80 protein-coding genes are annotated in these 86,746 nt (G+C 56.6%); 15 read left to right on the forward strand and 65 right to left on the reverse strand.

The annotated features are described in order from the left end of the window. The 4 genes from AMM41_RS17275 to AMM41_RS17290 all read right to left on the reverse strand — a co-directional run. On the reverse strand, positions 1–179 hold a 179-nt coding region (locus tag AMM41_RS17275), incomplete at its 3' end, for a 4Fe-4S binding protein (protein ID WP_194944842.1). A 606-nt stretch (positions 180–785) separates the two neighbouring features. Next, positions 786–2,213 (reverse strand): benzoyl-CoA 2,3-epoxidase subunit BoxB, encoded by a 1,428-nt coding sequence (gene boxB / locus AMM41_RS17280; RefSeq protein WP_089962111.1) that lies wholly within the window; start codon positions 2,211–2,213, stop codon positions 786–788. A gap of 23 nt (positions 2,214–2,236) precedes the next feature. Beyond that, positions 2,237–3,895 carry a 2,3-epoxybenzoyl-CoA dihydrolase gene (gene boxC / locus AMM41_RS17285; RefSeq protein WP_194944843.1) on the reverse strand — a complete coding sequence of 553 codons (1,659 nt, stop codon included), beginning with the start codon at positions 3,893–3,895 and terminating at the stop codon, positions 2,237–2,239. A 159-nt stretch (positions 3,896–4,054) separates the two neighbouring features. Beyond that, positions 4,055–4,969 carry a helix-turn-helix transcriptional regulator gene (locus AMM41_RS17290; RefSeq protein ID WP_089962119.1) on the reverse strand — a complete coding sequence of 305 codons (915 nt, stop codon included), beginning with the start codon at positions 4,967–4,969 and terminating at the stop codon, positions 4,055–4,057. 204 nt (positions 4,970–5,173) lie between these two features. On the opposite strand from AMM41_RS17290, the gene AMM41_RS17295 reads away from it, so the two are divergent. Next, a complete protein-coding gene (locus AMM41_RS17295) occupies positions 5,174–6,742 on the forward strand; it encodes a 3,4-dehydroadipyl-CoA semialdehyde dehydrogenase (protein WP_089962355.1) in 1,569 nt (522 codons plus the stop codon). Between the two features lie 131 nt (positions 6,743–6,873). Then, positions 6,874–8,439, forward strand: a complete 1,566-nt coding sequence (locus AMM41_RS17300) for a benzoate-CoA ligase family protein (protein ID WP_089962123.1) — start codon at positions 6,874–6,876, stop codon at positions 8,437–8,439. 78 nt (positions 8,440–8,517) lie between these two features. On the opposite strand, the gene AMM41_RS17305 is transcribed toward AMM41_RS17300, so the two are convergent. The 3 genes from AMM41_RS17305 to apbC all read right to left on the reverse strand — a co-directional run bounded on the left by AMM41_RS17305 (position 8,518) and on the right by apbC (position 14,792). After that, positions 8,518–10,908, reverse strand: coding sequence for a response regulator (locus AMM41_RS17305; RefSeq protein ID WP_194944844.1), 2,391 nt, complete (start codon positions 10,906–10,908; stop codon positions 8,518–8,520). A gap of 243 nt (positions 10,909–11,151) precedes the next feature. Beyond that, a complete protein-coding gene (locus AMM41_RS17310) occupies positions 11,152–13,530 on the reverse strand; it encodes a response regulator (RefSeq protein ID WP_089962132.1) in 2,379 nt (792 codons plus the stop codon). Positions 13,531–13,703: 173 nt separating this feature from the next. After that, positions 13,704–14,792: an iron-sulfur cluster carrier protein ApbC gene (apbC, locus tag AMM41_RS17315; protein WP_089962134.1), complete on the reverse strand. Its 1,089-nt coding sequence runs from the start codon at positions 14,790–14,792 to the stop codon at positions 13,704–13,706. 86 nt (positions 14,793–14,878) lie between these two features. Here apbC and metG point away from each other — a divergent pair, with 86 nt between their 5' ends. The 5 genes from metG to AMM41_RS17340 all read left to right on the forward strand — a co-directional run bounded on the left by metG (position 14,879) and on the right by AMM41_RS17340 (position 20,620). Beyond that, the gene (gene metG, locus AMM41_RS17320; RefSeq protein WP_089962141.1) at positions 14,879–16,972 is read left to right on the forward strand and encodes a methionine--tRNA ligase; all 2,094 of its coding nucleotides are present in this window, start codon (positions 14,879–14,881) and stop codon (positions 16,970–16,972) included. An 18-nt stretch (positions 16,973–16,990) separates the two neighbouring features. Next, positions 16,991–17,728, forward strand: coding sequence for a YoaK family protein (locus tag AMM41_RS17325; protein WP_089962144.1), 738 nt, complete (start codon positions 16,991–16,993; stop codon positions 17,726–17,728). Between the two features lie 31 nt (positions 17,729–17,759). After that, positions 17,760–19,439: a SulP family inorganic anion transporter gene (locus AMM41_RS17330; protein ID WP_089962148.1), complete on the forward strand. Its 1,680-nt coding sequence runs from the start codon at positions 17,760–17,762 to the stop codon at positions 19,437–19,439. Between the two features lie 78 nt (positions 19,440–19,517). Then, positions 19,518–19,721: a DUF3460 family protein gene (locus AMM41_RS17335; RefSeq protein ID WP_089962151.1), complete on the forward strand. Its 204-nt coding sequence runs from the start codon at positions 19,518–19,520 to the stop codon at positions 19,719–19,721. A 47-nt stretch (positions 19,722–19,768) separates the two neighbouring features. Continuing rightward, positions 19,769–20,620, forward strand: coding sequence for a segregation and condensation protein A (locus AMM41_RS17340; protein WP_089962154.1), 852 nt, complete (start codon positions 19,769–19,771; stop codon positions 20,618–20,620). A gap of 77 nt (positions 20,621–20,697) precedes the next feature. Here the strand turns inward: AMM41_RS17340 and ruvC are convergent, their stop codons facing one another. The 15 genes from ruvC to AMM41_RS17415 all read right to left on the reverse strand — a co-directional run bounded on the left by ruvC (position 20,698) and on the right by AMM41_RS17415 (position 37,261). Continuing rightward, entirely contained in the window at positions 20,698–21,246 is a 549-nt protein-coding gene (gene ruvC, locus AMM41_RS17345; RefSeq protein WP_089962359.1) for a crossover junction endodeoxyribonuclease RuvC, read from the reverse strand. Between the two features lie 29 nt (positions 21,247–21,275). Next, positions 21,276–22,010, reverse strand: coding sequence for a monofunctional biosynthetic peptidoglycan transglycosylase (mtgA, locus tag AMM41_RS17350; RefSeq protein ID WP_089962158.1), 735 nt, complete (start codon positions 22,008–22,010; stop codon positions 21,276–21,278). A 36-nt stretch (positions 22,011–22,046) separates the two neighbouring features. Beyond that, positions 22,047–22,973, reverse strand: coding sequence for an energy transducer TonB (locus AMM41_RS17355; protein ID WP_228769337.1), 927 nt, complete (start codon positions 22,971–22,973; stop codon positions 22,047–22,049). After that, positions 22,963–25,017 carry a ribonuclease catalytic domain-containing protein gene (locus tag AMM41_RS17360; protein WP_089962163.1) on the reverse strand — a complete coding sequence of 685 codons (2,055 nt, stop codon included), beginning with the start codon at positions 25,015–25,017 and terminating at the stop codon, positions 22,963–22,965. The genes AMM41_RS17355 and AMM41_RS17360 overlap by 11 nt, the downstream gene beginning before the upstream one ends. Positions 25,018–25,061: 44 nt before the next feature. Then, positions 25,062–25,646: a YqiA/YcfP family alpha/beta fold hydrolase gene (locus AMM41_RS17365; protein ID WP_089962167.1), complete on the reverse strand. Its 585-nt coding sequence runs from the start codon at positions 25,644–25,646 to the stop codon at positions 25,062–25,064. Positions 25,647–25,652: 6 nt separating this feature from the next. Further along, a complete protein-coding gene (locus AMM41_RS17370; protein WP_194944846.1) occupies positions 25,653–27,521 on the reverse strand; it encodes a potassium transporter Kup in 1,869 nt (622 codons plus the stop codon). 112 nt (positions 27,522–27,633) lie between these two features. Beyond that, on the reverse strand, positions 27,634–28,929 hold the full coding sequence (gshA, locus tag AMM41_RS17375; protein ID WP_089962366.1) for a glutamate--cysteine ligase: 1,296 nt from the start codon (positions 28,927–28,929) through the stop codon (positions 27,634–27,636). Between the two features lie 96 nt (positions 28,930–29,025). Next, positions 29,026–30,306 (reverse strand): glutamate-5-semialdehyde dehydrogenase, encoded by a 1,281-nt coding sequence (locus AMM41_RS17380; RefSeq protein WP_089962174.1) that lies wholly within the window; start codon positions 30,304–30,306, stop codon positions 29,026–29,028. Between the two features lie 29 nt (positions 30,307–30,335). Beyond that, on the reverse strand, positions 30,336–31,388 hold the full coding sequence (gene holA / locus AMM41_RS17385) for a DNA polymerase III subunit delta (RefSeq protein WP_089962369.1): 1,053 nt from the start codon (positions 31,386–31,388) through the stop codon (positions 30,336–30,338). Positions 31,389–31,398: 10 nt separating this feature from the next. After that, the gene (gene lptE, locus AMM41_RS17390; protein ID WP_089962178.1) at positions 31,399–31,935 is read right to left on the reverse strand and encodes an LPS-assembly lipoprotein LptE; all 537 of its coding nucleotides are present in this window, start codon (positions 31,933–31,935) and stop codon (positions 31,399–31,401) included. Positions 31,936–31,965: 30 nt separating this feature from the next. Beyond that, a complete protein-coding gene (gene leuS / locus AMM41_RS17395; protein ID WP_089962181.1) occupies positions 31,966–34,683 on the reverse strand; it encodes a leucine--tRNA ligase in 2,718 nt (905 codons plus the stop codon). Between the two features lie 71 nt (positions 34,684–34,754). Then, positions 34,755–35,174: an ExbD/TolR family protein gene (locus AMM41_RS17400; RefSeq protein WP_089962184.1), complete on the reverse strand. Its 420-nt coding sequence runs from the start codon at positions 35,172–35,174 to the stop codon at positions 34,755–34,757. A gap of 4 nt (positions 35,175–35,178) precedes the next feature. Beyond that, positions 35,179–35,826 carry a MotA/TolQ/ExbB proton channel family protein gene (locus tag AMM41_RS17405; protein ID WP_089962188.1) on the reverse strand — a complete coding sequence of 216 codons (648 nt, stop codon included), beginning with the start codon at positions 35,824–35,826 and terminating at the stop codon, positions 35,179–35,181. A gap of 25 nt (positions 35,827–35,851) precedes the next feature. Continuing rightward, positions 35,852–36,667: a 4-hydroxy-tetrahydrodipicolinate reductase gene (gene dapB / locus AMM41_RS17410; protein WP_089962191.1), complete on the reverse strand. Its 816-nt coding sequence runs from the start codon at positions 36,665–36,667 to the stop codon at positions 35,852–35,854. A 63-nt stretch (positions 36,668–36,730) separates the two neighbouring features. Further along, positions 36,731–37,261 carry an outer membrane protein assembly factor BamE gene (locus AMM41_RS17415; RefSeq protein ID WP_228769338.1) on the reverse strand — a complete coding sequence of 177 codons (531 nt, stop codon included), beginning with the start codon at positions 37,259–37,261 and terminating at the stop codon, positions 36,731–36,733. A 96-nt stretch (positions 37,262–37,357) separates the two neighbouring features. On the opposite strand from AMM41_RS17415, the gene fur reads away from it, so the two are divergent. Then, on the forward strand, positions 37,358–37,789 hold the full coding sequence (gene fur / locus AMM41_RS17420; RefSeq protein ID WP_089962198.1) for a ferric iron uptake transcriptional regulator: 432 nt from the start codon (positions 37,358–37,360) through the stop codon (positions 37,787–37,789). 24 nt (positions 37,790–37,813) lie between these two features. On the opposite strand, the gene hprK is transcribed toward fur, so the two are convergent. The 4 genes from hprK to AMM41_RS17440 all read right to left on the reverse strand — a co-directional run bounded on the left by hprK (position 37,814) and on the right by AMM41_RS17440 (position 41,215). Further along, positions 37,814–38,755 carry an HPr(Ser) kinase/phosphatase gene (gene hprK / locus AMM41_RS17425; protein WP_089962201.1) on the reverse strand — a complete coding sequence of 314 codons (942 nt, stop codon included), beginning with the start codon at positions 38,753–38,755 and terminating at the stop codon, positions 37,814–37,816. Positions 38,756–38,783: 28 nt separating this feature from the next. Next, the gene (locus AMM41_RS17430; RefSeq protein WP_089962204.1) at positions 38,784–39,251 is read right to left on the reverse strand and encodes a PTS sugar transporter subunit IIA; all 468 of its coding nucleotides are present in this window, start codon (positions 39,249–39,251) and stop codon (positions 38,784–38,786) included. Between the two features lie 149 nt (positions 39,252–39,400). Next, on the reverse strand, positions 39,401–39,730 hold the full coding sequence (gene raiA / locus AMM41_RS17435; RefSeq protein ID WP_089962207.1) for a ribosome hibernation-promoting factor, HPF/YfiA family: 330 nt from the start codon (positions 39,728–39,730) through the stop codon (positions 39,401–39,403). Between the two features lie 261 nt (positions 39,731–39,991). Next, positions 39,992–41,215 (reverse strand): MFS transporter, encoded by a 1,224-nt coding sequence (locus AMM41_RS17440; RefSeq protein ID WP_089962210.1) that lies wholly within the window; start codon positions 41,213–41,215, stop codon positions 39,992–39,994. Between the two features lie 92 nt (positions 41,216–41,307). On the opposite strand from AMM41_RS17440, the gene AMM41_RS17445 reads away from it, so the two are divergent. Both AMM41_RS17445 and corA read left to right on the forward strand, forming a co-directional pair. Continuing rightward, entirely contained in the window at positions 41,308–42,558 is a 1,251-nt protein-coding gene (locus AMM41_RS17445) for a patatin-like phospholipase family protein (RefSeq protein ID WP_089962214.1), read from the forward strand. Positions 42,559–42,715: 157 nt separating this feature from the next. After that, the gene (gene corA / locus AMM41_RS17450) at positions 42,716–43,702 is read left to right on the forward strand and encodes a magnesium/cobalt transporter CorA (protein WP_089962218.1); all 987 of its coding nucleotides are present in this window, start codon (positions 42,716–42,718) and stop codon (positions 43,700–43,702) included. Between the two features lie 7 nt (positions 43,703–43,709). On the opposite strand, the gene AMM41_RS17455 is transcribed toward corA, so the two are convergent. The 5 genes from AMM41_RS17455 to AMM41_RS17475 all read right to left on the reverse strand — a co-directional run bounded on the left by AMM41_RS17455 (position 43,710) and on the right by AMM41_RS17475 (position 50,534). Beyond that, on the reverse strand, positions 43,710–44,471 hold the full coding sequence (locus tag AMM41_RS17455; protein WP_089962222.1) for a 5'-methylthioadenosine/adenosylhomocysteine nucleosidase: 762 nt from the start codon (positions 44,469–44,471) through the stop codon (positions 43,710–43,712). A gap of 97 nt (positions 44,472–44,568) precedes the next feature. Beyond that, positions 44,569–46,251: a long-chain-fatty-acid--CoA ligase gene (locus AMM41_RS17460; RefSeq protein ID WP_089962225.1), complete on the reverse strand. Its 1,683-nt coding sequence runs from the start codon at positions 46,249–46,251 to the stop codon at positions 44,569–44,571. 105 nt (positions 46,252–46,356) lie between these two features. Beyond that, the gene (locus tag AMM41_RS17465; protein WP_089962229.1) at positions 46,357–47,220 is read right to left on the reverse strand and encodes a CPBP family intramembrane glutamic endopeptidase; all 864 of its coding nucleotides are present in this window, start codon (positions 47,218–47,220) and stop codon (positions 46,357–46,359) included. Between the two features lie 197 nt (positions 47,221–47,417). Further along, entirely contained in the window at positions 47,418–48,836 is a 1,419-nt protein-coding gene (gene pntB, locus AMM41_RS17470; protein ID WP_089962232.1) for a Re/Si-specific NAD(P)(+) transhydrogenase subunit beta, read from the reverse strand. 96 nt (positions 48,837–48,932) lie between these two features. Then, positions 48,933–50,534, reverse strand: coding sequence for a Re/Si-specific NAD(P)(+) transhydrogenase subunit alpha (locus AMM41_RS17475; RefSeq protein WP_089962235.1), 1,602 nt, complete (start codon positions 50,532–50,534; stop codon positions 48,933–48,935). Between the two features lie 216 nt (positions 50,535–50,750). Between AMM41_RS17475 and AMM41_RS17480 the strand changes: the two genes are divergently transcribed. After that, entirely contained in the window at positions 50,751–51,245 is a 495-nt protein-coding gene (locus AMM41_RS17480) for an NUDIX hydrolase (protein ID WP_089962238.1), read from the forward strand. Positions 51,246–51,264: 19 nt separating this feature from the next. Here the strand turns inward: AMM41_RS17480 and AMM41_RS17485 are convergent, their stop codons facing one another. The 4 genes from AMM41_RS17485 to AMM41_RS17500 all read right to left on the reverse strand — a co-directional run bounded on the left by AMM41_RS17485 (position 51,265) and on the right by AMM41_RS17500 (position 55,786). Continuing rightward, entirely contained in the window at positions 51,265–52,707 is a 1,443-nt protein-coding gene (locus AMM41_RS17485) for a GDSL-type esterase/lipase family protein (RefSeq protein ID WP_089962242.1), read from the reverse strand. After that, a complete protein-coding gene (locus tag AMM41_RS17490) occupies positions 52,704–53,594 on the reverse strand; it encodes an SGNH/GDSL hydrolase family protein (RefSeq protein WP_194944847.1) in 891 nt (296 codons plus the stop codon). Before AMM41_RS17490 ends, AMM41_RS17485 begins: the two co-directional genes overlap by 4 nt. Positions 53,595–53,697: 103 nt before the next feature. After that, positions 53,698–55,110, reverse strand: a complete 1,413-nt coding sequence (locus AMM41_RS17495) for an MBOAT family O-acyltransferase (protein ID WP_089962250.1) — start codon at positions 55,108–55,110, stop codon at positions 53,698–53,700. A gap of 10 nt (positions 55,111–55,120) precedes the next feature. Continuing rightward, positions 55,121–55,786: a lytic transglycosylase domain-containing protein gene (locus AMM41_RS17500; RefSeq protein ID WP_228769339.1), complete on the reverse strand. Its 666-nt coding sequence runs from the start codon at positions 55,784–55,786 to the stop codon at positions 55,121–55,123. Between the two features lie 150 nt (positions 55,787–55,936). Between AMM41_RS17500 and mnmA the strand changes: the two genes are divergently transcribed. Then, positions 55,937–57,112, forward strand: coding sequence for a tRNA 2-thiouridine(34) synthase MnmA (gene mnmA, locus AMM41_RS17505; RefSeq protein WP_089962258.1), 1,176 nt, complete (start codon positions 55,937–55,939; stop codon positions 57,110–57,112). A gap of 43 nt (positions 57,113–57,155) precedes the next feature. Here the strand turns inward: mnmA and AMM41_RS17510 are convergent, their stop codons facing one another. Together AMM41_RS17510 and AMM41_RS17515 are read right to left on the reverse strand one after the other, a co-directional pair. Further along, positions 57,156–57,782, reverse strand: coding sequence for an aromatic-ring-hydroxylating dioxygenase subunit beta (locus AMM41_RS17510; protein WP_089962263.1), 627 nt, complete (start codon positions 57,780–57,782; stop codon positions 57,156–57,158). A 16-nt stretch (positions 57,783–57,798) separates the two neighbouring features. After that, entirely contained in the window at positions 57,799–59,121 is a 1,323-nt protein-coding gene (locus tag AMM41_RS17515) for an aromatic ring-hydroxylating oxygenase subunit alpha (protein ID WP_089962266.1), read from the reverse strand. A gap of 103 nt (positions 59,122–59,224) precedes the next feature. On the opposite strand from AMM41_RS17515, the gene AMM41_RS17520 reads away from it, so the two are divergent. After that, positions 59,225–60,124 carry a LysR family transcriptional regulator gene (locus AMM41_RS17520; protein ID WP_194944848.1) on the forward strand — a complete coding sequence of 300 codons (900 nt, stop codon included), beginning with the start codon at positions 59,225–59,227 and terminating at the stop codon, positions 60,122–60,124. A gap of 3 nt (positions 60,125–60,127) precedes the next feature. Here AMM41_RS17520 and AMM41_RS17525 read toward each other — a convergent pair whose 3' ends face one another. From AMM41_RS17525 to AMM41_RS17575, 11 genes are all read right to left on the reverse strand, one after another. Continuing rightward, positions 60,128–60,829: an ABC transporter ATP-binding protein gene (locus tag AMM41_RS17525; RefSeq protein ID WP_089962372.1), complete on the reverse strand. Its 702-nt coding sequence runs from the start codon at positions 60,827–60,829 to the stop codon at positions 60,128–60,130. A gap of 2 nt (positions 60,830–60,831) precedes the next feature. Then, entirely contained in the window at positions 60,832–61,587 is a 756-nt protein-coding gene (locus AMM41_RS17530) for an ABC transporter ATP-binding protein (RefSeq protein WP_089962272.1), read from the reverse strand. Then, entirely contained in the window at positions 61,584–62,540 is a 957-nt protein-coding gene (locus AMM41_RS17535) for a branched-chain amino acid ABC transporter permease (RefSeq protein ID WP_089962376.1), read from the reverse strand. Before AMM41_RS17535 ends, AMM41_RS17530 begins: the two co-directional genes overlap by 4 nt. 12 nt (positions 62,541–62,552) lie before the next feature. Further along, complete coding sequence (locus AMM41_RS17540; protein WP_089962275.1) at positions 62,553–63,467, reverse strand: branched-chain amino acid ABC transporter permease; 915 nt, start codon at positions 63,465–63,467, stop codon at positions 62,553–62,555. Between the two features lie 18 nt (positions 63,468–63,485). After that, entirely contained in the window at positions 63,486–64,670 is a 1,185-nt protein-coding gene (locus tag AMM41_RS17545; RefSeq protein WP_089962279.1) for an ABC transporter substrate-binding protein, read from the reverse strand. Positions 64,671–64,778: 108 nt separating this feature from the next. Next, entirely contained in the window at positions 64,779–65,945 is a 1,167-nt protein-coding gene (gene tcuB, locus AMM41_RS17550) for a tricarballylate utilization 4Fe-4S protein TcuB (RefSeq protein ID WP_089962283.1), read from the reverse strand. Further along, complete coding sequence (gene tcuA, locus AMM41_RS17555) at positions 65,932–67,374, reverse strand: FAD-dependent tricarballylate dehydrogenase TcuA (RefSeq protein WP_089962379.1); 1,443 nt, start codon at positions 67,372–67,374, stop codon at positions 65,932–65,934. Before tcuA ends, tcuB begins: the two co-directional genes overlap by 14 nt. A gap of 45 nt (positions 67,375–67,419) precedes the next feature. Continuing rightward, positions 67,420–68,175, reverse strand: coding sequence for an SDR family NAD(P)-dependent oxidoreductase (locus AMM41_RS17560; RefSeq protein WP_089962289.1), 756 nt, complete (start codon positions 68,173–68,175; stop codon positions 67,420–67,422). Positions 68,176–68,303: 128 nt separating this feature from the next. Next, positions 68,304–69,287, reverse strand: coding sequence for a LysR substrate-binding domain-containing protein (locus AMM41_RS17565; RefSeq protein ID WP_089962291.1), 984 nt, complete (start codon positions 69,285–69,287; stop codon positions 68,304–68,306). A gap of 4 nt (positions 69,288–69,291) precedes the next feature. Continuing rightward, positions 69,292–70,626, reverse strand: coding sequence for a DUF3422 family protein (locus tag AMM41_RS17570; protein ID WP_089962383.1), 1,335 nt, complete (start codon positions 70,624–70,626; stop codon positions 69,292–69,294). 254 nt (positions 70,627–70,880) lie between these two features. Further along, a complete protein-coding gene (locus tag AMM41_RS17575; protein ID WP_089962294.1) occupies positions 70,881–71,537 on the reverse strand; it encodes a response regulator in 657 nt (218 codons plus the stop codon). Positions 71,538–72,606: 1,069 nt separating this feature from the next. Here AMM41_RS17575 and AMM41_RS17580 point away from each other — a divergent pair. Then, positions 72,607–74,046 (forward strand): sensor histidine kinase, encoded by a 1,440-nt coding sequence (locus tag AMM41_RS17580; RefSeq protein WP_089962298.1) that lies wholly within the window; start codon positions 72,607–72,609, stop codon positions 74,044–74,046. 39 nt (positions 74,047–74,085) lie between these two features. Here the strand turns inward: AMM41_RS17580 and AMM41_RS17585 are convergent, their stop codons facing one another. Next, positions 74,086–74,421, reverse strand: a complete 336-nt coding sequence (locus AMM41_RS17585; RefSeq protein WP_089962301.1) for a hypothetical protein — start codon at positions 74,419–74,421, stop codon at positions 74,086–74,088. A 58-nt stretch (positions 74,422–74,479) separates the two neighbouring features. On the opposite strand from AMM41_RS17585, the gene AMM41_RS17590 reads away from it, so the two are divergent. Further along, positions 74,480–74,746: a hypothetical protein gene (locus AMM41_RS17590; RefSeq protein WP_089962305.1), complete on the forward strand. Its 267-nt coding sequence runs from the start codon at positions 74,480–74,482 to the stop codon at positions 74,744–74,746. 47 nt (positions 74,747–74,793) lie between these two features. Here AMM41_RS17590 and AMM41_RS17595 read toward each other — a convergent pair whose 3' ends face one another. The 16 genes from AMM41_RS17595 to sctE all read right to left on the reverse strand — a co-directional run. Then, a complete protein-coding gene (locus AMM41_RS17595) occupies positions 74,794–75,972 on the reverse strand; it encodes an EscU/YscU/HrcU family type III secretion system export apparatus switch protein (protein WP_089962309.1) in 1,179 nt (392 codons plus the stop codon). A 15-nt stretch (positions 75,973–75,987) separates the two neighbouring features. Continuing rightward, positions 75,988–76,752, reverse strand: a complete 765-nt coding sequence (sctT, locus tag AMM41_RS17600; protein ID WP_089962312.1) for a type III secretion system export apparatus subunit SctT — start codon at positions 76,750–76,752, stop codon at positions 75,988–75,990. 35 nt (positions 76,753–76,787) lie between these two features. Further along, entirely contained in the window at positions 76,788–77,054 is a 267-nt protein-coding gene (locus AMM41_RS17605; RefSeq protein WP_089962317.1) for an EscS/YscS/HrcS family type III secretion system export apparatus protein, read from the reverse strand. Further along, positions 77,054–77,725: a type III secretion system export apparatus subunit SctR gene (gene sctR, locus AMM41_RS17610; RefSeq protein ID WP_089962319.1), complete on the reverse strand. Its 672-nt coding sequence runs from the start codon at positions 77,723–77,725 to the stop codon at positions 77,054–77,056. Before sctR ends, AMM41_RS17605 begins: the two co-directional genes overlap by 1 nt. Positions 77,726–77,737: 12 nt before the next feature. After that, complete coding sequence (locus AMM41_RS17615; RefSeq protein WP_089962323.1) at positions 77,738–77,995, reverse strand: FliM/FliN family flagellar motor switch protein; 258 nt, start codon at positions 77,993–77,995, stop codon at positions 77,738–77,740. 56 nt (positions 77,996–78,051) lie between these two features. Next, the gene (locus tag AMM41_RS17620; protein ID WP_304438334.1) at positions 78,052–79,479 is read right to left on the reverse strand and encodes a FliI/YscN family ATPase; all 1,428 of its coding nucleotides are present in this window, start codon (positions 79,477–79,479) and stop codon (positions 78,052–78,054) included. Beyond that, positions 79,476–80,108 (reverse strand): FliH/SctL family protein, encoded by a 633-nt coding sequence (locus AMM41_RS17625; RefSeq protein WP_194944850.1) that lies wholly within the window; start codon positions 80,106–80,108, stop codon positions 79,476–79,478. Before AMM41_RS17625 ends, AMM41_RS17620 begins: the two co-directional genes overlap by 4 nt. Then, the gene (locus AMM41_RS21990) at positions 80,066–80,707 is read right to left on the reverse strand and encodes a hypothetical protein (RefSeq protein WP_194944851.1); all 642 of its coding nucleotides are present in this window, start codon (positions 80,705–80,707) and stop codon (positions 80,066–80,068) included. The genes AMM41_RS17625 and AMM41_RS21990 overlap by 43 nt, the downstream gene beginning before the upstream one ends. A gap of 11 nt (positions 80,708–80,718) precedes the next feature. Further along, a complete protein-coding gene (gene sctJ / locus AMM41_RS17630) occupies positions 80,719–81,561 on the reverse strand; it encodes a type III secretion system inner membrane ring lipoprotein SctJ (RefSeq protein ID WP_089962330.1) in 843 nt (280 codons plus the stop codon). 23 nt (positions 81,562–81,584) lie between these two features. Continuing rightward, entirely contained in the window at positions 81,585–81,947 is a 363-nt protein-coding gene (locus AMM41_RS17635; protein WP_228769340.1) for a hypothetical protein, read from the reverse strand. Between the two features lies 1 nt (position 81,948). After that, on the reverse strand, positions 81,949–82,278 hold the full coding sequence (locus AMM41_RS21995; RefSeq protein ID WP_194944852.1) for a hypothetical protein: 330 nt from the start codon (positions 82,276–82,278) through the stop codon (positions 81,949–81,951). Positions 82,279–82,376: 98 nt separating this feature from the next. Beyond that, positions 82,377–83,636, reverse strand: coding sequence for a hypothetical protein (locus tag AMM41_RS17640; protein ID WP_194944853.1), 1,260 nt, complete (start codon positions 83,634–83,636; stop codon positions 82,377–82,379). Between the two features lie 72 nt (positions 83,637–83,708). Next, positions 83,709–84,272, reverse strand: coding sequence for a tetratricopeptide repeat protein (locus tag AMM41_RS17645; protein WP_194944854.1), 564 nt, complete (start codon positions 84,270–84,272; stop codon positions 83,709–83,711). Continuing rightward, positions 84,269–84,949, reverse strand: coding sequence for a hypothetical protein (locus tag AMM41_RS17650; RefSeq protein WP_089962345.1), 681 nt, complete (start codon positions 84,947–84,949; stop codon positions 84,269–84,271). The genes AMM41_RS17645 and AMM41_RS17650 overlap by 4 nt, the downstream gene beginning before the upstream one ends. A gap of 3 nt (positions 84,950–84,952) precedes the next feature. Further along, the gene (locus AMM41_RS17655) at positions 84,953–85,543 is read right to left on the reverse strand and encodes a hypothetical protein (protein ID WP_194944855.1); all 591 of its coding nucleotides are present in this window, start codon (positions 85,541–85,543) and stop codon (positions 84,953–84,955) included. 16 nt (positions 85,544–85,559) lie between these two features. Further along, positions 85,560–86,746 (reverse strand): type III secretion system translocon subunit SseC family protein (gene sctE, locus AMM41_RS17660; RefSeq protein WP_194944856.1); only part of this gene is annotated, 1,187 nt, incomplete at its 5' end.

Raw genomic sequence — 86,746 nt, forward strand, 5'->3', positions numbered from 1 at the left:
CCGGTGGGGCATGGCGAGATGCAGTCCATGCAACCGTTGCAGACATCGGCCTTGACCACGTAGTTGAGCGAGTCGTGGGTGATGGCACCCACGGGGCAGATCGCTTCGCAGGTGTTGCAGCGGATGCAGATTTCCGGGTCGATCAGGTGTTGTTTGATCAGGGTCGCTTCTGTGCTCATGTCTTGGCTCTCTCGTGTTTTGGCGTTTTGTCTGTTGTCTGCGTGGTCCGCAACGGTATGGCTTGGGGCCGGGCGCCTCATGCTGGGGTACCAGAAATCGGCGCCCGGCCCCAAGCCATACCGTCGCTCAGTGCCTGCTTGAACGTCGTCAGTCTACCGGTGTCTTTGACTCGCACACCCATGTCATTGAAAGGGCAAGGGGCGGGTGACGATTTTCGGTACCCCGGCATGAGGAACCCGCCCCTTGCCCTTTCAGTGACCGCCTCATTTCAAGGCAGCACCTTCAAACCACTGGCAAACCAGTAGTCCATTGACGTCAAGGACACAGAACCAACTCCATGCAGTTGACAGGGCAAGGGGCGGGTGACGATTTTCGGTACCCCGGTATGAGGAACCCGCCCCTTGCCCTTTCAATGACCGCCTCAACTCGAGGCAGACCATAGAAACAACCAGCCACACAGCCACCAACAGACGCTCAACAAACCCCATGCAGTTGACAGAGGAAGGGGCGGGTGACGATTTCTGGTACCCCAGCATGAGGAACCCGCCCCTTCCTCTGTCAACTGCCGCCCCCGCAAACAGCGAGGACGGCAGCAAGAGACTCAATCAGTTGAAGCGGACGTAATCAAAGTCCACGGGCTGACGGTTGATGCCCATGACGGGGGGCGCGATCCAGTTGGCGAACTTGCCGGGCTCAACGACACGGCCCATCAGGCTGGCCACATAGGCGCGGTCTTCGTTGGTGGGCAACCACTCGCCCACTTTGGCCATCCACTCGGCATCGCTCACCACACGGCCATCCGGCGTGATCTTGGCACCCGACAAAGAGCCGATGTTGCGGTGGAACGCCTTGTGCGGCGCAGTCAATGTGAAAGGAATGCCCGCCTTGGAGATCACACGGTTCCAACGGTCGATGCCGCCTTTGGAGTCGGTGATGTAGTCGTCGCGCAGCACTTCGTTCAAAGCGTTGAGCATGGGCACTTCTTTTTCGACCAGCTTGCCGTCTTCGACCGACAAAATCTTGTAGCTGTTGCCCTTCAGGATGTGGTCATCACCACGCTTGCCTTCTTCGTAGCGGCCTTTCAAGCCAGAGCTGTAGAAAGTGGCGGCATTCGACGACTGGTCGGCACCGAACAAGTCGATGGTCACCGAGAAGTGGAAGTTGATGTAACGCTGGATGGTCGGCAAATCGATCACTCCGGCAGCGCGCAGCTTGGCCACGTCGTCGGTTTTCAACTGGTTCATCACGTCCACGGTGCGCTGGATGGTGCGGCTCACGCCGGACTCGCCCACGAACATGTGGTGCGCTTCTTCGGTCAGCATAAACTTGGTGGTGCGGGCCAGGGGGTCGAATGCCGACTCGGCCAAAGCGCACAGCTGGAACTTGCCGTCACGGTCGGTGAAGTAAGTGAACATGAAGAAGGACAACCAGTCAGGGGTCTTCTCGTTGAAAGCCTGCAAGATGCGGGGGTTGTCTTCGTTGCCGCTGTTGCGTTGCAAGAGCGCATCGGCTTCTTCACGGCCGTCCTTGCCGAAGTATTTGTGCAGCAGGTAGACCATGGCCCACAGGTGGCGGCCTTCTTCGACGTTGATCTGGAACAGGTTGCGCAGGTCGTACATGCTGGGGGCGGTCAGACCGAGGTGGCGCTGCTGCTCGACCGATGCTGGCTCGGTGTCGCCTTGGGTCACGATGATGCGGCGCAGGTTGGCGCGGTGTTCGCCAGGCACGTCTTGCCAAGCTTTCTCGCCGATGTGGTCACCGAAATGGATCTTGCGGTCTTGCTCGCCGGGGTTCAAAAACACGCCCCAACGGTAGTCGCGCATCTTGACGTGGCCAAACTGGGCCCAGCCTTGCGGGTCCACGCTCACGGCGGTGCGCAGGTACACGTCCATGTCGGTCGAGCCTTCGGGGCCCATGTCGTCCCACCAGTTGATGAAGTTCGGCTGCCATTGCTCAAGGGCACGCTGCAAGGTGCGGTCTTCGCTCAGGTTGACGTTGTTGGGGATTTTTTCGCTGTAGTTGATACCGGACATGATGTTCTCCTGGTGAAAAATTTTTAAACGCGGTTCAGATCAAACTGGACTTTTTCGCCCTTGCCGTAGACCTTCAGGGCACCCTTTTCGCCGACGGCGTTGGGGCGCTGGAAGATCCAGTTCTGCCAGGCGGTCAGGCGGCCAAAGATGCGGGTCAGCATGTTTTCTTGGCTGGCGAAACGCAGGTTGGCTTCCAGACCGGTCAGGGCATCGGGCGACATGGAAGAGCGCTCTTCCAGGGCCAAGCGGATTTCGTCGGCCCAATCGATGTCGTCAGGCGCGGCAGTCACCAGGCCCAGGGCCAGAGCGGCGTCAGCATCCAAGGCCTTGCCAATCGCGCCGCGAGCGGCTTCCATGGCAGGCACTTCTTCATAAAAGCGGCGCTGCAAGCGGGTCTGGTCGTTGACCATGGGGAAGAAACCGAAGTTCATTTCGTTGAGTTGAATCTTGGGGGCCTTGGCTTCGTCGTCCGGCAGCGCCAGCATGTAAGCACGGTCGGCGCAGAAAGCCAACTCGGCGAGTGTGCCGACAAAGCATGTCCCCTCTTCGATCAGGGCGAACAGGCTGCGCGAAGTCACGTCCATGCGGGCCAGGGTGCGGCGCAGGTGGCCGATGGTTTCACGCACAAACCAGTGGTCTTTGTTCGCCAGCATGGTGGCGTCCGAAGCCAACACGGCAGCGGCGTCGCCCGATGTTTTGAGCACCCAGGTGCCGATGTCCAGTTCGTTGGTGCGCATGTGCAGGATGGCGTCATCCAATTCGCGCACCATCTGCAGCGGCCACCAGTTCATGCCTGCGGCTTCGATGCCCGCGATGTCGGTGGGTTGGGCTGTGGCAGGGGCTTTGACGTTGAAGGTGGCAATGCGCTTGGTACGGTCGATCTCCACCGAGACGTTGGTGTAGGTGAGCGCATCGGCCGCGATGGTGCGGTTCAAGGGTGTCAGTTCCACGCCCTTGACGCCTGCAGGGCGGATGCTGCCAGCGGCCAGCTTTGCGGCGCGTGCCTTGACCACATCTTTGAACACGGCGGGCTTGGCGACGGCATCGACCAGACGCCAGTCCACGGCTTTTTGACCACGCACGCCTTCGACGCTGGTGCAGAAAATGTCGGCCAGGTCGTGGCGCACATGGCGCTTGTCGGTCACGCGGGTCAGGCCGCCGGTGCCGGGCAACACGCCGAGCAAAGGCACTTCAGGCAAAGACACCGAAGAAGAACGGTCATCCACCAGCACGATGTCGTCGCAGGCCAGGGCCAGCTCATAGCCGCCGCCAGCGCAAGCGCCGTTCAGGGCGGCGACGAATTTCAGGCCGTCGTGCTTGCTGGAGTCTTCAATGCCGTTGCGGGTTTCGTTGGTGAACTTGCAGAAGTTCACTTTCCATCCGTGGGTGGACACACCCAGCATGAAAATGTTGGCGCCCGAGCAGAACACGCGGTCTTTCAAGCTGGTCACCACCACCGAGCGCACCTCGGGGTGCTCGAAACGGATGCGTTGCAGCGCGTCGTGCAGTTCAATGTCCACACCCAAGTCGTAGCTGTTGAGCTTGAGCTTGTAGCCAGGGCGAATGCCGGCGTCTTCGTTGATGTTGATCGACAAGGTCGCGATCTCGCCATCAAAAGCCAGGTGGATGTGCTTGTACTGCGAGGGGTGGGTTTGGTAATTGACTTGAAGCGCTGCGGTCATGGGTGTCTCCATCGGTGAAGGGGTGGAATTGATTTCTGTCAAAAATGCAGTTCACTGCATGTTGAGCTGAAGTTTAGTGCATCTTTGCCGTCCGCGTAATATGCACTTTAATGCATTTAATAGGTATTTACCCTATGAACCAATTTTTCGCAGTCCCCATCAAGCCGGACGTCCCAGATGTTGGCGAACCGAAGTACGCAAGGCCTCAAAAGCCTGGTCTTCTGTTCGGCCACTGGTGTTGATGGCCATGTCGGCTTTGGAATAAAAAGCGGCTCGTCCTTCCAAAATGCGTTTGAGGTCTTCCATGGCCTCGCGGCTGGCGGCCATGGGGCGCATGTCCCCTTGGGCGGCCACACGGCCCATGTGGTCGGTGGCATCGGCCTGCAGCCACACGGTGGTGCAGTGCGAGAGCAGCAGGTTGAAGTTGGCCGAATCCGACACCAGCCCCCCGGGTGTGGCGATCACGACTTCAGGGTAAATCTGAATGGCTTCCTCGAGTGCCCGTCGCTCGTAGCGTCGGTAGGCATTGGCCCCATACAGGTTGTGGATCTCGCTGATCTGGCATCCGGCAAATTGCTCAATTTCTCGGCTCAGCTCAATGAAGGGAAATCCCATGTCGTCGGCCAAGCGCTGGCCCAGCGCGGTTTTGCCTGCCCCGCGCAAACCGATCAAGGCAATGCGGTTCTGACGCTCTTGTGCGTTACCCCCTTCGCCCAATAGATCCACCAGCTGCAATCTGGCACGGCGCAAATCGGCTTCGCTGCGCTGGCCCAGCAACTCACGAATCAAGAGCCATTCGGGCGAGCGGGTGGTCACATCACCGAGCAATTCGGCCAAAGAACATTGCAAGGCGTTGGCCACCTGCAACAGCACCAACACCGAGACGTTGCCAGTGCCGTATTCGAGGTTGGCCAAGTGGCGTTCAGAGACTTCGGCGGCCAAAGCCACGGCGCGGCGCGTCATGCCTTGACGCGAGCGCAAGTTGCGCACCCGCTCCCCCAAGGCTTCCAAAAAAGGATGGCGTCGGGTGTCGGGCTCGGTCGGATCGATGGGCAAGCTGGCTTCAGAGGTCATGTTCAACACGGAATGACAAAACAAGGGGAAAACCCTAGGATTTCAGGAAACCCAAAACATGCACTTTAATGCATACTAGAGGGCAAGCACAATAATGCATGAAGCTTTGTTTATACCGCCAACTGGCCCCGTGGAACAAACTTTGATGCACTGTCAGTGCAAATTGCGCCCCCATCGCCCCCCATCCAACCGAAAGCCACGCCCATGTCCCCATTGCTTCCCAACTTTTTTGCAGGCCGCTGGCAAACAGGCACCGGTGCAGGCACGCCCCTGTTCGACCCGGTGCTGGGCACCGAGCTGGCCCGTGTGTCCAGCAACGGCATGGACCTGGCCGAAGGCTTTGCCTTTGCCCGTGAACAAGGCGGCGCTGCGCTGCGTGCCCTAAGCTACGGGCAACGCGCTGCATTGCTCACCAAGATCGTCGAAGTCCTGCAAGCCAACCGCGACACCTACTACGAGATCGCCACGGCCAACAGCGGCACGGTGGCCAAGGACTCGGGCGTGGACATTGACGGCGCGATCTTCACCCTGGGCTACTACGCCAAGCAAGGCGCGGCCCTGGGCGAGACCACGCTGCTGCTCGACGGCGAGCGCATCCGCATGGCCAAAGACCCGGCCTTCCAGACCCAGCACATCCAGGTGCCCACACGCGGCGTGGCGCTGTTCATCAACGCCTTCAACTTCCCCAGCTGGGGCCTGTGGGAAAAAGCCGCGCCGGCACTGCTGTCGGGCGTGCCCGTCATCATCAAGCCCGCGACTGCCACCGCCTGGCTGACCCAGCGCATGGTCAAAGACGTGGTCGACGCAGGTGTGCTGCCTGTGGGCGCCCTGTCGGTCATCTGTGGCTCCTCCGCTGGCCTGATGGACCCATTGCAAGCGTTTGACGTGGTCAGCTTCACCGGCTCGGCAGAGACCGGCAAGATCATCCGCAGCCACCGCGCGGTGACCGAGCTGTCGGTGCGCTGCAACATCGAAGCCGACAGCCTCAACAGCGCCCTGCTCTCGCCTGCGGCCACCGCAGACAGCGAAGCCTTCAAGCTGCTGGTGGCCGAAGTGGCCCGCGAGATGACCGTCAAGTCGGGCCAGAAGTGCACCGCGATCCGCCGCATTTTTGTGCCGCGTGCCTTGTACAAAGCCGCCGCCGAAGCCATAAGGGCGCGTCTGGCCAAAACCACCGTGGGCAACCCGCGCAACGAGACCGTGCGCATGGGCGCTCTGGTGAGCCAAGAGCAAAAGGCCAGCGTGCTGGCGGGTCTGGCCCAGCTCAAGACCGAAGCCACCGTTTTGTTTGACGGCAGCGCCGCGGGTCTGGTGGACGCCGACGCGGCCAGCGCCTGCGTGGCCCCGGTGCTGCTGGGCACCGAGTCGCCTATGACAGCCCAGGTGCTGCACGCGGTCGAGGTGTTCGGCCCCGTGTCCACCCTGATGCCTTACGACAGCATCGACGAGGCCTACGCCATGATCCGCCGGGGCGAAGGCTCGCTGGTGTGCTCGGTCTACAGCGAAGACCCTGTATTCACCGCACAAGCCTCCGTGGCTTTGGCCAGCAGCCACGGCCGTGTGCACGCCATCTCGCCCGACGTGGCAAGCCTGCACAGCGGCCACGGCAACGTGATGCCCATGAGCTTGCACGGCGGCCCCGGCCGCGCGGGCGGCGGCGAAGAGCTGGGCGGCCTGCGGGCGCTCAATTTCTACCACCGCCGCAGTGCGGTGCAAGGCAGCTCGCTCGCTTTGGATCAGCTGACCGCCCAGGGCGGCAAACTGGCCCTCTGACCCCCCTTGTAGGAGCCGCGCCCCCGCAACGAAAATCCCCAGCAGGCGGATCGCCGCAAGGGCGCGGCTCCTGCAAAAGATGGGCCAACACAGGTCATTTCAACAACCAAGACAACCCTGAGGAGACACACATGACACGCCCCGTGACCCCACCCCCCGCAGATTTCAATTTTGCCCAACACCTGATCGCCAGCAACGCCAAGCGCACGGGCAAAACCGCCTTGATCGATGACGTGGGTTCACTCACGTACGGCGAGCTTCACGATCAAATCCGGCGTTTTGCCGGAGGCCTGAAGGCCCTGGGCCTCAAGCGCGAAGAGCGTGTGCTCTTGCTCATGCAAGACAGCAGCGACTGGGTCGTGGCCTTTTTGGGGGCACTTTACGTGGGCGTGGTGCCTGTGGCCGTCAACACCTTGCTGACGCCCGATGATTACGCCTTCATGTTGGGCAACAGCCGTGCACAAGCCGTTTTGGTGTCTGGGGCCTTGCTGCCAACCTTGCAAGCGGCCTTGGACCTGGGCAAAACCGAAGTGGCTCACATCGTGGTCTCTCGCCCTGCAGCGGCCTTGACCCCGGGCCAACTCAACATGGCCGACTTTGTGGCCCAAAACCCGCCCGCACTGCCCGCACCCACCCTGGCCGATGAACCGGCTTTCTGGCTGTACTCATCGGGCTCCACAGGCCAGCCCAAAGGCACCGTGCACAGCCAAGGCAACCTCTACTGGACGGCCGGGCTCTATGGCCAAGGCGTGCTGGATTTGCGTGAGAGCGACACAGTGTTCTCGGCTGCAAAACTCTTTTTTGCCTACGGTCTGGGCAACGCCCTCACCTTCCCGCTGAGCGTGGGCGCCACTGTGGTGCTGATGGCCGAGCGCCCCACACCACAAGCCACCTTCAAGCGCATGGTCGACCATCAACCGACGGTGTTTTATGGTGCTCCCACCGGTTACGGAGGCATGCTGGCCCAACCCGATTTGCCCGCCCCCAAAGCGGTCGCTCTGCGTTTGTGCTCATCGGCCGGTGAAGCCCTGCCGCGCGACATCGCCGAGCGCTGGTCCAGTCACTTTGGCTGCGAAATCATTGACGGCATTGGTTCGACAGAAATGCTGCACGTTTTTCTGTCCAACCGCCCTGGTGATGTGCGTTATGGCACCACGGGCAAGCCTGTGCCCGGTTACGACGTCCAATTGCGCACCGAGGACGGCCAGGTGATCACCGGTCACGACGAAATTGGCGATCTTTACATCCAGGGCCCCAGCAGCGCCCTGATGTACTGGAACAACCGCAGCAAAACCCGCGACACCTTCCAAGGCGTGTGGACCAAGAGCGGCGACAAATACACGCGGGATGCCGACGGCTACTACACCTACGCGGGACGCAACGACGACATGCTCAAGGTCAGCGGCATTTACGTCTCACCTTTTGAAGTCGAATCCACCTTGGTGCAACACCCCGCCATTTTGGAAGCGGCCGTGATTGGCAAGGAAGACACCGATGGCCTGACCAAAACCAAGGCCTTCATCGTGCTCAAATCCGGGCAAACCCTGAGCCAAGAGGAGGTCAAAGCCTTTGTCAAAGAGCGCCTGGCCCCTTACAAATATCCGCGCTTCATCGAGTTTGTAGCCGAACTGCCCAAAACGGCTACCGGCAAGATTCAGCGCTTTAAGCTTCGGGATCTGGAAAAGCAGACCCCCTGAGACCCAAGCCGGGCCCTGAACTGCCCCCCATTGAAGAGGGGCACCTGTTGAAATGCCATTCCCGCAGGGCCCTCGGCTTCAGATGGCGGGCTCTTCGCCCTCTTCGAGGGCCAAAACGCGCTCGATTTCAGTTTGCAAACTCGCCTGAGACATGGGCTTGGACACATAACCGTCAGCGCCTGCGTTCAAGAAACGCTCGCGGTCACCGGCCATGGCATGGGCCGTGACCATCAACACGCGCGACCTGAAGCCGGTGCCTTTTTCACGTTCGCGCACCAATTTCAGGGCGGCCAGACCGTCCATGACGGGCATCATCACGTCCATCAAGACCACGTCAAAACGGGTTTTATCCATGGCATCCAGGGCTTGCAAGCCATCGCGCACAGACACGAGTCGGCAGCCCATGCGCTCGATCATGATTTCAGCCAATTTGCGGTTGATTTCATGGTCCTCGACCAACAACACAGAGACCTGTTCTCCCTGGCGTGTGGTCATGGATTGGACCATCAAGGGGCTGTCATCCACCCTGGACACAAGGCCCCGATCCTTGCTGACGGGGTGCTTGTCCAACTGCGCTTGCACCAATCGGACCTGCTCAGGCGCCATCGACACCAAATCGACGGGCAAGGCCACTGTGAAACAAGCGCCCAGTTCAGGCTGGCTGTTGGCAATGATTTCACCGCCCATCAAGTGCACCAAACTGCGCGTGATGGCCAAGCCCAGACCTGTACTGCCAAAAATGCGTTTGTCCGAGTCGTCCACCTGATTAAAAGGATTGAACAAAGAGGCCGATCTGGACGAATCAAAACCCTTGCCCGTGTCGGTGATGCTGATGCGCAAGACACACTTGTCGGCACTGGCGGCGCTTTGGGCTTGCATGGCCACGGTCACAGCACCCAAATCGGTGAACTTGATGGCATTGCCAATCAGATTGGTCAGCACTTGCTGCATGCGCACAGGGTCCATGCGCACCAACAGGGGCAATTGAGGGGACAAGTCGGTCAACAAGTCAATGTTTTTGGCGCGGGCCCAGGGGACCATGTCTTCCACCGATTTTTCAAGCCATTGCGCAGGACTGACGTCTTGCAACTCCAACTTCAAGGCATTGGCTTCGATTTTTGAAAAATCAAGGATCTGGTTGATGATGTGAAGCAAGTGGTTGGCTGAGTTTCTGGCCAGTGTCAGGTACTCTTTTTGCTCCGCTCTGTCCGGTGTGTCCATGGCCAACTCGGTCATGCCCACGATGCCGTTCATGGGGGTGCGAATTTCGTAGCTCATTTTGGCCAAAAATTCACCACGCAATTGCCGGTCTTCTTCGGCTTTTTCTTTGGCTTGGCTGAGCAGTTTTTGGGTGTTTTCGGTCCCCGAAAAATCCTGCATGACGGTCACATACAAAATGTCCTCGTCCACACGCATTTCGCTGAACGTCATGCGCAATGAAAAAAGCTGGCCGTTTTTACGTCGGCCCGTCATCACCTGGGCCTGGTTGAGCAAGGTGGACTCGCGTGTCCGCAAGAACTCCGCCATGGGTTGCTCGGGCTCGATCATCTCTTGGGGAGCCATGAGCACGTCGATTTTTTTCCCAATCAAGTCCTCTGAGGGGTAACCAAAAATGGCCACGGTTTCAAAGTTGCATTGAACAATTCGCCTTTGGGCGTCCGACACCACAATGGCCTCTGGCACCGAGGTGAACAGGCTTTGCAGTTTGCTTTCACTCAGGCGGCGTTGGCGTTCTTCTTTTTTACGCTGGTCCACTTCTTGGCTCAGCTGGGCCAAAACGGCTTCGCGTTCACTGGACAGCTTTTGGCCCTTGAGCAAGGCACCCCGAAAACCCTTGAGCATCCACCACACCCACAGCAAGCAAAACAGCACCGCCACGGACTGCGTCAACAAGGTGTATTTGACCGTGAACATGCTGCTGACTTCGCTGGTCTCGATGGGCAACACCACTTCTAGCGCCCCCACCACCTCGGCCTGTGCGGCACGTTCATTGTCAGAGCTGGCACCGCAGGCCACGCATTGCACCGCCACCCGGTCGGCTTGTGCGTAGCGTAAAACCCGAATCCCATTGCGAATTTCTTCCTGCACAAAGGGCACTTCAGGCTGACTGCGCAGGGCCACCAAGGCCTGTTTTTGAAAGGCGTCCAGTTCGACAGGCACAGCACGCCCAGACAAAGGCACATCGCTGTAAAAACGGACTTGAATATCACCCGCTTTTTTGGCCAAAAACAAGCTCATGTCAGCCATCAAGCTTGCAGGCAATGGCAAGGCATTTCGGCTTGATCGCTCATCTTCGGTGAAAGGCACACCGGCTTGCATGGCACGCGGCAACAGGGCTTGCTCATAAAACAATCGAAACTGACTCAAACCAAGGACATGCGCTTTGGCACGATCGATGGCGGCCTGCCTGACGTGGTTCTCATAGGTCCGATTGGCGTACAGCAAAACACCGGATCCCAATATCAGCAAGGCCAAACCGACCCAAATGAGGGGCCAGCGAATCGTTTTTTCGATGAATGAAGGGTGAGGTTGTCGAGGAGAGTTCACTTTGCACCTTTTTAGCAAAGTGAATAATAGCAATGAATACTTATTGTTTATTTGGTAACTACCCGACATTTTTGGATTTTTCAATCCCCAAAGGCTTCTGCCGAGTACTGGGCATTGCCCTTGTGTCAAGCCGCGCATGGCCTCTTGCGTTGAGAACAAACACAGTCACTGGGCGACCTCACCCACGGCATTCGACGCCCCAGGCTCGTTGGAATGTCGCACGTTCAGCACCCGCTCGATTTCTTTTTGCAAAGCCACCTGTGACATGGGCTTGGACACATAGCCATCCGCCCCGGCACTCAGGAAACGCTCCCGGTCACCCGTCATGGCGTGAGCGGTGACCATCAAAACGCGGGTTCTGTCGCCTTGTAGAGCCTCCCGCTGCCGCAACAATTTGAGGGCGCTGATGCCATCCATGACTGGCATCATCACATCCATCAACACCACGTCAAAGCGCTCTTGCGCCAGCCGATCCAGCGCCTGCTGGCCATCTGCGGCCAAGGCATACCGATAGCCCATGCGTTGCAGCATGATTTCAGCGAGCTTGCGGTTGATGTCATGGTCTTCAACCAGCAGTACCGAATACGTCTGACCTGGGGTCTTCTTCACCTCTGAGTCCAGAGTGGGAGGGGGGGTCAACACGCTCGAATTCAGCACTTGACGGACAGGCAAGGTGGCGACAAAGGTAGCGCCTTTGCCTGGCCGCCCTTCGGCCGAGATGGAGCCCCCCATCAGCTGCAACAGGCTGCGTGTGATGGCCAGACCCAAACCCGTGCCTCCAAAGGAGCGCGTCACCGAGCCATCGGCTTGGGTAAAAGGGCTGAACAAGGCCTCGGTGCGCTCTGGATCAAATCCGATGCCCGTGTCGATGATGCTGATGCGCAAAACCACCGTGTTGGCATCGGCTGCTGACAGGCGTTCGGTACAGACGGTGACAGAACCCGCATCGGTGAATTTGATGGCATTGCCAATCAGATTGGTCAAGACCTGTCGCATGCGCACCGGGTCCATCCACAAGCGCTCAGGGATATCGGACCCCATCTCCAGTGTCACGGCCACCCCCTTGGCGAAGGCCAGTTGTTCCAGTGACCGGACGGTTTGACGCACCAGTTGCGCAGGACTGACCTCCAACAGCTCCAGCTCCAAGGCTTTGGCTTCGATTTTGGAAAAGTCCAGGATTTCGTTGATGATTTGCAACAAATGGTTGGCCGAGTCTCGGGCCAGCACCAAGTATTCCTTTTGCCGATCGGGCTCTGAGGTGTCCAAGGCCAATTCGGTCATGCCCACAATGCCATTCATGGGCGTGCGAATCTCGTGACTCATGTTGGCCAGAAACTCACCACGCATGCGATTGGCTTGTTCGGCTTTTTCCTTGGCTTCGACCAGCAGGTCCTGGGCACTTTGGATGGCCGTGAAGTCCTGCATGACGCCAATGAAGAAATGTTCTTTGTCCAGCCGAGTTTCACTGATGGTGACCCTGACCGGAAACAAGCTGCCATCACGCCGACGCCCATGAAGCACACGCGGCTGGTTCATGAGCTTCTTCTCACCCGTGTCCAAGTAGTTCGACATGGACTGGTCGTGGTGCTGACGGTCCGTGTCCGCCATGAGCAGATTGACGCGCTGGCCCATCAACTCCTCCATCGGGTAGCCAAAAATGCCCGCCATTGCATCATTGCACTGCACCATTTTTCCATGGGCATCGGCCACCACAATGCCTTCGGGAACCGATCGAAAAATACTCTGCAGTTTGCTTTCGCTCAGGCGCAAATTTTTTTCGACCTGTTCACGCTCCAGGATTTCTTCACTCAATTGCCGAATGGCCGTTTGCCTCTCTGCAGAAAGGGATCGGGAGGTCAGCAAAGCCGAACGGATTCGGCGCAAGGACAACCACACCAGAGCAAAGCCCAAAAACAACAACACCAACAAAACAGCAAAAGTTCGGTTCAACACCCCCGTGCTGGCCAATTGCCATTCCGAGACAGGCAGCACGACCTCTAAAGCACCCCGGACATCCCCTTCTCGCCATTGGGTATTGGGAGAGCCAGGGTAACTGTTATGGCACGCCACACAACTGGCCAGCATCTTGTCGGCTTGCGCGTAACGCAGCACACGGGTGCCGTTCATGATTTCTTCGCGAACAAAGGGGCGATCGGGATGCGTTTTCAGATGCAGCAAAGCTTGGTGCTGGAAATCATCGAGGTGACGCTCAGCCACGCGCCATGGAAAAGGCTGATCGCTGAACAAGCGCACCTGCGTGCCGCCATCGACTTTGGACAAATAATGTCCAAGATCGATGGTCAAGCTGGCTGGCAAAGGCAGTGCGTTGTCACGCAACTGGTATTCGTGGGTGATGTCCACCCCCGCCTTGACGGCCCTGGGCACCAGTTCTTGGGTGTAGAAATTGCGAAACTGTGTGATGGACACCGCGTGCGTTTGAGCACTTTCTGCGGCATATTGTTTGACCATCGCCTCGCTGGACTGGTAGGTGTACAGCACCACCCACAGCCCCACGGCCACCAACAAACCCGCCAGCCACTCCATGGGCCAGCGCCACAATACTTGTCGGACTCCGGCGGCAAGCCGATGGAAAGCATTCACTTTGTACCTCACAACACAAAGCAAATGATAACAATGAATACGTATTGATTACTTCAAAACGGTCTCTTTGCAAAGGACTGAGGCATGGCCGCCGAAGTGGACGGCCTGCCCGGTGTTCAGGTGTCCTTGCTGACCTTGATGGTCGGGAACTTGCTCGAAAAATCCTTGGCCTTGGCCGCGATTTTGACCGCCACCTGGCGGGCCACGGCCTTGTAGATTTGCGCCACTTCGCCATCGGGGTCGTAGACCACGGTGGGCTTGCCGCTGTCGGCTTGCAGGCGAATTTGCATGTCCAGAGGCAGTGCGCCCAGATAATCCATGCCGTATTCGGCGGCCATTTTCTTGCCGCCATCAGCGCCAAAGATGTGCTCGACATGGCCGCAGTTCGTGCAAACGTGCACCGCCATGTTTTCGACCAAGCCCAAAATCGGCACGCCGACTTTCTCGAACATCTTGACGCCTTTTTTGGCGTCCAGCAGGGCAATGTCTTGAGGGGTGGTCACGATCACTGCGCCGGTCATGGGCACACGCTGGCTCAGGGTCAGCTGGATGTCACCGGTGCCCGGGGGCATGTCCACGATCAAATAGTCGAGTTCTTTCCAGTTGGTCTGGCGCAACAGTTGCTCCAACGCCTGGGTGGCCATGGGGCCGCGCCAGATCATGGCCTCGTCGGCATTGACCAGAAAACCAATCGACATGACCTGCACGCCGTAGTTCTCCATGGGCTCCATGGTCTGGCCGTCTTCGCTCTCCGGGCGGCCTTCGATGCCCATCATCATGGGCTGGCTGGGGCCATAGATGTCGGCATCCAGCAGGCCCACTTTGGCACCCTCGGCGGCCAGCGCCAGCGCCAGGTTGACGGCGGTGGTGCTTTTGCCCACGCCGCCCTTGCCCGAAGCCACAGCCACGATGTTTTTCACCTGAGGCAGCAGGGCCACACCGCGCTGGGCGGCGTGCGCCGTGATCTTGCTGGTCACGTTGGCCGACACATTGGCCACGCCCGCCACGCATTTGGCGGCGGCGATCAAGGCCTGACGCAGGGCCGGGATTTGGCTCTTGGCCGGGTAGCCCAGCTCCACGTCAAAAGAGACATCGCCGCCTTCGACTTGGAGGTTTTTCAGGGTTTTGGTGGACACGAAATCTTTGCCCGTGTTCGGGTCAATGACGGCTTGCAAAGCCTGGAGGAGTTGTTCGGTGGTCGCCATGGTCACTTTCTAGAATGGGCCGAAGTTTACCGACAAGACAGCCCATACACCCTAAAATCACCGATTCCCCTACAAACTGCCCCACCATGTCTGCCCCCACCGCGCCCCGCCAGCTTTTTGTCACCACCGCCTTGCCGTATGCCAACGGCAATTTCCACATCGGCCACATCATGGAGTACATCCAGGCCGACATCTGGGTCCGTTTCCAGCGCATGCAGGGCAGCCAGGTCAACTTTGTGGGCGCGGACGACACGCACGGTGCGCCGATCATGATTGCCGCCGAAAAGGCGGGCAAGACGCCCCAGCAGTTCGTGGCCGACATCGCCGCGGGCCGCAAGCCTTATCTGGACGGTTTTCACATCCAGTTTGACAACTGGCACAGCACCGACGCGCCCGAGAACCACGAGCTGGCCCGCGCCATTTACCGCGACCTGCGCGACATTTCACAGGCGGATGGCGGCTCGCTGATCGAGGTGCGCTCGGTCGAGCAGTTCTTTGACCCGCAAAAGAACATGTTTTTGCCCGACCGTTTCATCAAAGGCGAGTGCCCCAAGTGCCACGCCAAAGACCAGTACGGCGACAACTGTGAGAGCTGCGGCGCGGTCTACGCGCCCACCGACCTGATCAACCCGTTTTCGGCCCTGTCGGGTGCCAAGCCTGAGCTCAAGACCTCGGAACACTTTTTCTTCAAGCTCTCCGACCCGCGCTGTGTCGAGTTTTTGAGCCAATGGACCCAAGACGGCAAGCTGCAGCCCGAGGTGGCCAACAAAGTCAAGGAATGGTTTTCGGTGCGCACCAACCCCGACGGCACGACCAGCGAGGGCTTGGGCGACTGGGACATCTCACGCGACGCGCCCTACTTCGGCATCGAGATTCCGGACGCGCCGGGCAAGTACTTTTATGTGTGGCTGGACGCGCCTGTGGGCTACCTGGCGTCGCTGAAAAACCTGCTGGACAAACGCGGCGAAGATTACGCCGCCTACATGGCCAACCCCCATCTGGAGCAGATCCACTTCATTGGCAAGGACATCGTCACCTTCCACACGCTCTTCTGGCCCGCCATGCTGCATTTCAGTGGCCGCAAGACGCCCAACAAGGTGAACGTGCACGGCTTCCTGACGGTGAACAACGGCGAAAAAATGAGCAAGAGCCGGGGCACGGGCCTGGACCCGCTCAAGTACCTCAGCCTGGGCATGAACCCCGAGTGGCTGCGCTACTACCTGGCGGCCAAACTCTCGGCCCGCAACGAAGACATCGACTTCAACGCCGAAGACTTCATGGCGCGGGTCAACAGCGATTTGATCGGCAAATTTGTGAACATCGCCTCGCGCTCGGCCGGCTTCATCGCCAAGCGCTTTGGCGGCCAACTCGGCCCCGTGAGCGCCGACGGGCAAGCCTTACTGACAAGCTTGCAAGCCGCTGCGCCGACCATTGCCGCGCTCTACGACGAACGCGAATACGCCAAAGCCCTGCGCGAAATCATGCTGCTGACCGACAAGGTCAACAGCTATGTGGATCAAAACAAACCTTGGGACTTGGCCAAACAAGCAGGCCAAGACGCGCGATTGCACGACGTGTGCAGCACCTGCATCGAAGCCTTCCGCCTGCTCAGCCTGCAGCTCAAACCCGTGCTGCCCGCATTGGCCGCGCAGGTCGAGGCTTTCCTGAACGTGACGCCCTTCACCTTTGAGCAAGCGCAAAGCCTGCTGGGCGCAGGCCACAGCATCAACGCCTACCAACACCTGATGCAACGCGTCACCCCTGAACAACTCGACGCCCTGTTCGAGCCACCGGCCGTGGTGGAGGAAAAGCTCATTCCGGGTGGCGAGGAGATCGCTCCCACCATCAGCATCGACGACTTCGCCAAGGTCGATCTGCGCATTGCCCAGATCGTGAACTGCGAACCCGTAGAAGGCTCGGTCAAGCTGCTTCGCCTGACGCTGGATGTGGGTGAAGGCCGCATGCGCAATGTGTTCAGTGGCATCGCCAGCATGTACAAGCCTGAAGACCTGATCGGCAAGCTGACCGTGATGGTGGCCAATTTGGCGCCCCGCAAGATGAAGTTTGGGGTGTCGGAGGGCATGGTGCTGGCTGCTAGCCACGCGGATGAAAAAGCCGAACCGGGCATCCATGTGCTGCACCCCTGGCCCGGTGCCAAGCCCGGCATGCGGATTCACTGAACTTTTGAAACGCTGCACATGTTCCCCCTGATTCGCGGATGGACCGATGTGCAGCGCAGCCCTGAGGCCAACCTGCGGCTGGGACTGGTGCTGACCTTTGTCGCTGGAGCCACCAACGCAGGTGGTTTTTTGGCGGTGGGCAGCTACACCTCGCACATGACCGGTATCGTCTCGTCTGTGGCCGACGACTTGGTGCTGGGCAACATCACATTGGCCTTGGCGGGCCTGGCATGCCTCATGGCTTTCATGTCTGGTGCCATGTGCACCGCCGTGCTGGTCAACTGGGGCTTGCGACAGCAGCTGCGCAGCAGCTACAGCTTGCCGCTCCTGCTCGAATCCGGGGCCTTGCTGGTGTTCGGGCTGTTTGGCGCGGCCATTGCGGCCTGGTCGCAGCTGTTTGTACCGGTCACCGTGGTCCTGTTGTGCTTCATCATGGGCCTGCAAAACGCGGTCATCACCAAAATTTCCAAAGCCGAAATCCGCACCACCCACATCACCGGGCTGGTGACCGACCTGGGCATCGAGTTGGGAAAACTTCTGTACATGAACCGCAGCCAGCCCGGCACCCCGGTGCGTGCCAACCGCCAGCGCCTGCGGGTGCAGCTGGCCCTGGTGCTGGGCTTTTTTCTGGGCGGGCTGATCGGGGCACTGGGTTTCAAGTACTGGGGTTACATCACCACCGTGCCCTTGGCGGCCCTGCTTTGGGTGTTGTGCCTGCGCCCCTTGTTGACCGACCTGCGTTGGCGTGCCGCATAATTTGCCCACAAAAAATCTACACGAGACGCACATGAAGTGGATGCAGGCCACGCATTTCTTTCGCCCCCGATTGTTCGACAGCTTGAGCGCTTACAACCGTCAACGCTTCAGCCAGGATGTCGGCGCGGGACTGACTGTCGGTGTGGTCGCCCTGCCCTTGGCCATGGCCTTTGCCATCGCCTCCGGACTCAAGCCCGAAGCCGGCCTGTTCACTGCCATCATTGCGGGCTTTCTGATCTCTGCCTTGGGTGGCAGTCGGGTACAAATTGGCGGCCCGGCCGGTGCCTTCATCGTCATTGTTTATGGCATTGTCGAGCGTTATGGTTTGGCCAACTTGATTTTGGCCACGGCCATGTCGGGTGTACTGCTGTTCCTGATGGGTTTGTTTCGCTTGGGCACGCTGATCCGCTTCATTCCGGTGGCGGTGGTGATTGGGTTCACCAACGGCATCGCGGTGCTGATCATGCTGTCACAGATCAAGGATTTTCTGGGTCTGAAAATCATCAGCATGCCCGCCGATTTTTTTGGCATCTTGCACACCCTTTGGCACAACCTGCACAGTGCCAGTCTGGCCGCTGTGCTGCTGGCCATGGCCTCTTTGTCCTTGTTGGTCGGTTGGTTGCGCATGAGCCGCCGTTTGGCGGACACCCGCTACCGCTGGGCCTGCATGATGCCTGGCTCCATCGTTGCGCTGGTCTTTGCCACTTTGGTGACTTGGCTGCTGAACTTGCCGGTTGAGACCATTGGCAGCAAGTTTGGAGGCATCCCTGCGACCTTGCCTGCGTTTGCGTGGCCCGAGTTCAGCTGGGACAGTGCTCGTTTTTTGCTCATGCCCACCTTGACACTGACGCTGTTGGGAGCGATTGAGTCCCTCCTGTGCGCCCGCATCGCCGATGGCATGATCGGCGACCGGCACAACCCGAATCAAGAATTGATGGCCCAAGGTGTGGCCAATTTTGTCACGCCCTTCTTTGGAGGCATGCCGGCCACTGGCACCATCGCCCGCACCGTCACCAACATCAAAAGCGGGGGCAGCACCCCAATTTCGGGCATGGTGCATGCCCTCACTTTGCTGGCCGTGGTGCTGGTGGCAGCCCCCTTGGCCGGACACATTCCATTGGCGGCGCTGGCCGCCATTTTGATGTTTGTCGCCTGGAACATGGGCGAGTGGCGCGAATTCATGCTCTTGCGCCAATACCGCTTGCCCTACCGCATCACTTTGTTGGCGGTCTTTTTTCTGACGGTTGTCTTTGATCTGACGGTGGCCGTCGAGGTGGGGTTGGTTGCAGCCTGCCTGACTTTCATTTACCGCATTTCCAGCCTGACCCGGTGCGAACAAGTCAGCGCGGCCGACCACCCCGAACTGACCGGCCACGACCACCAAGTTCAAGCTTGGCGCTTGTATGGGGCCTTGTTTTTTGGTGCCGTCAAACTGGTGGAAGAGTTGGAGGACACGGTGCAAACCCCGGTTTTGGTGCTGGACCTGAAAAACGTCATCTACATCGATTCTTCCGGAGCTGATGCGTTGATGAATCTGGTGGAAACCTGCCGTAAAAAACAAATTCAGCTCATCGTTTGCGGTTTGTCACACCAACCTCTGGACATTGCCCGGCGCAGCGGCCTGGTTGAACACCTTCAAGGTCAACTGGTCAAAGACTTGTCTGCTGGACTGAACCGCGCTGTCAGCCTCTTTGAGCACCATGCCCGCTAAAATGCAGATCCCAGCACAGTCTTGGAGTTTGTGCCGTGGTCAGCGCTCAGTTTTCTTTTTCCGAACGGAAGTTCCCCCATGTCCATTTTTCGCCGCCCCGACTACGTTTCGGACGCTACACAATTCATTGATCAACTCAAGCGCGAACATCCTCAACTGGAAGCGCAACAACGTCAAGGTCGCGCCCTGTTGTGGGACAAATCCATCAGCCGTGACGATCAACAGGCATTCAAAGACGGACGTGTGGCCCAAAAGCCTTACGTGTACCAGACCCTGGCCTGAACACGTCGCAGCCACCCGACCCTCTGCTGAACGCCCCCTCTCCCCCCATGAGCACCGCCCCCAAGGAGCTGCCACCAGCACAACTTGAGCAAGCCCAGGCCATGCCCCATGTGGTGGACCAAGTGGCTCTGGCTCGCTTGTATGGTGAACCCCTTTTCGCCATGCCCACGGACCTGTACATCCCACCGGATGCGCTGGAGGTGTTTTTGGAGGCGTTTGAGGGTCCACTGGACTTGCTGCTTTACCTGATTCGCAAGCAAAACTTCAACATTCTCGACATTCCCATGGCGGGCGTGACCCGTCAGTACCTGAGTTATGTGGATGAAATCCGGGCACGCAACCTGGAATTGGCTGCCGAATACCTGCTGATGGCGGCCATGCTGATCGAGATCAAGTCGCGCATGCTGCTGCCGCCCAAAAAAGTCGCCGAGGGCGAAGAGGCCGAGGACCCGCGTGCCGAGTTGGTGCGGCGTCTGCTGGAGTACGAGCAGATGAAACTGGCCTCCATGCAGCTGAACCTCATTCCACACTATGGTCGGGATTTTTTGCAGGCCCAAGTGCACATCGAACAAAGCCTGCAACCGCGTTTTCCAGACGTCAGCATGGGCGAGTTGCAATCAGCGTGGCAAGATATTTTGCGACGTGCCAACTTGGTGCAACACCACAAAATCAGCCGGGAAGAGCTCAGTGTCCGAGAGCACATGAGCATCGTGCTCAAGCACCTGCAAGGTCGCAAGTTTGTCGAGTTCGAAAACTTGTTCGATGCCAGCTTGGGCACCCCCGTGCTGGTGGTGACCTTCATCGCTTTGCTCGAATTGGCCAAGGAAACCTTGGTCGAAATCACCCAAGCCGAGGCCTTCGCCCCCATTTACGTGCGCTTGGCTTACACCCCCAATTGAGCCTGTAACAGATCAAGCGAGTGTCAGAAATTTGCCCAGGCCAAAGGGCGAGTTTTGCTTTTGAAGAGCCGCCAGCCTCAGTGACTGCGGCCGCTTCTGAACATGCCGTGGGTTTTGCGGTTGAGAACGCCTTGCGCGGCCAATTTGTTCATCGAGGGGCTGGCGTGGGCATGGGTGATGGCCATGCCCAAAGCGTCAGCGGCATCTTGCCGGGGCAACACAGGCAAGTGCAACAAACGCTTGACCATTTCCTGCACCTGCGACTTGGCCGCCCGGCCATGGCCGGTGACCGACTGCTTCATTTGCAATGCGGTGTATTCGGCCACAGGCAAATCACACGACACCAAGGCCGTCACACAGCAGCCACGGGCCTGGCCCAAAAGCAAGGTCGCTTGCGGGTTGATGTTCACAAACACAATCTCGACCGAAGCCACATCAGGCTGGTAACGCGCTTTGATTTCGCGGATGCCGTCATAAATCACTTTCAAACGCGCAGGCAAGTTGCCCATTTCTTCCCGCGTGGTCTCGATCACGCCGCTGGCCACATACTGGAGTTTGGATCCGCTCATGTCGAGCACACCAAAACCCGTGGTTTGCAGACCCGGATCAATGCCCAAAATGCGCAAAGTCGAGGGTGCCGCATGGGTCAGCGTGCTCATGGCAAAACCACATCGTTCATGCGGGCGGTGATGGTTTCGGCACGGCTTGCCAAATAAGGCGATTGGGGCAACTTTTCAAAATAACGCGGGCGGGGCAGCATCACCGCCAAACGGGCAGCCTCCCATGCGCTCAGACGCGAGGCGTTTTTGCGAAAGTAATGCTGTGCAGCGGCTTGTGCACCAAACACCCCTTCACCCCACTCCACGCTGTTGAGGTAAATCTCCAGAATGCGGCGTTTGCTCAAAAACGCCTCCAGGGTCAGGGTGATCAACATTTCTTGTCCCTTGCGCAGCAGGGTGCGCTCACCGGACAAAAAAAGGTTCTTGGCCAATTGTTGGGTGATGGTCGAGCCGCCCACAATTTTTGCGGTGACTGGGGGCTTGCCCGCTTGGTTTTGCGTTTTTTTCTCAGCCAATGCTTTGGCCTTGGCATTTTTCTCCCACGCTTTTTCCAAAGACTGCCACCAAACCCCTTTGTGCTGGGTGAAGGCCCCATCTTCAGAGGCGATCACGGCACGCTGCAGTGTGGTGGCCACAGCCGCCATCGACACAGATTCCTGACGCCAAGGCAGCGCCCCTTGACGCTGCACGATTTGCCAAGCTTGGGAGCGTTGGAACGTGGTGGATTCAGGCATCCACCAGTTCATGCTCACAATGCGCAGGGCAAAAAACAACTGCAGGCCCAACGCGGCCAACAACACCAACAACAACCATCGGCCAAGGGCACGCATCACAATCTTTCGGTGTTCGTTAAACCTTGCACAGTCTCAAGGTTTGGCTTTTTCTTGCGCTTGCATGCGCGTTTCCAGGGTGTTGTCCCGGGAAAAATCAAACCGGGTGACGACCACAATTTGGTCGGCCTGCTGGCGCATTTTGGAGGTAAACACACCAAAAGGCGCAGCACTGCGCACAATGGCCACGGCCCGTTCATCAAGCATGGGGGTGCCCGATGGCTTGGCCACCTCGGTCGACAACAATCTGCCCCGACTGTCCACCGTGATCACCATGGTGAGCTGCCCGTATATTTTTTGTCCGTTGGCTTCCGGAAAATTCAAGGTGCCTTGGTACTCGATGGTCCGGCGCAATTTATCGTAGTACAGCGCATAAGCCACCTCTTGTGTGGCGGGGCTGATGTAGCGCTTGCGGGCCGAACCCTGAGTTTGGTCGACACGTTGCTCAATCTGGGCCAACTGCCGGGCCAACTGTTGTTGGCGTTGCTCGCGGGCTTGGCGGTCAGGGCCGTCCTTTTTGTCACCGGCGTTTTCTCGGGTCAGCACCGACAACTCGTCCTTGAGTTGTGTAAGCAAACGCATTTGCTGCATTTTGAGTGCCTCAATCTGGCGCTGCATTGCGCTGATGTCGGTGCCAGGATCCGGATTCAAGGCCGGCGGCAAGGGCGAGCTGGCGATGCGCACTTGAGGCACCTCGCCACCCCCAGCCAAACGGACCTGTGCCAAGGCCTGTGCTTTTTGTGGGGCCTCGTCACTGCGGGCATTGACAAGCATCACTTCAAGAGGCGTGTCCTGAAAGACGCGGTTGTAGGTTTCGGGGGCGGCAAAGCGCAAAGTCACCAAACTCAAATGCACCGCCACGGAGAGTGACAATGCCCAAATCAAACCCCGGTGGGGGGATGGCTTGGTGGCTTGCGCCGGGGCGCTTGACTTGGGCCCATCGGCCATGGCATCAGTTTTCATGGCTTTGTGTGCTGTCCTGAAGGTCCACAGCAATGGTCACAGGTCCTGCGGGCAGGACATCGTCTTCCTCGGCTTCTTCCGCATCAGAATCCACGGGGTTGTCTGCATCGAGGTGCGCGATCACGGTGCCACTCACATCCAGTGCCATCAGGTCAATCTCGCCGAGCTTGACGCGCACATGTGCTCCCCGGGCCAGACCCTGGGCACCCATGACACTGAACATCAGCGGCAAGGTGTCGGCACGCACCAGCCAGCTGCCGCCGCCCATTTCCTTGACCAGGCTGGCGTCCAACTCGTCCATGCTTTGCTGCTGCACATGGCGCAGCGTCCAGTAACGCTCCATGCTCGACTGCACGCTGTTGTAGGCGCTGTAGGCGGCATCAAAGCCGCTGATGATCGAGAACAATTCGGCGTCTTTGGGCTTGAAGGGCGCAGCCAGCGCAGCGGTGGCCCCATGCTTGGCGCAGGCGATGATTTGCCACTGGTTGACCAGGTCGGTGTAACGGCGCAGCGGCGAGGTGCTCCAGGCGTAGCTGGGCACGCCAATGCCCGCATGCGGCAAGGCCTTGGTGCCCATGCGCACCTTGACGCCCGGGGCCAAGCTGGCTTGGCTGCGGTAGATGCCGGGCACCCCCAGCTGAGCCATCCACTGGCCCCAAGTGCTGTTGGCCAAAATCATGGCCTCGGCCACCATCAAGTCGAGCGGGGCACCGCGTTTGCGGGTGCCGATCAGCACGGTCTCTTCGCCGGTGGGCGGGGCGTCGTTGCTGGCCCGGTCCAGCTTGAAGCTGTAGTCGGGGCGGTTGAAGTTCTCGGGTTTGCCGCGCACCACTTCGCGCCGGGCCTTGAGGGTTTGCGCCAGACGCCAATAAAACGCCAGCGTGGCGCGGCTCACGGGCACATCGGCATGGTCACTCAGGTCCTCGCCTTCGAGCCACTCGCGGGTGATGCGATCGTCCAGCTGGTCGTGGCGCAGGTTGACCAGAATCGGCACGCGCTCCAGCCGGGTTTCGGTCTTTTGCACCTCCAGCGTGTCTTCACTGAAGGTCACGTACAGCGACACGGCCGGGCAGTCGCGCCCTTCAATCAGGGTGTAGGTTTGCACCACACTGTCGGGCAGCATGGTGATTTTGTAACCCGGCATGTAGACGGTGGACAGGCGCGCACGGCCCAATTGATCAATGGGGCTGCCCGGCGTCAGCGCCAAGCCAGGCGCGGCGATGTGGATGCCCACCGTGACCGTGCCGGTGCCCAGGCCTTGCAGCGACAAAGCATCGTCAATTTCGGTGGTGTGCGAGTCGTCAATGGAAAACGCCTGCACGGGTGCCAGCGGCAATTCGTCCTGTATAGCGGGCGCTTGCAGGGCCGGAAAGCCGGTGCCTTTGGGAAACAGGTCAAACAAGAACCGCTGCCAATGGAAATCCCAGGCCGAAGCGATGGCCCCCGCGTTTTGCAGCAGGTCCAAAGGCGCGGTCTGGCTGCTTTTGCTGGCCTCGACCACGGCCTTGTATTCGGGCGTGTTCTTGTCGGGGCGAAACAGAATTTTGTACAACTGCTCGCGGATGGGGGCTGGGCAGCTGCCGGCCATCAGCTCGGCAGACCAGGCGTCTATTTGGGCTTGAATCTGCTTTTTCTTCTCGATGGCCAGCAAAGCCTGCTGCACGATCTCGGCGGGTGCCTTGCGAAAGCGCCCCTTGGCACTGCCCCGACGAAAGTAATGGGGCGCTTCGTGCAAGCGCAGCAAGGCGGCCACTTGCTCTGTGGTGCTGGCGTTGGCGCTGAAATAGTCCTTGGCCAGATCGCCAAAACCAAACTCTTCGTCTGAAGCGCACTCGTAGGCCAGTTCGAGCTCAATGCTTTGGCTCAAGGCGGCGGCCTCGCTCATCAAAACGGCAGGGCTGGGCTTGTCGAACTTGAGCAACAAATAGGCCGACTTGACCTTGACCCGCTTGCCCGAGTCGAGTTCGACCTGCGCAGAGGACTCGGCTTCGGACATGATCCGTCCGGCCATGAATTTGCCGGCTTCTTCAAAAAATGCATACATGGCTGGATTTTCCCATGCCACCCGGCCATTCAGCCCTCAGGGCTTCACACCAACCGCAGAAATTCAAGAATTTGCGGCAAATGGTCTTCAAAATCACTCAGGGCGTGGTCACTGCCCTCGATCAAGCACACCTGACCGGCTTGGTGACGGGCCAGCATCTCGCGCCAGTCGAGCACCTCGTCTCCCTTGGCGATCAAGGCCAGGGTTGAGGGCAGGGTGGGCGGGGGCTGGCTTTCGAGCTGTACCAACTCTTGGACATGAGCAGGTTCAAAAAAGATGCTTTGCGCCGGGTCTTGCCAAACCGGGTGCTCGCCAATGTATCGCGCCAGATCTCGCGAGGGGTGCACAGCCGGGTTGATCAGCACCGCTGGGATGGACAGGTGTGCCGACAGCCATGCGGCGTAAAAGCCGCCAAGTGAAGACCCCATGACCGCCATGTGCCCGCGCGGCCAGACGGCCATGCCCTGCAGCAAGAGGGCAACAGCTTGCGCAGGCGAAGCGGGCAGCTGAGGACACCACCAGGTCACACCGGGGTGCAAGGTCTGCACCCGCTGGGCCATGATTTGGGCTTTGGCCGACTGTGGCGACGACCTGAAGCCGTGCAAATACAGCAGATGGGTGGTGCTCACGGAGCCTTAAATTTCAATCTTGGAGCCCAACTCGACCACCGCATTGGTGGGCAAGTTCAAAAATTCGGCCGCAGCACTGGCGTTGTGGTGCATCTGGGCAAAAAGTTTTTCACGCCAGGTGGCCATGCCGCCACCAATGGTGGGGATCACGATGTCGCGTGACAGGAAATAACTGGTCATCATCGGATCGAGTTTGTAGCCCTCTCCTTTGATTTTGCTCAGCGCAGAGGGCAGGTCAGGATTGTCTTTGAAGCCGTAATTGACAATGACTTGCCAGCATTCATGCCCCAAAGGCGTGACATCCAGGCGCTGTGCAGCGTCCACACGGGGCACTTCGTGGCTGCGCACGGTGACAAACAAATTGGTTTCGTGCAAAACCTTGTTGTGCTTGAGGTTGTGCAACAAGGCATTGGGCACAGCCCCCGTCTCGGCCGTCAAGAACACGGCCGTGCCCTCCACCCGGGTGGGGGGAGAAATGAACACCGCTTCCAGAAAATCGCCCAACTGCAAAGCATCCGTGCGCAAAGACTCGTTGAGCAGTCGCCGCCCATCGTGCCATGTGAGCATGAGGGTGAACACCGCTGCGCCAATGAGCAGGGGAAACCAGCCCCCATCAAACAACTTGAACATGTTGGAAGCCCAAAACGCCAGATCGACCACAAAGAAGAAACCGGTCGCACCGATGCACAGAGCCAGTGGCAATTTCCAGGCATAGCGGATGACGAAAAATGTCAGCACTGTGGTGATCAACATGTCGGTGCACACCGCGATGCCGTAAGCAGCAGCCAAATTGCTCGACGACTTGAACATGACCACCGCCAGCACGATGGCCACAAACAGGCCCCAATTGACAAAGGGCATGTAAATTTGCCCCGTATCGGTCTCGCTGGTGTGCAGCACCTGCAAGCGCGGCAAATAACCCAATTGAATGACCTGTTTGGTCACACTGAAAGCCCCTGAAATCAGCGCCTGCGATGCAATCACCGTGGCCATGGTGGCCAAACCCACCAGTGGCAGCAAGGCCCATTCGGGAGCCATCATGTAAAACGGGTTTTTGACCGCTTCAGGTTCGGCCAGAAGCAACGCGCCTTGACCAAAATAGTTCAGAGTCAAACAAGGCATGACCACACTGAACCAAGCCAGGCGAATCGGTTTTTTACCGAAATGGCCCATGTCGGCATACAAGGCTTCGCCCCCGGTCACACACAAGACCACCGCGCCCAAAATGATGAAAGTGGTGCCCGGCTCATTCCACATGAAGCCCAGCGCATAGTGGGGGCTGATGGCGAACAAGATCTCGGGGCGCTGCACGATGTGCGACACGCCCAAGACCGCGATGGCAAGAAACCAGACCAGCGTGATCGGACCGAAGAATTTGCCAATGCCCGCCGTGCCCCGCTTTTGCACCCAAAACAGCAGGAACAAAATGACCAACGTGAGGGGGATCACCGCCTTTTTGAAGGTCGGGGAGATGATCTCCAAGCCTTCAACGGCCGACAACACCGAGATGGCGGGTGTGATGACCCCGTCACCATAAAAAAGACAGGTTCCAAAAATGCCAACGATCAACAGCACTTTGCGCAATTGCGGTTTGTCTTTGACCGATTGCGAAGCAAGCGCCAACATGGCCACCAGCCCCCCTTCGCCGTGGTTGTCGGCACGCAGCACCAACACCACATACTTGACCGACACGATGGTGGTCAGGGTCCAAAAGAAGATGGAGAGGATGCCATAAACATTGGCCGGCGTAAAAGGCACATGGCCGGAGCCAAAGACCTCTTTCATCGCATACAGCACACTGGTGCCGATGTCGCCATACACCACGCCAATGGCGCCCAAGGTCAATGCGACAAGTGAAGAACGGGTAGTGGACACAGGCAGGGGCCTGGGTATAAGCAGGCCTGATGACAAACAAGCTGGCTATTTTGCGCCCGATTCGAGCCCTGTGTCACCGTTCATTTTGTGATTTTGTTGCAGTGCAACAACTTCAGTCGTACACCTCGGCCTCAGGGTCGGTCGCTTCCAGCTCATAGCTGGCTGCCAACATGGCCAGGCGGCCGATGACGCCATACATGTAAAAGCGGTTGGGCACGCTGGCCCCAGGCTTGACGCCCGGTTGGGGCAAATGCGGGCTTTCGGCAAAGGCCAAAGGCACAAAGCTGGCACCCGGGGCATTCAGATTTTCGTCCACACCGCGCTCGGCATGCACCCGGTAAAAACCGCCCACCACATAGCGGTCCATCATGTAAACCACGGGCTCGGCCACAGCGTCATTGATGCGCTCATTGGTCAGCACGCCCTCTTGGATGATCACGTCGTTGACGGTCTGACCGTCCTTGATGACGTTCATCTTGTTGCGCGTCTTGCGGTTGAGTTGGTCCAGATCGGACACATCGCGCACGGTCATGATGCCCATGCCATAGGTGCCGTTGTCGGCCTTGACCACCACAAACGGCTTTTCGTTGATGCCGTATTCCTTGTATTTGCGCTTGATCTTGGTGAGCAACGCGTCCACATTGCTGCGCAGGCATTCCATGCCCGTGCCTTCGGCAAAGTTCACATCACCACACTGGCTGAACATGGGGTTGATCAGCCAGGGATCGATGCCCAGCAGCTTGCCAAAACGCTTGGCCACTTCTTCGTAGCTCTGGAAATGTTTGGTCTTGCGGCGCACGCTCCAGCCGGCGTGCAGGGGCGGCAGCAAAAATTGCTCGTGCAGCTCTTCCAGAATGCCGGGGGCACCGGCCGACAGGTCGTTGTTGAGCAAGATGGTGCAGGGGTCAAAGTCCTTGAGACCCAGGCGGTGCTTGGTGCGCACCACGGGCTCGAGGGTCACACTCTCGCCATTGGGCAACTCAATGACCGTGGTTTCCTTGATTTCGGGGTTGATCGAGCCCAAACGCACATTCAGGCCGGCCATGTGGAAGATGCGCTGCAGCTGCGCCACATTGGTCAGGTAAAAGGTGTTGCGGGTGTGGTTTTCGGGAATGATCAGGAGGTTTTTGGCCTCGGGACAGATCTTTTCGATGGCGGCTTGGGCGGCCTGCACGGCCAAGGGCAACATCTCGGGTGTCAGGTTGTTCCAGCCACCGGGGTAAAGATTGGTGTCCACGGGTGCGAGCTTGAAGCCGGCATTGCGGATGTCCACCGAGGTGTAGAACGGGGGCGTGTGCTCCATCCACTCCAGTCGGAACCAGCGCTCGATGGCGGGCATGGAGTCGAGGATGCGCTGCTCGAGCTCATTGATAGGGCCGGTCAGGGCGGTGACGAGATGAGGAACCATGGACTTGCCTTCGATGAACCAGAAAATCAAAGTGATGATATGGGGACGTTCTGGCGCATTGCAAGCGCCAAGCGGACAACCGTCCCCCGGGTGTGATCAGCCACGCACTTCACCCTCGCCAAGCACCACGTACTTGAGCGAGGTCAGGCCCTCGATGCCCACCGGGCCCCGGGCGTGAAACTTGTCGGTGCTGATGCCAATTTCGGCACCCAGCCCGTACTCAAAGCCATCGGCAAAACGGGTGCTGGCGTTGACCATGACGCTGGCCGAATCCACTTCGCGCAAAAAGCGCTGAGCGTGCATGTGGTCGCGGGTCAGGATGGCGTCGGTGTGGTGGCTGCTGAAGTGGTTGATGTGGGCAATCGCCTCATCCACCCCCTCAAGCACCTTGATGCTGATGATGGGTGCGAGGTATTCCTCGAACCAGTCCTGCTCGGTGGCGTCTTTCAAATTGGCCCCGGTGACCTGGCTCAAAATGGCTTTGGCCTTGGGGCAGCAACGCATTTCCACGCCTTTGGCCGCATAAATCGCGCCGATTTTGGGCAAGAATTCGGCCGCGACACCCCGCGCCACCAACAGGCTTTCGCTGGCGTTGCAAGGGCTGTACTTTTGGGTTTTGGCGTTGTCGGCCACCTTGACGGCCATGTCGATGTCGCAGGGATCGTCCACATAGGTGTGGCAATTGCCATCCAGGTGCTTGATGACGGGCACCTTGGCTTCGGCGCTGATGCGCTCGATCAGGCCCTTGCCGCCACGCGGGATGACCACGTCCACAAACTGCGGCATGGTGATGAGCTGACCCACGGCGGCGCGGTCGGTGGTTTGCACCAGCTGCACCGCGTTGACGGGCAAGCCACTCTCGGTCAGGGCTTGCTGCACCAGCTTGGCCAAGGCCTTGTTCGATTCAATCGCCTCGGAGCCGCCGCGCAAGATGCAGGCATTGCCGCTTTTGATGGACAGGCTGGCCGCTTCGATGGTCACATTGGGGCGACTCTCAAAAATCATGCCAAACACGCCAATGGGCACCCGCATTTGACCCACACGGATGCCACTGGGCACCTGCTTCATGCCGATGATTTCGCCGATCACATCGGGCATGGCGGCCAGCTGTTCGCAACCCTGGGCGCAGGTTTCCAGCACTTTGGGGCTCAATTTCAGACGGTCCACCATGGGCTCAGCCAAGCCAGCAGTGCGGGCACGTTCCAAGTCTTTGGCATTGTCCAGTTGCAAGGCATCGGTGTTCTCGCGCAGCAAGGCGGCCAGATGACGCAAAGCCTTGTTTTTGATGGCGGCCGAGGCCCGGGCCATCTGGCTTGAGGCTGTTTTGGCTTGCAGGCCCAAGGCCTGCACATGTTCAACGGTATTCAATTCGGTCATGCACGCATTTTCGCAGATGCAAACGTGGCTCAGCGAACGATGCAAAAGCGGGAAAAACGCACGGCCAATCGCTGCAGGGCTTGCCAAGGGTCGGTCGGCCAATCGGGCACTTTGAGGCCTTTGACAATGCCGTCCACTTGGTGGGCCGCTTGCAGCAGGCCATGCAGCCGTGCCGCGCTCATGGTGGGCAGCACGCGCTCAAACAAACGGTCCCGCGGACTCCACACCCTGTGCTCACGCAAAGCCATGGGCATGGGCTTGCCCTGGGCAATGGCGTCTTTGACGCGTTTCATGGCACGGATGTCTTCCGCAATGGTGTAGTGCACCAGCACAGCGGCTTCGCCCTCGGCCTGCAGGCCATCGAGCATGCGCTGCACCCGGGCCACCTGACCCGACAATACCGATTCAGACAACTTGAACACATCGTAGCGGGCCACATTGACCACCGCCGACTCGACCTGCGCTTGGGTGAGTTCACCTGGCGGGTAGAGCAGGCCCAGTTTCTGGATTTCCTGGTGTGCAGCCAGCAAATTGCCTTCGACACGATCGGCAAAAAACTGCAAAGTCCGCTGGCCTGCCTCTCCCGACAAGACGTGCTGGCCTTGGCCTTGCAATCGCTGGGCGATCCATTGGGGCAGAGCATTGCGCTCTATCGGGTCAATCGTGACCAACACCCCCAAGTTTTCCAAAGCGCCGAACCAAGCCCCTTTGCGTGTGGCGGCATCCAGGCGGGGCAACAAAACCAGGGTCAAGGTCGAATCATTGTCTTGTGTCGATACAGCCAATTGCTGCAGTGCCGTGCTGCCCTCTTTGCCAGGTTTACCCGTGGGAATGCGCACTTCCACGATTTGTTTGTCGGCAAACAGGCTGAGCGACCCGCCTGCAGCCAGCACCTCGCTCCAGTCAAAATGGGCCCCAGACACGGTGTGCACACTGCGCTCGGTATAGCCCTGAGCGCGGGCGGTGGCGCGAATGGCGTCTGCCGCCTCTTGTTGCATCAATGGCTCGTCGCCATGGAGCACATACAGGCTGCGCAAGCCTTTTTGCAAGTGCGCAGAAAGTTGGGAGTACGCCAGTTGCATGGGGTGCAAATCAGGGCTTGGACAAGGGGGTGGCGAGCGACTTGACAGCGGCCAATCGGCGCATGATTTGCTGCACGATGTCCGACTGCATGTCGCGGTACATCATGCCCTGCTCGATTTCCTTGGACAGTGCAGCGGTCTCGGTGAAGCTCAGGTCGCGCTGCTGGGCCAACTCCACCGGCTCAATGAGGTTCACCCCTTGGGGCGTGCGCAGGCGAAACTTCACTTTCAAGCGCAATTGCAATTCACGCACTTGCCCCGAGGTGTTCACACCCACCACCACTTGTTGGCGGTCTTCGCTCAAGATGTCCAGCACCGCATCGGCCCGCAACATCTGGGGCGGATCATTCCACAGCTCAATGCGGCCTGTGCCCAGTAAATTTCGCCGCAACTCGACCCCCAAGGAGGAGGTGCTTGAAAAATTGGCATAAAGGGTTTTGAACGGGTAATCAGCGGCACCGCGCAGCTGAAACCCACACGCCGACAGGCCTGCCGTGAGGGGCAGTCCCAGCATGACCCGAAGGCAAAGTCGGCGCGAAGTGCTCATGGGGCGTGTGCATCCATCCGGTGCGTGCGCTCAAATCACCACGTTGACCAAGCGGCCCGGCACCACAATCACCTTTTTGGGCGCGGCACCTGCGGCCTGCTTGACAAAGGCTTCGTTGGCCAAGGCAGCGGCTTCGATCTGGGCCTTGTCGGCGCTGGCAGGCACCAGGATGGACCCGCGCAGCTTGCCGTTGATTTGCAGCATCAACTCGATCTGGTCGCGCTCCAAAGCCGACTCGTCCACGACAGGCCAAGGCGCATCGAGCAACTCGCCTGCAGCTTGGGCAAAACCCAGTTGCTGCCAGATTTCATCGGTGATGTGCGGGCAAGCGGGGTAGAGCATGCGCGTCAAGAGCGAGACGCCTTCGCACAGGGCGGCGGTATCTCCTGCACTGCCATCGGGCTTGAAGTCTTCCAGCGCGTTCAGCAGCTTCATGCAACCCGACACCACGGTGTTGTATTGCATGCGTTCGTAGTCGTAACCCACTTGCTTGAGCACCAGGTGCATCTCGCGGCGCAAGGCTTTGGCCGAATCGCCCAAAGCCGCTTGGCTCAGGTCTTGGCTGGTGGCCGAGCGCAGCAATTCGTGGTGCTTGAACGCGAAGTTCCAGACCCGGCGCAAGAAACGGTAGCTGCCTTCGACGGCCGAGTCATTCCACTCCAGCGTGACTTCGGGCGGCGCGGTGAACATGGTGTACAGACGCGCCGTGTCAGCGCCGTAGCGCTCGATCAGGTCTTGCGGGTCGACGCCGTTGTTCTTGGACTTGGACATGGTGCCCACGCCTTCGTAGTCGATGGCGGTGCCCACGCTGAGGCGGCCATCGCCGCTGTCAGCTTCGTTCTTGAGCTTGGCACCGATGACTTTGCCGGTCTCGTCGAGCACATGCTCGACGTCGTGCGGCCAGAAGTAGTCCTTGCCGCCCTTGGCGGTGCGGCGCGAGTAGATGTGGTTCAGCACCATGCCCTGCGTGAGCAGCTTGCTGAAGGGCTCGTCCACCTTGACCAGGCCCAAGTCGCGCATGACCTTGGTCCAGAAGCGTGCGTACAAGAGGTGTAGGATCGCATGTTCGATGCCACCGATGTATTGGTCCATGCCGCTGCCACCAGTGGCATTGTTCTGGTCCCGCATCCAATAGTCCGCACCCTCTGCCACCATCTGCTCGGTGTTGGTCGGGTCGCAGTAGCGCATGAAGTACCAAGACGAATCCACAAAGGTGTCCATGGTGTCGGTCTCGCGGCGGGCCGCTTTGCCGCACACAGGGCAAGTTACGCCTGCGTGGAAACCTTCGTGCTTGTGCAGCGGGTTGCCCGAGCCGTCGGGGATGCAGTCTTGCGGCAGCACCACGGGCAGGTCTTTTTCGGGCACCGGCACCGCGCCGTGCTCGTCGCAATGGATGATCGGGATCGGCGTGCCCCAATAGCGCTGGCGGCTCACGCCCCAGTCGCGCAAACGCCAAGTGGTCTTTTTCTCACCAAGGCCTTTGGCGGCCAACAATTCGGCCACTTTGGAGGCAGCGACTTTTTGGGTCAAGCCATCGAGTTCGCCGGAGTTGATGCACACACAGCTTTGTTTGTCCCCATACCAGTCCTGCCAGACGGTGGCGTCGAAGGCCTGGTCCTTGACGGACACGACCTGCTGTATCGGCAGCGCGTACTTGAGCGCAAACGCAAAGTCACGCTCGTCGTGCGCAGGCACGCCCATCACGGCGCCATCGCCGTAACTCATGAGCACGTAGTTGCCAACCCACACTTCAACTTGTGCACCGGTCAGTGGGTGCGTCACGAACAGACCCGTGGCCATGCCCTTTTTCTCTTGCGTGGCCATTTCGGCCTCGGTCGTGCCGCCGCTCTTGCATTCTTCGAGGAAAGCCGCCAGCGCGGGATTGCCGGCAGCCGCATGCAGCGCCAGCGGGTGTTCAGCCGCCACCGCGCAAAAGGTCACGCCCATGATGGTATCGGCGCGGGTGGTAAAGACGTACATCTTGCCCTCACCGATCAAAGCGCCATCAGCGCCAGCGATGCTGTGCGGGAATGCAAAGCGCACGCCTTCGCTCTTGCCGATCCAGTTTTCCTGCATCAGGCGCACTTTGTCCGGCCAGCCGTTCAGCGTGGCTTTGTCGTTGCCGATCTGCACATGGTCCAACAGCTCTTGCGCGTAAGCGGTGATGTTCAGGTAATAACCGGGGATCTCGCGCTTTTCAACCGGAGCTCCCGTGCGCCAGCCTTTGCCGTCGATGACTTGCTCGTTGGCCAGCACGGTCTGGTCCACCGGGTCCCAGTTGACGACCTGGGTCTTGCGGTAGGCGATGCCTTTTTCCAGCATCTTCAAAAACAGCCACTGGTTCCACTTGTAATAGGTCGGGTCGCAGGTGGCGACTTCGCGTGACCAGTCGATGGCCAGGCCCATGGCCTGCATCTGCTTTTTCATGTACGCGATGTTCTCGTAGGTCCATTTGGCCGGGGGCACGCCGTTCTTCAAAGCGGCGTTTTCGGCGGGCAGACCAAACGCATCCCAGCCCATGGGCATCAGGACATTGAAGCCCTTCATGCGCAGGCTGCGCGTGAGCATGTCGTTGATGGTGTAGTTGCGCACATGGCCCATGTGCAGCTTGCCGCTGGGGTAAGGCAACATGGAGCAGGCGTAGAACTTCTTTTTGCTGGCGTCTTCGGTGACGCGGTAGGCATCGCGGGCGGTCCAGCGGGATTGCGCAGCGGGTTCGACTTCGAGGTGGTTGTACTTGTCTTGCATAGGGCTAAATTGTAGGGCTTGGGCGGTGGCGATCCCGCACACCTGACCGTCAGGGTGACCCGGCAGCAAACTCAGGGTGAAACCACCTGAGCCACAAAGCCAATTCGGCTCAAGCCCGCTTTTTGGGCCAGCCCCATGGCCTCGACCACGCGGCCATAAGGCACGGATGCATCGGCCCGAAGCTCTAGCTCGGTCAGGGGATTGCGCTGCGCAGCTGCCCTCAGTTTCAGACGCAATGCGTCGGCAGTGATGACTTGGTCGTTCATGAACATCACCCCTTGGGCATTCACCACCAAGGCCATCGACTGTGGGGCAGCACCCGGCTCACCCGCTTCACTGCTGGGCAAGTCCAGTCGTATGGCACTGCTCATCAATGGCGCTGTGACGATGAAAATCACCAGCAAAACCAACATCACGTCCACCAAAGGTGTGACATTGATCTCGCTCATGGGCTGATCGGCTTTGTGTGCAGACAGGCGACCAAATGCCATGTTTTCAGCCCGGGGCCTTGTCGGACAACAGCGCGCGAAGATCGTGCGCAAAACCTTCAAGCTCGGCCTCGATCTGACCAATGCGTCGACCCAGCACGTTGTAGCCCAGCACGGCAGGAATGGCCACCGCCAGGCCGGCAGCGGTCATGATCAGGGCCTCGCCCACAGGGCCGGCCACTTTGTCAATGGTCAAAGCCCCTCCTTCGGCCATGCCGGTCAAGGCATTGAAGATGCCCCAAACCGTTCCCAGCAAGCCCATAAAAGGGGAAATGGACCCCGCAGTGGCCAACAACACCTGGCCCCATTGCAGACGACGCAACACCGTTTGCATGGCGTCCCGCAACACCCGGGTCAATTGGGGGTGGCGTTCGCCCGCCGAGGCCAAAGTTCCGCCCAAGGGCTCCAGGGTGGACTCGAGCAAGGGCAACACACAGGCGTCGCGGTCAAATTGAGCCACCCTTTGTCGGGCATCCTCAAAACCCGTGGACTGCCAAAACGCAGCCACACTGCGAGGAACATCCTGAGCTACTCGGGACAACAAGCGCCACTTCCAGACCATGACCACCCAACTGCCGACCGACAGCGCCAACAACAAAAGCGCCAACACCCGACTGAGCACATCGCTGTGCAACAAAAAGTCGTTCAGGTTCATGGCTACTTTTGATCTGACAGGCAGATCAACGCAGATTTAAGACGTCGAACATGTCAAACAAGCCCCGTTCCTGCCCTGCCAAAAAGCGAACGGCACGCAAACTGCCTTGCGCATAGGTCGATCGACTGGAGGATTTGTGCGTGACCTCAATGCGCTCACCAATGCCCGCAAAAAGCACCGTGTGGTCACCCACAATGTCCCCGCCGCGAATGGTGGAAAAACCGATGGTGGAAGGATCGCGCTCACCGGTATGGCCATAGCGCTCATAAACCGCGCAATCCTTGAGATCCCGGCCAATGGCTTGGGCAATCACCTCACCCATTTTGAGGGCTGTGCCCGAAGGGGCATCGACCTTGTGGCGGTGGTGAGCTTCGATGATCTCGATGTCGTAACCGGTGGACATGGCCTGAGCGGCCATTTGCAGCAATTTCAAAGTCACGTTCACCCCCACGCTCATGTTGGGGGCCATGACAATGGCCATGTCTTTGGCCAATTCAGCGATCTCGGCCTTTTGTGCCTCACTGAAGCCTGTGGTTCCAATCACCGCCTTGACCCCGAGTTCACGACAAACCTGAAGGTGTGCCAGCGTGCCTTCGGGGCGTGTGAAATCAATCAAACAGGACGAGCCGCTCAGACCTTGGCGCAAATCAGCGGTCACGGCCGTGCCCGTGACCTGGCCCAAAGAGGCCCCTGCATCCAGACCCAAGGCTGGGCTTGACGCCATGTCCAGCGCACCGGCCAGCCGACAATCATCAGAGGCCAAGATGGCCTCGATCAGCATCTGCCCCATGCGGCCCGAAGCACCGGCAACCGTGATTGGCAATAAATTCAAAGAGGTCATGACTTCAAAACAAGTGAATCTGAAAAAAGAACCGCGCCCAAGCGGTGACTTGGGCTGCGCCACTCAGCGAAGAGCGGGCTCCAAAGGCGGGTATTGGCTGGGCAGAGCAGCTGGCGGCCGCACAGTGTCCATGACAGGCTTGGGTGCCTCAAACTTCTTCAAGGCCTCTTCTGTGGCTTCTAAAACGGGCACCTTGACATTGGCCCTGGGGCCGGCCAATCGACCTGCGAACTCCGACTCGCTGGGCAGCACATCGCTGTCCACTTGTTCAAGCACATCGCCTTTGAAGTACACCGTCAGTCTGAAGTTTTGAGCAGGGACACCTTGGCGCTCAATGCTGAATGCATAGTCCCAACGGTCGGCATGAAACAAACTGGCGATCAATGGCGTGCCCAGAATGTCCCGCACCTGCGCACGCTGCATTCCGGGGCGCAGCGCCTGACGTTGCTCTTTGGAGACGAAATTGCCTTGCACCACCTCGGGCACATAAGGCTTGAAAGTGTCGCGGTTGATGTTGCCGGAAAGACCGCCACAAGCGCTCAAACACACGCTCAAAAAAAGCGCAACAAGAAGAGCAGGTGTGCGAAATGTCATGGAGGCTGTCATGGTTGTGGGCGTACCGATATGATCAGATCATTGTAGCGGCAGCTTTGCACAGCCACGGCAAGCCCTGACCGAACCCTTGAAACCATGAGCCACATCGAAGAACTCAAAAGCAACGGCCTCAAAGCCACTCTGCCCCGCTTGAAAATTCTGGAAGTTTTTCAAAGCGCCCAAATGCGCCACATGACGGCCGAAGATGTGTTTCGTCATTTGCTCCAAGACAACGCCGATATTGGCTTGGCCACGGTTTACCGGGTATTGACCCAATTTGAGCAAGCAGGCATTTTGAGCCGGAACCACTTCGAAAGTGGCAAAGCTGTTTATGAACTCAATGAAGGACAACACCACGACCACATGGTGTGTCTTGATTGCGGTCGGGTTGAGGAGTTTTTTGACCCTGAAATCGAGTCGCGCCAACAAGCCGTTGCACAAGCCAAAGGTTTTGTGATTGCGGACCATGCACTGAGCCTGTATGCCCACTGCATTCAAAACCCCTGCCCTCACCGCAGCCCGGGATGATGAACAGTCAGCCGCCGGGACGCTTCATGTCATGGCGCGGCGTTGGCGTTCAATGAATTCTTGGTAGGTGTCAATACCCCGCATTTGCAAAATGGTATTGCGAACGGCAGCCTCGACCAAAACCGCAATGTTGCGACCTGCCACCACCTGAATCACCACCTTGCGCACCGGAATGCCCAGCACGTCCTGGGTCAAGGGCTCTGATGGCAAACGCTCATAGTCCCGCTCCAGGGTCTCCTTGCGCACCAAATGAACAATCAATTTGAGCCGCATCTTGCGACGCACAGCGGTTTCACCAAAAATGGCACGGATATCGAGCAGACCGATCCCTCGCACTTCCAACAGATTTTGGAGCAAATCAGGGCATCTCGCTTCGATGGTGGTCTGGTTGATGCGGTAAAGATCCACGGCATCGTCGGCCACCAAGCCATTGCCGCGCGAAATCAACTCCAGCCCCAACTCACTCTTGCCCAAACCGGACTCGCCGGTGATGAGCACACCCATGCCCAAAATGTCCATGAACACACCGTGCATGGTGGTGCGATCGGCAAAATGCTTGGACAAATAAGCCCGAAGAACATCGATCACGAACGCCGATGACTGGTCGGTCGAGAACATGGGAATTTGAGCCCGCTCGCACATGGACAGCAAAGCCTCAGGCGCTGACTGTCCATCGGCCAACACCAAGACAGGGGGCTCCAAGGTCACAATGCGGGCAATGCGTCGGGCGCAATCTTCAGGGGTGGAGTTGGTCAGGTAGGCCACCTCACGCGGCCCCAAGATCTGCACCCTGTAGGGGTGGATGTAATTGAGATAACCCACCAGATCGGCACCAGATCGGGCTTCTCGAACGGCCACATCGTCAAACCGACGCTCTGAAGCGCCCAGTCCCGCCAGCCATTGCCATTTCAACTTTCCCCGGTGATCTTCAAACAGAACATCGGCACTGATGACGGATGGCTTCATCGCAGCAATCTCCCTGAGGGTTGGCGATTCAGACGGTTTGCGCTGAACGCCACTGGGCTATCAACTGGTGCAAGCCCTCTTGGGCTGAACTGTTCTTGATGTTTTCACGCAAGACAGTGTCGCTGAGCAATTCGGCGATTTCAGACAGAATTTCGAGGTGTTTTTGGGTCGCCGCTTCTGGGACCAACAAAAAAATCAACAAATTAACAGGCTGCTCGTCTGGCGCGTCAAAGCCAATGGGCTGGGCCAAACGGAACACGGCCGCCATGGGCGACTTCAGCCCCTTGATTCGACCGTGGGGAATGGCGACACCGTGACCCAAACCCGTCGAACCAAGCCGTTCACGAGCAAACAAGCTGTCGGTCACCAGTGCACGAGACAATCCATGCAGGTTCTCAAAGAGAAGTCCGGCTTCTTCAAATGCACGTTTCTTGCTGGTGGCTTCCACCCCGACAAGAACTTGGGCAACAGGCAATATGGAGGAAAGGCGATTCATGGTCGAGGCCGGATTATGCACCTGTTCAGTCCTGAGGGTCGGGATACCATGTGTCGCCGCGGTGTCTGAGTTGGACTATTCAGGCCAAAGTGGGGGCCCAAAAACAAAAAAGGGCCGCTTGCTGCGGCCCCTGTTGGCTCCAACTTCGCTTACATCATGCGCTTGGGTGCGCTGTGGTGATGCTCCGTGATGCGGTCCTTGTGCTTGACCACCTGTCGATCCAACTTGTCCACCAATTCATCAACGGCTGCATAAAGATCTTCGTGCGCACTTTCAGCAAACAAGTCGTTGCCTTTGACGTGAATATTGCATTCGGCGCGTTGGCGTTTTTCTTTTTCTTTCTGATTCTCAATGCTCAGCAGCACTTTGACGTCGACCACCTGATCGAAATGCCGGGTGATGCGGTCGAGTTTGCCTGTGACGTACTGACGCAGCGCAGGGGTCACGTCCAGATGGTGTCCGCTGATGGTTAAATTCATAGTCGTCGCCTCCATAGATTCAGGATAGAAAAAACCCCATTGAAGCAGGGCTTCAGAACCACTTTTTCGGGTGGTTCGACCTCACTATGCGCCGCCCTGAAATGAAATGCAACAGCCTGAAAACTAAACCTGTAACGGCCGCTGGCAATGCGCCCAAAACCCCTTTTTGGTGCTATCGTTCTATTTGAAACGACACGCTCGTTTCTTCATCAAGCCCTTTGTACTGCGCCTCATCTGGGCCCACTGCTGGCCACCAACAGCTCACACCATGGCTCTGGCTTGACTCTCGTGCAAGCGCAAGTGCCCTGCCAGCCAGGCACTCATCAAGCTGGCCAATACACCCAACAAACCTGCCATCCAATACCCGGTGAGCTGACCCAGTTCATCACGGCCGATGATCAGCCCCCCCACCAGTGCCGCCAAGCCCATAGAGGCCGATTGAACCGCTGAGTTGAGGGTCATGAAGGTCCCGCGCAAGCGTGGCTCAACAGCCGAAGAGATCATGGCCATGCCCGGAATCATGCGGCCACTCATCATGGCAAACAAGCCCGTGGAGATGGCCAACAAACCCCAAAGCGGCAAGCCCTGAGAGACGGTTGTGGCCATCAGGGGCAGCGTCACAGCCAAAGCCAAGCGTTGAAACACTTTCACCTTGCCCACCCGATCCGTCAGGCGTCCGAAATACCGGGCACTGAGCAAGGTGACCGTGCCACCACACAGGTAAATCCAAGGCACTTCATGGCTTTGCATGCCCGCATTGGACTGCAGATAGATCGTGATGTAGGGGATGACCGTAAAACCAGCAAACATCATGAGGCCCGACACGCCAAAAGCCTTGAGGTGATTGGGATGCGCCAGGACCTGGCCGATGCCACGCCACACACTCACGCGCTCTGGGTGATGCAAGTGGGCATCCAGTCGGGGCAAGCTTTGCCAAGCCGCCAACGCCAACAAGCCCACCAACAAGGCAATCCCGAAAAAGGGGGCGTGCCAACTCAAGTGTGTCGCCAGAAACAGGCCCAGAGGAACACCTGCCACGGTCGACACAGAAAATGAGGTCATCACCACGCTCATGGCACGCCCACGGCGCTCAAAAGGAATCACATCGGCCACCACGGTCTGTGACAGCGCCGACAACACCCCACCAAACAAACCCGCAGCCACACGCGCCACCATCAGCCAAACGTAGTCGGGGGCCAGGCCGCAAGACAGTGTGGCCAATCCAAACAAGGTGTACATGGTCAACATCAAGCGCTTGCGGCTGAAGCGGTCAATGTAGGTCGACGCCATCAGGCCAGAAAAGCCTGCCGACAAGGTGTAGGCAGAAACCAGCAAACCAAATTGGGCATTGCTGATGCCAAACAAGGCCGTGAACTGCGGCCCCATCGGCATCATGATCATGAAATCGAGAATGTGGGTGAACTGGATGCCAGCCAGCGTCAAGAGCAACCAGCGCTCGCGCCGTGGGGTCAGATGGGGGGTCATGAAACAATGCCGGTTAATCCTCTGAATCTAACACCCATCTTCCCCCCGGCCTTGACAGCCTTTTGCAGCCTTGTTCACTCACCCCTGTTGCCATGCCCATTGACAACCTGACCGCCCACTCAGCTTCGTCGCACCCCGATCGAGCACCCACACGTCCAGACCCACGGATTTCAGCCCATGTCAATGGCCTGGTGCTGATGGGGGGTGGCGCACGCACGGCTTACCAAGCCGGTGCTCTGCAGGCGATAGGCCAACTGCTGGACCGTCAAGAAGCCCACCTTCAAAGGTTTCCGTTTCAGGTCTTGGCGGGGACATCGGCTGGGGCCTTGAACGCCACATTTCTGGCGAGCAAGGCCATGGATGGCCTGGCCGGTCTGAACGATTTGGCAAATTTTTGGGCCCATATTCGAACCAGCGACGTTTACCACTTGCCACAGACCCCTTTGGACAAACTCAGCCGCTGGGCAACAGCGCTGGGCCTGCTCAGTTCGGCACGCGAACATGCCGCCGCCATGGACAGCCTGGCATTGGTGAACACCTTGCACCGGGCGATTGCATTGGAGCGGATCGATCAAGCCTTGCAAAAAGGGGTGTTGCAAGCCTTGGCCGTCACAGCTTCGAGCTATTCCAGCGGGGTGCACTGGACTTTTTGCCAAACCCGCGATGGCCAACCCATCCCGTGGAGTCGTCCGGGAAGGCGGGCCGAGCAGCAGCCCATCACCATCGAGCACCTGATGGCATCAAGCGCCATTCCTTTCATCTTTCCGTCCACCCCGCTGTGGGTGGACGGCGGTATGGAATTTTTTGGGGATGGCTCCATGCGCCAGATTTCACCTTTGTCGGCGGCCGTGCATCTGGGCGCTGACCGGATTTTGGCCATCGGTGTGAGCCAGCCCCAAAAGGGAGGGCCAGAGATCGCACCCCGAAGTGCTGGCCGCCCGTCGCTGGGCACCATCGCAGGGCATGCCATGGCGAGTGTGTTCCATGACACCCTGGAAGCCGATGTAGAGCAAATCACCCACATCAACCAGACGCTTCGCGTTTTACCCGACGCCTTAAGGGCACAGTTGCCACTGCGTGCGGTCGATGTTTTGACCCTGCAACCCAGTGCCTCACTGGACGCCTTGGCCCAAAAGTTTGCTCACACCCTGCCCAAACCCATTCTTCGGGTGCTGCAAGGCTTGGGGGCACTTCAGGGCAGCGGAGCGGCATTGGCCAGTTACTTGCTGTTTGAACCGGAATTTGTGGGTGCACTCATGGCCTTGGGCCGGGCGGACGTCTCGGCCCGAGCGGAGGAAATCGTGACTTTTTTGAATCCAGCACCCCATCATCCGGTGCGATAATCCGCCGATTCATTCTGGAGACACACTGCCGTGGAAACTACCCCGAGTCGGTAGCTTTCGAACGCGCTGAGCACCCTGCCCATCGTTCGAAAGCTGCTGAAAACCCCCTTCGCCGCCCCTTTGAACTTTTGGCACCTGGCCACTTTTCGGATTCGCCATGCTCAACATCTTCACACTCGCCAATGGCCGCCTCTTTCAGGAAGAGATCGAGTCATTGGAAGAACTCTCGCGCTTCCAACCCATCTGGGTCGACCTGGAGTCGCCCACCCTCGAAGAAAAACGCTGGATCAAGCAGTACTTCGGCCTGTCCATCCCGGAAGACGCGATGGACGAAGACATCGAGGAATCGGCCCGTTTTTACGAAGAAGACAACGGCGAGCTGCACATCCGATCTGACTTTTTGATCGCCGACGAAGACGAGCCTCGCACGGTGCGCTGCGCCTTTATCCTGAACCAACACAACGCCGAGCTCAAAAGCCAAGGCGTGCTGTTTTCCATCCATGACGAAGACGTGCCGGTGTTTCGCCTGCTGCGCATGCGTGCACGCCGCGCACCTGGCCTGATTGAAGACGCCAAGGAAGTGCTGCTGAAATTGTTTGATGCCGATGCCGAATACTCAGCGGACACGCTTGAAGGCATTTATGACCAGTTGGAAATCGCTGGCAAAAAAGTGTTGTCAGGCGATGTGACAGACGCCATGGCCGGTGAGGTCTTGGGCGCGATTGCACGGCAGGAAGACTTGAACGGCCGCATCCGACGCAACGTGATGGACACCCGCCGCGCCGTGAGCTTCATGATGCGCTCCAAAATGCTCAACGCCGAGCAATTCGAAGAAGCCCGCCAAATTCTGCGCGACATCGACTCGCTCGACTCGCACACGGCCTTTTTGTTCGACAAGATCAACTTCTTGATGGACGCCACCGTCGGCTTCATCAACATCAACCAGAACAAGATCATCAAGATTTTCTCGGTGGCCAGCGTGGCCTTGCTGCCGCCCACCTTGATCGCCAGCTTGTACGGCATGAACTTCCAGTACATGCCCGAGCTGTCGCAAAAATGGGGCTACCCCTACGCTCTGGCGCTGATGGCCGCCAGCGCCGTGGTGCCCATGTGGTATTTCCGCCGCCGGGGCTGGCTCAAATAAGGCCTGCTCAAGCGGGCTGGCGACCGGTCAGCCACTGGGACAAAATCGCCAAGCTGTAACGGCTGGCCACCTCTCGGATGAAGCGCTGGAAATCGGTGTGCGCCGTGTCATCCGCCCGGTCCGAGATGGTGCGCACCGCCGCAAAGGGCACGCCGTAATCGTGGCACACCTGCGCCACCGCCGCGCCCTCCATCTCCACTGCCAAGGCCTCGGGCAAGGCCTGCCGCAAGGCGTGGCTTTCGGCCGATGTCGAAACAAAACGGTCACCACTGAGGATCAGGCCCCGATGCACCCGAGGCGCATTCAATTGAAACTCGGTCAAGGTGTCTGTGCCCAAGTGCAAGGCAGCGTCGGCCAACACCTGCTCGCTCGCTTGTGCCAGTTGGAGAGCCAAGTCGACATCGGCCGCAAAACGGGCACGGCCATACAGGGGCACCTCATGGCGCGGAAACAGCGGCGAAGCGTCCATGTCGTGCTGCACCAAGCCATCGGCCACCACCACATCGCCCACCCGAACCCCGGAGCCAAGCCCACCCGCCACACCCGTAAAAACCAAGGTATCGACGCCAAATCGCTCCAGCAGCACCGTGGCTGTGGTGGCTGCGGCCACCTTGCCGATGCGCGAGAGCACCGCCACCACCGAGTGGCCTTGCCAATGGCCCACCCAAAAGTCTCGCCCGGCCACCTGCACACCTTGCTCGTCGGGCATGGCAGCCAAGACGGCAGCCAGTTCTTCGTGCATGGCGCTCATGATGCCGATCACTGCCATGGATCATCCTTGTTCTGTGTTTCAAAAAAGAAAACGGCCACCTTAAAACAGGTGGCCACAGGTCTGTGCCCGGGGCTTCAGCCCAGCAGCTGCGCGATCAGAGCTTGCTGCGCAATTCGCGCCGCAAAATTTTACCCACTGGCGTTTTGGGCAATTCGTCGCGGAATTCGATCACGCGGGGCTGCTTGTATGCGGTCATGTTCTCGCGGCAATAAGCGATGATCTGCGCCTCGGTCAAGGCCGGGTCTTTCTTGACCACCACCAGCTTCACGGTCTCGCCAGTTTTTTCGTCGGGTACACCGATGGCCGCGCATTCAAGCACGCCCGGGCAAGCCGAGGCCACTTCTTCGACCTCGTTGGGGTAGACGTTGAAGCCGCTGACCAAAATCATGTCTTTCTTGCGGTCCACGATTTTGAAGTAGCCACGCTCGTCCACCGTGCCCACATCACCCGATTTGAAATAACCATCGGCGGTCATGACTTTGGCGGTTTCGTCAGGGCGCTGCCAGTAACCGGCCATGACCTGCGGGCCCTTGATGGCGATCTCGCCAGGCGTGCCGGGGGCGGTGACTTCGTTGCCATCGTCGTCGAGCAGCTTCATCCAGGTGCCGGGGATGGGCACACCGATGGTGCCTGTGAATTCGGTGCTGGTGGTCGGGTTGCAACTGGCCGACGGGCTGGTTTCGGACAAGCCATAACCTTCACAGATCGGGCAGCCTGTTTTTTCCAGCCAGAGCTTGGCCACGTTGGGCGTCACGGCCGTGCCACCCCCCAAAGACACCTTCAAATTGGACCAATCCACCGTTCCGAAGTCCGGGTGGTTGGCCAGTCCATTGAACAAGGTGTTCACCGCCGGAAAGCTGTGGAAGGTGTGCTTGGACAACTCTTTGAGGACCGCTGGCAAGTCACGCGGGTTGGGGATCAAGATGGTTTTGCCGCCCATGCGCAGGCCCAGCATCATGTTCACCGTGAAGGCGAAGATGTGGTACAGCGGCAAAGCACACACCGAAGTGGGTTGCTGACCGGCGGGAATGCGCTTCATGACGGGCTCGTTCCAAGCTTCAGACTGCAACACATTGGCCAAGACATTGCGGTGCAACAGCACCGCCCCTTTGGACACGCCTGTGGTGCCACCGGTGTACTGCAACACCGCAATGTCGTCGGCCGACAATTCGGGTTTGCGAAAAGCCTGCTGCCGCCCCTTGCTCAAGGCGTCGTTGAAACGAACGGCTTGTGGCAAGTGAAACGCGGGCACCATTTTTTTGACATTGCGCACCACATAATTGACCAAACTGCCTTTGAGCAAGCCCAAACGGTCACCCATGGCCGCGACCACCACATGCTGCACAGGCGTTTGAGCGATGCATTTTTCCAGCGTTGCGGCAAAGTTTTCAATGATCACAATCGCTTTGGCACCTGAGTCCTTGAGCTGATGCTCCAACTCTCGGGCGGTGTACAAAGGATTCACATTGACCACCACAAAACCCGCACGCAAAACGGCCGCCACAGCCACCGGATACTGAGGCACATTGGGCATCATGATGGCGACGCGATCACCCTTGCTCAGACCCAAAGACTGCAAGTACGCCCCCATGGCCAGACTGTCTTGATCGGTCTGCGCAAAGCTCATGTCCTTGCCCATAAAACTGTAGGCGCAACGGTCGGCGTATTTGGCAAAACTCTCTTCAAGCAAACCGACCAAGGAGGTGTATTGGGTCGGATCAATGTCGGCTGGGACGCCTTCGGGGTAACTCTTGAGCCAAATCGGATTCGCGTTCATGTGGTGTTCTCCTGCATTTCAGTCTAACCCACAACTGACGACAAACTGACTCTGGAAAATACTGGATTTCCCGAGTACACAGCCCCAAGACTGCGTCCAATGGACCTAGTCCTTTACACGGCGAAAGAACCAAGCATAAAAAATCAAGCCGCCCACCACAACGGACGCCAAAGAAAAGACCGGATCGTAAGTCGCTGAAGTGAAGATGGCCGAGGCGGGCAAAGGTGAGTCTTTGTAGCCAAAGCACATCACCAGAAAAAAATTGTTGGCCGTGTGCAGGCCAAAGGCCAGCTCAAGACCCGCATCTCGCAATGCCACAAGCGCCAACAAGAAACCCATGGTGAAGTAAGTGACTGCCAAGATGCCCAAGCCATGGGCCACCGCTTCAGGGTTGAACAAGTGGGGGGCTGCGAACAAAAGGCTGCTCAGCACAGCGGGCACAAAGGGATGACGAAAAATGCGTCCCATGGCCTGCAAAAAATAGCCCCTGAAAAACAACTCCTCCGCAGCACACTGCAGCGGCGTCAGCAGCAGCGCCAGCAACAGGAAAAAGAACCAGCTTTGAAACTCAAAACTCCAAACATAACGCCCGGGGTACAGCACACTTTCAAGCGACACCGTCGCAAGCATGATCACCCCCCACACGGCAGCCCCCTGAAAAACCCTGCCCCATGCGATCGTCTTGCGGGTGGTCACCAATGCACGCCAAGGCCTGCGGTGCAAAAAACCATGCACGATCAGCACCACCAGCAACAAGGTCATCAGGCTGGCGTTGGCGGCCAAATATTCACGCGCACTCCCCAAGGGCAGGCCAGCGACCATCCAATGCACCAAGCCGCCGCCCAACATGCCAACCAGCAAGACCAGGGCCACACCCAAGGTGTAGCGCCACCACCCATTGAGCCCACTGTCGGTCAGGGAAAAGAAAGCTGCGGCTGAAGCACGCAGTGTCACAGGATGATGAAACATGAATCAGGTTTCCATTCAAAAAGGTCAGTCGAAGGCGACGCGTCAGTCCGAGTCAACAACCGCCAATTTTATGATTCAAAAATACACACATTCATTGAATCACCTGATCAAACCAACGATTCACACCCTGTTTTTCCAATCCTCAAGTCCATCAAAAAAGGGGCCACAGGGCCCCTTGGTTCAGTCCGTCGAATACCTCAAGCTTTCAAAGCCAGCAGCACCTCGTCCAGCATCTTTTTGGCATCGCCAAACAGCATGCGGTTGTTGTCTTTGTAGAAGAGGGGGTTGTCCACACCGGCGTAGCCGCTGGCCATGGATCGTTTCATGACAATGCTGGTGCGGGCCTTCCAAACTTCGAGCACCGGCATGCCGGCGATCGGGCTGGTCGGATCGTCTTGCGCAGCGGGGTTCACGATGTCGTTGGCACCGATCACGATGGCCACGTCGGTGTCCGGGAAGTCGTCGTTGAGTTCGTCCATCTCAAACACGATGTCGTAAGGCACTTTGGCTTCGGCCAGCAAGACGTTCATGTGACCAGGCATGCGGCCCGCCACGGGGTGGATGCCAAAGCGCACATTCACACCTTTGTCGCGCAGTGTCTTCGTGATTTCAAACACCGTGTGCTGGGCTTGCGCCACGGCCATGCCGTAGCCCGGCACGATGATCACGTTCTTGGCGTCGCGCAACATTTCGGCGGTCTCAGCGGCCAAGATGGGGCTGACTTCACCTTGCGGCTCGGCCGCTTCGCCCGTGGGCTTGGGCGCAGCCGCCGTGGTGCCAAAGCCCCCGGCGATCACGCTGATGAAGCTGCGGTTCATGGCGTTGCACATGATGTACGACAAAATCGCGCCGCTGGAGCCGACCAAAGCACCGATCACGATCAGCAAGTCGTTGGAAAGCATAAAGCCCGTGGCCGCTGCGGCCCAGCCGGAGTAGCTGTTGAGCATGGACACCACCACCGGCATGTCGGCGCCGCCAATGGCCATGACCATGTGGATGCCAAAAAGCAAAGCGATGACGGTCATGATGATCAAAGGCACCATGCCGTCTTGCACGGTGTGGGCGTTCATGAATTCACGACCAAAGTAAATGACGGCGATCAAACCCACCAGGTTGAGCCAGTGGCGACCAGGCAACAACAAAGGGCTGCCGCCGATGCGACCCGACAACTTGCCAAACGCGGCCACCGAGCCCGAGAAGGTCACCGCGCCGATGAAGATGCCGATGTAGATCTCACCCGCGTGGATGGCGTGCGCTGCGCCGTCCAAATTCTTGGAAGCTTCAGGGTCCACATAGGTGGCGTAACCCACCAGCGCCGCGGCCATGCCGACCATGCTGTGCATGAGCGCCACGAGTTCGGGCATTTGGGTCATCTGCACTTTGCGCGCAGCGTAAAGACCAATGATTGCGCCCACCAGCACGGAGCCCACGATCATGGGAATGCCTTCGGCTGTGACTTGCGGGCCAAAGATGGTGGCCAGCACGGCCAGGCTCATGCCGATCATGCCGTAGAGGTTGCCGCGCCGTGCGGTTTCCTGGTTGGACAAGCCGCCCAGGCTGAGGATGAAAAGAATGGTCGCGCCGATGTAGGCGACCGTGGCCAGACTTGAGTTCATGAGTGTCTCTTTAATCAGTTGGGGACAGAGCTGAAGATCAGTCCCCTAATTCTTCAATCAGTCGAGGACAGAGCTGAAGATCTGTCCCCGAAGTCATTATTTTCGGAACATCGCCAGCATGCGCTGGGTGACGGCAAAGCCGCCAAACATGTTGATGGCCGTCAGCACCAATGCCAAAGCGGCCAGGATGCCGATCAGCGTGTTGGGGCGTCCAGCTGCAGCCATGGGCGAAATCTGCACCAGCGCGCCGATGGCGATGATGGAGCTGATCGCGTTGGTCACGCTCATGAGCGGGGTGTGCAAAGCGGGCTTGACGTTCCACACCACCATGTAGCCCACAAAGCAAGCCAACACAAATACCGTGAAGTGCGACAGGAAAGCAGCGGGCGCATAGGCACCGACCAGCACCAGCAGCACAGCGGCCACCGCCGACACGATGAGCAACTGACCCACGGGCATGGGGCCGGATGGCTCGCCATGGCCGTGGCCTTTTTTGGCGGCAGGCGCGGCAGCGGGCTTGGGCGCAGGCTTGGGGGCCACCACCAAAGGCGGCGCAGGCCAGGTGATTTCACCGTTCTTGATGACCGTCAGGCCCCGGATCGCGTCGTCTTCCATGTTGACGTTGATCACGCCGTCCTTGGTCTTGCACAGCTCTTCCGTCAGGCGGAACAAGTTGGTGCCGTACAGGGTGGACGACTGGCGCGCCATGCGCGAAGCCAGGTCGGTGTAACCCACGATGGTCACACCGTGCTTGACCACCGCTTTGCCGGGTTCGGTCAATTCGCAGTTACCGCCTTGCTCGGCCGCCATGTCCACGATCACGCTGCCGGGCTTCATGCTTTGCACCATCTCGGCCGTGATCAGCTTGGGCGCGGGTTTGCCGGGAATCAGCGCGGTGGTGATGATGATGTCGCACTCTTTGGCTTGTTTGGCGTACATCTCACGCTGCGCGGCCTGGAAGCCTTCACTCATGACCTTGGCGTAACCGCCGCCGCCCGAGCCTTCTTCTTCGTAGTCCACTTTGACGAACTCACCGCCGAGCGACACAACCTGGTCGGCCACTTCGGCGCGGGTGTCGTTGGCACGCACGATGGCACCCAGGCTGGCGGCCGCGCCAATGGCGGCCAAACCGGCCACACCGGCACCGGCAATGAACACCTTGGCGGGGGGCACTTTGCCTGCAGCCGTGATCTGGCCGTTGAAAAAGCGGCCAAAGGCATTGGCCGACTCCACCACCGCGCGGTAGCCACTGACGCCAGCCATCGAGGTCAGCGCGTCCATCTTCTGGGCGCGGCTCAATGTGCGGGGCAGTGCGTCAATCGACAGCGCGGTGACCTTTTTGGCCGCCAGCTGCTGCATCAAATCGGGGTTTTGCGCAGGCCACAAGAAGCCAATCAGGGTCTGGCCTTCGTGCATCAGCGCCACTTCGTCGGGCGTAGGGGCACGGACTTTAAAGACGATGTCGCTGCCGCTCCACAGCGCCGCCGCGTTGGGGGCAATGCTCGCGCCAGCTTCCACAAAAGCCGCGTCGGACAGGTCGGCCAGCTCGCCAGCGCCCTGCTCGACCACCACGGCAAAGCCGAGCTTGACCAGTTTGGTCACGGCATCGGGGACTGTGGCCACCCGTTTTTCACCGGGAAAAATCTCTCGCGGCACGCCAATGCGCTGAGGCGTTGGGGCTGTATCGCCAGTTTGCATGTTTGTCTCCTCGCTCAATCCACAAAAAATAATCAATTATTCCAGCTTAACCGATGTCCACCTGAACTGACTCAGTCCAGAAGCGCGCAACACATGTCGCAGCATGAACATTAAAATATCAGCAAGTCCTGATATTAAACACGAACAGGCCTGCCGTTTGCTGACAAAAGAACCCGCATCACACAAACTGACGCACCAACATTGATAATCCAAAAGATGGATACACGCTGGAAACCCAATGTCACCGTCGCCGCCATCATTGAAAAAGAAGGCCGCTACTTGCTGATCGAAGAACAGACCCAAGAGGGCTTGCGACTGAACAACCCCGCAGGCCATTTGGACCCCGGGGAATCACCCGCTGAGGCATGCGCTCGAGAGACTTTGGAGGAGACTGCGCACCTTTTTAACCCCACGGCTTTAGTGGGTATTTACCTCTCCCGTTTTCATCGCCCGGCCACGTCAGAGGACGTGACTTATGTTCGCATGGCTTTTTGTGGTGAATTGGGTGACTTGCAAGAAGGCCTACAACTTGATGAAGGCATTGAACGCACCCTGTGGATGACGCCCGAGGAAATCAGGGCCAGCGCATCCCGTCACCGCAGTCCCCTGGTTTTGCAATGCATAGAAGACCATCTGGCCGGGCAACGCTATCCACTCGGGGTCATTTACACCGACCCGGCGGTCAAAGGCTTGCCGCACCTGAAGGCATGAATTCGGGCTGAGCCAATCGCTACTTGGGTGCAAAAACAGACGCATTCCAGCCCAAATCCTGGGCCATGGATTGGGCCAAGCGCTGGTAGCCCGGCACCGTGAAATGGATCAAATCCTTGGCCATCCAGGCGGGGTTTTGCTGGGCCCATCGGTAAGACCCGCCAGCCCCTCCCATGGCACTGAGCATGCTCCAAAAATAGCACCCATGGGCTTGGGCCACCTGCTTTTGGATGCGCCCAATTTCAGCGTGAACCCGGGTAAATTTGAGAAGATCTGGCAATTTTGCAGGCGCAGGCTTGGTGCCTTGAACTGCACCAGATCGGTTTTTTTGAGACCGCCGCACCAAAATGCCCCGATCCCCTGGTGCCACCAACAAGCAGGCGGCCTGAGGAAAGAGTTGTCGCCAAGCAGCGACCGATGAGCGCAAGCTCTGGGTGTAGGCCGCTGCATCGAAGGGTTGCACATTGCCCTCATTGGTGCCAAAGGCCATGACCACCACATCGTAAGTGGAGGCGCCCCACCACGGAGCCATCGCCGTTGTTTGCAACTGACGCCAGCCAGCCACAGTGGCCCCCGGGTAGCCAAACACATCAAGTTGCAACCGGGTTTCCACGGGCAGGGGCAGCTCCAGACCATTCAGCCTGAACGGGCCTTCAAGCACGCGCAGCTCAATGGTGGACATCGCGTCGTCGCCCACCAAATCCAGCACAGCTGGGCCCTCGCGGCCCAGCAAATCCACACGTTGCGCCTCACCCCCATCAATGCGAATGGCCAAACTGATCGGATCCCGGGTTTGCTGATACAACAAGCGCAACTGAGACTTGTCCGCTTGAGCCGAGAGATTGCGCACGTCCAGCGACAGCCACGCATCTTGGCCTTGTGTCCACAAATTGACCAAACCAGGCCCAGGTTCACTGGCACCTGCGGGCACGGCATGCGCCGGCTCATACTGCCAACCCGGCCCCACACAGCTTTTGCGCAAGGGCAAGCGCACACCGGGCCGGTTCATGCTGGCTGGCAAAAAACGGCTGCTCACAGCTTCGGGGGGCAACTGAGACAAACGTGCCCATTCTTGGCTCCAAAAAGCAGCTGCCAAATGACTGTCGCCCCATATGCCCACACGCAAAGGTTGGCCCGACTGGGCTTGCCACAAAGGGCGCTTTTGGGCACGCCCCTCGGCCAATGGGCCGTTGGACAAAACATCGTGAAACTGCTTCAACTGGGTTTGAACGTCCACCTCATCGGGGACTTCTTGAGGGTCCATCTCACGAGGCGCTTTGCCACGAGGTGGGGCCGCTCGCTGAGAGCATTGCAAATCAGGCGCATCACGGCGTGCTTGAACGGGCAAGATGGTTTGCTGCACATCGGCACGCACTGAAGGCAGTGTTTGCGCCACCAAAGCATGGCTCCAAAAAAGCAGCGCCACAGGGGTCAACAAGCCTCCAAGCCCAGACTTTTTCATGGCTGCGCCGCCTTTTGGATGTGTTCGAGCAAGGCTTGCTTGACCAAGCGCAAGGCAGAGGGCGTCATGTGAATACCGTCTTCTGCCCTCAGGTTCATGGGCTGACCGTCCGCGCCCAATTTGAATTTCTGAAATGGCTCAGACAGCACGCCGATGAGAGGCTCAGTGGCCAGGTAATCGGTGCCCCAATTTTGAGCGCGAGCATGAAAAATGTGGTTTTGCAACACTGCGCCATCGCGCACTCGCCCCTCTCGCATCGAGGGCAAACCCATCCAAATCACCCGGACTTGGCGCTCAACCGCTGCGGCCACCACCTCATCCACGCGCAAAGCATAGTTCAGCGCCCAGCCCGGAGAGGGAAACCCGTGACGCTGGCCGTCCACCACCATGTCCCAAGGGTCATTGGGCCCCAAAAACACCACCACCAAGTTCAGACTTTTGGCGTCCATTTCTTCCACGATGCGTTGAGGCCAATCGAAATACCGCCTGACGGTCAGGCCAGTACTTTGACGACTCAGGTCATGCACTTCCCAATCGGGGTGCAAGCGGGCCAGATCACGCATGAGCAAGGGGGCCACACCCTGCATCATGGAATCTCCGGCCAGCAAAATGCGCTGTGCACCGGGCTTGAGTTTTTGCTGCGCCAAGCTGGGCAAAAACTGCCCTTTGGGCAAAGGCGAGGGCAAGTCTTGTAACTGTGGCGGCTGAGGAGTCCGGGACACAACAGGTGTTTGTGCCGGGTCCTCGTCGGAAGATGGCCATGCCAAGCGAAACAAAGGCCTCGAACCACCGGCCCGCACCCGGTCATCGAGCCAACGCGAGGGAGCAAACAAGGCATTGGACAGCGCCTCAGGCAGCGCAGCTTCCAAGCTGACGTGGTACCTCACCCCCAAATACCTTTCAAGCGAGGTGAGCCAGCAAAGCGTCACCATCAGGGCGACCGCGGGAAGCATCCAGCTCAATTGACGTGCAGACAAACGATGGGCCATCTCAAAACCGGTAATAAATGAAATTGGGCACCCCTTCGGGCCCATAAAACAGCACCAAGCAAAGCAAGAGTGCCAACACCAACACGCCCCCCCAGAGGGGCAACCGTGCCAAATGCACCGTTGCCTTGTGTTCCCATTGAGCGGCCCATGGGCTGAGCCCGGCCACACACAGCGCGATCAACACCAGGCTCCAGGCCTGTGGGATGTCGTCTGCCCAAAAGCCTTTGGCATTGAAAAACAAGCCCTGCAGCATTTGTAAAGCCTGAGGCACCGAGTCTGCCCTGAAAAAGACCCAAGCCAAGCTGACAAACACAAAAGTCATCATTTGTGCGGCCCAACGAGGCCAAACAGGCATGCCCAGGCGCTGAGCCCCGTTCACCACCACGACCCCCAAGCCATGCAACAGTCCCCACACCACAAAGGTCCAATTGGCCCCGTGCCACAAACCACTGATGAGCATGCCCAACAACACGTTGAGCTGGGTTCGGCCAAAGCCACGGCGATTGCCCCCCAGGGGAATGTAGATGTAATCGCGGATAAAACTGGACAAAGACACATGCCAGCGGGACCAGAAATCCGACAAATTCCGCGCCAGATAGGGTTGCCTGAAATTCACGGGCAAAGTGAAGCCCAACAACAAGGCCAGGCCAGTCACGATCGATGTGTAGCCTGCAAAATCGAGAAAAATTTGCAGGCTGTAACCCAGCATGGCGGCCATCAAAGCCAAGCTGCTGAATTGCTCGGGAAATTTGTAAACCGGATCGACCCACTGGGCTGACAAATATGAGGCCAACACCACTTTTTGCACCAAACCCAAACTGATGAGGTAGAAGGCCAACCAGGCTTGTTTGGGATGGCCCACCCGAGTTTGAGGATCGCGATCGTCGATTTGGTCGAAAAAATGATCGGCTCGCAAAATGGGGCCCGCAAACAAAGTGGGCCAAAAACTCAAAAACAGCAGCACATCGGCCCATGAGCGGGCCAATCTCGGCTGACGCCCGACCATCACCAAGTATGTGACGGCCTGAAAAGTGAAAAAAGAAACCCCCACGGGGGCCACCACGTCCAGCACGGGCAACAGTGCGTCAAACCCCATGCCCTGCAACACGGCCTGAAAAGTCTCACGCACAAATTCATAATATTTGAGCGACAACAAAAAAGTACCTGCCAGCCACAATCCCAACCACAAGGGGCGACGGCTGGCGGGCACGCTTTGCATGCGTCTGCCCAGTGCCCACATGGCGGTGCTGTACACGCACAAAAAAACGGCAAACTTGGGCACCCACGTCGCGTAAAGGCCATAGCCCGTCAGGATGAGCAAACCCCGCTGCCAGCCTGGCCTGCTGGCCAATGCCCAATAAACGGGCAAAAACAAGAGGCAAAAAAGCCCGAACTCCGGCGACACAAAACTCATGAACTCAAGCTCATTGAATGGGCACGCTCACACCTGCAGCCACTTGATCAAGACGGGCCTGCTCAGCTTGGACTTTGGCCACATAACCACCATCTTCTGTGACAGCGTCGCCACCGAGATAAAACCGCAAACCATCTTCCAAAGAACCGCCCTTGAGTTTGATCGAATCGGCAAGCACCGACACGCCCACGCGCAAATTGGTGATCGGGTCGAAAGCGGCCAGTTTTCCCCCATAGGCTTCGTAGCGCTTGGCATGAATCGTGGTCATCACCTGCATCAGGCCCTGCGCCCCTGCATGACTTTGCACATAAGGGTGGAAGTTGGACTCGATGGCCATGACTGCCAAAATCAAATGAGGGGCTAATTTATGACGCTTGGCCAAGACATGGGCCTCGGCCACCAAGGCCGCCAAAGGCTCAGGTGCAATTTTGTATTTCTGCCCCAACCAGATCGCCACCGCCGCTTGCGAGCGAGGCAGGTCTTTCAAATCGACTGCCGTGGCACGATCGGCCGTGTTTTGAGGCAACCAGGTAATCAGCACTTGGCGATCACGCAGCCAATTGAACAAGGCTTCTTCGGCCATGTGCAGGCCTTGGGGGTGCCACCACAGGGCCATCACCACCGCAGCCGCACTCAAGCCCACCATGGCCAAACCACTGTGAGTGACAAGAAACAAGCCCTGCGCGATGTCACGCAAGACCGTTCGAATGGGGGGGCACCAAGTGCAGTGGAGGGGCATCAGAATAAGACCAGTCTGCCATTATAAATTTGTGGCCCTTGATCCGCGTCTGCCACCGCCCTTGGCCGCTCACGGGATAATGCCGGCATGTCTCATCTCACCCGTGTGGTCGTCGGTTTGTCCGGCGGCGTCGATTCCGCTGTCACCGCTCACCTGCTCAAGCAACAAGGCCATGAGGTGATCGGCATTTTCATGAAAAACTGGGAAGACGACGATGACAGCGAATACTGCTCGTCCAACATTGATTTTGTGGATGCCGCTGCCGTGGCCGATGTGCTGGGCATCGAGATCGAGCATGTCAACTTCGCAGCCGATTACAAGGACCGGGTTTTTTCCGAGTTTGTGCGTGAATACCAGGCCGGACGCACGCCCAACCCGGACATCTTGTGCAACGCCGAGATCAAGTTCAAGTCGTTTTTGGACCACGCCATGCGGGTGGGGGCCGAAAAAATCGCCACGGGTCACTATGCCCGTGTGCGGCAGAACATGGCCACAGGCCTGTTTGAGCTGCTCAAGGGCCTGGACCCCTCTAAAGATCAAAGCTACTTTTTGCACCGCCTGAACCAGGCGCAGCTGTCCAAAACCCTGTTTCCGGTGGGTGAGTTGCACAAGACCGAAGTGCGCCGCATCGCCGAAGAGATTGGTCTGCCCAATGCCAAAAAGAAAGACTCCACGGGCATTTGCTTCATCGGCGAACGCCCTTTCAGGGAGTTTTTAAACCGCTATATCAGCAAAGAACCCGGCCCCATCAAAGACCCGTCTGGCCGCACGATCGGTCGGCATGTGGGGCTGAGTTTTTACACCTTGGGGCAACGCCAGGGCTTAGGGATCGGCGGCATCAAGGCCAAAGGCGCTGAAATGAAAGCCCTGCAAGCCCAAGGTTTGCGCGGCGCAGGTGAGCACACACCTTGGTTTGTGGCCCGCAAGGACATCCCGAACAACACCTTGTGGGTGGTGCAAGGCCACGACCACCCTTGGCTGCTGTCGCCCCAGCTGCAAGCCACCGATGTGAGCTGGTGCTCAGGCCAGCCCCCTGCGCCCGGGGCCTACGCCGCCAAGACGCGTTACCGACAAGCCGATGCGGCCTGCAGCTACCTCCCCCTGCCCATGGTAGAAAGTCAAGTGGGCACTGAACTGGGCTTTGAACTGAACTTTGCACAAGACCAATGGGCCGTCACACCCGGCCAAAGCGCCGTTCTGTATGACGGCGAGGTATGCCTGGGCGGCGGCGTCATTGCCAGCCGAGAAACCGCCCGGACTTGAGTCAGGTGCAGGTCTCCACAGCGGTGTGTCCCCTTTTGCAGGTTTACACCCAGGCCTGGATCACGTAGTCGTAAGCGGCCTGGCCGTTGGTCATGTCCACCCGCTGCAACTGGATCTTCCAGGCCCCCTCTTGCAGCACGAGGCTGTGCCGATAACTGCCCCCAAAATGGCGCACCTGATCACGGCGCATTTCCATCATCTGAAAGCGCGAATACACCTCCAGCGCGGTGGGCGTGGCCGCTTCAATCACGATGTTGCCTACCAGGTGATTGGTGCCCCATTGGGCCGCTTGTGACCAGGCGTTGGGGTGCAGCAACCGGCCCATGCGCACTTCCATCAACAAACGATCCTCTGCAAAAATCGATGCCTCACGTCGCCAATCGGTCTGCAAAGGGGTCGAAGGCATCCAGTAAACGCCTTCTTCGGTGAACAACTCGGTCCATTCACCCCAGGCCTTGTTGTCGAGCAAAGCCGCTTGATGGAACAGCAACTCTTCAACCTGACGACGCAAGGCCGCATCCACGGCGATGGCTTTGGGAATGTAGCCCTGACTGGGCAGGCGACCACGCCCCATGTGGTCGGGTGCGATGGATTCGGCACCCGACATGGACTGGATGGCTTCGATCACCACGCCCGTGCCCAGGGCCTCTTTGACTTCTTTGGGTTGCATGAATCATGTCTCCTGTTCAGGCCTTGGCCGTGGGTTGAATGGCGGCGCGGATGTACGACTCCCAGGCCTTGAACTGGTTGCGCATCACCACTTCGCTGGTGCCGTTGTTCGAATAGAGCACGCCGTCTTTTTCGGTGTCGCCCCCGTAGTTGCGGTGAAAGCTCACCCATTCACCACCTTTGGATTCGAGCCCCAGCTGGCCCTTGGTCCAGTTTTCGAGGTCATCGGCGTTGATCATGGTGGCGGGTGAATTGACCAGGTTGAAGTACCACAGCGAACGCTCGTAGATCGCCTCAGGTACACCCTTGAGGCGGAAATGCCAGATCTCGGACAGCGTCTTGTTGGGCGCCATCGGGCGCAGGCAGCGCAACTGCTGCAAGGGCGACTGCACCGACAAATAAGGGTAAATCAGCACATGGTGAATGCTGCGCGAGAGGTACTCCTCGCCCTTTTCTTCCCCATAAGCCTTCTTGATCAAGGCCTCGTATTCGACCGTGTCCGGGTCGGTGGGGCGCAAGCCCATATAGGCCTTCAAGATGCCATGGCCGTATTTGAAGTTGACCGTCTGCACCGAATCCCACTGGTCAAAGCTGGACGCAAAAGTCGACAGGTAATGGAAAAACAAGGGGGCCGAGCCTGTGTCTTTTTTGAGGCGCTGTTCCACTCGGCGGGCCGAGACCCCAGTGGACTGGTGCGTGACCGAGGGGTGCAGGGCATCGAGCTGGTTTTCCATGAAGAACTTCCAGTTCGAATGCTGCACCACACGGTGACACACCGGCACGGCTTCCACCTCACCCACGGGCGAGCGGTCACACATGTCGTCAAACGCTATTTTTGCCTCGCCCAGAAAGTCGACCAAGCTCGGGCCTTCCTTGGCCAGGCTGGCAAACACAAAGCCACGGTAGCTGTCCACACGGGCGGCAGGCACCATGCTGCAATCGGCATCGTCGGTGTGCATGCGGGTGCCGTCGTAGCCTTTGACCAGCGGGATGGCCTTGACCTTGCCATTGAGGTGAAAGCTCCAGGCGTGGTACGAGCACACAAAACCCTTGCCCGTGTTGCCGCTTTGGTTGCCGCACAACTCCACACCCCGGTGTGGGCAGCGGTTGTAAAGCACGCGCACACTGCGGTCCACATCGCGCACCATGACCATGGGCTGACGCCCGATCTGCATGGTGAAGTAATCACCAACCTCCTTGACCTGCGATTCGTGGCCGCAGTAAACCCAGGCTTTCTCGAAAATGTGTTCCATCTCCAGATCAAACAGCGCTTGATCCGTGTAGACACTCTTATGAACACGGTCCGGTTGAACCAGGTTCTCCAAAACGATCGGTTGCATGAAAACTCCTTGGCAGGCTTCAGGGTGAAATGACAGGCCTCAAGTTAACAAAGGTCAAGTCCTTGACCTACAACCTGTCATGCTATTTCCATTACCATGGGTTATGGATTACCGAAAAGTTCAACTCTTCTTGGCGGCCGCCCGTTTGGGCAACATGACCGAAGCCGCTGCGTCTCTGGACATTTCCCAACCCGCCTTGTCCAAAAGCATCAAGTCGCTTGAAAAAACCCTGGGCGTGCGCCTGCTGGAACGTGGACGCTTCGGGGTGAGCGTCACCCCCTTTGGCCAGGCCCTGATGCAACACGGCCAGGTGATGGAGGCGGAAATGCGCAATGCGGTGGGCGAAATCCAGGCCATGCGCGGTGCTCAGCGTGGCCATGTGATGATGGGATGCGGCCCCACTGAAGCCACCCGTTTGTTGCCCCTGGCGCTGCAAGCTCTGACCCAAGACAACCCGGACATCAAGGTGACGGTGTTGTACGGTTTGAACGAAGCCCTGATGCCTTGGGTCAAGCAAGGCGAAGTGGACTTTGCCTTGTCATCGGTGCCCGCTCGCGCCACCGACCCCGACCTCAGTCATGAGCGTCTGTTGACCGAAAACGCCACTGTGGTGGCCCGGGCCGGGCATCCCTTGGCACAGCACAAAGTCGTCACGCCCGAAATGCTCACCCCATACCCTTGGGTACTGCCGCGCCAGCGCGAACTAGAACGCCTGGCATTTGACGATTATTTCGTGGCGCATGGCCTGGAGCCGCCGACCGCCCAAGTCGAGACCACCTCCACGGTACTGATGAAATCCATGGTGATGCAAAGCGATGCACTCACCTTCATCCCGGAAGAATTGATTTACTGGGAAGTCCGCGCGGGCCAACTGCAGCCTCTGCAAGCCACAGGCAACCCATGGGTCCGGCATGTGGGTGTCACGCGCAGACACAAGGGCACCCTCAGCCCAGCCAGCCAGCGGCTGCTGGCGGCAATCAAGTCGGTGGCAAAAAAATTCTGACGCTCAAACACCGAGATAACGGGTCCACAGCTCACGCTGATCCTTGAGCGCTTGAGAATCCCCTGCCCACGCCACTTGCCCGCGCTCAACAATGACATGGTGGTCGGCAATGTCCACCAGGCGGTTGACGTATTTGTCGACCACGATCAGGGTCTGGCCTTCTTCACGCAGCAAACGCAGGCAACGCCAGATCTCCTCGCGAATCAGCGGGGCCAGACCTTCGGTGGCCTCGTCCAGAATCATCAGCCTCGGGTTGGTGACCAGCGCACGGCCAATGGCCAGCATTTGCTGCTCGCCGCCCGACAACTGCGAGCCCATGTTGGCGCGACGCTCGGCCAGGCGCGGAAACAGTTCATAAACCCGTGCAGGCGTCCAAGGCGTGCGGCTTTGGTGGCGGTTGCTGGCAAAGGCCGTCAAGTGCTCGTCCACCGACAAATTGGGAAAGACTTGTCGCCCCTCGGGCACCACGGCCAAGCCCAGCCGCGCCACCCGGTCGGCCGTTTGGTTGGTGATGTCGTGGCCATCAAAGAGCACCTGCCCAGACTTGACCGACTTGAGCCCCAAAATGCTGCGGATCAGCGTGGTTTTGCCCATGCCGTTGCGACCCAGCAAACCCATCACTTCGCCCGGCATCAAGCTCAGGCCCATGCCAAACAGAACCTGGCTTTCGCCATACGCGGCCTGCACATCGCGCACTTGCAACAAGCTCATGCGTGCTCCTCACCCAGGTAAGCAGCAATCACCTGGGGGTTGTGCCGAATGTCCTCGGGCGAGCCCGTAGCGACCAACGCGCCGTTGACCAGCACCGATATGCGGTCGGCCAATCGGAACACCGCGTCCATGTCGTGCTCGATCAACAAAATGGCCACCTGGCTGCGCAGCTTCAGGATCAGGTTCAAGATCCGCTCGGATTCGACCGGCCCCGCACCGGCCATGGGCTCGTCCAACAACAACAACTTCGGCCGGGTGGCCACCGCCAAACCCAGCTCCAGAATGCGCTGCTCGCCATGCGACAGCTCGCTGGCCGAATCGTGCGCCCGGTCCTGCAAACCCAATTCCTGCAGCACAGCCATGGCTTGGTCCGTCAAAGCCTTGTCGCTGCGCACCGGACGCCAGAAAGAAAAACTGTTCCCGCTGCGGGCTTGCACCGACAGGGACACGTTGTCCAACACGGTGAAGGATTTGAACAAACGCGTGATCTGAAAAGACCTGGCCAGTCCGCGGTGCACCCGCTCGTGGGTGGGCATGGCCGTGACGTTGTGGCCATCAAAAAAGATCTGCCCGCTGTCGCTGGGCAAATGGCCCGACAGCTGGGCCACCAGACTGGTCTTGCCCGCCCCGTTCGGGCCAATCAAGGCGTGGATTTCTCCCGGCTGCACATCCAGCGTGACGTGGTCAGTGGCCCGCAAGGCACCAAACTGCTTGACCAGGTCTTTCACCTGAAGCAAGGCCCCGGTATTCATGCCTTCTCCCCCACGTTGGCCGCCTTGCGACGAATCAAGCCCGCCAAACCTTTGGGGGCCAGCAAGACCACCGCAAGCAAGAACCAGCCCACATAAAACTGCCAATGCAAGGTGTATTCGGCCAGCACGTCTTCCAGAATCAGCAGCACCAGTGCCCCCCACAAACCGCCTGTGAGTGTGCCCACACCGCCCAAAATGACCATGACCATCAAGATGCCAGACTGCGTCCAGTGCATCAGGTTCGGGCTGACGTAATTTTGGTGGTTGACCATCAAGGCACCCGCCAAGCCACCCAAAGTGCCGGCAATGACAAACAACACCCACTTGTAGCGGTAAGACGGAAAGCCGATGGCATCCACCCGCACATCGTCATCGCGGATCGCCAGGATCACCCGCCCAAAGCGCGAATGCATGATGCGCGAAATCAGCACCAAGGTGACCACCAACACCAGCAGCACCACAAAGTAAAAGGTCACATCGTTCTTCAGGTCCAGGCCCAGCCCAAAATCAGAGCGCTGCTTGATGTTCAGACCCTCATCGCCCCCATAGGCCTTGATGGAGTTGACCAGGTAATAAATCATCTGGGCAAAGGCCAGCGTGATCATGATGAAGTACACCCCTCGGGTGCGCAAAGATATGGCACCGATGATGCCCGCCACCAATGCCGACAACCCCATGGCGATGGCAAAACCCGTCCAGCCATTGGTGTGGCCCTCGGTGATCAGGATGCCCACGGTGTAGGCCCCAATGCCCACAAACGCGGCATGCCCGAAGGACACCAGACCGCCGTAGCCCAAAATCAGATTCAAGCTGCAGGCAGCAATGCCATAAATCATCATGCGGCTGAGCATGCTGACGTAAAAATCCATGTCCCGGGCATGCAAGAACAATGGCAAGGCGATCGCCCCCGCCAGCACGAGACCCCAAACCCAGACCGGTGTTTTGTGGTTCATCAGACCCATTCCTCAACGGCCGGAAAAAAGTCCCTGAGGACGGACAAACAGCACCACCGCCATCAGCAGATACACCGCAATCGACGCCACCGCCGGACCTGCCGCACTGGCAAATTGGGGCGAAAAAATTTCGCGAAACAGCCAGGGCAACAAGGTGCGGCCCAAGGTGTCCACAAAGCCCACCAAAATGGCCCCGACAAAAGCGCCCCAGACCGAGCCTATGCCGCCAATCACAATCACCACAAAGGCCAGGATCAGGATGTTTTCACCCATGCCCACCTGCACCGCCAACAACGGCCCCAACATGGCCCCCGCCACAGCGCACAAAGCGGCCCCCAAGCCAAACACCCCGGTGAACAAGCGCCGGATGTTGATGCCCATGGCCATGGCCATCTCGCGGTTCGACGCCCCGGCGCGTACCCAAGCACCCATACGGGTTCGGGTCACCAGCAGATACAGCACCAGCGCGATCAGCAGGCCCACAGCAATGATCACCAACCGGTAACTGGGATAGCGCAAGCCGGGCAACAGCTCCACCGGACCCGACAAAGCCTGGGGTATGGACAAGGGCATGTCTGTGCCCCAAATCATGCGAACGGACTCGTTGATGATCAAAATCAGGGCAAAAGTGGCCAACACCTGAGACAGGTGGTCACGGGCATACAAGGTTCTGAGCAAAGTGGCTTCAAGCAGCATGCCCACCACGGCCGTGAGCATGACCGCCAGCACCACGCCCAGCCAAAAAGACTGCGTCAACTGCACCAACCAGGCCGTCAGAAACGCCCCCACCATGTAGAGGGCGCCATGGGCCAGGTTGATCATGTCCATGATGCCGAAGACCAGCGTGAGCCCGGAGGCCAGCAGGAACAACATCAATCCAAACTGCAGGCCATTCAAGGCCTGCTCCAAAATCAAGATACCAGTCATGAGGTGAGGCGAAAGCCCTTACTTCATGGGGCAGTCTTTGACGTAGGCGTCACCGTGGTTGCTCAGCAAAGGCTGACCCACAATGCGGTTGACCAGACGCCCTTGAGCGTCCTTGACCACCTCGCGCAGGTAGTAGTTCTGAATCGGGTACTGGTTGGTGTTGAACCGGAAATCGCCACGCACCGAGTTGAACTTGACCGTCTTCAGGGTCTTGATCATGGCCTCTTTGTCTTCAATTTTGCCGTTGACCGCACGCACGGCAGCATCGATCAGCAGTGCAGTGTCGTAGCCCTGGGCTGCGTACAAAGTGGGCAGGCGCTTGTATTCTTTCTCGAACTCGGCCACAAATTTCTTGTTGGCTTCATTGGGCAGGTCCAGGCCCCAGTGAGCGGTGTCAAACACGCCCATCATGTCGTTGCCCACCGCGCGGATCACGTCCTGGTCCGCACCAAAGCCGGGCTGAATCAGGCGGGTGTCCTTGTTCAGGCCTGCGGCCATGAACTGCTTGATGAAGTTGATGCCCATGCCCCCGGGCAAAAAGGTGTAGACCACCTCGGGCTTGGCGGCGCGTATGGCTGCCAGTTCGGCAGAATAATCCAGCTCACCCAGTTTGGTGTAGACCTCGCCCGACACATTGCCTTTGAAGAATCGCTTGAAACCCGCCAAGGAATCCTTGCCCGCCTGGTAGTTGGGGGCCAACAAATAGGCCGACTTCACCTTGAGGTTGGTCGCGTACTGGCCAGCCGCCTCGTGGTAAGCATCGTTGGGCCAAGACACGGCAAAGAAATAAGGCGAGCACTGGGCCCCCGCAATTGGCGATGGTGCCGCATTGGGGCTCAGGTAAATGGTTTTGGCGCTGATCGCCTCGGGCAAGCCTGCCAACATGATGTTGGAAAACACCACACCCGTCAGAAAGTCGACCTTGTCCCGTTTGACATAGCGCTCAAACAGTTGCTTGCCCACATCGGGTTTGAACTGATCGTCTGAGATCGAGACATCGGCGGGCAGGCCACCGAGTTTTCCGCCGTTGAGCTTGACCGCCAACATGAAGGCATCACGAATGTCCACCCCCAGCGCCGCAGAGGGCCCCGATAAGGTGCTGACAAAGCCGACTTTGACCTTGTCTGCCGCCCAAGCCGGGGCACCGGCCAATGCGGCCAAAGTGGAAACGGTCAACAAACTTTTGAGCACCGGAAAACGCATGAATGACTCCTGGCAAAACCATCAAAAGAAATAAATCGTCCAAAGACGGAAAGTCTCATTCTGAGCCGAAAATCACCCCGCCATGAATGGGGGTTTACCCTTTTGCCGTCACTCCCCACCCAGACCCAAGCGGTTGGGTTGGCGCTTTTCGATGGCAAAACGCAGCAAAGCTGCCGTGCGGAAAACACCGTGCGCAAACTTTCCATAGGGCAAGGTCAAGAACAAAGCCATCACCGCGCCCAGGTGCAGCGCCAGCATCAAAGGCATGACCGCCGTTGGGCCCAGCAGCCACAAGAGCAAACCCGTCACGCTCACCAGGAACAACAAGGCGATGAAGCCCCGGTCCATGGGCTTTTGCGCCGCGTCGCCGTGGTCTGGGTGGCGGCGCAGGTTCAAGCGCCACAAACCGGCCGTGCCCACCGTCAGACTCACCCCGCCAATGACGCCGAGCAGCTTGGGCAAAGTGCTCAGGTCATACGGCGCGGGCCAACCCAAAACATAGTGGTAGAGCGTGGCCACGCTGGTGGCGGCAAAACACAGCATGAAGCCGTAAAACGTCAGGTGGTGGTAGCGCCTGCGGGCATGCGTCCACGCGTCGTCTTCGTTGTGGCAGCCCTCGCCGTGGCCACCGTCCAGGTATTTCAGGCGCAAGGCGGCGTGCGCGGCCTCGGCAGCGGCGGGTGGCGTCAGGTCGGCTCCGCTGGTGGCGGGCGTCACATCGCGCCAAAAACGCATCACCCCCAGCGCCAGCGCAAGCACGGCAAACAAGAAGATGGGGGCGAACAGGCTCACCATCAGGTTGTGCGGGAATACCGCATAAAAGCCCCCTGCCACGGGCATTGACCACAGCGTGCCTTGGCGCAACATGGCCAGCGCCAAAAACAGCGCCAATCCAAACGCCAAAGCCACAGACAAGGTCAAGCCGTTGCGTTGGTACAAACTGCCCAAAGCGGGTGGCCAGGCGTAATCGGCATAGGTTTGCCCACGCACCTGGGCCATGGCCTTGGGCACATTGATGGCAAAGTCGTGCGGCGGCGCGTACTGGCAGGCGTGCAAACACGCCCCACAGTTATGGCACAAGTTGGCCATGTAATGGATATCGGCCTTGCCAAACTCCAGCCGCCGCGTCATGGCCGGAAACACCGCACAAAAACCCTCGCAATAGCGGCAGCCATTGCAAATTTGCATTTGCCGCGCCACTTCGGCTTCGGGTGCAGTCATCTCGCCACGCGCCAATGCGCGGGCATCTTGGGCCAGGGCTTCAAGCGTTTGCATGAGAAGCTCCTTGTTTTTGCGCTTTGACCGCTTTGGCCGCTTGCTCGCCCGCGATGCGGCCAAAGGCCGTGCCGATCGTCATGCCCACCCCGGCGGTGTAGCCCTTCCCCAGCACATTGCCCGCCATCATCTCGCCCGCCACAAACAAGTTGGGGCTGGGCTGGTCCTTGAATCGCACAGCGGTGGTGTCATCGGTTTTGAGGCCCAGATAAGTGAAAGTGACGCCAGGCCGCACGGCATAGGCGTAAAAGGGCGCGGTGTCCAGCGACCGCGCCCAATGGGTTTTGGCAGGACTCACGCCCTCGGTGTGGCAATCGTCCAGCGCGGTGTGGTCAAACTTGCCTTCTCGGCAAGCCGTGTTGTAGTCATTCAGGGTTTGCATGAACGTCGCTTCATCCAGGCCCAGTTTGCGGGCCAGCTCAGGCAGGCTGTCAGCCTGCGTGCCTTCAAACACAGGCGGCATGAAGCGGCCCACCGCCTTGGCGTCGATGATGGAATACGCCACCTGCCCCGGCTGCTGTGCCACCAAACGGCCCCAAATCGCGTAGCGCTTGGGCCAGAAGTCTTCGCCTTCGTCGTAAAAACGCCGGGCTTCACGGTTCACGACAACACCCAAAGACACGCAGTCGATGCGAGTGCAAATGCCGCCGTCGTACAAGGGCGCACGGGCATCAATCGCCACCATGTGCGCCTGCGTCGGGTCGCCAATGCGGTCAGCGCCTTGTTCCAACATGTGCTTGAGCAGCACACCCTGGTTAAAACGTGTGCCGCGAATCAAAAACTGGTCCGCCGGGTATTCGCCTCGCTCGTTTTGGCCCCAGGCCTCGCGCAGCCACTCGCGGTTGGACTCAAAGCCACCCGCTGCCAGCACGCAGGTGCGGGCCTCGATGCGTTCGCGCCGCACGCTGCCATCGGGCTGCTTGTGCATGACCGATGCGGCCACAAAACGGCCTTTGTCCAATTCGACGCTGTCCACCTCGGCGTTGTAATGGATCTGCACGCCCAGTTTTTCGGCGCTGCGGTAATAGGCATTGACCAGTGCCTTGCCCCCACCCATGAAAAAAGCGTTGGTCCGGGCCGTGTGCAAAGCGCCCGACAAGGACGGCTGAAAGCGCACGCCGTGCTTGACCATCCAGGGCCGGCAGGTGGCCGAATGGCGAATCGCCAAACGGGCCAGGTGCTCGTCGGTCAAGCCGCCGGTGACTTTGAGCAGGTCTTGCCAGAACTCTTCTTCCGGGTAGGCGTCGACCAACACATCTTGCGGCGCATCGTGCATGCAGCGCAAATTGCGGGTATGGCCCGAATTGCCACCGCGCCACTCGCGGGGTGCCGATTCGAGCAGCATCACGCTGGCACCGGCTTCACGGGCCATGAGCGCCGCACACAGGGCGGCGTTGCCGCCACCAATCACCAAAACATCGACCGTCATAAACACTTTCAGGGCAAAGGCACAGGGCACGAAGCCCGAATCAGATCAAAACTGGTATTTGCGCAAACCACCATCCACCGGGATCACCGCACCGGTGATGTAACTGGCCAATGGCGAAGCCAAGAAGGTGACCAAATTCGCCATGTCTTCCGGCTCGCCATAGCGGCCCACTGGAATCTCGTTGTCGCACTGCCACTGGCGGTACTCGGGGGTGTAGTTGCGGAAAATCTGCTCAGAGTGGATGCGCCCTGGGGGCACGCAGTTCACCGTGACGCCGTGTTTGCCCACCATGCGCGACAAACCTTTGGCCCAACTGTGCATGCCCGCTTTGGCGCAAAAGGCACCATTGGTGTGCTCGGGTTCACTCTTGCCGGTGATGTTGATGATGCGGCCCCATTTGCGCTCAATCATCTGGTCGATCAGCGCATCGGCCACTTGGCGTGGGCGGTGAAAGTTCAAGGTGATGGCTTCTTGCCAAGCCTCTTCGCTCACATGCAGCTCTTTGAAGCTGCGCGAGCCTCCGGCGTTGTTCACCAAAATGTCAACGCTGCCCAAACCCGCCAAAGCCGCCTCTGCCAATCGTTTGGCTGCGTCGTCCGCATACAGGTCAGACTCGATGATCACCGGCGCCTGTCCGCCAGCGGCCACGATTTCATCGGCCAGCTCGCGCAGCTTGTCCACACGCCGGGCCGATACCGCCACGCGCACGCCCTCGGCGGCCAAGGCTTTGGCGATGCCGCGCCCAATGCCCACACTGGCCCCGGTGACCAAGGCGGTTTTGTTGTTGAGTTGCAAGTCCATGGGTGTCTTTTTTTGTGATGACGATGGGACGACTTTAAAGCGAAGCAAGCCTTTTGCTCAGCCCACCAATGGCATGGGGGCATCACAAACAGTGATAACCACCCCTTTTTTTCAAGCGCTCGACAGCTTCAGGTCTTGGTGGAAACCTGAGCTGGACCGGGATCGCTCAACACAGCGCCAACCCATGCGCCAGAACCCACCAGCGCCCGCACACAATCGACCAGCACCACGCGCGCCGCCAAAGCCGCAGGCGACAACTCATCATCCGACAGGCTGCACAGGACGTTGCTGCGCCGGACCTGGTGGTCGGTGATGCGGGCCATGTGCAAGGCCTGCGCCGCATCGGCTTGCCGCGCCACCGCCGCCCAAGGCTGCAAGGTGGCCCCCATGCCCGCGCGCACCGCGTCCATCAACATGGCCAGCGAATCCACCTCCAGCGCCACCAGGGGTTTGACTTTGGCGCGCAAAAAAGCCGCATCCAGCATGCTGCGCAAACCGTGTGGGCCGGTGGGCAAAATCAGCGCTTCATCTTTCAGCTGCGCCATGCGCACCCTGTCAGGGGCACGCGGCTTGACGACATGCCGTGCAGCAATGAAAAAAATGTCCTCCTCCATCAGTGGCTGCACACTCCAGCGCCGCGCCGACTGTGCGGACGAAACCCCGTCCATGGGCATGTCAAACAAAACCGCCAGATCGAGTTGCCGCGCGTTAAGCATGCCCGACAAATGCCCCGACAGGCTTTCCACCATGTGCAGACGCACATCCGGATAGCGCTCGCGCATGGCCTGCATCAAGGGCAGACCCAACACGGCGGCCGTGGTGGGTGCCAGGCCCACACTCACCGTGCCCGACAAACGCGCCGACTTCGCAGCACGCATGGCCTGCTCGGCATGCCGCAGGGTCAGTTGTGCTTCGCGAAAAAACGCCACACCCGCCTCGGTCGGGCTCACACCCTGGGACGAACGCTGCAAAAGCCGGGTCGACAACTCGCTCTCGAGCCGGGTGATTTGCTGGCTCAGCGCCGACTGCACCAGATTCAAATCGAGTGCGGCACGGCTGATGCTGCCGACCTCGACCACCCGCACAAAATAGCGAAGCTGCCTCAGCTCCATCGCATCAGGCGTCCGGTTGGTGCAGTTTTTCGTGTATTTTTTGCCGACTGCGCCACACACTCCACAACACCAAGGGCAGCAACAAAGCCACCGCGATTTCCGGGTGGATCGGCACGCCATAAGCCTTCATCCCCTTGAAGGCATACAGCAGCAAGCTGACCACGTAGTAAGAAATCGCAGCCATCGACAGGCCTTCCACTGTGACCTGCAGGCGCAGCTGCAGTTCCTGGCCGCGCGTGAGTTTTTCCAACAACACCTGGTTTTGCGCCTCGGTGGCAATGTCCACCCGGGTGCGCAGCAAGGCGCTGGTGCGCGAGACCCGCTCGGCCAACGAGGCCAGCCGCTTTTCAGTGGCCTGCACCGTGGCCATGGCGGGCGACAAGCGCCGTTGCATGAACTCACCCAGGGTCTGTGTGCCCGAAATCGGCCGTTCCCGCAGCTCAGCCAAACGCTGGCTGACCAAAGTGTCGTAAGCGCGTGTGGCCGAAAACCGGAAACCGTGTTCGGCCGTGGCCCGCTCGATGCGGGCCGCCAAAGACACCAGCAAATCGAGCAAAGCCTGGTCGCTTTCTCCTTTGCGCTCCAAAAGACCGGTGATGTCGGCCAGCTGAGACTCGGCGGCCGAGAGCATGGAAGACAGATTTTTTGCCACCGGCAAGCCACGCAAGGCCATCAGGCGGTAGGTTTCCACTTCGAGCACACGCTGCGATATGCGGCCTGCACGCGCCTCACTTGTGCCTTCGGGTGCCAAGACCAGCATGCGTTCAAAGCCATCGGCACCAATCCGAAAATGGGTCAGGATGCACGAATGGGACGCGCCATCGGTGGTGTTGCCCATGCGCGAGGCCAACACCGCCCCATCGCCCAGCCAAGCTTGGGCCTTGGGCATCAGGTCGGGTGCAGTCATGTCCGCTTGCAACATGCCTAAATGGATGGCGGCCATGGTTTGTCCGGGCAAACCCCTGAGCCAGTCGGTGCCAGCGGCCACCTGCGAAGCCAGCTCGGGCAACACGGCACCCCAATCCGCATGCGCGGGCAAGGCTTGCACGATGGAGTAGCGGGTGAACTCGGTGTGCCGCTCCCATTTGACGGTAAAAAGGTCGCATCGCAGGCGCAAAAAATTGCCCTGCAAACTCTCCAGGCTCAAATCTTCATGACCTGGCAAGCGCCGCAAATGGGCCCATTCCTGTTCGCGGGAAATGCCCTCATTGAGCACCGCCACATAAACAATCAGGGCGGGCAATCGCACACGCGCCGAAGGCCGGGCGTGCACTTCGTTGTGCAACTCATGACGCTGCGCAACTTCTGGCGGCAAAAAGCGGGAGGTGATTTCGTTCATGGCCTTATTTTGACCGAGCTGGCAGGCCATCACACCTGACCATTCTTTTTGTCAGGACTTGCCAAGCACGGCAGCAGTGTGCTCAAGACCAAAAGGCTTGAAATCGCCACTTGAGTCCAACATAAATCACCCTAGGTCAATCAACGCATGGTCGCCAATGCCAATGCCATTGACATGACAAGCAACTGTAGAGCGTTGTGCTGATCCGAATACTTGCCATGTTGAACATGCCTTTTCTGGCAAAACCAGCCATGTCAGGGTAGATCTTTAAAACCAAGTCGTTGAGCCGCCAGCAAAGCCTGAGTGCGACTGACAACGCCCATGGATTTGAAAATTGCACTCACGTGTGCTTTGACCGTTGCCTCAATGATGTCAAGTTTTGCAGCAATTTGCATATTGGTCATACCTTGACAAATCAGCCCAAGAACTTCGATCTGGCGTGAAGTCAAATGAATTTTCTTCAAATTATCGAGGTTCATCAGGCCATCAACCGTCAGCCATGATTGATCTTGGAGACGGTCTCTCAGGGCTCTACCAATCAAATCAACAATGCGATCAGGTGGGGTAGATTTGCTCACAAAAGCCTTGACTCCTGCTCCTAGACAAGCACCTACTTTTATGGGGTCATCAGAGCCAGAGACAACAATGATTTGGAGGTCTGGTTGTGCCGCATGAATGCGGTCAATCAACTCGAGGCCGGACAGGCCGGGAAGAGACAAATCCAACAAAATCACTGAGCGAGCAATGGTCTGGGCATCTTTGGACTTAAAAAATACAAACGCATCATCTGCCAAGCTGCCTGAAGCAACTTCGGCATCTGGGAAGCTCAATCGCATAAGACTTTCAAGCCCTTGCTTGTACAGGGGGTGATCTTCGATGATCAGTACAAATGATTTTTCTTGCATGCTCATATTATGACCACCAAAAATTGATGCCTATAAAATTTCAATTATACTCAATAAGAATTATTTTACAGTAAAAATTTCATCGTAAAATAGCAAACCAGCATCATGATCTACTGACTGCCTTCTGAAGCATCTTCAAAAAACGCCCCGAAGGACATCCATGAAACGATTTGAATCTTCATAGGCTGTGAGCTTGGCGTCAGGGCACACTGAGAAGATGCAATTCAAGAAAAAAGTCTACTCACACCTCAATCCACCGTGAACAAAAACGAAAGTCAAAGTGCTTTGAGCCGATGAATCATGACCCTCGGCGGAATACGTTGATGCCTCTTTCAGCCTTCAATTGCGGCCGCAGTTCATTGATGTGGCTGAAAATTCAGATCAAAATCATGTTGCGCATTCACTTTATGCCGCAATCGTTTGTCCAGTCAACAAGCAGGATGAAGGAATCCATCGCGTGTATCAGGTTGCAGCTCAAGTCTTTGACAATTGTTATGTTGGACACCAATTGAAATCAAAACAAAGAGGAATTCATGTTTTTCACCAAGTGTATGAAAAACACAATTCCATAAAATACACATGAGTTTTGAAAAATTAATTTCAAATTGATTTCAATATAATTTGACAATCCAATAAAATCAAAATTTTAAAATTATTTAATGTCACTCATCTCAACGTAAAATATGATCCAAAAAATATGTAAACTTTTGCACTATATAAAACCAATTTTAATTGATGTCAATCATAATCAAATTGCGCCACCACTTTGGAATTTTTTCTACTTTGGGTATAACTTGTTTGACACTCCAAGCAATGCCCATGATGACTCAACAAGGTTGAACTGAGGCTTAGATATGAAAGTGTATGAACTTCTCTTGTTACAGCATCATGGTTGCATTGATCTCTCCAGTAAAATGACTCATGACCATCAATCGATCAAGGCCATTTTTAACTTTCAGACAAGTATTAATTTAATTCACAAGTATTAGTTCTATCATAATTAAAATTACTTTATTTTATTCAATCACAATAGTATCCTACATTCCAATTCAATAGTTTCAAAGATATTTAAATTATGTCTTTTCTACCTGAGTCTGTTTTCCAGCCCTATTCCGCCAATGATTTGCTAGCGATCATTTTTTTGATCCAAGCCATCCTTTTTGGACTTGCCTATCAAAGAACAAACGAGAAGTTTTTTGCAAACATGTCTGTGGCTGCACTGATGGGTGCATTGGCATGGGGTACGACCAGGATGCAAATGCCAGGTAAACCCTATTTGGATTGGGATTGGTTTTGGGCTCAACCCTTCTTTGCAGGTTTTTTAGGATTCTCATGCGCGGCCATGTTGCAGTACCTGCCGTTGATTGAAAAAACTCGCAAAAAACTCTTGTGGATTGTTGTCTTACCACAAATTATTTATCTAATTGCAGGAACCTTATTTCTGATACTTGATATCAAAATTCTTAGACTGTGGGTCATTTTTTTACAAATGCCAACGATTCTAGCTGCAGGAATCGCTGCCATTGCAATGGAGAAAAGAGATCCTAAAATGGGACATCTTTTTATTGGACTTGCAATTCTCAGTGTTCCTGTTATTACCTTTACAGTCGCATTTTCCGGTGCAACGACCTTGGTTTTAAGATTTTGGACTGGCATACCGGCTGTTTTGTTAACTCAAATCATGCTGATGGCATCATTGCTCAGAGACAGGCAAAAGCTACGAGCTGAAATTAAACAAAGACGAAGCGCAGAAGAAGCTATCGAGTTGGCCAATCGAAGCTTGGACCGAAAAGTCCAAGAAAGAACAACTGAACTCAGAGGGATTATCCAAGCACTTGAAAGTTTTAATAGGAATGTTTCGCATGATCTGCGAGGTCCGCTTGGTGGTATTGACATGTTGGCCTACACAGCACGCAAACACTTAGAGCTGGGTAATTTTAATTCAACCAGTGAGGCACTTCAGCAAATCAATGATCAAGTGCGTGAGTCACAAACCACCATCAATACGATGCTTTTACTGGCCAGAACTTACGGCAAAGAAATTGAGATAACACCCCTAAATTTAACTGAAATTGCGCGAAATGCAGCTCGAGAGGCTTTCATGTCTTTGTCTTATGGAACACAGCTGCAACAAATGCCTGAAATTGATATAGGAGATTTGGGATACTTTAATTCAGATGCATCACTGTTTCGAATAATCTTTGTTAATTTAATTACGAATGCACTCAAATTCAATACTGGGAATACACATGTTACTGTTGAAATAAAGCGCGACCATCAACAAAAGGATATTTTGGCACTTTTAATCAAGGACAACGGTGTTGGTTTTGATTCAGAAAGTGCCTCTCATATATTTGAAGCGTTCAATCGTCTACCAAATTCCAGCAATAAGCCGGGATTCGGTCTTGGATTGAACATTGTCAGATTGGCAGTTGAGCGCTTAAAAGGTCATATTGAAGTTAAAGCTGCAGTTAACGAGGGTGTGATATTTAAAATTACTTTACCTGTCCAATAAACTGCATTCATGATCAGATGACCAAATTATCTGGCAATGTTATCCATATGACGAATCAATAGAGATACCAAGTTCTTCGACCACTTGACGAAGCTTGGCCAAAGAGACAGCAGTTTCATCCTCAGGGACAACACTAGGACAGCGAATGGCGAGCCAACCCGATCTGGTGCTTAAGGGTATCACTTGTTTCACCTTACGTGCACTATTGAACAATGCTTGCAATCGATCTTCTGTATTCATGACTTGCTCTAAAAAAAGAGTCCATTGATGGACCTCACAGGCAACCCTGAGACCTTCTGCGATCATCAGTTGTTCGTCAGGCCCAATCTGGCGCAAGGCACCCAAACTTTTGTAAAAATTATCAGTATCGATCATAATGGCTTGGTAAAATTAGAGCTTGTTTTGAATGAGCTAGTGGTAGGAGTTTATAACCGTGGCAATCAACAAACAAGTTATAAAAGACATCCGTTTGCGTAAAACTGCTCAGGAATTGGAGACAGCTCTTCAGTTCAGTGAAAGAGTTTCACATCAACTGTTGCAGCTTAGCGGCGTACTGAACAGGGTCAGCATTCCTGCCAAGTTAATGACCTCTCCTGATGAACGAAGCAAACTCCTGGAACTTGCAAACACCATTGAAAAAGAGGAAGCCATGATGGATACAAAACCATCCAAAATTCAAACAAGTCGAAAGCAAGTTTGAATTTCTCATGGCCCTCAAGCCATCAATTTTTATGTGCATCGCCATCACTATTGTGGTTCTCTATTTCCAAATGTTCGTGCATTACCATAAGTGCTGCCATCACGATAGGAATGTGCTCTTGAACTTCTATTGATCAAGCTCTCGCGTGCATCCCTTTGGTCACCTGCAAACACTTTGTCCGGATAATTCAAGTACAACCAGCGTATGACACGAGCAACAGGTTCGATGTAAGTTGTTGGTACGTGCTCACCTTCTTCGCATGCATCGTTCAGGCCCCTCGCCAAAGGAATGTCCTCAAATGTGGGGACACCATGCAACTCAGCTTCTCGAATAATTCTGGCCGCCAACTGATCAGTACCTTTACAAATGATGTACGGTAAAGGAACCACATCAGGTTCGTATCGAAGTGCAACGGCGACATGAGTTGGATTGCGAACAACCACACTTGCTGAACGCGCTTTGGGTGCAGGATCCTCGTGAACAATTTCGTGGGCAACTTGACGGCGATGACCTTTCATTTCAGGAGACCCCTCCTGTTCTTTGTATTCACGATGAACCTCATCAATGCTCATCATCAGATCCTTCATGTAAAAGTGCCGTTGAATTAACCAATCTGCTGCTGCAATAGGAACCATTGCACAGGTCATCCACATCAGCAATCTGAAACCTAAACTTGCGACAACTTGAAGGCCGCAAAATGTATCTAGACGACATAAATAGATTTTTTCAGCAAGACTTCTTTCTTCAAGCGAAATTTGCCACCAAGCTACACCCAGAATGACCGAAACTTTGATGAAATTCACTGCAAACTGCGTCAGAGTCTTCTTTGAAAAAAGGTTTTTTGCGTTAGTTACCGGATTTAAAGATTCCAAACCTTGACTAAATTTTGATGCTGAAAGATAAAGACCAATCTGTCCAATATTTGTCACAAATATTGAGATCAATATTGCAGCATATACAATTCCTACAACCATCAACACCTCAATGGCCAATGTATATGCAAATCGTGTTCCATGGGTCCCTAAATCTACGAGTCTGATCATCGCAACCAGTTCATCAAGCGCCATTTGAAATCGCTTTGGTACATCAGTTGCAATGACATACAAGGCCAAAAGTCCTGCCAACATCACTACTGTCGAAACAATCTCAGTTGATTTAAGTAAGTTACCCTTTTCACGCGCATCGCGCAATTTTTTTGGCGTTGGGGGTTCAGTTTTTTCACTCATTTTTTATGTCATTGTTCATGATCCACCAAATTTATTGATCAAATCATTCATGAATCCAGTTAATTCACGGTTGATCTTCGGCATCAATGTGACCAGCATGCTGATCGCGACCATTGCTTTAATCGGTTGTGCAAGCGAAAATACATTCAATGATTGGGCAAATCTAGAAGCCAGCGCCAATGAAATCTCGGCCAAAAACATGGCTGCCATGATCGGCAGTGTCATGATGACGAATACTGTTAGATAACGTAAAAATATTTCCAAAAGTACTGTCCATGCATTTTCATTTGTCACGGGAAAAAAGGAGTTCACTGGTATTAACTTGTAACTTCCTGCCAGCATACCAATGAGTTGCTGAAAACCACCAGAACTTAAAAAATAAACTACCAAAGTTAAAGATAAAAGCTGTCCCAATAATGAAGCATCACTGCCAGAAGCTGGGTTATATGTATCGGTCACAGCTGATCCACGTTGGTTATCAATCATACTTCCTATAATATCTGGAAGACGCATTGGCAATCCAACCACAAGGCCTATAAATGATCCCACCAATGCTTCCTTTATCAATAATGCATAAAATAATTGATATATATCTTGATTCAGTGATTCATTTGAAATCATTGGCATTCCCAAAAAAGGCGTCAAGGTCATACACATCAGCGTTCTAACCAAAGGTGGAACCTGATCACCGCCAATTAATGGAAAAAAATATACAAATCCAAATAATCTAGCAAAACATAAAATCATTATTGCAGCAGTGTCTAGCGATATACTATACATAATTTATTTTTTAAACCGTAATACCTTTAAACAATTTATATGGTTTCTATCAGTGAGAATAAATTTGATGTGAAGTTGGCTATCGCTGTTGCATCTGAGACATATGTAAGAAATAACACAAACAAAACAGCGAAAAATTTTATGGCTGTGGGAAGACCTTGATCTTGAATTTGTGTCAATGCTTGGAAAAGGGCTACCGCCACACCAGCGATAGCAGCTGCTGCAATCGCTGGAAGTGAACCCGTCAGAACCAAAGTCAAAGATTGACTTGCAAGGTTCAATATTTCTTTGTCTGCAAGCATTATGTTATTCCATAACTGAGAACCATGGCTTCAAGCAATCTTTTCCAACCATCGAGTGCAATAAATAATAATAATTTCAGAGGCAATGAAACTGTCACGGGGGACAGAGATGACATACCAAGAGCAAGCAAAATATTCGCAACGATCAAATCAATGACAATGAATGGGAGGTAAAGCAGAAAACCAATTTGGAACGCTCTGGTCAATTCGGAGATTACAAAAGCAGGCATCATGATGACCATTCTTGTTAACGGCTTTGCTTCCGGATCCAAAACTTCACGTGCAATGTCCTCCCCCCACATTCTTTTGGCCGAATCCCTAAAGAATTCCACATTTTCGCGAGTTGCCACACGCGATATGAACTCTACAAATGGCTCGGCAACATCCTGTATTTGCGATAAGACTGGTTTGTTGCGTTGCAATGCATCTGCAATGACCTGGCCAGAAGCGATACCGGTTGGCAACATGATGTAACCGGTCATGACCAAGGCTATGCTGTAAATAACAATGTTGGGTGGTATTTGCTGAATACCCAAAGCATTTCGCAGCAACGAAATAACAACTGCAAATTTTATAAATGATGTTAGTGCTATTAATAAAAACGGCAATAAACCGAGAATGACTAATAAAGCAATCTGATTTTGAGAGAAGCCAAAAAATGCCGATTCCATCTCAAGGGCTCTTTAGGCGATCAATCGGGTTATGCGCAAACCAACACGCCCTTCAATACGCACGAGTTCTCCTTCAGCTACGAAGCGGTCATTCATGTGCAAGCGGACGCCAGGAAAATAGCTCATCACCTCGTCTGTCAATGTTTGACCTTCAGACATTTCCATCAAGCGCTCCAACGGCAATGTCACAGTACCGACTGTCAAAGTCAATTCGACAGGCATCTTGGCCATTCCATTGGCAGTAGTCATTTCTTGCGACATAGCTTGCATCACCTTCAATTCTTAGACCTTAGTATAATTTACTTTTGTATAAGTTGTGATGCAAATCAATTGACCAAGGCCCGTAATTGGTTTTGTGTGTCATCAAAATCAGTGAATTCCGTGGTGGCTTGCCGCAAAAATCGCTGGATACGCGGCCACTTGTCCAGGGCTTCATCGATCAGGGGATCTGCTCCTTTTTTGTATTCACCAATCTTCACCAAAAGCTCAGATCGTTTGTAGGCGGACATCAACTCACGGATACGTCCAGCCATCTTCAAGTGGTCAGGTGTGTCAATCATGGACATCACACGCGACGCACTTGCAAGCACATCCACAGCCGGAAAATGATTCGCCGCTGCCAGATCGCGCGAAAGGATAATGTGCCCGTCCAAGATGGATCTGGTTTCATCAGCAATCGGTTCCGTCATGTCATCACCCTCTACAAGTACGGTGTACAAGGCAGTGATCGATCCACGAGGCCCCATTCCAGAGCGCTCAAGTAAACGCGGCAATGTTGAGAAAACAGAAGGTGGAAAGCCTTGCCGAGCAGGCGGCTCACCTGCAGACAAACCGATTTCTCGCAAGGCACGAGCAAAGCGCGTGACTGAATCCATCAGCAACAGAACTTTTTTGTCTTGATCTCGGAAATACTCAGCGATTGAAGTCGCAAGGTACGCAGCGCGTGCGCGTTCGAGTGATGAGCGGTCAGAAGTTGCACACACAACGATGGATTTGGCCATGCCCTCTGGACCCAAACTGTGCTCCACAAATTCTCTGACCTCGCGGCCTCGTTCACCAATCAGGGCAATGACACGGATATCGACATCTGCGCCTTTGACCAATTGCGAAAGAATCGTGGACTTGCCCACACCGGCCGCTGCAAAAACACCCACTCGCTGTCCTTCACCTACGGTCAAAAGACCATCCAAAACCCTGACTCGCATGGGCAAGGGTTTGTTGATCACCTTGCGTGTCATCGGCGGTGGTGGGTCGTTGTAAATGGGCCAAAGGACACCAGGCTTGGTCAAAGGCGGCCCACCATCTGACAGTCGTCCCATTCCATCCAAAATACGACCTTGCAATTCCTCTGACACCTCAACGCTTTGGGCAGCTCCTGCAGGGAAGACCTGAATTTGTGCAGAGATACCCTGACTCTCACCAAGAACGGCGACCACGGCAAGTTCTCCGGCAAATCCAACAACTTCGCCAAAACATAAGGGACGGCCATCTGGCTTTCGAAACTCGCAAAGATCACCAACGCCCACTCCGGGTAAGGCCACTTTGACCACCGTGCCGATGGCTTCAACCACTTTGCCTGCCAACACCTTGGTGTGTAAGCGCTGCAAACGCAATTCAACTCGACCGAGCGCGTCCAGCAACGGATTTTGTCCATCGAAGGAATGTAGGTCCCTCATTCCAGCGTCTTCCTCGTCTGCAATGGGCGTTAGGTCGGGTGCGACTTGCGATGACTGGGACATCATGCTTTCAGTCATGATGCAGGCTTGAGAGTTTGTTCAACAAAACGTAATTGGGAATCAACTCGCAGGTCAATCAAACCCAAAGGAGACTCCACCACACAGTCACCCGGTTGCAAAGCGTTGGATGCCTCGACCCGAAGCACTCCTCTTAAATCGTATTCTTGAATCAGTTGGGCTAATTGCTCACGAATTGCAGGCACATGAGACTCATGAACTTGTATTCGAACATCAGGGGCCATGACCATCTCGCCAAGTGCACGGCCAACGGAGCCACGTACCAATGAAAAGGTATCTACGTTGGTGACGATCTCGCGAACACAACGGGCTACCAACTCAACCAATTTGGGTTCGGTCTCTAAGACCCATCGCCGCAAAGTTGAACGCATCGCAGTCACAGACTGAATCATTTCATCTCTGGCAGCACGACGCCCCTCTTTCAAGCCCTCCGCCATGGCCTGCAGACGAACCTCGTCTGCACGGCCAACGATGGCATCAGCTTGAGTTTTTGCCAAATCCAAAGCAGTCCAAGCATCGCTAAGACAACGATATTCATCGGCGCGTAAACGCTTGACACCAGGTCCAATAACCGGTCGATCAGCACTCAGGAGCACAGCCACGGGTGGTCTGGCCATGAAATTTTGCATGCAAACTCCATCCATTCAGAATTCAATCCCACAACTGACGGTGGCTTATTCAACTCACCTGGCTCGAAAGCCAGACTGAATCTGTTGGAAACGGCTTCAGGCCAATCACAAATTTGATGAATGATTGCACTGACGCCCCCTAGGGCCACCCCAGCTGCATTTCGCCATGCACCCGGCCCCAAACGTGTCGTCAATTGAGCACTCGGAAATCCATGATCGAGTTTTTCTAAACCATCCTGATCCAGGCATTGCTTGACCATGCGCCTGAAATGACCATCGATAGAACCATGAGCGCGTCCACACATTGGAAGCATGGACACCACCAGGCCTAATCGCATCCATTCATCACGAGACAAGAGTGCAAGCCTTAAGGCTCCTGGAGCTTCAGGACTTCTCCACAATGCCAAGGGCAAATCACAAGCCTTTGAAATCTCACTGACATGTCGTCGGATCGTCTGGACATCCATCTGTTTTAAGGACGGTGCATTCACAGACAATCCAGTTTGACGAAGCCACTTCTCGGGGTGCCAAACAAATCTGTTCAAAGCATCGTACAACGCCTGATCTGGAGCGTTCAACAGGTGTTGCGACATGCTCATCCCCCCATCACCTAAGCTGGACGCCCAGTGGGTTCAACCCGACTGCCAGAATGACCAAACCGTCTTGGTAACAACTTTCTCAACAAAGGATGTAAAAAGGCACGAGCTTGCATGGCCACACTGACCAACAAGAGAGCCAAAACAATGGCCACTTCGATCATCAACATGAACACGTCATCTTTGTGGACACGAACACCCAACATGCGCTGGATAGGCACCTCGGTCACTGACTTCAAATCGACACGGGAAGGAATCACCAAAATTTCAACTTTACTGGGTGACAAACCTTCAATGGAGTCACTGACCAATTTTCGAATTCTTGGAACCAGCGCTTCAATGTCATAACGGTCGTCGTAACTGACAAAAACAGACGCTTTTGATTGTTGCAAATCAATCAATTTCGATGAACCATCTGGTGTGACCACATGGACTCTGGTCTGAAGCACCCCTTCCATCAAGGAAATTGTGCGTTCAACTTCTTGGGCCAGACCAAATAGATAGCGCACACGCTCTTCAAAAGGTGTGGGCGCAAATCCAGTGGATCTGAACACCTCATTGAGGTTAGTTCGAGGACTCTTGGGCAATCCCAAAGCCCTCAGTACAGCAACTGCACGGGGTAAATCGCTTGAAAGCACTTGAACCGAAAATGATTTTCCTTTGGCGTCTGGAATCTTTTGCGCTTCAATCGAACTGGTGTAGAGGACACTCACAATTTCGTTGGCATCTCTTTCAGTCAAGTCTCGTAACAGCATCTCGGAACTGCAGCCTGTCAACAGAAACATCAGCATTGCACTGCTCAACCAGTGACCGAATCGGCTTGCTAGCTTGTGTCCCAAATGCATGATGGCATTCATGTTGTTTTCCCTCAGTATTCGACTCAAAGGCCCTTGACGGCCCGCAGATGAACAAGTGTGGCGTGGATGCGGTCGGCCTGAGAACCCTCATTGATCACCATGGTGTCGACCTTGTCATTTGTATTCCCCGTCAAGGCTGGTCTCTGCCCTAAAAGGCTGTTAAAAAGAACAATGTCTTGGGAGGCAATATCGCGGACATCCGGCCGCACAATGTGATGTGTTTGACCCAGCCAGCGCGATTGATCCAAAGGTGCCGATGGTGAAACACGACTGACCGCTTGCACTCGCCCGATCCCAGACATTTGCCGGCCACGCATCGGAAACACGCCAGCCAAACCACATTGAGCCCATGTGCTCAACATGTCGCGCCAATCTGTGTTTTGCACTTCAACGTTCCACAGAGCCGATGTGAGGTTTTCGCCCTGACCGAAGTTGTTGCGCCAAATTTCTAAAGGCAGCAGCTTCCTCATGCAGCCTGGACATGTGCGGGTTCTGCAAAACCCGATCTGTTAATTTTTCAGCTGCAGAAAAATCGCGAACCGCTGTTTTGGACAAAGCCATGGCCAGCAAAGCAGCACCTTCCGTGCGCGGCATCTCTCGCAAATGGTCTGCGATGGCTGTGACTGCCTGATCCAAGCCATACATGGCCCCAGTCATACAGACCTCAGTCAGCAGCAGATCTACATCCTCGGTAAAAGATTTGAGCAAGGAATCCATGGCACCCCATCAACGGCATGAGCCCTACCGAAGGGCATCATGCGTTGCAGTTGCCACCCGATCCATAGGCGTTGAATCGAGTATATACCAAAGTCTAATTAGATATTGTAAATACCTTGAGTCGCTTGGTGCTTGGCCGACTCCACACTCTTGAGCGTGTCCAAGATTGCTCTGATTGAATCGCGGGTCTGATTGGCAAATTCCAACTCAGCCTGCATCAACGCTTGAGAATAGGAACCTTGCGCCTCAAACTCTTTGGCTTGGGCCTGCATCCGACCCGAAATGTATTCACCGATCGCTGCACCTGTTTTGGCCATGGTCGCACCAATCTCAGCGGAAGATTTGGCGATGTTGATCCCATGATCAAACCCTGCTTGCCAGTTGGCTTTCTCTTGAGTCACCCACTTGGCGCGGTCTTTTTGGTTAGCCAATGTGTCACCATCCACGTAGGTTTTCTTGACTGCATCGGCTTTGGCCTTGCCATCAGTTTTGGCCTCCGCCTTAGCTTCTGTTTTGGCCTCCGCCTTAGCTTCTGTTTTGGCCTCCGCCTTCACTTCTGTTTTGGCCTCCGCCTTCACTTCGGCATCGGCTTTCACATCCGCCTTGACTTCGGTATCCGTCTTGATTTCAACCTCGGTTTTCACCTCCTGCTTGATGTCAGCATCGGCCTTGACTTCCGCTTTGGCTTGGGTCAACTCCACATCGGCCTTCACCTCTGCTTTGACCTCAGCCTTGATATCGGCTTTGATATCCGCTTTGGCCAAATCGGCCTTCAGATCCACTTTCAAGTCGGCTTTTAAATCAGGTGCCAATGCCGCATTATTGATTTTGGGACCAAACAAATCATCGGCCCTGGCTTCGATCGCAAGGTCCGCCTTATGCCCCCTTGATGCACCAATGGAAGAAGAGATCAACGACACAGAAGCCGTGACAATCGCAGCGGCATTCGACACCACATCGGCCGCCAGCTTGGCCACAGCGGAAGAGCGCATCTGATCGGCCGCATTCAGGCCTTGCTGCAAGGCGTTTTGCGCTTCATCCATCCAAGCTTCCCGTTGGCTCTTGCGCATCTCTTTCATGGCCTCAACCAAGAGAACCAAAATGGCCGTCATGCTCACTGCCACGTTTTCAACGTTTTTGTAATCGGAGGTCAGCGCATCCCAATCAATACCTTCCAAGTTCGGCGATGAATAGGACACCTCTCCCGAGCCCACCGGCACAGACAGGCCTCCTGGCGGGCGCACCCCTTGTGAATCTGATGCGCCTTTGGGTTTATCAACACCGCCAGCTTGACCGACACCCGAAGGAGGTGGTGGAACATAGGGTGTATTGATGCGGCTGGTCGTATCGATGCTCATGGCTGGCTCCTTGCTGTCAGAGTTGATGGTGGATGACTTGATTGAACATGAAAAATTTTTCCCCTTCAAAAGTTAATCGCTCATGAAGCTAGCGGATGGAGGAGAAAAATTCAGCCATCGATACCACTGCATGGCTGGCTCCTTCAAGCCGATGGGCCATTGATCAAAGTCGCTCCATGTTGAAAACCAGAGTTGGAAGGAAGTCCTGGCTGCACTTGTGTCACCAGACATATGCAATGCTTGAGCAAGCATGAGTTGATTTTCGGCATCATGTGGTGTCAGCTCACACAATCTTTGCCAAGAAGACAAAGCACGGCTGTGTTCGCCTGATGCAGTCAATGCAACAGCCAAACACTTTTGCAAGCGTTTTTCTGACGGGCTGAGATGAGTCGCCGTTTCAATCACTTTGACAGCATCGCTGGGCCGACCTTGCTCCAACAACCACACAGCCACGGCCTCTAGGGCATTCAACAGTTCTGACCACTGCAAAGTTTTCTGCCCCAGTTCAGTCTCTGTCATCAACTCCGAACACCAAGCCAAAATCTCATCCAAGTGTGAATGAGGAGCGACTCGATCATGCTGAGTCACCTTGGTCTTAGGGTTGAATTCACTGGTAATGGGCCCAAACAAGCTCATTTTTCAGCCTTTTTCGCAGGAGGCAAGCGCTGCACATCGGCTACTGGAACTTCATGGGTGGGGGTCAAAATTCCTGTCATGGATGTTTGTTTCCATGACATCCACCAATTGGCGCGATCTTCTGTTGGACTGGTCCATTCAGATGAAGTCGAGCTCGCTGCTGCAGCTTCAGTAGCTGGATGTGCGATTTGCCACTGGCGAATGGATCTTTTGGCGGTCTCAATCACCTCGGTCGGGCTGATTGCAACCCAAAACAAGGCCAGCTGCAAAGCCGCCAAAACCAACGTTGCCATCAAAACCCAACCAGGATATCGCCCCGTTTTTTTGGGTGATTGATCGGGCTTTGAATCTTGATCAGACCTTGGCTGCTCGGCCACTGCTTGAAGGCGAGACCATTCCTCCATGAAGAAACTCTCTGATGAGGGCAATTGCCTTCGGTCAATCAAATCGAGGCCAAAGGCTGTTGTTCGCCTTGTGTCATCCAAATGGCTGGAGTCAGACCAGCCGATCGCTGCGCATTGCGAGGCAATCAAGCCATGTGCACGCAACAGCAATGTCTTGCTGTCGAGCTCTCGCCAACCCAAGGGTCTGCGCAGTGGCGGAAGAAAAATGGGTTCGCCCAAATACGAACCAGTGACTTCAGCCACTGGTTCTTGCGGGTATTCGCCCGCACCCATGACTCAATGAGTCTTTGGACGCAAATCGATTTTGGCCGCTTGTTCAGGTGAAACCAAGGGTTTCAAGCGCTCTAGCAGCTGAGTTGACCACTCTGCGATTTTGCCGGCCTCTTCAGGGTACTTTTCTGCCAAAACACGGGCGAAACGGAAATTGTCAAATGCAGGCGCAAATTTCTTTTGAAAATACAAAGCCTGGCCCAAATAGAAATGGATCTCAGGATCTTGCGCTTTGAGCATCTCTGCTGAGCTGTACGCCACTTCCGCACCTTGGTAGTTTTTCAGGCCTAGCTGACAAGCCCCAAGCCCCTTGTAATAAACAGCTTCGGTGGGCTTGAGTTGCATCAAACGTTTGAACAGCACACTGGCGTCTTCGTAACGTTCGTTGCTGGCGTATTTGGCCGCCACCGCATGGAGACCATCAAAATAATCCTGAGGCAAGCCTACGGCAACACCCATGTCCGGGAAATTGGACTCGTAGGCATGAACAATCAGCTCGGAAACATTCTTGATGAGGATCTCTTTGTCTTCCAGAGACAGGTCATCGCCCATGTCCCCGATCAGGGCATCAAATGAATTTTGAAAAACGTCTTGCATGGTGTGTTGCTCCAATTCAGGCCAGTTGCTGGATGTTTTCGATCTTGAGTGAGGTCTCATGCTCATTGCGCATGATCGTCGCCACACCCTGATCCAGCTTGCTCTGGATTTCCATCAATTGCTCAAGGAACTTCGAGTCCTGCTCCAGCAAAGCCTGAAGCATCTTGATCATGGCCTTGAGTTCTGCAATTTCTGCTTTTTTGACCGAAGACTCATACTCTTTCACAGAAACGGCGATTTTGGTACCTGAAGAGGCAATCGTGGACAAGGCTTGCACCACGTTCAACACCACCATCATGGCTTTGGCCACATTCATGACGGTCTTCATTGCCTCCATTGAAATTTTCAAAGCCGACATGATCATGTCGGCTGCAGCCTTGAGAACAGTATTGACAATGGAAGTGGCAGCCCGCCCAGCAGCACCAGCCACATTGGTGATACTTGCCCCTGCGGCACCACCAAATGAGGCCACGGCCATTACCACTGCAATAGCAACCTGCACAGCAGCCAAAATGGCGGCAGCAGCAATCGAGCTACCTTCCTTCATTTCTGAAGATTCGGGGTCAATTTTTTCACCCCCCCATGAGGCGAATCCTGCAACAGCGTTGGCGATGAATTTTGAAAACTCCTCCATGCCCTTGTCCATGCCCGATTTGCCCTCATCGTCTTTGATCTCCGTGGCCATCACGGTCGCAACAAGCAGCAGTGCGGATACGGTGGCCAAAATGGCCAGCGTGGCCCCCCCCGTGAAAACGGCAGAGACAACGGCAGCCACCGCCATCACAGCAATCACAATGGCTGAGATGGCGTACATCACATATTTCAGGATGTCCATCGCCTCTTTCATTTTTTGGGCTTCTTCCTGTTTTTTGATGGATTCGTTCAGATCCTTGATCTTGCCTTCAGCCTTGGCCTTGATTTCCATCTTTTGCGCTTCGATCACTTCAGCCGTCGCTTTGATCAGCAATTGCGCCGTCTCTCGTGCACGTGTCCGCACAATTTGAATCAATTCGGATGTGGACAAATTACCCATTTGCGGAGGTGGTGCAATCTCGGGAACTGACAGGGCGTTACCAGCACCGTTTGTAGACCCGAAATCGGTATCGACCAAGGCATGAAGGTCCAATTCCTGAGCGCCTTGGAGTTGAACAACGGTGACACTTCCAGTCCCCCCTACAGCGCCAGGGAAGAGCACACGTCTGA

The sequence above is a fragment of the Limnohabitans sp. 2KL-3 genome, assembly GCF_001269405.1.
Taxonomy (GTDB): domain Bacteria; phylum Pseudomonadota; class Gammaproteobacteria; order Burkholderiales; family Burkholderiaceae_C; genus Limnohabitans_A.

What these genes read in the sequence shown, in the direction of transcription:
- AMM41_RS17430 (WP_089962204.1), bottom strand. Translation starts at nt 39,251, where the DNA reads ATGAATCGCCTTTCCTCCATATTGCCTGTTGCCCAAGTTCTTGTCGGG.
- AMM41_RS17645 (WP_194944854.1), bottom strand. Translation starts at nt 84,272, where the DNA reads ATGAGCTTGTTTGGGCCCATTACCAGTGAATTCAACCCTAAGACCAAG.
- AMM41_RS17355 (WP_228769337.1), bottom strand. Translation starts at nt 22,973, where the DNA reads ATGAAAACTGATGCCATGGCCGATGGGCCCAAGTCAAGCGCCCCGGCG.
- AMM41_RS17580 (WP_089962298.1), top strand. Translation starts at nt 72,607, where the DNA reads ATGTCTTTTCTACCTGAGTCTGTTTTCCAGCCCTATTCCGCCAATGAT.
- AMM41_RS17340 (WP_089962154.1), top strand. Translation starts at nt 19,769, where the DNA reads ATGAGCACCGCCCCCAAGGAGCTGCCACCAGCACAACTTGAGCAAGCC.
- AMM41_RS17620 (WP_304438334.1), bottom strand. Translation starts at nt 79,479, where the DNA reads ATGACTGAAAGCATGATGTCCCAGTCATCGCAAGTCGCACCCGACCTA.
- gshA (WP_089962366.1), bottom strand. Translation starts at nt 28,929, where the DNA reads ATGGTTCCTCATCTCGTCACCGCCCTGACCGGCCCTATCAATGAGCTC.
- AMM41_RS17455 (WP_089962222.1), bottom strand. Translation starts at nt 44,471, where the DNA reads ATGGCAGTGATCGGCATCATGAGCGCCATGCACGAAGAACTGGCTGCC.
- AMM41_RS17655 (WP_194944855.1), bottom strand. Translation starts at nt 85,543, where the DNA reads ATGCAAGACGTTTTTCAAAATTCATTTGATGCCCTGATCGGGGACATG.
- AMM41_RS17475 (WP_089962235.1), bottom strand. Translation starts at nt 50,534, where the DNA reads ATGCAAACTGGCGATACAGCCCCAACGCCTCAGCGCATTGGCGTGCCG.
- AMM41_RS17520 (WP_194944848.1), top strand. Translation starts at nt 59,225, where the DNA reads ATGGATTACCGAAAAGTTCAACTCTTCTTGGCGGCCGCCCGTTTGGGC.
- raiA (WP_089962207.1), bottom strand. Translation starts at nt 39,730, where the DNA reads ATGAATTTAACCATCAGCGGACACCATCTGGACGTGACCCCTGCGCTG.
- AMM41_RS17540 (WP_089962275.1), bottom strand. Translation starts at nt 63,467, where the DNA reads ATGACTGGTATCTTGATTTTGGAGCAGGCCTTGAATGGCCTGCAGTTT.
- AMM41_RS17330 (WP_089962148.1), top strand. Translation starts at nt 17,760, where the DNA reads ATGAAGTGGATGCAGGCCACGCATTTCTTTCGCCCCCGATTGTTCGAC.
- AMM41_RS17300 (WP_089962123.1), top strand. Translation starts at nt 6,874, where the DNA reads ATGACACGCCCCGTGACCCCACCCCCCGCAGATTTCAATTTTGCCCAA.
- AMM41_RS17605 (WP_089962317.1), bottom strand. Translation starts at nt 77,054, where the DNA reads ATGCTTGCAGACAAAGAAATATTGAACCTTGCAAGTCAATCTTTGACT.
- mtgA (WP_089962158.1), bottom strand. Translation starts at nt 22,010, where the DNA reads ATGCGTGCCCTTGGCCGATGGTTGTTGTTGGTGTTGTTGGCCGCGTTG.
- AMM41_RS17595 (WP_089962309.1), bottom strand. Translation starts at nt 75,972, where the DNA reads ATGAGTGAAAAAACTGAACCCCCAACGCCAAAAAAATTGCGCGATGCG.
- metG (WP_089962141.1), top strand. Translation starts at nt 14,879, where the DNA reads ATGTCTGCCCCCACCGCGCCCCGCCAGCTTTTTGTCACCACCGCCTTG.
- AMM41_RS17535 (WP_089962376.1), bottom strand. Translation starts at nt 62,540, where the DNA reads ATGAACCACAAAACACCGGTCTGGGTTTGGGGTCTCGTGCTGGCGGGG.
- AMM41_RS17405 (WP_089962188.1), bottom strand. Translation starts at nt 35,826, where the DNA reads ATGAACCTGAACGACTTTTTGTTGCACAGCGATGTGCTCAGTCGGGTG.
- AMM41_RS17380 (WP_089962174.1), bottom strand. Translation starts at nt 30,306, where the DNA reads ATGACCGAATTGAATACCGTTGAACATGTGCAGGCCTTGGGCCTGCAA.
- AMM41_RS17485 (WP_089962242.1), bottom strand. Translation starts at nt 52,707, where the DNA reads ATGAAAAAGTCTGGGCTTGGAGGCTTGTTGACCCCTGTGGCGCTGCTT.
- AMM41_RS17560 (WP_089962289.1), bottom strand. Translation starts at nt 68,175, where the DNA reads ATGGACTTGCAACTCAACAACAAAACCGCCTTGGTCACCGGGGCCAGT.
- apbC (WP_089962134.1), bottom strand. Translation starts at nt 14,792, where the DNA reads ATGGCGACCACCGAACAACTCCTCCAGGCTTTGCAAGCCGTCATTGAC.
- AMM41_RS17625 (WP_194944850.1), bottom strand. Translation starts at nt 80,108, where the DNA reads ATGCAAAATTTCATGGCCAGACCACCCGTGGCTGTGCTCCTGAGTGCT.
- AMM41_RS17650 (WP_089962345.1), bottom strand. Translation starts at nt 84,949, where the DNA reads ATGGGTGCGGGCGAATACCCGCAAGAACCAGTGGCTGAAGTCACTGGT.
- AMM41_RS17460 (WP_089962225.1), bottom strand. Translation starts at nt 46,251, where the DNA reads ATGAACGCGAATCCGATTTGGCTCAAGAGTTACCCCGAAGGCGTCCCA.
- pntB (WP_089962232.1), bottom strand. Translation starts at nt 48,836, where the DNA reads ATGAACTCAAGTCTGGCCACGGTCGCCTACATCGGCGCGACCATTCTT.
- AMM41_RS17310 (WP_089962132.1), bottom strand. Translation starts at nt 13,530, where the DNA reads ATGGAGTGGCTGGCGGGTTTGTTGGTGGCCGTGGGGCTGTGGGTGGTG.
- fur (WP_089962198.1), top strand. Translation starts at nt 37,358, where the DNA reads ATGAGCCACATCGAAGAACTCAAAAGCAACGGCCTCAAAGCCACTCTG.
- leuS (WP_089962181.1), bottom strand. Translation starts at nt 34,683, where the DNA reads ATGCAAGACAAGTACAACCACCTCGAAGTCGAACCCGCTGCGCAATCC.
- AMM41_RS17360 (WP_089962163.1), bottom strand. Translation starts at nt 25,017, where the DNA reads ATGTATGCATTTTTTGAAGAAGCCGGCAAATTCATGGCCGGACGGATC.
- AMM41_RS17465 (WP_089962229.1), bottom strand. Translation starts at nt 47,220, where the DNA reads ATGTTTCATCATCCTGTGACACTGCGTGCTTCAGCCGCAGCTTTCTTT.
- AMM41_RS17515 (WP_089962266.1), bottom strand. Translation starts at nt 59,121, where the DNA reads ATGCAACCGATCGTTTTGGAGAACCTGGTTCAACCGGACCGTGTTCAT.
- dapB (WP_089962191.1), bottom strand. Translation starts at nt 36,667, where the DNA reads ATGACCTCTTTGAATTTATTGCCAATCACGGTTGCCGGTGCTTCGGGC.
- boxC (WP_194944843.1), bottom strand. Translation starts at nt 3,895, where the DNA reads ATGACCGCAGCGCTTCAAGTCAATTACCAAACCCACCCCTCGCAGTAC.
- lptE (WP_089962178.1), bottom strand. Translation starts at nt 31,935, where the DNA reads ATGAGCACTTCGCGCCGACTTTGCCTTCGGGTCATGCTGGGACTGCCC.
- corA (WP_089962218.1), top strand. Translation starts at nt 42,716, where the DNA reads ATGCTCAACATCTTCACACTCGCCAATGGCCGCCTCTTTCAGGAAGAG.
- AMM41_RS17480 (WP_089962238.1), top strand. Translation starts at nt 50,751, where the DNA reads ATGGATACACGCTGGAAACCCAATGTCACCGTCGCCGCCATCATTGAA.
- sctR (WP_089962319.1), bottom strand. Translation starts at nt 77,725, where the DNA reads ATGGAATCGGCATTTTTTGGCTTCTCTCAAAATCAGATTGCTTTATTA.
- tcuA (WP_089962379.1), bottom strand. Translation starts at nt 67,374, where the DNA reads ATGACGGTCGATGTTTTGGTGATTGGTGGCGGCAACGCCGCCCTGTGT.
- AMM41_RS17295 (WP_089962355.1), top strand. Translation starts at nt 5,174, where the DNA reads ATGTCCCCATTGCTTCCCAACTTTTTTGCAGGCCGCTGGCAAACAGGC.
- AMM41_RS17290 (WP_089962119.1), bottom strand. Translation starts at nt 4,969, where the DNA reads ATGACCTCTGAAGCCAGCTTGCCCATCGATCCGACCGAGCCCGACACC.
- AMM41_RS17575 (WP_089962294.1), bottom strand. Translation starts at nt 71,537, where the DNA reads ATGAGCATGCAAGAAAAATCATTTGTACTGATCATCGAAGATCACCCC.
- mnmA (WP_089962258.1), top strand. Translation starts at nt 55,937, where the DNA reads ATGTCTCATCTCACCCGTGTGGTCGTCGGTTTGTCCGGCGGCGTCGAT.
- AMM41_RS17445 (WP_089962214.1), top strand. Translation starts at nt 41,308, where the DNA reads ATGCCCATTGACAACCTGACCGCCCACTCAGCTTCGTCGCACCCCGAT.
- AMM41_RS17615 (WP_089962323.1), bottom strand. Translation starts at nt 77,995, where the DNA reads ATGCAAGCTATGTCGCAAGAAATGACTACTGCCAATGGAATGGCCAAG.
- AMM41_RS17585 (WP_089962301.1), bottom strand. Translation starts at nt 74,421, where the DNA reads ATGATCGATACTGATAATTTTTACAAAAGTTTGGGTGCCTTGCGCCAG.
- AMM41_RS17530 (WP_089962272.1), bottom strand. Translation starts at nt 61,587, where the DNA reads ATGAATACCGGGGCCTTGCTTCAGGTGAAAGACCTGGTCAAGCAGTTT.
- AMM41_RS17565 (WP_089962291.1), bottom strand. Translation starts at nt 69,287, where the DNA reads ATGGAGCTGAGGCAGCTTCGCTATTTTGTGCGGGTGGTCGAGGTCGGC.
- AMM41_RS17570 (WP_089962383.1), bottom strand. Translation starts at nt 70,626, where the DNA reads ATGAACGAAATCACCTCCCGCTTTTTGCCGCCAGAAGTTGCGCAGCGT.
- sctT (WP_089962312.1), bottom strand. Translation starts at nt 76,752, where the DNA reads ATGTATAGTATATCGCTAGACACTGCTGCAATAATGATTTTATGTTTT.
- AMM41_RS17495 (WP_089962250.1), bottom strand. Translation starts at nt 55,110, where the DNA reads ATGAGTTTTGTGTCGCCGGAGTTCGGGCTTTTTTGCCTCTTGTTTTTG.
- AMM41_RS17335 (WP_089962151.1), top strand. Translation starts at nt 19,518, where the DNA reads ATGTCCATTTTTCGCCGCCCCGACTACGTTTCGGACGCTACACAATTC.
- boxB (WP_089962111.1), bottom strand. Translation starts at nt 2,213, where the DNA reads ATGTCCGGTATCAACTACAGCGAAAAAATCCCCAACAACGTCAACCTG.
- AMM41_RS17545 (WP_089962279.1), bottom strand. Translation starts at nt 64,670, where the DNA reads ATGCGTTTTCCGGTGCTCAAAAGTTTGTTGACCGTTTCCACTTTGGCC.
- AMM41_RS17440 (WP_089962210.1), bottom strand. Translation starts at nt 41,215, where the DNA reads ATGACCCCCCATCTGACCCCACGGCGCGAGCGCTGGTTGCTCTTGACG.
- AMM41_RS17510 (WP_089962263.1), bottom strand. Translation starts at nt 57,782, where the DNA reads ATGCAACCCAAAGAAGTCAAAGAGGCCCTGGGCACGGGCGTGGTGATC.
- AMM41_RS21990 (WP_194944851.1), bottom strand. Translation starts at nt 80,707, where the DNA reads ATGAGCATGTCGCAACACCTGTTGAACGCTCCAGATCAGGCGTTGTAC.
- hprK (WP_089962201.1), bottom strand. Translation starts at nt 38,755, where the DNA reads ATGAAGCCATCCGTCATCAGTGCCGATGTTCTGTTTGAAGATCACCGG.
- AMM41_RS17415 (WP_228769338.1), bottom strand. Translation starts at nt 37,261, where the DNA reads ATGACATTTCGCACACCTGCTCTTCTTGTTGCGCTTTTTTTGAGCGTG.
- holA (WP_089962369.1), bottom strand. Translation starts at nt 31,388, where the DNA reads ATGCAACTGGCGTACTCCCAACTTTCTGCGCACTTGCAAAAAGGCTTG.
- tcuB (WP_089962283.1), bottom strand. Translation starts at nt 65,945, where the DNA reads ATGCAAACGCTTGAAGCCCTGGCCCAAGATGCCCGCGCATTGGCGCGT.
- AMM41_RS21995 (WP_194944852.1), bottom strand. Translation starts at nt 82,278, where the DNA reads ATGGATTCCTTGCTCAAATCTTTTACCGAGGATGTAGATCTGCTGCTG.
- sctJ (WP_089962330.1), bottom strand. Translation starts at nt 81,561, where the DNA reads ATGAATGCCATCATGCATTTGGGACACAAGCTAGCAAGCCGATTCGGT.
- AMM41_RS17400 (WP_089962184.1), bottom strand. Translation starts at nt 35,174, where the DNA reads ATGGCATTTGGTCGCCTGTCTGCACACAAAGCCGATCAGCCCATGAGC.
- AMM41_RS17325 (WP_089962144.1), top strand. Translation starts at nt 16,991, where the DNA reads ATGTTCCCCCTGATTCGCGGATGGACCGATGTGCAGCGCAGCCCTGAG.
- AMM41_RS17640 (WP_194944853.1), bottom strand. Translation starts at nt 83,636, where the DNA reads ATGAGCATCGATACGACCAGCCGCATCAATACACCCTATGTTCCACCA.